General features: G+C 47.4%; 103 protein-coding genes, 1 tRNA gene, 1 riboswitch and 1 other annotated feature (2 of these 106 cut by a window edge). Of the genes, 54 read left to right on the top strand and 50 right to left on the bottom strand.

The features are described 5' to 3' along the window. On the top strand, nucleotides 1-378 hold the end of the coding sequence (locus ACED36_RS08925) for an efflux RND transporter permease subunit (protein WP_371733143.1). The gene continues 2,877 nt to the left of window position 1, outside the view; only the last 378 of its 3,255 coding nucleotides appear in the window; its start codon lies off the left edge, out of view; its stop codon occupies nucleotides 376-378. A 222-nt stretch (nucleotides 379-600) separates the two neighbouring features. Here ACED36_RS08925 and ACED36_RS08930 read toward each other — a convergent pair. The 5 genes from ACED36_RS08930 to ACED36_RS08950 all read right to left on the bottom strand — a co-directional run bounded on the left by ACED36_RS08930 (nucleotide 601) and on the right by ACED36_RS08950 (nucleotide 5,545). Beyond that, nucleotides 601-691: transfer RNA gene (locus ACED36_RS08930), tRNA-Ser, on the bottom strand. A 184-nt stretch (nucleotides 692-875) separates the two neighbouring features. Continuing rightward, nucleotides 876-1,745 carry a phosphate ABC transporter ATP-binding protein PstB gene (pstB, locus tag ACED36_RS08935; RefSeq protein ID WP_016961190.1) on the bottom strand — a complete coding sequence of 290 codons (870 nt, stop codon included), beginning with the start codon at nucleotides 1,743-1,745 and terminating at the stop codon, nucleotides 876-878. Between the two features lie 10 nt (nucleotides 1,746-1,755). Then, nucleotides 1,756-3,057 (bottom strand): phosphate ABC transporter permease PstA, encoded by a 1,302-nt coding sequence (gene pstA / locus ACED36_RS08940; RefSeq protein ID WP_371733144.1) that lies wholly within the window; start codon nucleotides 3,055-3,057, stop codon nucleotides 1,756-1,758. Then, entirely contained in the window at nucleotides 3,050-4,432 is a 1,383-nt protein-coding gene (gene pstC / locus ACED36_RS08945) for a phosphate ABC transporter permease subunit PstC (RefSeq protein ID WP_371733145.1), read from the bottom strand. The genes pstA and pstC overlap by 8 nt, the downstream gene beginning before the upstream one ends. A 72-nt stretch (nucleotides 4,433-4,504) precedes the next feature. Further along, nucleotides 4,505-5,545, bottom strand: a complete 1,041-nt coding sequence (locus ACED36_RS08950; protein WP_017004219.1) for a substrate-binding domain-containing protein — start codon at nucleotides 5,543-5,545, stop codon at nucleotides 4,505-4,507. Nucleotides 5,546-5,862: 317 nt separating this feature from the next. Between ACED36_RS08950 and ACED36_RS08955 the strand changes: the two genes are divergently transcribed. After that, nucleotides 5,863-6,387 (top strand): hypothetical protein, encoded by a 525-nt coding sequence (locus ACED36_RS08955; RefSeq protein ID WP_016961186.1) that lies wholly within the window; start codon nucleotides 5,863-5,865, stop codon nucleotides 6,385-6,387. Between the two features lie 26 nt (nucleotides 6,388-6,413). On the opposite strand, the gene ACED36_RS08960 is transcribed toward ACED36_RS08955, so the two are convergent. Beyond that, nucleotides 6,414-7,541, bottom strand: coding sequence for a GGDEF domain-containing protein (locus ACED36_RS08960; protein WP_016961185.1), 1,128 nt, complete (start codon nucleotides 7,539-7,541; stop codon nucleotides 6,414-6,416). Nucleotides 7,542-7,873: 332 nt separating this feature from the next. On the opposite strand from ACED36_RS08960, the gene ACED36_RS08965 reads away from it, so the two are divergent. From ACED36_RS08965 to ACED36_RS08980, 4 genes are all read left to right on the top strand, one after another. Then, the gene (locus tag ACED36_RS08965) at nucleotides 7,874-8,272 is read left to right on the top strand and encodes a hypothetical protein (protein ID WP_029486587.1); all 399 of its coding nucleotides are present in this window, start codon (nucleotides 7,874-7,876) and stop codon (nucleotides 8,270-8,272) included. 75 nt (nucleotides 8,273-8,347) lie between these two features. Further along, nucleotides 8,348-15,508 carry an RHS repeat-associated core domain-containing protein gene (locus ACED36_RS08970; protein ID WP_016961183.1) on the top strand — a complete coding sequence of 2,387 codons (7,161 nt, stop codon included), beginning with the start codon at nucleotides 8,348-8,350 and terminating at the stop codon, nucleotides 15,506-15,508. Then, a complete protein-coding gene (locus ACED36_RS08975; protein WP_016961181.1) occupies nucleotides 15,505-15,756 on the top strand; it encodes a hypothetical protein in 252 nt (83 codons plus the stop codon). The genes ACED36_RS08970 and ACED36_RS08975 overlap by 4 nt, the downstream gene beginning before the upstream one ends. 81 nt (nucleotides 15,757-15,837) lie before the next feature. Beyond that, the gene (locus ACED36_RS08980; protein WP_016961180.1) at nucleotides 15,838-16,080 is read left to right on the top strand and encodes a hypothetical protein; all 243 of its coding nucleotides are present in this window, start codon (nucleotides 15,838-15,840) and stop codon (nucleotides 16,078-16,080) included. Nucleotides 16,081-16,164: 84 nt separating this feature from the next. On the opposite strand, the gene ACED36_RS08985 is transcribed toward ACED36_RS08980, so the two are convergent. Both ACED36_RS08985 and ACED36_RS08990 read right to left on the bottom strand, forming a co-directional pair. After that, a complete protein-coding gene (locus ACED36_RS08985) occupies nucleotides 16,165-17,064 on the bottom strand; it encodes an IS4 family transposase (protein WP_139128080.1) in 900 nt (299 codons plus the stop codon). Beyond that, a complete protein-coding gene (locus ACED36_RS08990; RefSeq protein WP_139124445.1) occupies nucleotides 17,061-17,363 on the bottom strand; it encodes a hypothetical protein in 303 nt (100 codons plus the stop codon). Before ACED36_RS08990 ends, ACED36_RS08985 begins: the two co-directional genes overlap by 4 nt. A gap of 2,189 nt (nucleotides 17,364-19,552) precedes the next feature. On the opposite strand from ACED36_RS08990, the gene ACED36_RS08995 reads away from it, so the two are divergent. The 9 genes from ACED36_RS08995 to ACED36_RS09035 all read left to right on the top strand — a co-directional run bounded on the left by ACED36_RS08995 (nucleotide 19,553) and on the right by ACED36_RS09035 (nucleotide 25,652). Beyond that, complete coding sequence (locus ACED36_RS08995) at nucleotides 19,553-19,909, top strand: hypothetical protein (protein ID WP_371733146.1); 357 nt, start codon at nucleotides 19,553-19,555, stop codon at nucleotides 19,907-19,909. A 66-nt stretch (nucleotides 19,910-19,975) separates the two neighbouring features. Next, nucleotides 19,976-20,308: a hypothetical protein gene (locus ACED36_RS09000; RefSeq protein WP_016961174.1), complete on the top strand. Its 333-nt coding sequence runs from the start codon at nucleotides 19,976-19,978 to the stop codon at nucleotides 20,306-20,308. 8 nt (nucleotides 20,309-20,316) lie between these two features. Further along, the gene (locus ACED36_RS09005; protein ID WP_083252369.1) at nucleotides 20,317-20,709 is read left to right on the top strand and encodes a hypothetical protein; all 393 of its coding nucleotides are present in this window, start codon (nucleotides 20,317-20,319) and stop codon (nucleotides 20,707-20,709) included. Between the two features lie 362 nt (nucleotides 20,710-21,071). Further along, the gene (locus ACED36_RS09010) at nucleotides 21,072-21,407 is read left to right on the top strand and encodes a hypothetical protein (RefSeq protein WP_016961173.1); all 336 of its coding nucleotides are present in this window, start codon (nucleotides 21,072-21,074) and stop codon (nucleotides 21,405-21,407) included. Nucleotides 21,408-21,535: 128 nt separating this feature from the next. Beyond that, entirely contained in the window at nucleotides 21,536-21,820 is a 285-nt protein-coding gene (locus ACED36_RS09015; protein WP_016961172.1) for a 2Fe-2S iron-sulfur cluster-binding protein, read from the top strand. A gap of 171 nt (nucleotides 21,821-21,991) precedes the next feature. Next, complete coding sequence (locus ACED36_RS09020; RefSeq protein WP_016961171.1) at nucleotides 21,992-22,663, top strand: YoaK family protein; 672 nt, start codon at nucleotides 21,992-21,994, stop codon at nucleotides 22,661-22,663. A 98-nt stretch (nucleotides 22,664-22,761) separates the two neighbouring features. Beyond that, nucleotides 22,762-24,030: an O-acetylhomoserine aminocarboxypropyltransferase/cysteine synthase family protein gene (locus tag ACED36_RS09025; RefSeq protein ID WP_016961170.1), complete on the top strand. Its 1,269-nt coding sequence runs from the start codon at nucleotides 22,762-22,764 to the stop codon at nucleotides 24,028-24,030. A 169-nt stretch (nucleotides 24,031-24,199) separates the two neighbouring features. Next, nucleotides 24,200-24,709, top strand: coding sequence for a VC2046/SO_2500 family protein (locus ACED36_RS09030; RefSeq protein ID WP_016961169.1), 510 nt, complete (start codon nucleotides 24,200-24,202; stop codon nucleotides 24,707-24,709). Nucleotides 24,710-24,977: 268 nt separating this feature from the next. After that, nucleotides 24,978-25,652, top strand: a complete 675-nt coding sequence (locus ACED36_RS09035; protein ID WP_016961168.1) for an SDR family NAD(P)-dependent oxidoreductase — start codon at nucleotides 24,978-24,980, stop codon at nucleotides 25,650-25,652. Nucleotides 25,653-25,819: 167 nt separating this feature from the next. On the opposite strand, the gene adhE is transcribed toward ACED36_RS09035, so the two are convergent. Further along, nucleotides 25,820-28,525, bottom strand: a complete 2,706-nt coding sequence (gene adhE / locus ACED36_RS09040; RefSeq protein WP_016961167.1) for a bifunctional acetaldehyde-CoA/alcohol dehydrogenase — start codon at nucleotides 28,523-28,525, stop codon at nucleotides 25,820-25,822. Between the two features lie 603 nt (nucleotides 28,526-29,128). Between adhE and ACED36_RS09045 the strand changes: the two genes are divergently transcribed. After that, a complete protein-coding gene (locus ACED36_RS09045; RefSeq protein ID WP_016961166.1) occupies nucleotides 29,129-29,770 on the top strand; it encodes a YchE family NAAT transporter in 642 nt (213 codons plus the stop codon). A gap of 91 nt (nucleotides 29,771-29,861) precedes the next feature. On the opposite strand, the gene ACED36_RS09050 is transcribed toward ACED36_RS09045, so the two are convergent. Beyond that, complete coding sequence (locus ACED36_RS09050; protein WP_016961165.1) at nucleotides 29,862-30,809, bottom strand: porin; 948 nt, start codon at nucleotides 30,807-30,809, stop codon at nucleotides 29,862-29,864. 364 nt (nucleotides 30,810-31,173) lie between these two features. Then, nucleotides 31,174-32,559, bottom strand: a complete 1,386-nt coding sequence (cysS, locus tag ACED36_RS09055; RefSeq protein WP_026023965.1) for a cysteine--tRNA ligase — start codon at nucleotides 32,557-32,559, stop codon at nucleotides 31,174-31,176. A 237-nt stretch (nucleotides 32,560-32,796) separates the two neighbouring features. Between cysS and ACED36_RS09060 the strand changes: the two genes are divergently transcribed. The 3 genes from ACED36_RS09060 to ACED36_RS09070 all read left to right on the top strand — a co-directional run bounded on the left by ACED36_RS09060 (nucleotide 32,797) and on the right by ACED36_RS09070 (nucleotide 34,834). Then, on the top strand, nucleotides 32,797-33,294 hold the full coding sequence (locus ACED36_RS09060) for a peptidylprolyl isomerase (RefSeq protein WP_016961163.1): 498 nt from the start codon (nucleotides 32,797-32,799) through the stop codon (nucleotides 33,292-33,294). A gap of 41 nt (nucleotides 33,295-33,335) precedes the next feature. Beyond that, complete coding sequence (gene lpxH / locus ACED36_RS09065) at nucleotides 33,336-34,064, top strand: UDP-2,3-diacylglucosamine diphosphatase (RefSeq protein ID WP_026023966.1); 729 nt, start codon at nucleotides 33,336-33,338, stop codon at nucleotides 34,062-34,064. Between the two features lie 161 nt (nucleotides 34,065-34,225). Beyond that, on the top strand, nucleotides 34,226-34,834 hold the full coding sequence (locus ACED36_RS09070) for an EAL and HDOD domain-containing protein (protein ID WP_016961161.1): 609 nt from the start codon (nucleotides 34,226-34,228) through the stop codon (nucleotides 34,832-34,834). 134 nt (nucleotides 34,835-34,968) lie between these two features. On the opposite strand, the gene ACED36_RS09075 is transcribed toward ACED36_RS09070, so the two are convergent. Further along, nucleotides 34,969-36,456 (bottom strand): CoA-acylating methylmalonate-semialdehyde dehydrogenase, encoded by a 1,488-nt coding sequence (locus ACED36_RS09075; protein WP_016961160.1) that lies wholly within the window; start codon nucleotides 36,454-36,456, stop codon nucleotides 34,969-34,971. A 22-nt stretch (nucleotides 36,457-36,478) separates the two neighbouring features. Then, nucleotides 36,479-37,813, bottom strand: coding sequence for an aspartate aminotransferase family protein (locus ACED36_RS09080; protein WP_016961159.1), 1,335 nt, complete (start codon nucleotides 37,811-37,813; stop codon nucleotides 36,479-36,481). A gap of 200 nt (nucleotides 37,814-38,013) precedes the next feature. On the opposite strand from ACED36_RS09080, the gene ACED36_RS09085 reads away from it, so the two are divergent. After that, nucleotides 38,014-39,510, top strand: coding sequence for an aldehyde dehydrogenase (locus ACED36_RS09085; protein ID WP_016961158.1), 1,497 nt, complete (start codon nucleotides 38,014-38,016; stop codon nucleotides 39,508-39,510). Between the two features lie 106 nt (nucleotides 39,511-39,616). Here the strand turns inward: ACED36_RS09085 and ACED36_RS09090 are convergent, their stop codons facing one another. Further along, the gene (locus ACED36_RS09090) at nucleotides 39,617-40,834 is read right to left on the bottom strand and encodes a bifunctional alpha/beta hydrolase/OsmC family protein (protein WP_371733147.1); all 1,218 of its coding nucleotides are present in this window, start codon (nucleotides 40,832-40,834) and stop codon (nucleotides 39,617-39,619) included. A gap of 159 nt (nucleotides 40,835-40,993) precedes the next feature. Then, nucleotides 40,994-42,298, bottom strand: a complete 1,305-nt coding sequence (locus ACED36_RS09095; RefSeq protein WP_016961156.1) for an FAD-binding oxidoreductase — start codon at nucleotides 42,296-42,298, stop codon at nucleotides 40,994-40,996. Between the two features lie 334 nt (nucleotides 42,299-42,632). Between ACED36_RS09095 and ACED36_RS09100 the strand changes: the two genes are divergently transcribed. Then, nucleotides 42,633-43,181, top strand: coding sequence for a cupin domain-containing protein (locus ACED36_RS09100; protein WP_016961155.1), 549 nt, complete (start codon nucleotides 42,633-42,635; stop codon nucleotides 43,179-43,181). 82 nt (nucleotides 43,182-43,263) lie between these two features. Here the strand turns inward: ACED36_RS09100 and ACED36_RS09105 are convergent, their stop codons facing one another. From ACED36_RS09105 to ACED36_RS09140, 8 genes are all read right to left on the bottom strand, one after another. Continuing rightward, the gene (locus tag ACED36_RS09105) at nucleotides 43,264-44,592 is read right to left on the bottom strand and encodes an NAD(P)/FAD-dependent oxidoreductase (protein ID WP_371733148.1); all 1,329 of its coding nucleotides are present in this window, start codon (nucleotides 44,590-44,592) and stop codon (nucleotides 43,264-43,266) included. A 9-nt stretch (nucleotides 44,593-44,601) separates the two neighbouring features. Beyond that, entirely contained in the window at nucleotides 44,602-45,444 is an 843-nt protein-coding gene (locus ACED36_RS09110; RefSeq protein ID WP_016961153.1) for an ABC transporter permease subunit, read from the bottom strand. Next, nucleotides 45,441-46,385 (bottom strand): ABC transporter permease subunit, encoded by a 945-nt coding sequence (locus tag ACED36_RS09115; protein ID WP_371733149.1) that lies wholly within the window; start codon nucleotides 46,383-46,385, stop codon nucleotides 45,441-45,443. The genes ACED36_RS09110 and ACED36_RS09115 overlap by 4 nt, the downstream gene beginning before the upstream one ends. Continuing rightward, nucleotides 46,382-47,509: a polyamine ABC transporter ATP-binding protein gene (potA, locus tag ACED36_RS09120; protein WP_016961151.1), complete on the bottom strand. Its 1,128-nt coding sequence runs from the start codon at nucleotides 47,507-47,509 to the stop codon at nucleotides 46,382-46,384. Before potA ends, ACED36_RS09115 begins: the two co-directional genes overlap by 4 nt. An 87-nt stretch (nucleotides 47,510-47,596) precedes the next feature. Further along, nucleotides 47,597-48,697, bottom strand: coding sequence for a polyamine ABC transporter substrate-binding protein (locus ACED36_RS09125; RefSeq protein ID WP_016961150.1), 1,101 nt, complete (start codon nucleotides 48,695-48,697; stop codon nucleotides 47,597-47,599). A 133-nt stretch (nucleotides 48,698-48,830) separates the two neighbouring features. Continuing rightward, entirely contained in the window at nucleotides 48,831-50,219 is a 1,389-nt protein-coding gene (locus ACED36_RS09130) for an aspartate aminotransferase family protein (protein WP_016961149.1), read from the bottom strand. 59 nt (nucleotides 50,220-50,278) lie between these two features. Next, a complete protein-coding gene (locus ACED36_RS09135; protein ID WP_016961148.1) occupies nucleotides 50,279-51,625 on the bottom strand; it encodes a glutamine synthetase family protein in 1,347 nt (448 codons plus the stop codon). After that, the gene (locus tag ACED36_RS09140; RefSeq protein WP_016961147.1) at nucleotides 51,618-52,391 is read right to left on the bottom strand and encodes a gamma-glutamyl-gamma-aminobutyrate hydrolase family protein; all 774 of its coding nucleotides are present in this window, start codon (nucleotides 52,389-52,391) and stop codon (nucleotides 51,618-51,620) included. Before ACED36_RS09140 ends, ACED36_RS09135 begins: the two co-directional genes overlap by 8 nt. A 318-nt stretch (nucleotides 52,392-52,709) precedes the next feature. Between ACED36_RS09140 and ACED36_RS09145 the strand changes: the two genes are divergently transcribed. The 16 genes from ACED36_RS09145 (at nucleotide 52,710) to pseI (ending at nucleotide 67,339) form a co-directional block, all read left to right on the top strand. Continuing rightward, on the top strand, nucleotides 52,710-54,119 hold the full coding sequence (locus ACED36_RS09145; protein ID WP_241819211.1) for a glutamine synthetase family protein: 1,410 nt from the start codon (nucleotides 52,710-52,712) through the stop codon (nucleotides 54,117-54,119). A 110-nt stretch (nucleotides 54,120-54,229) separates the two neighbouring features. Further along, nucleotides 54,230-54,730, top strand: a complete 501-nt coding sequence (locus tag ACED36_RS09150) for a YchJ family metal-binding protein (protein WP_017004241.1) — start codon at nucleotides 54,230-54,232, stop codon at nucleotides 54,728-54,730. A gap of 60 nt (nucleotides 54,731-54,790) precedes the next feature. After that, on the top strand, nucleotides 54,791-54,979 hold the full coding sequence (locus tag ACED36_RS09155) for a hypothetical protein (protein ID WP_017004242.1): 189 nt from the start codon (nucleotides 54,791-54,793) through the stop codon (nucleotides 54,977-54,979). A 282-nt stretch (nucleotides 54,980-55,261) separates the two neighbouring features. Then, nucleotides 55,262-55,401: a sequence feature (His leader region), on the top strand. A 70-nt stretch (nucleotides 55,402-55,471) separates the two neighbouring features. Next, entirely contained in the window at nucleotides 55,472-56,368 is an 897-nt protein-coding gene (gene hisG / locus ACED36_RS09160) for an ATP phosphoribosyltransferase (protein WP_016961143.1), read from the top strand. Nucleotides 56,369-56,371: 3 nt separating this feature from the next. Beyond that, nucleotides 56,372-57,667, top strand: a complete 1,296-nt coding sequence (gene hisD / locus ACED36_RS09165; RefSeq protein ID WP_017004243.1) for a histidinol dehydrogenase — start codon at nucleotides 56,372-56,374, stop codon at nucleotides 57,665-57,667. 20 nt (nucleotides 57,668-57,687) lie between these two features. Further along, nucleotides 57,688-58,728, top strand: coding sequence for a histidinol-phosphate transaminase (gene hisC, locus ACED36_RS09170; protein ID WP_371733155.1), 1,041 nt, complete (start codon nucleotides 57,688-57,690; stop codon nucleotides 58,726-58,728). Nucleotides 58,729-58,753: 25 nt separating this feature from the next. After that, nucleotides 58,754-59,821 carry a bifunctional histidinol-phosphatase/imidazoleglycerol-phosphate dehydratase HisB gene (hisB, locus tag ACED36_RS09175; RefSeq protein WP_016961140.1) on the top strand — a complete coding sequence of 356 codons (1,068 nt, stop codon included), beginning with the start codon at nucleotides 58,754-58,756 and terminating at the stop codon, nucleotides 59,819-59,821. 11 nt (nucleotides 59,822-59,832) lie between these two features. After that, nucleotides 59,833-60,435, top strand: a complete 603-nt coding sequence (gene hisH, locus ACED36_RS09180) for an imidazole glycerol phosphate synthase subunit HisH (RefSeq protein WP_016961139.1) — start codon at nucleotides 59,833-59,835, stop codon at nucleotides 60,433-60,435. 2 nt (nucleotides 60,436-60,437) lie between these two features. Then, the gene (hisA, locus tag ACED36_RS09185) at nucleotides 60,438-61,175 is read left to right on the top strand and encodes a 1-(5-phosphoribosyl)-5-[(5-phosphoribosylamino)methylideneamino]imidazole-4-carboxamide isomerase (RefSeq protein ID WP_016961138.1); all 738 of its coding nucleotides are present in this window, start codon (nucleotides 60,438-60,440) and stop codon (nucleotides 61,173-61,175) included. Next, nucleotides 61,157-61,930: an imidazole glycerol phosphate synthase subunit HisF gene (gene hisF / locus ACED36_RS09190; RefSeq protein WP_016961137.1), complete on the top strand. Its 774-nt coding sequence runs from the start codon at nucleotides 61,157-61,159 to the stop codon at nucleotides 61,928-61,930. The genes hisA and hisF overlap by 19 nt, the downstream gene beginning before the upstream one ends. Beyond that, on the top strand, nucleotides 61,927-62,565 hold the full coding sequence (gene hisIE / locus ACED36_RS09195) for a bifunctional phosphoribosyl-AMP cyclohydrolase/phosphoribosyl-ATP diphosphatase HisIE (RefSeq protein WP_016961136.1): 639 nt from the start codon (nucleotides 61,927-61,929) through the stop codon (nucleotides 62,563-62,565). The genes hisF and hisIE overlap by 4 nt, the downstream gene beginning before the upstream one ends. 236 nt (nucleotides 62,566-62,801) lie before the next feature. Further along, nucleotides 62,802-63,956, top strand: coding sequence for a UDP-4-amino-4,6-dideoxy-N-acetyl-beta-L-altrosamine transaminase (gene pseC / locus ACED36_RS09200; RefSeq protein ID WP_016961135.1), 1,155 nt, complete (start codon nucleotides 62,802-62,804; stop codon nucleotides 63,954-63,956). An 8-nt stretch (nucleotides 63,957-63,964) separates the two neighbouring features. Continuing rightward, a complete protein-coding gene (pseF, locus tag ACED36_RS09205; RefSeq protein ID WP_016961134.1) occupies nucleotides 63,965-64,666 on the top strand; it encodes a pseudaminic acid cytidylyltransferase in 702 nt (233 codons plus the stop codon). Continuing rightward, nucleotides 64,663-65,730 (top strand): UDP-2,4-diacetamido-2,4,6-trideoxy-beta-L-altropyranose hydrolase, encoded by a 1,068-nt coding sequence (pseG, locus tag ACED36_RS09210; protein ID WP_016961133.1) that lies wholly within the window; start codon nucleotides 64,663-64,665, stop codon nucleotides 65,728-65,730. Before pseF ends, pseG begins: the two co-directional genes overlap by 4 nt. Further along, on the top strand, nucleotides 65,727-66,278 hold the full coding sequence (gene pseH, locus ACED36_RS09215) for a UDP-4-amino-4,6-dideoxy-N-acetyl-beta-L-altrosamine N-acetyltransferase (RefSeq protein WP_371733150.1): 552 nt from the start codon (nucleotides 65,727-65,729) through the stop codon (nucleotides 66,276-66,278). Before pseG ends, pseH begins: the two co-directional genes overlap by 4 nt. A gap of 8 nt (nucleotides 66,279-66,286) precedes the next feature. After that, nucleotides 66,287-67,339, top strand: coding sequence for a pseudaminic acid synthase (gene pseI / locus ACED36_RS09220; RefSeq protein ID WP_016961131.1), 1,053 nt, complete (start codon nucleotides 66,287-66,289; stop codon nucleotides 67,337-67,339). A gap of 64 nt (nucleotides 67,340-67,403) precedes the next feature. Here the strand turns inward: pseI and ACED36_RS09225 are convergent, their stop codons facing one another. The 8 genes from ACED36_RS09225 to ACED36_RS09260 form a co-directional block, all read right to left on the bottom strand. Further along, the gene (locus ACED36_RS09225) at nucleotides 67,404-68,405 is read right to left on the bottom strand and encodes a formate dehydrogenase subunit gamma (RefSeq protein WP_016961130.1); all 1,002 of its coding nucleotides are present in this window, start codon (nucleotides 68,403-68,405) and stop codon (nucleotides 67,404-67,406) included. Nucleotides 68,406-68,453: 48 nt separating this feature from the next. Next, nucleotides 68,454-69,059, bottom strand: a complete 606-nt coding sequence (fdh3B, locus tag ACED36_RS09230; RefSeq protein WP_016961129.1) for a formate dehydrogenase FDH3 subunit beta — start codon at nucleotides 69,057-69,059, stop codon at nucleotides 68,454-68,456. A gap of 15 nt (nucleotides 69,060-69,074) precedes the next feature. After that, nucleotides 69,075-71,930 carry a formate dehydrogenase subunit alpha gene (locus tag ACED36_RS09235; RefSeq protein ID WP_016961128.1) on the bottom strand — a complete coding sequence of 952 codons (2,856 nt, stop codon included), beginning with the start codon at nucleotides 71,928-71,930 and terminating at the stop codon, nucleotides 69,075-69,077. Nucleotides 71,931-71,955: 25 nt separating this feature from the next. Further along, on the bottom strand, nucleotides 71,956-72,165 hold the full coding sequence (locus ACED36_RS09240; RefSeq protein WP_016961127.1) for a twin-arginine translocation signal domain-containing protein: 210 nt from the start codon (nucleotides 72,163-72,165) through the stop codon (nucleotides 71,956-71,958). A 49-nt stretch (nucleotides 72,166-72,214) separates the two neighbouring features. Further along, on the bottom strand, nucleotides 72,215-72,826 hold the full coding sequence (locus ACED36_RS09245; RefSeq protein WP_016961126.1) for a molecular chaperone: 612 nt from the start codon (nucleotides 72,824-72,826) through the stop codon (nucleotides 72,215-72,217). A gap of 9 nt (nucleotides 72,827-72,835) precedes the next feature. After that, entirely contained in the window at nucleotides 72,836-74,518 is a 1,683-nt protein-coding gene (locus ACED36_RS09250) for a 4Fe-4S binding protein (protein WP_016961125.1), read from the bottom strand. Nucleotides 74,519-74,748: 230 nt separating this feature from the next. Further along, on the bottom strand, nucleotides 74,749-75,441 hold the full coding sequence (locus ACED36_RS09255; protein WP_017006728.1) for a DUF3306 domain-containing protein: 693 nt from the start codon (nucleotides 75,439-75,441) through the stop codon (nucleotides 74,749-74,751). Continuing rightward, entirely contained in the window at nucleotides 75,431-75,883 is a 453-nt protein-coding gene (locus ACED36_RS09260; RefSeq protein WP_016961123.1) for a DUF3305 domain-containing protein, read from the bottom strand. Before ACED36_RS09260 ends, ACED36_RS09255 begins: the two co-directional genes overlap by 11 nt. 192 nt (nucleotides 75,884-76,075) lie before the next feature. Between ACED36_RS09260 and ACED36_RS09265 the strand changes: the two genes are divergently transcribed. Continuing rightward, nucleotides 76,076-76,906, top strand: coding sequence for a formate dehydrogenase accessory sulfurtransferase FdhD (locus ACED36_RS09265; RefSeq protein ID WP_016961122.1), 831 nt, complete (start codon nucleotides 76,076-76,078; stop codon nucleotides 76,904-76,906). Then, a complete protein-coding gene (locus tag ACED36_RS09270) occupies nucleotides 76,899-77,798 on the top strand; it encodes a helix-turn-helix transcriptional regulator (RefSeq protein ID WP_016961121.1) in 900 nt (299 codons plus the stop codon). Before ACED36_RS09265 ends, ACED36_RS09270 begins: the two co-directional genes overlap by 8 nt. A 15-nt stretch (nucleotides 77,799-77,813) precedes the next feature. Here the strand turns inward: ACED36_RS09270 and ACED36_RS09275 are convergent, their stop codons facing one another. Together ACED36_RS09275 and ACED36_RS09280 are read right to left on the bottom strand one after the other, a co-directional pair. Beyond that, nucleotides 77,814-79,850 carry a cache domain-containing protein gene (locus ACED36_RS09275; protein WP_016961120.1) on the bottom strand — a complete coding sequence of 679 codons (2,037 nt, stop codon included), beginning with the start codon at nucleotides 79,848-79,850 and terminating at the stop codon, nucleotides 77,814-77,816. A gap of 45 nt (nucleotides 79,851-79,895) precedes the next feature. Continuing rightward, a complete protein-coding gene (locus ACED36_RS09280) occupies nucleotides 79,896-81,281 on the bottom strand; it encodes a sigma-54 dependent transcriptional regulator (RefSeq protein ID WP_026023971.1) in 1,386 nt (461 codons plus the stop codon). Between the two features lie 271 nt (nucleotides 81,282-81,552). Between ACED36_RS09280 and ACED36_RS09285 the strand changes: the two genes are divergently transcribed. Genes ACED36_RS09285 through ACED36_RS09305 form a run of 5 tightly spaced genes read left to right on the top strand, consistent with a single transcriptional unit; the run spans nucleotide 81,553 to nucleotide 86,108 of the window. After that, nucleotides 81,553-82,365 (top strand): substrate-binding domain-containing protein, encoded by an 813-nt coding sequence (locus ACED36_RS09285; protein ID WP_016961118.1) that lies wholly within the window; start codon nucleotides 81,553-81,555, stop codon nucleotides 82,363-82,365. Then, entirely contained in the window at nucleotides 82,365-83,063 is a 699-nt protein-coding gene (locus ACED36_RS09290) for an ABC transporter permease (RefSeq protein WP_016961117.1), read from the top strand. The genes ACED36_RS09285 and ACED36_RS09290 overlap by 1 nt, the downstream gene beginning before the upstream one ends. Nucleotides 83,064-83,075: 12 nt before the next feature. Continuing rightward, nucleotides 83,076-83,777 (top strand): energy-coupling factor ABC transporter ATP-binding protein, encoded by a 702-nt coding sequence (locus ACED36_RS09295; protein ID WP_016961116.1) that lies wholly within the window; start codon nucleotides 83,076-83,078, stop codon nucleotides 83,775-83,777. Then, nucleotides 83,761-84,345, top strand: coding sequence for a molybdenum cofactor guanylyltransferase MobA (gene mobA / locus ACED36_RS09300; RefSeq protein WP_016961115.1), 585 nt, complete (start codon nucleotides 83,761-83,763; stop codon nucleotides 84,343-84,345). Before ACED36_RS09295 ends, mobA begins: the two co-directional genes overlap by 17 nt. Continuing rightward, nucleotides 84,342-86,108, top strand: a complete 1,767-nt coding sequence (locus ACED36_RS09305; RefSeq protein ID WP_016961114.1) for a bifunctional molybdopterin-guanine dinucleotide biosynthesis adaptor protein MobB/molybdopterin molybdotransferase MoeA — start codon at nucleotides 84,342-84,344, stop codon at nucleotides 86,106-86,108. Before mobA ends, ACED36_RS09305 begins: the two co-directional genes overlap by 4 nt. A gap of 123 nt (nucleotides 86,109-86,231) precedes the next feature. Here ACED36_RS09305 and ACED36_RS09310 read toward each other — a convergent pair whose 3' ends face one another. Beyond that, nucleotides 86,232-86,810 carry a thymidine kinase gene (locus ACED36_RS09310; protein WP_016961113.1) on the bottom strand — a complete coding sequence of 193 codons (579 nt, stop codon included), beginning with the start codon at nucleotides 86,808-86,810 and terminating at the stop codon, nucleotides 86,232-86,234. A gap of 118 nt (nucleotides 86,811-86,928) precedes the next feature. Further along, entirely contained in the window at nucleotides 86,929-88,509 is a 1,581-nt protein-coding gene (locus ACED36_RS09315) for a Na+/H+ antiporter NhaC family protein (RefSeq protein WP_016961112.1), read from the bottom strand. Nucleotides 88,510-88,594: 85 nt separating this feature from the next. Continuing rightward, a riboswitch (Lysine riboswitch) is annotated at nucleotides 88,595-88,776 on the bottom strand. 345 nt (nucleotides 88,777-89,121) lie between these two features. On the opposite strand from ACED36_RS09315, the gene ACED36_RS09320 reads away from it, so the two are divergent. Further along, entirely contained in the window at nucleotides 89,122-89,520 is a 399-nt protein-coding gene (locus ACED36_RS09320) for an H-NS family nucleoid-associated regulatory protein (RefSeq protein ID WP_016961111.1), read from the top strand. A gap of 239 nt (nucleotides 89,521-89,759) precedes the next feature. Here the strand turns inward: ACED36_RS09320 and ACED36_RS09325 are convergent, their stop codons facing one another. Further along, nucleotides 89,760-90,737, bottom strand: a complete 978-nt coding sequence (locus ACED36_RS09325; protein WP_017004263.1) for a lytic transglycosylase domain-containing protein — start codon at nucleotides 90,735-90,737, stop codon at nucleotides 89,760-89,762. A 9-nt stretch (nucleotides 90,738-90,746) separates the two neighbouring features. Next, nucleotides 90,747-91,022 (bottom strand): YcgL domain-containing protein, encoded by a 276-nt coding sequence (locus ACED36_RS09330; protein ID WP_017004264.1) that lies wholly within the window; start codon nucleotides 91,020-91,022, stop codon nucleotides 90,747-90,749. Between the two features lie 311 nt (nucleotides 91,023-91,333). Here ACED36_RS09330 and minC point away from each other — a divergent pair, with 311 nt between their 5' ends. The 3 genes from minC to minE are packed head-to-tail and all read left to right on the top strand — an operon-like array spanning nucleotide 91,334 to nucleotide 93,095. Continuing rightward, nucleotides 91,334-91,996 carry a septum site-determining protein MinC gene (gene minC / locus ACED36_RS09335; RefSeq protein WP_029486580.1) on the top strand — a complete coding sequence of 221 codons (663 nt, stop codon included), beginning with the start codon at nucleotides 91,334-91,336 and terminating at the stop codon, nucleotides 91,994-91,996. Nucleotides 91,997-92,015: 19 nt separating this feature from the next. Next, nucleotides 92,016-92,828, top strand: coding sequence for a septum site-determining protein MinD (minD, locus tag ACED36_RS09340; RefSeq protein ID WP_016961107.1), 813 nt, complete (start codon nucleotides 92,016-92,018; stop codon nucleotides 92,826-92,828). 3 nt (nucleotides 92,829-92,831) lie between these two features. Next, nucleotides 92,832-93,095 (top strand): cell division topological specificity factor MinE, encoded by a 264-nt coding sequence (minE, locus tag ACED36_RS09345; RefSeq protein ID WP_016961106.1) that lies wholly within the window; start codon nucleotides 92,832-92,834, stop codon nucleotides 93,093-93,095. 44 nt (nucleotides 93,096-93,139) lie between these two features. Here minE and rnd read toward each other — a convergent pair whose 3' ends face one another. The 6 genes from rnd to ACED36_RS09375 all read right to left on the bottom strand — a co-directional run bounded on the left by rnd (nucleotide 93,140) and on the right by ACED36_RS09375 (nucleotide 100,224). After that, nucleotides 93,140-94,258, bottom strand: a complete 1,119-nt coding sequence (gene rnd, locus ACED36_RS09350; protein WP_029486578.1) for a ribonuclease D — start codon at nucleotides 94,256-94,258, stop codon at nucleotides 93,140-93,142. A 143-nt stretch (nucleotides 94,259-94,401) separates the two neighbouring features. After that, the gene (gene fadD / locus ACED36_RS09355; RefSeq protein ID WP_016961104.1) at nucleotides 94,402-96,099 is read right to left on the bottom strand and encodes a long-chain-fatty-acid--CoA ligase FadD; all 1,698 of its coding nucleotides are present in this window, start codon (nucleotides 96,097-96,099) and stop codon (nucleotides 94,402-94,404) included. A 95-nt stretch (nucleotides 96,100-96,194) separates the two neighbouring features. Then, nucleotides 96,195-97,073, bottom strand: a complete 879-nt coding sequence (locus ACED36_RS09360) for an alpha/beta fold hydrolase (RefSeq protein WP_016961103.1) — start codon at nucleotides 97,071-97,073, stop codon at nucleotides 96,195-96,197. A gap of 107 nt (nucleotides 97,074-97,180) precedes the next feature. Beyond that, nucleotides 97,181-97,471 carry a hypothetical protein gene (locus ACED36_RS09365; protein ID WP_016961102.1) on the bottom strand — a complete coding sequence of 97 codons (291 nt, stop codon included), beginning with the start codon at nucleotides 97,469-97,471 and terminating at the stop codon, nucleotides 97,181-97,183. Nucleotides 97,472-97,522: 51 nt separating this feature from the next. Next, the gene (gene tsaB, locus ACED36_RS09370) at nucleotides 97,523-98,218 is read right to left on the bottom strand and encodes a tRNA (adenosine(37)-N6)-threonylcarbamoyltransferase complex dimerization subunit type 1 TsaB (protein ID WP_016961101.1); all 696 of its coding nucleotides are present in this window, start codon (nucleotides 98,216-98,218) and stop codon (nucleotides 97,523-97,525) included. An 83-nt stretch (nucleotides 98,219-98,301) separates the two neighbouring features. Then, nucleotides 98,302-100,224 carry an ATP-dependent DNA helicase gene (locus tag ACED36_RS09375; RefSeq protein WP_016961100.1) on the bottom strand — a complete coding sequence of 641 codons (1,923 nt, stop codon included), beginning with the start codon at nucleotides 100,222-100,224 and terminating at the stop codon, nucleotides 98,302-98,304. Nucleotides 100,225-100,433: 209 nt separating this feature from the next. On the opposite strand from ACED36_RS09375, the gene purU reads away from it, so the two are divergent. Beyond that, the gene (gene purU, locus ACED36_RS09380; protein WP_016961099.1) at nucleotides 100,434-101,270 is read left to right on the top strand and encodes a formyltetrahydrofolate deformylase; all 837 of its coding nucleotides are present in this window, start codon (nucleotides 100,434-100,436) and stop codon (nucleotides 101,268-101,270) included. 80 nt (nucleotides 101,271-101,350) lie between these two features. On the opposite strand, the gene ACED36_RS09385 is transcribed toward purU, so the two are convergent. Continuing rightward, nucleotides 101,351-101,953, bottom strand: coding sequence for a VOC family protein (locus ACED36_RS09385; protein ID WP_016961098.1), 603 nt, complete (start codon nucleotides 101,951-101,953; stop codon nucleotides 101,351-101,353). A 357-nt stretch (nucleotides 101,954-102,310) separates the two neighbouring features. Between ACED36_RS09385 and argS the strand changes: the two genes are divergently transcribed. Then, complete coding sequence (argS, locus tag ACED36_RS09390; protein WP_016961097.1) at nucleotides 102,311-104,041, top strand: arginine--tRNA ligase; 1,731 nt, start codon at nucleotides 102,311-102,313, stop codon at nucleotides 104,039-104,041. A gap of 134 nt (nucleotides 104,042-104,175) precedes the next feature. After that, a complete protein-coding gene (locus ACED36_RS09395) occupies nucleotides 104,176-105,198 on the top strand; it encodes a GGDEF domain-containing protein (RefSeq protein ID WP_016961096.1) in 1,023 nt (340 codons plus the stop codon). A 13-nt stretch (nucleotides 105,199-105,211) separates the two neighbouring features. Here the strand turns inward: ACED36_RS09395 and ACED36_RS09400 are convergent, their stop codons facing one another. After that, nucleotides 105,212-105,811 (bottom strand): DUF924 family protein, encoded by a 600-nt coding sequence (locus ACED36_RS09400; RefSeq protein ID WP_016961095.1) that lies wholly within the window; start codon nucleotides 105,809-105,811, stop codon nucleotides 105,212-105,214. 228 nt (nucleotides 105,812-106,039) lie between these two features. Here ACED36_RS09400 and ACED36_RS09405 point away from each other — a divergent pair, with 228 nt between their 5' ends. Beyond that, a complete protein-coding gene (locus ACED36_RS09405) occupies nucleotides 106,040-106,468 on the top strand; it encodes an HIT domain-containing protein (protein ID WP_016961094.1) in 429 nt (142 codons plus the stop codon). A 159-nt stretch (nucleotides 106,469-106,627) separates the two neighbouring features. On the opposite strand, the gene ACED36_RS09410 is transcribed toward ACED36_RS09405, so the two are convergent. From ACED36_RS09410 to znuA, 5 genes are all read right to left on the bottom strand, one after another. Further along, a complete protein-coding gene (locus ACED36_RS09410) occupies nucleotides 106,628-106,852 on the bottom strand; it encodes a FeoC-like transcriptional regulator (protein ID WP_016961093.1) in 225 nt (74 codons plus the stop codon). Then, the gene (gene feoB, locus ACED36_RS09415; protein ID WP_371733151.1) at nucleotides 106,849-109,131 is read right to left on the bottom strand and encodes a Fe(2+) transporter permease subunit FeoB; all 2,283 of its coding nucleotides are present in this window, start codon (nucleotides 109,129-109,131) and stop codon (nucleotides 106,849-106,851) included. The genes ACED36_RS09410 and feoB overlap by 4 nt, the downstream gene beginning before the upstream one ends. After that, a complete protein-coding gene (locus ACED36_RS09420) occupies nucleotides 109,121-109,354 on the bottom strand; it encodes a ferrous iron transport protein A (RefSeq protein ID WP_371733152.1) in 234 nt (77 codons plus the stop codon). Before ACED36_RS09420 ends, feoB begins: the two co-directional genes overlap by 11 nt. Nucleotides 109,355-109,862: 508 nt before the next feature. Beyond that, nucleotides 109,863-112,652 carry a helix-turn-helix domain-containing protein gene (locus tag ACED36_RS09425; RefSeq protein WP_371733153.1) on the bottom strand — a complete coding sequence of 930 codons (2,790 nt, stop codon included), beginning with the start codon at nucleotides 112,650-112,652 and terminating at the stop codon, nucleotides 109,863-109,865. Nucleotides 112,653-112,818: 166 nt separating this feature from the next. Beyond that, entirely contained in the window at nucleotides 112,819-113,739 is a 921-nt protein-coding gene (znuA, locus tag ACED36_RS09430) for a zinc ABC transporter substrate-binding protein ZnuA (RefSeq protein WP_017005765.1), read from the bottom strand. 59 nt (nucleotides 113,740-113,798) lie between these two features. On the opposite strand from znuA, the gene znuC reads away from it, so the two are divergent. Together znuC and znuB are read left to right on the top strand one after the other, a co-directional pair. Beyond that, the gene (gene znuC / locus ACED36_RS09435; protein WP_026024165.1) at nucleotides 113,799-114,557 is read left to right on the top strand and encodes a zinc ABC transporter ATP-binding protein ZnuC; all 759 of its coding nucleotides are present in this window, start codon (nucleotides 113,799-113,801) and stop codon (nucleotides 114,555-114,557) included. Between the two features lies 1 nt (nucleotide 114,558). Then, nucleotides 114,559-115,343, top strand: partial view of a zinc ABC transporter permease subunit ZnuB gene (znuB, locus tag ACED36_RS09440; RefSeq protein ID WP_016961087.1) — the 5' portion only. The gene runs 1 nt beyond the window's last position; 785 of the gene's 786 nt are visible here — the first part of the coding sequence; the start codon lies at nucleotides 114,559-114,561; only part of the stop codon is in view: it crosses the right edge, with 2 bases visible at nucleotides 115,342-115,343.

Below are 115,343 nucleotides of genomic sequence, written 5' to 3' on the forward strand. Positions count from 1 at the left end.
GCGGTCGGTCTGTCGTCAAAACAAGCGGTGATCATGGTGTATGAAGTGATTCGAATTGCCCGCCAGTATGCCGACCCCACAATGCTCAAAACCGCGATTATCGAAGGGTGTTCGCAGCGTTTTAATGCAGTGTTTATGACCTCGTTCTCGCTTATCCTCGGGGTGTTGCCCTTGGTGTTTCAGTTTAACTTTGGCGCAGTCGCGAAATACAACATTGCTGTGGTTATCGTGTTCTGCATGACCACCTCTTTCTTTACCGTGCTGTATCTCGTGCCCTTGGTCATGATGGTGCTACCCAAACGTGCCTATAACAAATTGCTGGGATATGCCCCAACAAAAGTACCAATGAGCACGCAGCCCATCGCCCAGTCAGAGTAAACCAGACAGTCATCACGTCATTTTTACGCAAAAGACAATAACGAAAAAGCCCACCCGCTCTTCATTCACGAGCGGGCGGGCTTAATTTAATTTGGCGGAGAAATAGGGATTTACTCGGTCGCTTCGCTCGGCTAAACCCTCGCCTAGGATTCTGCCCCCCTATTTCCAAATGCTTATTCCAGAAACGAAAAAGCCCGCTCACTGAGCGGGCTTAATCTAATTTGGCGGAGAGATAGGGATTTGAACCCTAGGAGGGCTATAAACCCTCGCCGGTTTTCAAGACCGGTGCTTTAAACCACTCAGCCATCTCTCCGTTGTTGCCGCGAATATTACAAAGCTATCGTGACCTTGTAAAGCGCGAATTTACTCTAATTCGCTCGTTTGGACAGGCTTTAAACAGTTCGTGCAAATGAACACCAGATCACTGCCGAAAAAGGCGAACGTTGAGTTCGCCTTGATAACATTATCTTAATTGACTGAAACCAAACACTTGGGTTTTACCCGAAACGCCCACCAATGTAATCGCGCGTCAGTGTATGCTCGGGTTGCTCAAACACGTTGACGGTTTCATTCACTTCAACCAGATCGCCTAAATGAAAATACGCCGTGCGATCGGAAACACGTCGAGCCTGAGACATGGAGTGCGTGACAATCACGATGCTGAAGTTCTCTTTGAGCTCTTCGATAAGATCTTCGATGATTCCAGTCGCAATCGGGTCAAGCGCCGAACACGGCTCATCCATCAAGATCACTTCTGGTGCAATCGAAATAGTACGTGCGATACACAAGCGCTGTTGCTGCCCACCAGACAAACCCGTTGCAGGCTGCCCTAAACGTGATTTCACTTCTTCCCAAAGACCTGCGCGACGCAAAGATTGCTCCACCACTTCATCAAGCTCGTCTTTGCTGTCCACCAAACCATGAATACGTGGTCCATATGCCACGTTGTCATAAATAGATTTAGGGAACGGATTTGCACGCTGGAATACCATGCCGACTTGTGAACGGAGCTCGACGATTTCTTGCTCCTTGGCATAGATGTCGTGGCCATCCAACAAGATTTCTCCCGTGACATCGCAACCAAAAACCGTGTCGTTCATACGGTTTAAACAGCGTAAAAACGTCGACTTACCGCAACCTGAAGGGCCGATCATCGCCAACACTTGTTTCTCGCCAATATCGAGGTTGATATTGCGGATAGCCGATTTAGCGCCACTCTCGTAGCTCACGCCAACATTGCGCGCCGTCATACGCGGGGCATCGACAAAGGGTATGCCGCAAGTCTCTTTCGGGGCTGCGGTATGCTCCGCTGAGCGAACACTTTTGCTGGATGAAAAATCAGACGAATGTGTAATTATGGTTGTCATTTCCCTACTCCTACCATCTGCGCTCTAAGCGCTTGCGCATGATAACGGCACATGCGTTCATAAATGCCAAGAAGGCCAGCAGCACCATGATTGCGCCTGAGGTGTTCTCGACAAAGCCTTTTTCTGGGTTTTCCGCCCAGAGATATATTTGTACTGGAAGTGCGGTTGCCGCGTCTAATGGCCCAGATGGGACATCGACAATGAAAGCGACCATACCAATCATGAGCAGTGGCGCGGTTTCACCCAGCGCTTGTGCCATGCCAATGATGGTGCCTGTGAGCATGCCCGGCATGGCCAATGGCAACACATGGTGAATGACCATCTGCATTTTTGAAGCACCAACACCGAGCGCGGCGTCGCGCACAGATGGCGGGACAGCTTTAATTGCCGCTCGGCTAGAAATAATAATGGTTGGTAAGGTCATTAGCGTTAGCACCAAGCCGCCCACAACAGGTGCTGAACGAGGCAAGTCTGCCACATTCAAGAACACAGCTAACCCGAGCAAACCAAACACAATTGATGGCACCGCAGCAAGGTTATTGATGTTAATTTCAATCAGTTCCGTTGCACGATTACGCGGTGCAAACTCTTCAAGATAAATCGCGGCGGATATACCAATCGGAAAACTTAATGCCAGCGTGATTAACAAGGTATAGAACGACCCAACCGTCGCCCCCCAAATACCGGCTAACTCTGCATCACGGCTGTCCCCATTGGTGAAGAAGTTGGTATTGAAGACAGTGCGAACATTCCCTTCTTTCACCAGTTCGTCATACCATTGGATTTGAAGATTTTTAAACTGTCGCCCATCTTCTGGTATGGCTGCCGTGATGTTGCCTTTGTTGTACTGATTGAAGTTGTCGCCCGCTTGCGCCCAGTACTCGATTCTTTTCCCAATCAGCGATGGATCGGCAATGACCATGTCACGCAAATCGTATTCCGCACCGTTCGACAAGAATTTATAAAGCTGGCGTTTGTTCTGGCGACCATTAACAGGCACATCGTCCAAAATCGCTTTGCGGATGACTTTCCGAAAGCTCGCACTCATCAAGGTCTGTTGATTAATATCCTGACCAACCAGTCCCAGTTCATCCGCAGACAAGTCGACCGTCAGTTTAATTTCAGTGGTGAAAAACGCGGTATAGCCATCAGAAACAATGGTGGTCATCAACACAATCAAGAACGCAAATGCCATGGAGATGGATGCAACGCCATAGAAGCGAAAACGCTTTTCTTTGGCGCGACGACGACCCACACCTGCCTTCACTTTTTCTCGCTTGGTTTCTGCGATTTTTAATAATCTATCAGTCATATTGCTCTCGATATTTCTTCACGATTCGAAGGGCGACAAAGTTAAGTGCCAGCGTGACAACAAACAGCGTCAAGCCCAAGGCGAATGCAGCCAGTGTCTTCGGGCTATCGAATTCCTGATCGCCCACCAACAAGGTCACGATTTGCACTGTCACCGTGGTGACTGAATCCAACGGGTTAGCGGTTAACTTGGCCGACAAACCTGCCGCCATCACCACAATCATGGTTTCGCCAATGGCACGTGATACAGCCAACAGCAAGCCGCCGACAATACCGGGAAGCGCAGCGGGAATAACAACATTGATGATGGTTTCAGATTGAGTCGCGCCTAGGCCAAGTGAGCCATCACGCAGCGATTGAGGAACCGCAGTGATCACGTCGTCTGACAACGATGAAACGAACGGAATGATCATCACACCCATTACCATGCCTGCTGCCAGCGCACTCTCAGAAGAGGCCCCCGAAAAGCCAATCGCATGGGCGAGATCTCGAATAAATGGCGCGGCGGTCAAAGCGGCAAAGAAGCCGTAAACCACCGTGGGTATCCCTGCCAGCACTTCCAACACAGGTTTAACGATATTGCGAACGGTAGGCGAAGCGTACTCAGCGAGATAAATCGCGCTCATTAGGCCAATTGGCGCAGCAATACACATGGCAATAAAGGAAATCATCAAAGTGCCAGTGAACAGCGGAATAGCACCAAATGCGCCTGTTGCGCCTTGTTGATCAGCACGAAGGGCTATCTGTGGGGACCATTGCGTGCCGAACAGAAAATCTGTGATCGGGATAATTTGGAAGAAGCGAATCGCTTCAAAAAGCACGGAAAGAACAATACCTAGCGTGGTGAGAATAGCCAGCGTCGAACAAAACATGAGGAAAAATTGAAGGCATTTTTCGACGTGATGACGGGCTTTTAGCTTAGGTCTGACTGTACGCCAACCGAACGATAAGCCAACCAGTGACAATGCAGCCACGGCGACGAAACGAAGAGTACGCCCAATGCTCTCGAGGTGATGATAGTAGGCCGCGGCCGCTAGCAAAGCAGGCTCATCAGTCTGAAGCAGACCGTTAGCAATATGCACGATCTGGCCAAACAACAACTGCGTATTTTCATTGGTATCAAGTACGCTCTGTGGCAGTTGCGCCATCACCAGCGATTTCACTGTGCTCGGCTCAAAGGCCTGCCAGATGATAAGAAGAAGTACACTCGGTACTGCCGCTAAAATAGCCGCATAGGAGCCGTAATAATTAGGCCGGGAGTGAAGTTTGTTCAAGCCACCTTCTACAGTAGCAATATCCCGGGAACGTTTTTTGGCAAGAAAGTACGCGCTCAACGTGAGTGCGAGTACCACCACCATCAATGTAGACGTTTGCATCCCTTTTCCTTTAATCCCTTGTACAACAAAGGTGGCGTGCTGTTGTCAGCACACCACCTCAGGGGTAACGCGTTACAGATTCGGTGTGAGGTCAACTGCGTTGTTGCGAACCAGTTTCAAATCACGCGCTGACAGCGGAATCAAACCACGGTCAGTCAAGTAGCCCTCATCGCCAATCGCATCTTCAGACGTGAAAGAGGCAACGTACTGCTGCAGACCCGGAATCACTTCTGCGTGCGCTTTCTTCACGTAGAAATACAGTGAGCGAGAAACAGGGTAAGAACCGTCACCAATCGCGTCGAACGTAGGCACTACGCCGCCGATTTTAGCGCCTTGCACTTTGTCTGCATTTTGCTCAAGGAAGCTATAGCCGAAGATACCAAACGCGTTTGGATTTGCAGCCAGCTTCTGAACAATCAGGTTATCGTTTTCGCCTGCTTCGATAAATGCGCCGTCTTCACGAATACCGTGACAAACCGCTTTGTATTTTTTCTTGTCTGCTTTTTTCAGCGCTTTCAGCTCTGGATATTGCTTACAACCGCCTTCCATCGCCAACTCGACGAACGCATCACGCGTACCCGACGTTGGTGGTGGGCCTAGCACTTCAATTTTGGTTGCGGGAAGAGAGGCGTTAACGTCTTTCCAGGTTTTGTTTGGATTGGCAATCAGATTACCGTTTGCATCAGGAACCACTTTCGCCAGCGCAGTGAAAAGGTCTTTCAACGTGATATCAAACTGCTGAGATTTTTTAGAGTTCGCAAACGCGATGCCGTCATAGCCGATTTTCACTTCAACGATATCTTTTACGCCGTTTTTCGCACACAACTCAACTTCTGAGCTTTTGATTTTGCGCGATGCGTTAGTGATATCCGGTGTGTTTTCGCCTACACCTGAGCAGAACAATTTCAAGCCACCGCCTGAACCTGTTGATTCGATTTTCGGTACAGCAAATGCTGACGTGCGACCGAAGCGTTCCGCTACAACGGTGGCAAATGGGTACACTGTTGATGAACCAACAATGCTAATGTAGTCACGTGACGCAGCAGCAACGTTACCCGCTGCAAAGGTAGACAGACATACTGTCGATGCCGCAATCAGAGTCTTAAGTTTCACATCAACCTCCAAGTCGATTGTTTGTTCATTTAAGCAGTCAGAAAAACCTGTACTGCTTTCGTTTTCGCTTCAAAACTGATGTAAAAGTTAGAGGCCGCCTATGACAGTAACCTTAACAAAATGTGAACATTTGATTACAGACCGTGTCACTTTCACGCTGAAACATTAATGAAATCAATACGTCACCCGAGTGAAACATTGCTTGTCTAGGTTATACACGAGTAACCTCATCGACGTTTTTTCTCGCACGCATTGCAGTGGCTATCGAGTAGTGGAGGCACGTAGAGGGTGTATCTCATGTTCTGGGATCACCATTGATGAACAGCCAAAGAGACAAAAACATGGGTCAATGCGCGAAGGAAAGCGAAAAAGCAAACAGCAGAAACGAGGGGTTATCGGTATTGGAAAAGGACACAGAGACGCCGAAGCCAAACGGGCAAAAAATCAAGCCCAGCGTGTTATTTCTTTGTGATGGAGAAGAAGGATATTCACTGGTTGCTCAGTCTATCTTGAACCACAAAGCTGACAGTTATTTCAAAGGCTTGTGTGCGTTCACTAGCGAGGTTTGCAACATCGCCTCAGCGTGTCAATCGCTTCGCCAATACAACATTGCATGTCGGGATGACCATTTACGCACAATAGAGGCTTATCAAGGGCAGAATGTGGACTTTTTGATCGCACTATCCCCCTCTTCAGTGCAGTCGGGAAAATCGCTGCCGCGTTACACCAAATTCATTCCTTGGGACATCACACAAGGCGGTGAAACAAGCGACCGCCAAATAACGGTCAAATACATCAACGACCAAATCAATTATTTTCTGTCTGTATACCTGTATCGATAATCGAGACAGGATTTAAAACAATGTATTTAAATCGGTAGCGACGTGATGGTGACAGGACGTTTAGATGCAGACACGGCACAATTTCGTCCTTTGGCTTTTGCTTCATTTAACGCGGTATTTGCTAAATTGATTAGCTTATCGAGTGCTCTAGAAAATGGGATTTTTTCTTCACTATCACTACGAAAAGCACAATAGCCGACACTAATGGTGACAGGCGTTCCTTCGACTTCGCAGTGAGAAACATGCGCCGCCATTCGTTCACACACTTTCACCACTTCCGATTGTAAAGTATCGGGAAACCACACTAAAAATTGTTCACCGCTGTAACGCGCAACATAATCGTAGTTACGCACGGCTTGTCTGAGCGAGTCTGCCACGCCTTTGAGTATGCGATCACCCTCTTCATGGCCGTGTTTTTCATTGAACATGTGGAAGAAGTCGATATCCACCAGCGCGATAGCGCCTTCTCCGTCTCGACGTATCAGTTGGTTAATTTCGCGGTGAAGATAATCAAACAAAGCGCCACGATTAGGTAAGTCGGTCAACAGATCAATATGCTGAATGTTTTTCAAACGCTCACTAAGCAATTGATAAGACGTTCGCGCACCAAACAATTCTTCGCGATACTCTTCATTTTCAAGTTTAAGTTCAAGCAAACCCGCCATCAGCAGCAAGGCATTTTCGTCATTCGCATGACTTTCACATAAAGCTTCAGAACTAAAACTCAGGGTTCCCCATACCACGCCACCAAAATGAATAGCGACGCCCCAGTAAGCACCAGGCAAATGTTTAATAAAAGGATGGCCGCTCAGTTTTTCATGTGCGTGCGTATCGGGCGCAAGTATCGGTATTTGCATACCGGCTGCAACGCCACTGAATGAATTCGCAAGCGGCATAACGTCAGAAACGTCGAGAGGAGAGCCCCCTGCACTCCCGGCAGTATCCGCCGAAAAGCGTTCCACAACATGGATCTCTTGGTCACTGACTCTGCAAAGCTCCCCGAGGCTGGCATTAAAATGGCTCGCCCCTACTTTCAGCAATTCTCCGACCCAATCAGAAAATGACTGACCGCGCCGACGGCTTAGCTGTTGCAAATCGTGCATCAAGATGTCGAGCGAAGGTTTGTTGTCAGACAAAGCGAGATTGGAGGTCATAGGTAGTTCCAACTTTGAGATGTTTGTATTAAAAGGAATAGGACAATTTTAAGAGTATTCTAAATGAAACCATTTCTGTCACTTTTTTTTGCAACGCAAGTGTAAGTGCTCACTATTTATCTAAATATTTAGTCAACCTTCATTGAATCAAATCAAAAGCAAAGAGTTAGAAAATTTCGTTTCGATTGTTCAAATATGCCTATTTGCCTCGTCCCTCCCCTAAAACATCCAGTTCAATTCATCTAATGTTGCGATTAGTCGTTTAACTACGGAGGGCGGTAGCGTTTTTGATCACCGCCCTCCCCAGACTCATCAATGTTGATCAGGTCGCCATGAAAAAAGCACACATACTCACTGCTACTGGTATCGCTGTTTTAGTTAGCGTTATTGGCTTTGTATCTATGCCCACCCAAAAACCACTCTCCAAGATTGGCCTGGTTTCTGTGGAAAACCACGCGAAAAATCAAACATCAATGCTGGATTTAAAAACTGATACGCCTGCCAAAAACATGCTAAGTGACGATGCCGAGTACCCCACACCTGTTATTCAGCTTCAGCAAACGCTGACTTACGGTTTGATTAATGCAGAAGCCCCAAGCCTTCCCATCTTGCAGGGCGACTTGGAAACTTTTGCACAAAGCAATGTTGGATCATCCCAGAACGTTCCTGAAGAGCTTTCTCAGTTGAAAGCACGACTTCAAAAACTCAAAAACATTTCGAATACGCAATAGCCGATATTGCAAGGTTAGTGTTCCTCATAAAAGCCGCACATTCACTCTCACAAAAATAATAATCAGGTAGTAGATATGGACATCTGTTCGTCTGTCGTTGGCGCACCAAAAAATACAACATTATTAATAAAGTGGGTGGCTGTTTTTTTAGGTACCCTGATAGCTTTCACTTTTCCTATTTCATCGCATGCATTGACCTCTAGCACAGGGAAAACCGCCGTTTTAGCGGGAGACTTTTCTGTTTCGGGCGGCGAAGCAGCCTACTCTCTCCCTATTTCAGTATCGCCAGGCCGTGCTGGACATCAACCATCGCTATCTCTCGAATATCGCAGTGATTCCCCCAACGGAAACTTGGGCATGGGTTGGTCAATCGGTGGTTTGTCAGCCATCACGCGCTGTGGAAGAAACTTAGCCATTGATGGCCGCTGGGGTGGCGTGCAGTTCAATACAGATGACAGATACTGCCTTGATGGCAAAAGGCTGATTGCGATTACAGGAAAAGATGGTGGTCATACCACTGAGTATCGCCTGAAAGAAAATGGCTACTCAAAGATTATTTCATTTGGCACTGCCGGAAGTGGCCCTGCTTACTTTAAGGTTTGGACCAAAGATGGTTCAGTTTATGAATATGGTGTTACTGGCGACTCACGCGCAGAGCTACCCGGCCAAGCTCATGTTTATAAGTGGGCGCTGAATAAAATTACCGATGTTACTGGTAATAACAGCATTAGCTTTTACTACGCTGAGAATCAAACTATTGGTAGCCATAAAATCGTTTCTATTGATTACATTGGCGGAGAAATATTATTTGGTTATGGCTCAAGAAGCGACGTGACAACATCGTATCTAAATGGCAGTAGTCTTATCCGGAATGAAAGACTGACAAGCATCACAACTAGAGATAGTGCCAACACAGTTATTGGTATTTACTCACCAAGTTACATATATTCTTCTGGGACAAGCCGTAGCCTTATTAATGGCCTCAACTATTGTACGAATGAAAGCTGTTCAACACCAATTGATTTCAATTGGAGGTTTCAAAAAACTGCTTCTTATACGCAGACTACGTCCGACCTCATCCAACCTAGATATATTGATTCCGACAGAGATGGAAAGCTCTCTAGCTACGGTATTGTTAAAAGGACGAAAGGGTTAGAAACATGCGGCGATGACATTGGCCCTAGTCATCTCAATACAGTAAAACACCCAAGTGGCCACACGACAGAAAACAATGATGATAGTTTCACCCTTATAGGTTCAATCGATTCTCCATCTTTAAGTATCCAAAAATGGGAAACAACGGGTAGACAGCACTGTCAAGAAGAAGGTGAAATGCACCTATCGGCAGTAGCCACACCAAAAGATCTTTGCGTCGAAGGCAACTACTCGCCATCATCAGATGGAGTCCTATCTGCATATTGTAAAAATAACGTAGCTGGAGATTTCAACGGTGATGGCAAAGAAACGATCAAGCAATCATTTATAAAACCAAGTTTCACTATTGATTTAAACAATGACGGCATTGATGACTACGCATACAAACGTGCTCCAAATGCTTTCGTGTACCAACTATCAGGCGCAGGTAACGATGTCAAGCTTGAAGTTGCATCCCCGGTTGGACTGGGTTACGACGTAAATATTAACGTGGTGGATATTAATAACGACGGACTACCCGACGTAGTAAGCTATAACCCATACCCAAACCAGCTTAGAATTTACCTCAATAACGGCAAGGGGTTTTTACACACACAAACTCTATCCATACATAACAATGCCATATTTGAAACTGGCGAACTAGATTTTGTCGATATTAACAATGATGGCTACCCAGAATACTTTAAAGATGGAAATTTCTATAAAAACAATTTCGGTTCAATTGACGCCTCTAATATAGTTAAAACCATACCACTTGATAATATAAATTCTCGCCATAAGAATTACAGCGTTAATTTTCCTGACATAAATGGTGATGGATGGGCAGATACGGTTATCACGTCTGCATTTCGTGAAAGCTCAAACTATCAAACTGGCGCTGTTACACCAAATGCCATTCAACATATCTCATCAGGTGGAATCCAAGACAAGATTTACAAGATTCAAGAATCTGGCGTCGATTACACTATTAACTACAAATTCGCCACAGATGCCAGCGTTCATAAACAGATCCATCATTTCGCCTACCCTTACCTCAACACCACCCCTCGCCGTTTCCTAGTTTCAAATTACAGCAAAGCCCCCAAAGGCTACTCACCAACCAGCTACAGCTATTTCTATGAAGGTGCGCGTTCACACGCTAAAGGCTATGGATTTTTGGGTTTTCAAAAAATAACCCGTACTGAAAATGCGGCGATCAAAACCGTCATCAGCACCACGTATGAAGTCAATGACGGCATTATAGCGGGCAAACCACTTTCCATTATTGAAACCCGAAATGGCAAAAAGGTGGGTGAACAGACTTTTAACTACAAAAAGGTCGCACGCCAAGGCTATGGTGCGCAGTATTACCAAAGCTATGCCAATAGCATCACCAATATCGCCTATGACTTAGCCACCCAAGCCGTTAAGCGCAAAGAATTAACCACACGAACCCTTGATCACTTCGGCAATGTCGTCAGTGAAGCAACCGACATCACCAGTGGCATAGCTAAAGGCGGACATTTCACGACCAACACCATTAACCAATACCTCTCTAGCGGCGTTAACAGTGATCATCAGATATACGACATTACCTCTATCCAGAACATCGACAATTTTGAATCGACCCTAGCAAGCTTTAAAGCAGGCCTAGGCCGCTATTGCGGCAGTGACGGAAAGATCTACTTCAAACCCAATGATCATATTGTTCTCATCCACGGTGAAATCGACACCCCCATTGTTTTGCAACGCTACAACAGTTACTACCTTTACAGCACCACAGGTTCCTCTACTGACTTAGACGGTCTAACCACCATTAGTGGTGCATTGACCGGCATTACAGCATCAGCGTTTAATGCCGCCTCTCCAGCGTCTTGCGGCAGTTATGCATACAGTGATTATGATGGTGATGGGCAATCAGAATTTGCAACAACCAAATCGACTCGCACACAATTGGTAACAGAAGCTGCAGAGAACTTCTGGAAAATTGGCGCACTCAACGTTTCAACAACAACCATCGCTGACGAAGATAGCAATTTAATTCGCACAGTAGAAAATAGCTTTAACTACGATGGCAAGGGTCTACTTCAAGCGAACACAACGCGTGCATCGGAATACGGAACATCAAGCTCAATCTCTTCCGCTAAATATCTGACTAACGCATTTAAGTACGACGCGTATGGCAATGTGATCGAAACCAAATTGACAGGTTCTAATATTGACCATGCACGTATTTCCACATCGACTTATGACGCCAATAGCCTGTTTCCGAAAACACAAACCAACGCCAAGGGTCACACCACTACCTTTACTTACGACAATAACGGGCTATTGAAGCAATCCAAAAGTCCTCTCGCTGGCCGAACCGTTAGCTACAACTATGATGCCTTCCAACGCTTAACCAGCGAGACCCGACCTGGTTCAAATAACACAATCAGCCACAACTACAAGCTTGATACTGCGTGCTTCGCTGCAACGCCTAGAACGGCATCCTGCGCACAAACCAGCGCGGCTAATCGTGGCACTGTCATCACCCACTTTGACTATGCAGGTCATGAAATTCGTAGTCTTCATCAAGGTTTTAATGGCGAGTGGATCGTTAGAGACAACAATTGGGACAGAAGTGGCCGCAAAGTGTCAGCAACGCGCCCAAGGTTCCTCAATGATACGGCTATTTCTGTTGTCAATTTCCAATACGACGAACTGCACCGCGAAACACACAAAGACGAACCAGCAGCAAAGGGCGGCAGAGCCAGATTCAAAACCGCCTATACAGGGTTTGTTACCTCGCTGACTGATGCGCGTGGTTTCAACCACAGCACCACCCAAAACGTGCTGGGGCATATTCTTCGTAAAGACGAACCAGACAGTGCTTTCCAAACGTATGCTTACTACCCAGATGGCAAGCTCAAAGAGACCACAGATTCTTCAGGTAATGTCACTAAGATTGGCTATGACTCACTGGGTCACCGTAGCAGCCTTGATGACCCCGATATGGGCTATTGGGAATACACCTACAACGCTTTGGGTGAATTGAAAGTCAAGAAAGACGCGAATGGCGTAAAAACCACCCTCGCCTATGATGCATTGGGACGAAAAACGGCGGAGCAATATAACACGGGCGGCACAATGAAGTGGGTGTATGACACCCGAGGCAAGCCAGGCACATTGGCAGCGGTTATCGGAAATGAACTACGCACAGACTATTACTACAACGGCAATGGCTTGCTCGAAGAGGTTGCGAAGCAAACCAATGGCGAAAAATTCAGTTCGCACTACTTTTATGACGATTACGAACGTGTTAACCGAGAAGTGCGTCCAAACGGCATTGATACCTCGCGGCTTGCAGGTGCGAACAATTTAAGCAAAACAGAAAACCCCGATGACCGATTGGTGTTGGAATATGTTTATAACCCCAATGGCTATATGTCAGCCGTTCGCAGCCCGAAAAACTATGCCGATGAAGTATTCACCAGTGCCAGTTTCCGCGATGAAATTCGCCAACTGCTTACTCAGGCAATTCAGCTCGCGAATACCTATTTAGAACGCGCCGAAAAATACGCCATTCAAGAAGGCTTTTTTAAAAGCAAAGCCGCCGAATACAACCAGAAAACGGTAAACGTTCACACCTTAGATGGCTCTTCCGCTGCTATGCTGGCGGGAGGCTATCGCTACAAGCAATGGTGCAATGCCCAAGGAGAATGTTATTTACGCCCTGGCACGTGGGTATTGTTGCATGATGACGTGGTCACGCCCATCGATGTCACGCTTGATGGCGACATCTACCGTGTTGAGTCCACACTTGTGGGTAACAGCGCAGGTAAACGCAATTACTCCACCACGGTTCATAAGGTGTCTGACGCTGAATTTGGCAGCCAAGCGCTGTATGCAGCGCACGACTTTATTTTGACGGACTATGACAAAAACGGCCAACTCGACCTCATGTCGACGAACGACATCTACATTGCAAAAGCCGATACCGCCACACAAGAGGAGTTATTGTTTACCGCCGAAGATTTAGACCAAGCAGCCGCCATTGCGGGTAGCCGCTATAAGTTTTATACCGAACTGGCTGGTGCATTAATCTCCCTATCAGAGGATGTCGCAGCGCTTTCCGGTGTTTACTGTGAAATGGCCAACCAACTCGGGGGCAGCCTGACCACGGCGCAACGTTCAGATTGCCAAAACAACAAAGAAACCAGTCAGGCTGAGCAGCTTAATACCCTCTTAACTAACGCAGAATTAGCCGCAGCCAATGACGACAGCACGTACCTGTATTATTGGCAACGTCGCGAAACCGATGCGTGGGACCATACCCTGTCTGAAACGCTGGGTAATGGTTTGGTGAATACCTATCACCATAATGCCAATACAGGCCGACCAGACTATATTGCTACGCACAAAGCGAGTCAGTTATTTAGTAAAGGTGTGTCTGGTTATACCGCGACGGGCAGAAACCTTCGTTTGATTGAATACAAATATGATAATCATGACAACGTCACCTATCGTTATGACCAGTTCTTGGGCATTCGCGACGCCTTCGAGTATGACGGACTGGATCGCGTCACTAATAACAGTGTGGTTTTGGATACACCTGACAAACACTTGGCAGGCAACCCAGACTTCAATGGTCCGTTTGCGGTGCAATACGACAAGTTAGGGAATATCAAACAGCGTTCAGAAATCGGTGACTACACCTATAGCGGTGTGCAGGCTGGTCCACATGCTGTCACGCAAGCTAACGGCCTGACTTACCAGTATGATGACGTCGGTAACATGGTCAGCGCCAAAGCGGTGGCAGGCACTGACAATGCCATGGAGCGCGAACTGGAATGGAACGCGTTCAACAAACCAACCAAAATCACCCGCAACGGTAAAACCGTTGAATTCAAGTATGACGCCAACCACAGCCGCTATCTGAAAACTAACAGTGACGGTGTGGAAACCTTCTACTTTGATAAAACCTATGAGCGCGTCAAAGACACCACAACTGGCGAAGTACAACACAAACACTTTGTGTATGCCGACGGCAAGCTAATTGCGCTGAACACCCAAACCCGTGACAGCGAAGACAAACTCAAAGACAAGCAGGTGCGCTACCTGCACTATGATGCTTTGCAGTCCGTCGACATGATCACGGATGGTTATGGTGTGGTGGTCGAGCGCCGCAGCTATAATGTATGGGGTAAACAGCGTAAAGTAATCTGGCAGGAAGACAGCACGACATCGGTGCAGCTAAAAATCATTACTAACCGTGGCTATACCGGCCATGAGCAGATCGAGGAAGTCGGTCTGACCCACATGAATGGGCGGGTTTATGATGAGGAGGTGGGGCGGTTTATTAGTGCGGATCCGATTGTTCAAGCGCCGTTTGTGACCAATAGCTTTAATCGGTATGCGTATGTTTGGAATAATCCGCTGAAGTATCGAGATCCTTCTGGGTTTGTAGCAAGATCTCATTATGAAAGCAGTTTAGACTATGATCCTATATTGTCTGGTGCGGATTCCTATGCTGAACATATGGGCTCACGATATGGCAGTACTATAGAGATACAACAACCACATAACATGGGATCTTCTGGAAACTTATTTGGTGCTGCAGTTGCGGCAGCTATCCATGCTGTGGCTGCGAGTTCATTGCAAGACGAAATTGGCAACATCCAACAAAGCAAACCAGAAGATGTAGATGAGCCTCTTGATGCTGACAATGAAATTGAAACAAAATACCATGGCGAACCAACACAATTCGATGATGATGATATAGTATCGGTTGAGCTCAGAAATAAAAAGCATACTAATAGATTGGGGGGTGCTGCTGATGGGCATGGAATCACAATTACTTTAGAAGATGGTACAGAGATTGATGTAGAGGAAACTCGTGCGAAAGAGAAAAAGGACGACCCGTTCAATCCTTCAGGTAGAAGTCCGGTACGATTTAAGCACGCTTTAAGCAGCGATGGTAAGAAGAGAGTTGCTCAACCTAAAGAGTTAGATCTACTTCGAGAAGCTGTTGAAAACAAAACAAAACAAAACAAATCTTCAGACTCTAAAGCGAAGGAAGGAAACGAAAATAATGACAACAATGAGTATTCAGGAAGATGATTGATTACATAACCAAACAAAGAGTAACTGTAGAGCTAGATGAGAACAGCTGCCCAGTCATTGAAATAAGCAATTATAGCGACATGGATCAACTAGATGATATTCTCTCTGAGAAATTTCATTTAATATATATATACAGCACCACTACCCGCCTAAGAAAACATGGAGGAGAGCGATTTCATTTCAGCTCATTAGTTGATCGTGAAGAATTACAGAAAGTATTAGATTCTATTGATTTAAACGAATAAAACCCAAAAAAATCTTGAAATCCTAGCATCCATGCACTTATATATAATCACTTCAAAAAGAAATAAAGGATAGTGAGGACAATGATTGACAACGTAACAAAAAGAAAAATAGTAATAGAGCTTGATGAAGAAAGCTGTCCTTTTGCAGATGTGAGTAGCGCTAATGATGCTGATCGATTGGCGGAAAATTTAGCAAGAAAATTTCACATCCTTTCTATATTCTCTTACCACGAGCACTTAAATGAATATGAAGGAAAAAGACTCGAGTTCGGTGCATTAGTAGACCCTCAAAGACTACAAGAAATAATAGACACCATAGAGTAATTGAGAAGATTAGCACTTAATAACGGCGTTGTTGATCAAATAATTCGAAGACAACGGGGACAGCACTGAGGGATCCCCACAAAGTTAAGCAGTAACCTTTTGAGCTAACGATAATTTATCTAATAGTAATATAAGTGTGTCTCGCCAAACATCTACAGAGAATCGCCAAGACGACTTTTTATAGAGGCGTAAACCTAGGTTCATGTAGCTCAATACTCGCCGATCCTTGATGGAATTTGCTTGGAAACGACGCTGAATGCCTTGTTGTTCGGCGAGTAAACCTAACGTTATCAAGATCGTGTGCACAATGGTGCCAATCAGCACCAAGATACTCATTCTCTGTTGCTGTTTAGTGCCATGTAACGTCATTCCCAAGCCAAAGCGTTTTGATTTGCAATCTCTAAAAGCTTCTTCAATTTGCATTCTTTTCTCGTAAATGCCAACGGCTCGTTTTGCTAGGCCTCTACGAGCGGGTAAAGAAGTGACGAGTATCCATGGGTCATGAGCTCTGCGCGCATTTTTTCGGCTGTAGTTAGACTGTTGTCGCTGACCTTTTGCCGTTTTGGCTATTCGCCCTACAGGTTTTGCCTTATACAATACCATGTTGATTTTATAGGGATTTACGTTACCCATGTACCAGTTTTTCATTAACTTGGCGGTAGATGTTGCCTGTGGAAAGAGCGTTTTGCATAGCAACCCTTTCTCGCCATTATTGCTGAGACAAACACGTCCGCGTACTCGACCCATAAAGTGCCAACCTTGACCTCTGACTGCTTTAAACCAAGGGCGCTTAAATCCAGCATCGGTAACAATTATGGGGTGACTAAAAGGCGGCAATAGCAGCTTGAGTGTTGCCAAAAATGCGCTATGTGTGGCTGCCGTTTCCTTGGTTTCTATTGGATGAACTTCTTCGTAAAGAGTCAGGGAGCGCCCCTCAAAAGAGAGCGATGCTCGAAGTAAAAATAGCGTTTTTTGCTTATTCAAATCAGACCAATCAACATAATAACTGGCTCATTAAGGTGAGAGGAAAGCAGGGTAACAATATGTTTATATTGAATAATTTTCGCATTGAACAGATGGTCATTGGAGCACAGCCTATCTGCCCGTTTAATGGCATGTTTTTCATAAGCTTGCGTTGATATGCCTCGCCCCATTGAAGTTACAGAGAGTGAATGCCCCGATAAAATGCTCTCGACGCAGGCTCGAAAGGCATTTGCTCGAGTTTTATGCATTGAGCCAAGGATTGAAGAGAGAAAAAGCGATACGATGTTATTTACATTCATGGCGCTATTCCTGTTAAGGGTGAAAAACAGATTTGTTGTGGTGATAAATCTGTGATCACAAAGCACCATGAATGTTTCTAACAAAATGAATTCATTTGCTTTTTGTCTTATTTTTGAGGGGATACCTCAGGGACAGACACCCTAAGAGAAAGTCAGTAACTCTTCTATCAGCAAGCCATTGTTATAACGATAGATTTATCAGAAAATCACTCAAAACAGCTAAGTAACCAAATTTCGCATTAAATCACACAAAATCAGTGCGTTTCAGACAGCACAAAAACAGGCGATTGCCTGTTGGTTGAAGGGGTTTGGGCTAGGAAAGAGAATTTAGCCGTCGGGCAGTCTAAATCCCGACACTCGCTTTCGGTTTAGGAGAGGAAGTGCTGCTTTAATTGCGTGATGACTGCCCACTGACCTGCCCTGCTCCGCTTTTGTGCAGGCATTGAGCCAGTCGACAGAATCAAAGCCGATTCGGGAAATAATTGGCGGTATCGTGTTGACAATATAACCGCGTTTGTTGTCCCTGAGTTGTCTGCCTGCCCAGTCGATGTCCGCCATCAGAACGGCTAACGCTTTTCATCAGGTATTACTTCGTTGTTTGAATACAATCTTCACAAATCCATATTGCTACTACCTTCTCGACTCACTTGATAACAGATTAAAGACTAGCAAGGACAAATAATGAGAAAAAAATTGATAATCAAACTTACTCTTGTTGGGCTGTCATTAGTTATGTCACATCCAGTGATGGCACTTAGAAACAACACGTACAGCACCATAATCCAGATGAACTCTTGGGCAACGGAAAATGACATCTATTTAAGTGAAGATCATTTATGTACTGGTTCAGAAAAATCACTATATAAATTATCGAAAATTGATAACCAGCAATTTTCCCTACTACTCGCAGCATTTTCTTCCGGATTCAAGGTTAGGTTAAACTATGACTGTGCCTCTAATGACTACCCCATAATTACTGCTATTCGAGTTCAAAAATAGAAGTAATAACCTTAGCCAAATCAATCTTATAAAAATAGGCATGTGAAAAATGAACCACATTAAAATTTTGCCACTTATAATAACACTATTTTTCTCCAGCATTGCTAATGCGGCCAAGTGGAGCGGGCCTACTGATATACGAAAAATATACCCTCACTCAAATAACAACGGTGTAGGTACAATATATTTTTCATTTGGGACCATGATAAACCCCTCAGCTTGTTCTGAAAATTGGTTAATCGCACTAAGAAAAGACAATAAATTATCGAGTGAAATTTACTCCTTAATTTTATCAGCATTCACAACTGATAAAAAAGTGAATTACTACACAGGAGGTTGCGACGATTCAGGGTTCCCATTGTTACTTCACATTCAATTGGATAAGTCTTAAACCAAAAGTCATTAAAAGGTTAGACATGAGAATAACAGCACTCGCTTTACTATTATTTACCAGCTCCAGTTATGGAACCGTCTACTCTGTTGAAGCATCCCTTAGTGGAAATGCACTACATGTAATATCAACTGATACTCCCAGGCTGTATATTTACGGCGTTCCACTTAATGCTCAATGTGAACACCAGACTCCCGTATTATTGCTCGGTGGTGAGCACAAAAATCCAATCGCAGCCGAAATGTACTCTGCCCTGCTAATGGCAAAGGCAAGCAGCAAAAAGATCACCATCCAATCCACACACTGCTGGGAAGCGTGGTCAACACCTGTTATAACATCGATTTATATACAAGATTAGCAATGGGTTTAATACCATGATAAATATAAAGGCATTAAAAAAATCACTTTATCCACACTCTTATTATTAGTGCCTATTTCAGCACAAGCATCAATTAAAACAACAGCAACAGGAATAATAACGAAAATCTATGCTTATGATGATTGTGGTTCAATACACGGCGTTGAAGGTGCAGATATAGCGGTCTTCTTCCCAACAGGTTTGCCACAATGTGCGGCTGGCGTATGGCTTTCTCCTGCTCAACCGAGTTATAAGACACTAACCTCTTTCTTGCTCTCTGCTTACAGTGCGAATATATCTGTTCGCTTTCAAGTGTATGAAGACCAATTGTGGGCCGGAACCTCGAGCAAGTTAGGTAAGATTGATGCTGTTAGGTTGGAAAAATAAGATCAATACAACACATGCAGACAAACAATAATTTAATTATGGTGAATTAAAATCATGAAAGTACATTATTTCTTGTTTATATTTTTAGCATTACTCTCTTTCTATGCGAAATCAGAAATATCATATGATAACAAAGTAGGATGGATTGCAGTAAGCACTTTCAATTCAAACAAAGGGAATTTTGTTGAGTTAGAAAACCTGCTTCAAAATGAAAATGATTGCAGGCATGACCTTAACCACATGCCTAGAATTATGTTTTCTAAAGAAGATAAAGATATATTATCTCTTCTTTTAACCGCTAAGGCGTCAAACAGCTTCGTTGGATTTTATTATTCAAAAACCAGTTCTATCCCTAAAGCTACTGGTCATGGTTTATCGGAATGTGAATTCATTAACGTATGGATAAAATAGAGACCGCAGTAATCACCGCATTTTCCATCTCCTTTCACTATATCAACGACACCTAGAGAAACCACAATGAAGTATATCATTTTTCTCCTTGTTTTTTGCTTCAGTGCTCATGCAACCGAAAACCCCGGACCATTTAAGATAAAAGAAGTCTACATGGCCCACCCGGCCAATTTTCATTTTCGCGTTATATCAGATAACCCCGAAGCTTGGCACTGCCATAATGGCCCCAAAAACCCTGCGTGGTCTTTTATCAATGAAGCTGATCCTGGAAGCAAAGGAATGATGTCCGCATTATTGGCGGCATACGTTTCCAATAAGACTGTGACTTTAGTAACGCTGGGGGTTGATACATATGCTGGGCGTATGTGCCAAATTGTTGAATTCAAAATATCCCAATAGGTAGAAACATGCCACGAAGAATACTTTTATTTATGTCCTTGCTATTTTTAGCTATAGCAACATCAACACCAATAAGAGCTGCGACACCAATTTGTCATTCAACGCCTCACAATTACTGTCAATATCACGGGATGGTAAAAAGCATTTATGTGAACTCTGGAAACATAATACTTTTATATTTTGACACCCCATTACATATCAATTCCGCATCGTCAGTTGGCTTTAACGTCTCTTTTGGTGAAGCTGCTGCAATATACATTAATGATAACCCTGAATTTGCCAACCTTTTCTATTCCACAGCTCTAGCGGCTCAAGCTTCAAACCAACCAGTTACAATACAAATGCGTGGCGAACATTCTGGATATTTGAAAATTGACAGAATATGGCTATCAAAACAATGAGGTTCTCCATGATTAAATATTTTTTGTTACTAACTACCATCTCGGCTTTTAGTGCGAATTCTTATGCAGCAATCAACTGTAGCGGCCAAATAGAAGTGCTACTTCAATATAGTAATGGCGACGTCAATGTCCGAACCTCGTATAGAGGTGACTACACGGTTTTTTGTAATCTTGAAAACAGGTGGAAAGATGTAAGCCCTGAAGCTTGTAGAGGCATGCTAAGTATCCTTCTCGCAGCAAAATCTACAGGTAAGCCGATTTTGACGTACTACCCAACATCCGCATATAGCTGCGAGTCTCTTCCAATTTATGGAAGTACACCTGCTCCAACCTATGTTGGTTTGGTTGAATAAGGTTTCTCAATGAACAAAAAAGTGTCGTTTTTTCTTTTACTGTTATTTTCGTCCACAGCTATTGCCGAGCGACAGAGTGGTCAAATCACGGGCTATATCCCCTACACAAATGACGGCAAAAAAATCATCATCTTTCAAATAACATCTAATGTTAGCGGTGGTTGTAATACTACCGGACGATTTGCTGTTGATAGTTTGTCACCGATATATGAAGGGACTATTTCAGCAGTTATTGCCGCACACCATGCACAATCTCCTGTTACCATAATTTACACTCAAAGCTGCAAAGCATGGGATAACAGTTGGGATGCTCAAGGAGTCTGTGTTGGCAATATTCCATGTTGAAAATATACTTTCTACCCTGTAATTACACTTAGGCTGCAATACTTGTGCATGACCAAATGAAAAATTTGTGGCTTGCGACTACCCTTTCTAGAAAGGCGTTTTTAAATCAATAGAAAAGGAATGTCGCCATGCCAAAAGTCACTTTCGGTCATACAGGAAATACTGTTGAACTTGCCAATGGCAGTTCATTGATCGATTTGGAAGACACAGGAAAAAGCGAAGTGCCGTTTGGCTGTCGTTCGGCGGCATGCGGGACGTGCGCCATTGATGTGACGGCTGGTATGAACAACCTAAGCCCAAAGAATGAAGATGAGATCGACCTGCTTGATACACTGGACATGGACGGTGATAAACGCCGCCTTGCCTGTCAGTGCACGCTATACGGTGATATCACGATTATTCCAATCAACTAACGCTTGGTTGGCCAGCATCTTTCGATGCCTATCGGATCGCGCTTGACCACGTTCGATTTGTCCCTTTGATCTAAACCGCGAGCTTTTTCGCGGTTTGATGTAAAATCCCTCATCTATTCGGCATCATGCCGAGCACTTCTTTATCGCCAGCATTTCATTAAAGGTTTACGCGTGATATCCAAGCTGCCCAAATGGGTTGAGTACGGGGCTTTTATTCTGGCCCTCACCGCAGGTTGCGTGAATGGCATTGGCTTGCTCGGTTTTGAGCACCAGGCTATCTCTCACCTGTCTGGCACTGCTACGCTGATCGGCACCGACATGATCAATAGCCATCCTGCCCAGCTCTTCCATTTGTCGAGCATTCTTGCCGGTTTTTTCGGTGGCGCACTCTTATCTGGTTTCATTTTGAAAGATGGCACCCTGTCACTAGGGCGTCGTTACGACATTCTGCTTATCGTCGAAGCTGGTTTATTGCTTGGTGCCATCTATCCAATGCAACACAATGCTGTGTATGGTTTGTATCTCGCGGCAGCGGCTTGTGGTATTCAAAATGGCTTAGTGACAAGCTACAGCGGCGCGATTGTTCGCACGACACACATCACCGGGATTATCACGGACTTGGGCTTAATGTTTGGCGCACTGCTGCGCGGACAACCACTCAATCGGCGTAAGCTAGTGTTGTTTTTAGTCATCGCGATCGGGTTTATTTTAGGCGGTACAATCAGCGCGCTTATCTTCCCTATTTTAGGCGCTTATTCCTTTGCGGCTCCCGCCATGGTCTGTGTTGTACTTGCAATCATTTATCGTATTTACATGCACCAGATTAGTATTCGTCTGCGCTAAGGCTTATCAAATACAAGATCCTTGAACAGTAGCAATTTACACCCCTGTGCTTTATGCGATAGTGAGCCTTTCGGTTGAAATGTGCACAAGGATGAAACATGAAAGACGAAACGCTCTCCATTCACGCTGGCTACCAAACGGACCCAACCACCAAATCTGTCGCAACGCCTATCTATCAAACCGTTGCCTATGAATTTGACAGCGCTCAACATGGTGCTGATCTGTTCAACCTTGCCGTGCCGGGAAATATCTATACCCGCATTATGAACCCAACCAATGATGTGCTTGAGCAACGCATGGCAGCTTTGGAAGGCGGTATAGCGGGTCTGGTGGTCAGTGCCGGTAGCGCTGCCATCAACTATGCCATCCAAACACTGGCGGAAATCGGTGATAACATTGTGTCTACCCCACAGCTGTACGGTGGCACTTATACCCTGTTCGCACACATGCTGCCAAAGCAAGGTATTGAAGTCCGATTTGCAAAAGACGACAAACCAGAAAGCCTCGCGGCATTGATTGATGAAAAAACAAAAGCCGTTTATTGCGAGAGCATTGGTAACCCTGCAGGCAACATTGTCGATTTAGCCAAAATCGCTGAACTGGCTCATGCACAAGGTGTGCCTGTCATCGTCGACAACACAGTCGCAACACCTGTGCTTTGCAAACCGATTGAGCACGGTGCGGACATCGTTGTTCACTCATTGACAAAATATGTGGGCGGTCACGGTACAACGCTTGGTGGTGTTATTGTCGATTCAGGTAAATTCCCTTGGGCACAGCACAAAGCGCGCTTCCCTGTGTTTAACCAACCAGAGCCTTCTTATCACGGCGTGGTTTACACCGAAGCCTTTGGCGACGCAGCTTTTATTGGCCGCGCACGGACCGTTCCACTTCGCAATACTGGCGCTGCTTTGTCTCCGATGAATGCCTTTATGTTGATGCAAGGACTAGAAACCTTGTCTCTTCGCATGGAACGCCATGTTGAGAACGCCCTTAAAGTCGCTGAATATCTGAAAGGACACGAGAAAGTGAGCTGGGTCAGCTATGCGGGTCTACCTGATTCTGCGTTTTATGATCTTGCGAAAAAATACATGGATGGGAAGCCATCAGCGATTCTTTCTTTTGGGTTGAAAGAAGGTTATGACGCAGGTGTGAGTTTCTATGACGCGCTGGGCTTGTTTAAACGATTGGTTAACATTGGTGATGCAAAATCATTGGCATGCCACCCAGCCTCTACCACGCATCGTCAATTGAGTGCAGAAGAGCAAGCACAGGCGGGCGTCTCGCCAGAGATGATTCGACTGTCTGTAGGTATTGAGCACATTGACGATATTATTGCTGACTTGGAGCAAGCGCTAAACGCTTAGTCCATACTCGCCCTAACCATTTGACACGTAAAGCTCGCCTCGGCGGGCTTTATCTTTTTCTATTACATAGGAAAAACGTCTAACACACAGAAAAAAAAGCAAAAAGTCGTTAAAGGTTTTGGCTTTGACGTCGATAAACAGGAGGTACCCAGAAGAACTGCTGAGAATTATGCAAATCCACGCGCTCGACAAAGCCCAACTTATTACTGATGTACAGCTAGGTGATCACCTAAGTCATGCTGTTACACAGGGCCGTCGTTCGGATTTTGCTTTAATGCTTGCACTACTTTCTACTGACGCAACAGAAACAACCCCTCTCAACCCTCCATACCCTGAAAAAGCAACCGAGGCCGATCTTCGTCAAGCGCTGAATTTGCCTGAGCCTACGCGCCTGATTGCAGAAGAAAAAGATTATGAGTTGTGCGGAACGCAAGCCGATGCATTCCACAAAGCCGGTATCGCCAGCGCAAGATTAAATCACTGTGTCGCACCGTCAGCATTACATTTTCCTGCCATTGGAACGCACAATTTGGGCGAAGATGTTTATCATAATCTCTCAGGACATCAGAGAAGACAGCTTGCGGCTGAAAATCCTACAACTACCGCACTTGATCCGGTAAATCTATACCATCAATTAGTGACGGCCAAGCGCTATCAAGAGCTTAACATCCAAGCTTAATCCCTTGATTATTAAGGACAGATAGCTTCCCACTAACATAGCTAATTTAATACTTCAACTTCTTCCACCCAAAAAAACATAACTGTGATCACTTACTAAAAAAATCACTTTGCACACAGTTTGCACACACATTTTTGAACAATTTCACATCGCTTTCTCAAATCATGGTCCAAGATTGTTATCCACCCGTTGAAAAGCTGGGTATAAGTTGTTAGTTAATGCCGTATAACAATGTAATAAGTCGGAACAAATTGAGAAAGGTCAGACAATGGATATCGCAAAATCCGTCATTGTGATTACTGCAGCAGGCACCCCAACTGGACGTGCAATGGCTGAATATTTCTGCAAGCTGAACGCACGTGTTGCTTTGGTCGATACCGAGCGTCAAAAGCTGCAAACAACTTATGATTCGTGCATGAGGTCGGGCGGCATTTGCTACTCATTCTCTCTCGCAAGTCGAAGCGTTGAGAACATTTCCTTCCTGTTTGAGGAAATAAATCGCGAAATGGGTGCGGTAGACGTACTGATTAATTATTGGCAAGCGAGTTGTTTGCCTAGCCTGTTGGCAAGCAATGATACCGTTGACCAAACCATCGCTGATGTTGCTTCTAATCTTTATCTTTTCGGACGCGGCGCTGCATTCAATATGCTCGATCGAGGCCGCAAAGGTGTCATCGTGAATATTCCCGGCTTGCAAGCTGAGATGGGGCGCGACCAAAGCCTTGATAGTTCAAATGCTGTTATTCGTGGTTTAACCCGTAGCTGGGCGCAAGAATTAGAACATGCCAATATTCGTGTAGGTGGGGTACTTCCCCGCAAACGTCATTATGAGAATGGCAAAGTCCATTATCACCCTGCGGTTAACTACGACATGATTGATGGTGCCGCATACATCGTTGAAAACGACAGTTTCACCGGCCGTATATTAGAAGCTGCAAGTTAATCGGTTGGTGAACTTTGCCGTAGCCGCTTCTGTACCCTTTTCCTTGAAATGACCTAAATTCCGACAATTGGCGATGCCCATTGTCAGGGCTTATTCGCTTCAAAGGGTATTTACCACTGCCAATAAAAAAGCCCGCGAAAGCGGGCTTTTTCTATCAGGTCAGCGGATTACGCTTTTGCTGATTCTTTTTTTGCTTTTGCAGCAGGCTTAGCAGCTACATCACGGTCTTCTTTCTTCTTGATAACCGTTGTACCTTCGAAAGTTTCACCTTCAACAAAGGCTGTGCCGTAGTAAGAAGAAACCAGCACTTCTTTCAGCTCAGTGATAAGCGGGTAACGTGGGTTCGCACCAGTACATTGGTCATCGAACGCTTCTACTGCTAGGCCGTCAAGCTTCGCGTGGAAATCAGCTTCAGACACACCAGCCGCTTGGATAGACAATGGAATGTCCAAGTCAACTTTCAGTTCTTCCAGCCACGTTAGCAGACGCTCAATTTTCTGAGCAGTACGGTCGCCTGGCTGTGCCAGACCCAGGTGCTCAGCAACTTCTGCGTAGCGACGACGTGCTTGTGGGCGGTCGTACTGAGAGAATGCAGTTTGCTTCGTTGGGTTGTCGTTTGCGTTGTAACGAACCACGTTAGAAATCAGTAGTGCGTTCGCCAAGCCGTGTGGCAGGTGGAACTCAGCACCGATTTTGTGCGCCATTGAGTGACAAACACCTAGGAATGCGTTAGCAAACGCGATACCTGCGATAGTCGCTGCATTGTGCACTTTCTCACGTGCGATTGGGTCAGTTGCGCCGTTCGCGTAGCTAGATGGCAGGTATTCTTTCAGCATCTTCAGAGCTTGAAGCGCTTGGCCATCAGAGTATTCGTTCGCAAGAACAGATACGTAAGCTTCTAGTGCGTGAGTCACTGCATCGTAACCACCGAATGCGGTTAGCGACTTAGGCATGTTCATCACCAAGTTCGCATCTACGATTGCCATTTGTGGCGTCAACTCGTAATCAGCCAGTGGGTATTTCGCGCCAGTCTTGTCGTCAGTTACAACCGCAAATGGTGTGACTTCTGAACCGGTACCTGAAGTGGTAGTGATACATACCAATTCTGCTTTTTTACCCATTTTAGGGAACTTGTAGATACGTTTACGGATGTCCATAAAGCGCATTGCTAGTTCTTCGAAATGCGTTTCTGGGTGCTCGTACATTACCCACATGATTTTCGCTGCGTCCATCGGTGAACCGCCGCCAAGTGCGATGATGACGTCAGGTTGGAAGCTCTGCATTGCTGCAGCACCTTTCTCTACAACAGACAGTGTTGGGTCAGCTTCAACTTCGAAGAACGTCTGAACTTCCATGCCTTGTGCTTTCAGCAACGCAACGATTTCGTCAGAGTAACCGTTGTTAAACAGGAAGCGGTCAGTCACGATCATTGCGCGTTTCTTACCTTCCAAATCGCCAAGAGCGATTGGCAGGCTACCACGACGGAAGTAGATTGATTTAGGTAGTTTGTGCCACAGCATATTCTCAGCTCGCTTCGCTACAGTCTTCTTGTTGATAAGGTGCTTAGGACCAACGTTCTCAGAAATCGAGTTACCGCCCCAAGAACCACAACCCAAGGTCAGTGATGGTGCAACATTGAAGTTGTACAGGTCACCGATACCACCGTGAGTGGTTGGGATGTTGATAAGAATACGTGCAGTTTTCATCTTGTCACCGAAGTAACGGATGCGATCTTGGTTGACGTCTTGGTTAGTGTACAGACCAGAAGTGTGGCCGATACCGCCGATTTCTACCATGGTCACTGCTTGAGCAACAGCGTCTTCGAAATCGTCAGCGCGGAACAGACCCAGTGTTGGAGACAGTTTCTCGTGAGCGAACTCATCGTCATAAGACACTTTACCTAGGCCTTCACCGATAAGTACTTTGGTGTCTGCTGGCACAGTAACACCTGCCATTTCAGCAATCTTAACGGCTGGCTGACCAACGATTTTCGCGTTTAGTGCGCCGTCAATCAACAGAACTTTACGCACTTTCGCTGCGTCGTCTTTGTTCAATACGTGTGCTTTGTGAGAAGCGAAACGCTCTTTTACTTCTTCGTAAACAGAATCCACAACGATTGCTGCTTGCTCAGACGCACATACTACGCCGTTATCAAACGTTTTAGACATCAGGATAGAGGCAACTGCACGCTTAATGTCAGCTGTTTCATCGATAACAACAGGAACGTTACCCGCACCTACACCGATGGCTGGTTTACCAGAAGAGTAAGCCGCTTTAACCATGCCTGGGCCGCCAGTTGCAAGGATAAGGTTGATGTCGTCGTGCTTCATTAGAAGGTTTGACAATTCAACTGATGGCTCATCGATCCAGCCGATGATGTCTTTTGGCGCGCCAGCAGCAACAGCAGCATCAAGAACCAGCTTCGCAGCATCATTCGTTGAGTTTTTAGCACGTGGGTGTGGCGAGAAGATAATACCGTTACGGGTCTTCAAAGAGATGAGAGATTTGAAGATAGCCGTTGAAGTTGGGTTGGTCGTAGGGACGATACCGCAGATGATGCCTACTGGCTCAGCGATAGTGAAAGTACCGAACTCGTCGTTCTCTTCCAAGATGCCGCAGGTTTTTTCATCTTTGTATTTGTTGTAGATAAATTCAGAAGCAAAGTGGTTTTTAATAACTTTGTCTTCGACAATACCCATGCCAGATTCTGCAACAGCCTGTTGGGCTAATGGGATACGGGCATTGTTCGCCGCCAAAGAGGCCGCGCGGAAAATTTTGTCGACTTGCTCTTGCGAGAAAGTGGCGAACTCTTTCTGTGCGTTCTTTACACGCTCAACCATTGCATTGAGTTCGGCTACGTTAGTTACAGGCATAGTTGTCTCCTACATACCTAAAGTTTAAAAATCATTTAGTAACTACATGCTCATTTGATTAGAGGCCTAAACAACTCACATTACCCGTGAGCCTTGGCTAGCATTTAGTAAATAACTTTCAAAACTGATTATAGATTTTCAGAGAAGCAGAAAGTTGATCCGGATCATGTGTAATAAACTTTCATAAAGTTTTTCACCACCTGCTCAATTTTCAATCAAAAGGCTCTACAATCCACGTTTTGAAAGCTTAAAACCACATTAAAACTACGAGAATGTAACACATACGCCCCGTGTCTCACACACTTGCACAACGACTTTTTGTTTTAAAAAAATTACAACACACTCTAATGTGACACATATCACATATGTTAAATTGGTCATATGTGTCTGCCATACTTTCCAGCCAAAAACTCTCGATTACATTTAGAGCACTCAGGGTTGAAGCGCCTATTTTTGCAGCATCTAGGCCTTTCCACTCTTCTCTATGCATTGTCATGTTATCTACTGATTGGCATTTAACATTTCGTCGCTATACTAGCGCCCGCGATTGCTTTTTTGCGATCAATACCATATGTCCATTTTTCACCGACCGAGTGATTGGAAATGAATAGCATTGAGCTTGTAATATTTTTTCAGTTTTTCATTGGGTTGTTTGCTGCGGTAAACCCACTTGGCATCATGCCTATCTTTGTTTCATTAACCGCTCACTTAGATCCGGCCGAGCGCAACAAAACGGCATACACCGCCAGCATTGCTGTCGCTGCTATTCTGGTTGTGGCATTGCTCGCTGGGCAGCTGCTTTTGGATGTGTTTAGCATTTCGCTAGATTCGTTTCGAGTCGCCGGCGGTATGCTACTTGTTAGCATTGCCTTCACCATGATGAATGGTAAGTTGGGCGAAGATAAGCAGAACAAGCAAGAACAGTCTGAGTCGATCAGTCGTGAACAGATCGGCGTCGTACCGTTAGCAATGCCTCTTCTTGCTGGCCCTGGTGCAATAAGTTCTACCATCGTGTATTCAAGTCGCTACCCGAACTCAGTCGATACCATCGGTTTGATTGTCACCATTTGTGTCTTTACAGCCGGCATCTGGGGTTTATTCAGATTAGCGCCTGCCATCGTGAAGTTTCTGGGGCAAACAGGCATCAACGTGATCACGCGTATTATGGGTTTGATTCTTGGCGCATTGGGCATTGAGTTTATTGCCAACGGGATGAGAGCGTTGTTTCCCGGATTAGGCGGATAAACTAAACACCAAAAACATTAAACAAATAAGAAGAGAGGAGCCGAGCGGCTCCTTTCTTCTTTAATGCGTATTAAGAAACAGCATGGCGTATTTAGAACATGTAACGTGCGCCAGCTTGTAGCTGGTTGTCATTAATTTGCCCATCAAGACGATTAAATTCATACCCCGCATAAGCAACAAAATCACTCGTCACGTTATAAACACCTTCAATCGCGTTGTAGTTCACGCTGTATTCACCACTTTGTGCGGCTGGAAAATCAGACGTTCTGTAGTTGTACACATAACGGAAGATAAAGTCATCGAGGGTATAAGCTGTCGCGACTTCAAACCCACTCACATCCACATTGTTGACTTCACCGTTCACATAAACACCACCAATGTAGAAATCACCTACCGTGTAGGCGGCTGCTATATTGTATTGATCGACATCCAGACTCGTTTGCTCTCCTGAAACATAGCCAACACCAAATTGAAGCCCCACTGGAGAGTTATAGAAAAGGGAGCCCCCTGTGGTGTAATTTCCTTTCGAATCATCTCTCACATAGTTGAGCGTAGCGGTAAGATCTAAGGGCAATTGAGCAAGATAAACGAAGTTATTCTCTAGCTCATCTTGGTTCCCTGTAATGATATCTGACGCGCTCCCACCAAAAGTTTCCATAATATCAGTGACGTTGGTTAGTACGACTTGAGACGAGTCTTGTTGCCCATAAGAAAGCGCGCCGTAATCCGTGCCCACCCCAACGTACATATAGCGATTTTTGCTGTCAGAGCTATCTGAATAGATTTCACCACTGTAGTAGCCAAAGACTTTGATGGACTCTGTCACCTTAGTGCTTCCGTCCAAATTCCCTCGAATACGACTGATGTCATCAAAAGCGCTATTGTCAGCGGTTTTGTTTGCATCAGAAATATTAAAGCGCGGCTCAATGCGCCCAGTCACTGTAAGAGAAGATTCATCAGTCGAATAAACAGTGTACGCATAAGATGTCGTTGAGAGGAAAGAACTAAGAATCGCTGTTACTAGGAATGGTTTATTCATGAGCTATCCTTCATTGCCTGTGATTGATATGACCGATATCGAGTCGAGCATCTCCTTTCGGACTCTCTTCAACTAAAGATAAATCGCAGCCATCTAGGTTCAATGTAACCAACAGAAATGATGGGATATTACTGAGTTATTCTTGTTTTAATGTTGAGAAAGTCAGACAAAATCAAGCACAGTGCTTTCACTAATCTCTATATATTCAAAACTATCAAAGAATTAGAGATGGAAGAAAAAGTAGACCGATAAATGCAGTATTCGGAAGGATGGTTATTGATGCAGCCGTGATAATAATTACAGATATAAAAAAACGGAGCGCGCGCTCCGTTTTCAGTTTCTAGATAATGCTAATTTGGGTTGATTACTTACGACGCCACGATGTGCCACCAGCACCGTCTTCAAGGACGACGTTCAGCGCAGCCAGCGCATCACGTGCAGCATCAGCTGCTGCCCAATCTTTGTTTGTGCGTGCATCGTTACGTGCTTTGATCAGCGCTTCAATTTCAGCCACTTCATCGCCGCCGCCCTGCGCGTTACCTTGCAAGAAGGCTTCTGGGTCTTGACCAAGCAGACCCAACACATCAGCGAGTTCACGCATACGAGCAGCCAGTTTTGATGCCGCCACAACGTCTTCTATTTTCAGGCGGTTAATTTCACGCACCATATCAAACAACACGGAATACGCTTCTGGTGTGTTGAAATCATCATTCATTGCCGCTTTAAAGCGCTCAACAAATGCCTCACCACCTTCAGCTTCAACCGACGAATCCAAGCCGCGAAGTGCGGTGTACAAACGCTCCATCGCTGAACGTGCTTGTTTGAGGTTTTCTTCGCTGTAATTCAGCTGACTACGGTAGTGACCTGACATCAGAAAATAGCGAACCGTTTCGGCATCGTAATGTGCTAGCACGTCACGGATGGTGAAAAAGTTGTCCAGTGATTTTGACATCTTTTCACGGTCAATCATCACCATGCCGCTGTGCATCCAGGTATTCACATACTGGGTATCATGGGCACAGCAAGATTGCGCAATTTCGTTTTCGTGGTGTGGGAACGTTAAATCTGAGCCGCCGCCATGAATATCAAAATGGTTACCCAAAATTGCTGAGTTCATCGCTGAACATTCGATGTGCCACCCCGGGCGACCGGGTCCCCATGGCGATTCCCACGTCGGTTCACCTGGCTTGGACATTTTCCAAAGCACGAAATCAAGTGGGCTCTTCTTCGCTTCTTCAACGTCAACACGGGCGCCCGCTTGAAGTTGATCCAAGTCTTGGCGCGATAGCTTGCCGTAATCGTCAAATTTCGCGACTTCAAACAACACATCGCCATTGGATGCGACATAAGCAAACCCGCGTTCGATCAAGCGTTCGACCAATTCAATAATTTCAGCAATAAATTGCGTTGCTCGCGGCTCAACATCTGGGCGCTTCATGTTCAATGCATCGAAATCGGCGTGCATTTCCCCGATCAGTCGATTGGTCAGTGAGTCACAGCTTTCGCCGTTCTCAGCTGCACGTTTGATAATTTTGTCGTCAATATCTGTAATGTTGCGAACAAAATTGAGGTCATAACCCAAAAATCGCAGGTAGCGCGAAACAACATCGAAAGAAACAAAGGTGCGACCATGGCCGATGTGACACAAATCGTAGATGGTAACCCCACACACATACATGCCAACCTTGCCAGGATGGATAGGTGTAAATTCTTCTTTTTTCTTGGTGAGGGAATTGTAGATTTTCAACATGGCCGTCGGGTTACCCATTACAATAATTAACGTAATTTAATGACTGTATATTACACCTTTTCCTTTCGTTTAAGGCAAGGCTATATGCCCAAGCGACTTGAAAGTACGGGAATTAAGATACCGTATGCCATGACTTACCTGCACTCTGCGGTTTTTTATGCGGCGATCGGTTGAATGTCACGCCCGTTGGGATAGAATCATCGGTCTAAAGCTTAATGCTCTTTTAAGGAACTCAACATGGTTACGCTTCATACCAACTTTGGTGATATCAAAATCCAACTTAATGCAGAAAAAGCACCAGTAACAGCAGCGAACTTCCTGCAGTACTGTCGTGACGGTTTCTATAATGGCACTCTGTTCCACCGTGTTATTGATGGCTTCATGATCCAGGGCGGTGGCATGATTTCTGGCATGGAAGAGAAAGAGTCAGGCGCGTCAATCAAGAACGAAGCAAACAATGGTCTGAGCAACAAAATCGGCACCCTTGCGATGGCTCGTACCATGGAACCTCATTCAGCCAGTTCACAGTTCTTCATCAACGTTGGCAACAACACCTTCCTAGATCACAAATCTGAATCTATGGACGGCTGGGGTTACTGCGTATTCGGCGAAGTGGTTGAAGGCATGGACGTGGTTAACAAGATCAAAGACGTAGCAACCGGCAACTGGGGCTATGTACATCAAGATGTACCTGTTGAAGAAGTGATCATCAACAACGTGACCATCGAAGAATAAGGTGGCAACGGGCAGTGGCTCCCTCCACTGCCCTTTTATCTATGACCATACTATTTATTGCAGATCTTCATCTCAGTCCATCTCATCCAGACATTACTGATTGCTTCTTCCGTTTTATGGAACAAGAAGCACCGTCAGCCAGCGCACTCTATGTGCTTGGGGATTTGTTTGAATCATGGATAGGTGATGACGAAGAAACGCCACTACAATGTGATGTCGCCAACGCCTTTAAAACGCTGAGTGCTAAAGGTGTGCCAATCTATTTCATCCACGGCAACCGCGATTTTATGATTGGAAAGCGCTTCGCGAAATCCGCTGGCATGACGCTGCTTCCTGAGCACCATGTTATTGACTTATTTGGCGAGCCAACGCTCATCATGCATGGTGACACCCTGTGCATCCAGGATGAGGCATACCAACGCTACCGCAAGAAAGTTCACAATAAATTTACGCAATGGCTATTCCGTCGATTGCCGCTTTCAACACGACAGAAGATTGGTCAGAAGATCCGCTCAAGCAGCTCGTCAAACAACCAAGAAAAGCCACAAGAAATCATGGATGTCGATCAGAATGAAGTCACCCGAGTGATGCAAGCTTACGGTGTCAAACAACTGATCCATGGTCACACCCATCGCCCAAATATTCATACTTTGTCGATCGGGACTGATCTTGCGCAACGAATTGTTCTTGGCGATTGGTACACTCAAGGGTCTGTTCTCGCTTGCACCCCAGAAGGCTGCACGCTAGAAGCGCGAAAATTCCAAAACTAACCATATTTCTTCAGCTAAATCTGACATTTCAAGATTAAAAAAGTATTATTTACTTAATTAATTTTCTTCGCGAAATATCAGACTTATTTGGCACTCTCGATTTTGAGACGGAGTATACACTTAGTTTTATATTGATTTGCTTGAAGGTACTGTGGCTTTCTATGAGTTCGAACTTTGCAAGACAAGCGATTTTTGATATTCATAAGCAAGTAATCGCTTATGAGTTTTTGTTTCGTGATGGATTTCGAGACTCGTTCCCGGGTATTGCTTCTGACGTAGCCACGCAGAGCATACTCAATGACCTCTTTATCGAAGGCAATATCACTCAGGAAGCTGTCTCTGATGGCTTACCATGCTTCGTGAATTTCTCTTACCAAAGCCTAATTGATGGCACTGCTCTTCAGTACCCACCAGAAAATCTTGTGGTCGAAGTGTTGGAAGATTGTCCGGCAGACTCGGTACTGTTTGAGAAGTTGATTGATTTAAGAGCCAAAGGATACTGCATCGCATTTGACGACTTTATCCCGTCGACTGATTGGATCCCTTTTCTTGGCCTTGCCGACATTATCAAAATTGATTTTCGCGCACAGTCACTGGATTCAATTACTCGCTTTGTGCAGGAATATCGAGAAAAGTTCAGCTTCAAGTTGTTAGCGGAAAAAATTGAAACCAAAGAGGAATATCACTTCGCACGTGAACTCGGTTTCGATCTCTTTCAAGGCTATCAACTGAGTAAACCTGAACGCATGCCCTATCCGTTTGTTGCTTAACTTTGTTACTTAGCTTTGTTGCTTAGTTTTGCTAAATAGCTTGGTTAAATCGCGATAGCAAATGACAAAGAAAAAGGAGCCAGTAGGCTCCTTTTTGTCGTTTCAATGCGCTCGGTTTTTATCGCGTTCCACGCTTATTTCATTGTCGGCATGACAAAATCTGCGTTGGCGCGAATGCCTGTGGGCCATCGAGCCGTAATGGCTTTTCGACGTGTATAAAAACGTACGCCATCTGGCCCATGCATATGAAGAGGCCCAAACAAAGAACGTTTCCAGCCACCAAAGCTATGAAACGCCATGGGCACAGGAATGGGCACATTCACACCCACCATGCCCACCTGAATTTCATGGCAGAACTGCCTTGCCGCATCGCCATTTTGCGTGAAAATTGCGGTTCCATTGCCAAACTCATGTTCATTGATAAGCTTCACGGCGGTGGCATAATCTGGCACACGCACAACCGCCAGAACAGGACCAAAAATCTCATCACGATAAATAGTCATATCCTCGGTGACGTTATCAAACAGACAACCACCGAGGAAGAAACCGTCGCCGCCGCCCTCTGCAACCACACCTCGACCATCAACCACCAGCGTTGCCCCTTCGGCAACACCCGCGGCCACATAGCCTTCTACTTTCTTTAAATGCTCGGCGGTGACCAAAGGCCCCATTTCCATGCCTTCAATCACGCCATTACCAACACGCAACGCTTTCACTTTTGGGGTTAACTTTTCAATCAATGCATCAGCGACGTTGCCGACGGCTACCGCAACGGAAATCGCCATACAGCGTTCGCCTGCCGAACCATATGCCGCGCCCATTAATGCAGCAACGGCTTGATCAAGGTCGGCATCTGGCATCACCACCATGTGATTTTTCGCGCCGCCCAATGCCTGAACACGTTTGCCATGCGCAGAGGCTGTGCTGTAAATGTATTCGGCAATGGGTGTTGAGCCGACAAAGCTAACAGCTTGCACATCGGGGTGAGTCAACAGCACATCAACCGCTTCTTTATCACCGTTCACCACATTGAATACGCCATCTGGCAATCCCGCTTCCGTTAATAGCTCGGCGATACGCATCGTCGAACTCGGATCTTTTTCCGACGGCTTCATAATAAAGGTATTGCCACAAGCAATCGCAATCGGGAACATCCACATGGGTACCATGATCGGGAAGTTAAACGGCGAAATTCCCGTCACAACACCGAGTGGCTGGTTAAGCGACCAAGCATCAATACCGGTACCAATTTGTTCGGTCATCTCGCCTTTCAACAAGTGTGGAATACCGCATGCAAATTCCACCACCTCCAAGCCGCGGGTCAGCTCACCTTTGGCATCATCGAGCACTTTGCCATGTTCTTTGGTGATCAACGCCGCCAACTCGTCGATGTTTTCTTCCACTAGCGCTTTGAACTTAAACATCACACGAGCACGGCGCAGCGGTGACATTTCGGACCACGCTGGAAACGCCGCTTTTGCCGCAGCAATAGCAGACTCGGTTTCAGACACCGACGCCAAAGAAACGTCACCACACACCTTTCCGGTGGCTGGATTAAACAACGATTGTTTTCTTTCACTCGCAGCAGTGTATTTACCATCAATGTAATGTGTCACAGACATATCCCTATATTCCTCAGTTAACTCATAACGCGTTTTTGATGGCGCGTTCCAGCGTGCTGACCATCTGATCAATGTGTTTTGATTCCAAAATCAATGGCGGTGACATGGCGATGATGTCGCCGGATGCGCGCACCAAGACACCGTCGTAAAAGCTTCGTGTAAACACGTCGTAGCCACGTTTTCCAATCCCTTTCTCGCTTGGCGCAAGTTGAATACCTGCGATAATGCCCGCATTCCGGACATCGATAACGTTGGCATGGCTTGCAAGGGAATGAACGGCATCTTGCCATTCCGTTTCCATTTCGCGGGCATGCTCAAACAGCTTTTCATCTCGGTAGATATTCAGTGATGCGAGCGCGGCGGCGGCGGCAACGGGATGACCCGAATAGGTATAGCCATGAAAGAATTCAATGGTGTCTTCCGGCGCATTCATACACGTATCGTAAATTCGCTCGCTCACCAACACTGCGCCCATTGGGATCGCGCCATTGGTCAAGGCTTTCGCCGTGGTGATCATGTCCGGTGTCACATCCCAACGCTGTGCGGCAAACGCATCACCCATCCGACCAAATGCGGTGATCACTTCATCGAAGATCAGCAAAATGTCATGTTTGGTCGTAATTTCACGCAGACGTTTCAAATAGCCAACGGGTGGCAATACCACACCGCCAGAGCCAGACATAGGTTCAACAATAACGGCAGCAATGTTCTCAGCGCCGTGCAGGGCAACCAATTGCTCAAGCGCCTCCGCTTTCTCTATACCGTTTTCTGGTAATCCTTTAGAGAACGCATTTTTCTGCATATCCAGCGTATGAGGAAGATGCGCGACACTCGGTAAAAGCTGGCCGTTAAACGCTTTACGGTTGTTGACCATGCCACCGACAGAAATACCACCAAATCCAGTACCGTGATAACCCAACTCACGACCAATCAACATCGTGCGATTGGAGTGACCTCGAGCACGTTGGTAAGCCAACGCAATCTTCAACGCCGTGTCGGCCGATTCAGAACCTGAATTAGTGAAAAATACGCGGTTTAGGTCGCTGGGTGCCATGTCAGCCAAACGCTCAGCCAACTCAAACGGCAAAGGATGCCCCATCTGGAACGTTGGCGCGTAATCCAACTCTGAGATCTGACGGCTCACCGCTTCAGAAATCTCGCGTCGGCTATGACCCGCGTTACAACACCAAAGGCCCGCAGTTGCATCAAGCACTGAATTGCCTTCAACATCTTCGTAATACATGCCTTTCGCTTTTGCGAGTAAGCGAGGGGTCGCTTTGTATTGTCGATTTGCGGTGAAAGGCATCCAGAAATTATCCAGATTCACTCCCTCACTTTGTGGTTTTTTCACTGCCATCGTCAAGTATCCTTACATGCCGTCATTATTGTTAATGAGTTGTTGCTGAATGAGCAATATTTGCAATACTATGTCAAATATAACGAACAGTAAATGGGTTATGTTCAAGATAAAAACAATTAATCGCACTATTTGTAAAATATTTTGAAATAGTGCACAGTGGCAAAAAATCGGCAATTAACATGGATTAAGGGGCAGATATGACTTCTCGCACGTCTCGTCAAGACTGGGATTCGTTGGCAAATACGCTGACAATTAAGGGCCAAGCTTTCATCAATGGGGAACGCCGAGACGCCGTATCTGGCGACACGTTTCCCTGTCTTAGTCCTATCGACGGCCGAACACTTGCCCAGGTCGCCAGTTGCGATCTGGATGATGCCAATCTGGCCGTGGCCAACGCCCGTGAAACATTCGAATCTGGCGTGTGGGCGCATCTTCCTCCCGCTGAACGAAAAAAAGTGGTTATCCGTTTTGCTGAGCTTATTGAAGCAAACGGTGACGAGTTAGCGCTACTTGAAACCCTCGATATGGGTAAACCTATTCGCTATTCAAAAGCGGTGGATGTTAACGGTGCAGCGCGGGCAATACGCTGGTCTGGCGAAGCGGTTGACAAAATTTACGATGAAATCGCCCCAACACCTCACAATGAAATTGGGATGATCACGCGAGAGCCTATCGGTGTTGTCGCGGCTATTGTGCCTTGGAACTTCCCGATGTTAATGGCGTGCTGGAAACTCGGCCCTGCGTTGGCTTCTGGTAACTCCGTCATCTTAAAACCCTCAGAGAAGTCACCATTAACGGCTATTCGATTGGGTGAGCTTGCTCTTGAAGCGGGTATGCCAAAAGGTGTACTTAACGTGTTACCGGGCTTTGGTCACACTGTGGGTAAAGCCCTCGCTTTACACATGGATGTCGACACGCTGGTGTTCACCGGCTCCACCAAAATAGCCAAGCAGTTGATGATCTATGCGGGTGAATCGAACATGAAGCGTGTTTGGCTCGAAGCTGGCGGAAAAAGCCCGAACATTGTCTTTGCTGACGCCCCAGACTTAGATGCCGCGGCTGCTTCTGCCGCATCTGCGATCGCTTTTAACCAAGGCGAAGTGTGCACTGCAGGCTCTCGATTGTTGGTAGAAGCCTCCATCAAAGATGCCTTTGTGGCGAAGGTGGTTGATCAACTAAAAAGCTGGCAGCCGGGTCACCCGCTTGACCCAGAAACGCAAGTCGGCGCTGTCGTCGATCAGCAGCAACTTGATACGGTATTGAGCTATATCGAAAAAGGCACACAAGGCGGTGCAACCATGGTTTGTGGTGGTAGTCGTGTTATGCCAGAAACCGGTGGATTATTCATTGAGCCTACTGTGTTCGATAACGTGAACAATGACATGTCTATCGCGCGCGAAGAGATCTTTGGCCCCGTGCTCTCTGTCATCACGTTTGAAACGCAAGAGCAGGCTGTAGCAATTGCCAATGATACGGATTATGGCCTCGCGTCAGCGGTGTGGACATCGGACATTTCCAAAGCCCACAAAACCGCGAAGGCACTACGCACTGGCATGGTGTGGATTAATCACTACGATGGCGGCGACATGACGGCACCGTTTGGGGGTTATAAGCAATCAGGCAACGGTCGCGATAAATCGCTTCACGCGTTTGAAAAATACACCGAAGTCAAAGCCACGTGGATTGCGTTCTGATCAGCCAAAACCCACGCTTATGGGCGATAGCAATCGATAAGTAATCAATACAAAAAGACCCAGCACAGCTGGGTCTATTCCCTTTGCGTCAGCCACTTTTTTAGCGTTACGCTTTCAACGCCGTGGTGATCACGATTTTGCTTTCTAGGGTTTTATGAACCGGGCATTTGTCCGCTATTTCCAACAAGCGTTGTCGTTCATCGTCCGTCAAGTTGCCAAACAACGCAATTTCACGCGCAAGCACTTCCACTTTAGAATGCTCATCATCGCAGTGCTCACAGTCGTCGCCATATTGGCGGCTATGTGACAGCGTGACTTTGACATCATCAAGTGGCAGGTTTTTGCGGTTCGCATACATACGAAGCGTCATGGAAGTACATGCACCTAGCCCCGCAAGCAAATGCTCATAGGGATCGGGCCCTAAATTGTCACCGCCGAAATCCACAGGTTCGTCCGCAAACCATTGGTGATGATCGGTTTGAATAGTGCGGGTAAATTGCTTGTTGTGCTCAGTCACTCGCACCTCACCACGTTTGATAGAGGTGCTGCTTTCTTTGATCGGCGACGCCAAATCAATGTAGCGGTGTGACCACGCGGCAATCAGTTCAGCGACATACTGAGCATCATCCTTGTTGGTCAGCAGATGATCAGCAGTGTCGAGCGTCACAAAACTTTTTGGGTGTTTGGCGCGAAGGTAAATTTTCTCCGCTTCTTTAATCGAAACGACGCTGTCTATTGGCGAGTGCATCACAAGCAATGGCACTCGAAGGGATTCAATATCGTCATTTTCGGTGCGAATGTCGTCAAGAAACTGCTTTTTGATGGTAAATGGACGACCCGCCAAGCTCACTTCTGCCTCGCCATCTGCATCAATTTTTTCCACATCAGCAGAAAATTGCTTTACGACATGTTCTGCATCCGCAGGTGCGCCAATGGTTGCCACAGCGGACACCTCAGGAATACGTTGCGCCGCAGATAACACGGCGCGTCCGCCAAGGCTATGACCAATCAATAACAAAGGCGCTTGATAGTGCTCACGAAGAAAATCGCCAGCGGCCACTAAATCGTTCACATTGGACGAGAAATTTGTGTTTGCAAAATCACCGTCACTGCCACCAAGACCCGTGAAGTCGAAGCGCAATACAGCGAAACCAATATTCACCAATGCCCGAGAGATACGAGATGCCGCCGCGACATCTTTTCCGCAAGTAAAGCAGTGGGCAAAAAGCGCGTAGCCACGTGCAGTATGTTCCGGGGTTTCCAACATGCCAGCAAGTATGTTGTTTCCACTGACAAAAGTGACTTTACTTCGTTTTCCAGCCATTTAGCTCTCCAGATAAGTTCACGGATACGTTCGCATTGTGAGTGAACGAGCACTAACAATCCTATCACTAACTGAAGAGACCGGAATGACGGAAAAAGTATGACAACACGTCTCTCATTTAGGCGAGAGACGTGAATAGATGGAAAGTTGGCTGGTGTGTTATTGCAGGATTTCTTTGATCTTGTGGTACGTCATACCAATTGCAAGCAATGGAGAGCGCAGTATCGGGCCACCAGGGAACGTCATGTGTTTCACTCGGGCAAACACATCAAAGCGTTCGGCTGTGCCTGAGATAGCTTCAGCAATCACCTTGCCCGCCATGTGCGTAGCATTCACACCGTGACCAGAATAGGCCTGCGCATAGAAAATGTTCGGTGCATCCGGTAAGCGCCCAATTTGAGGCAATCGATTCGCACCAATACCAATCATGCCGCCCCACTCGAAATCAATATTCGTCCCTTTTAGCTGCGGGAACACACGCTCAAGGTTTGGCAACAACGCGCCTGTAATGTCTTTTGGATCTTTGCCAGAATACGTACACAACCCACCAAACAGCAATCGGTTATCGCCGGATAGATGATAGTAATCCAGCGCGATACTGAGATCGGCAAACGCCATGTTCTTAGGGATCGTACTTTGTACTTGCTCATCCGTCAGCGGCTCGGTCGCAATGATGTAGCTCCCCGCAGGCAAGACTTTCCCGCCAATGTAAGACTCAAGCTTGTTGCCGATATAGGCATTGCCTGCCAAAAGCAAATACTGACACGTCACCTGCCCCTTGTTGGTTTTCACTACGGGCCTATTGCCTTTGATGATTTCAATCGCGGCGCTGTCTTCAAACATCTGCACACCCAAACTAGCCGCCGCCGCCGCTTCACCCGTCACGAGATTTAATGGATGCAAATGGCCGCTGCCCATATCAAGCATACCGCCAATATAGCGTTCTGAGCCGATAACCTCAGGCATCGCCTCTTTATCTAGCATGCGGATTTCATGGGCATAGCCACTTTGTTTTAGGCCATTGAAATCGTCTTCGAGTTCTTTCATGTGCGCGGGTTTCAACGCTAGATCGCAGTATCCCATGGTGAGATCGCAATCAATGTTAAACGCCCCGACGCGATCTTTAACGATCTCAACTGCTTCCACACCCATTTGATTGATAGCTTCAACGCCGTCTTTGCCTATCTGATTCGTGAATTGCTCAATGCCATGACCAATACCACGGATCAGTTCGCCGCCATTCCGTCCTGACGCTCCCCACCCAATCTTATTCGCTTCCAACACCACAACAGAGTAGCCACGTAGCGCGAGCTCTATGGCACTGTTCACGCCACTGAATCCACCACCGACAATGCAGATATCGGCCGTTATCGATTCAGTGAGTTCGGGATAGCGTTGCGGATACTTCGCGGTCGCCGCGTAGTAAGACTGTGTATGCGCTAATTTTGACGACGTAGAAGCCATGACAAACACTCTCTGTAAAATATAATCAACAAAGATTAACGTATTCTCTACATGAAGGTGAAGTGAAAAATATACACAGTGAGACGTCGATTAATATTCCGCCGCCCACCAACTTGACTCTTATCTCCCTCTGGGTACAAAGGCTAATCTGTCATCGCCACACATCACATTCCGTTTTCATATCAAATAAAGCGAGCATGAAACGGTAAATATTTTTTACATTATGGCTGTGCCATCACAAAACACTTGATTACCTCGGGCTAAGAAGTAGGATTGCTTGTTCAAAATCTATTACATTAGTGACTGATACATTCGAAACGAGGAGAGTCGGACATTGGATATTGGTGCCAACCTAAAGGCCGTAAGAAAAAGTCGTGGATTATCTCAGCGTGAATTGGCAAAACGCGCCGGTGTGACAAACAGCACTATCTCAATGATTGAGAAGAACAGTGTTAGCCCTTCTGTCAGTTCGCTCAAAAAAGTGTTGTCAGGTATTCCCCTTTCCCTCGTGGAGTTTTTCTCTGCGGATATCGGTCAAAGTGAGTCGGCACCGGTGATTTATCGCCAAACTGACTTATTGGAAATTGGCGATGACGCGGTTTCCATGAAGGTAGTTGGTAAAGACTATCCGAATCGTGCGCTGTCTGTACTCTCGGAGATCTACCCGCCAGGCTCGCACTCAGGTGACGATATGCTTCAGCATGAAGGCGAAGAAGCTGGACTGGTTATTGAGGGGAAATTGGAGCTTACCGTCGGCGATGACATTTATGTTCTAGAGGTGGGTGACAGCTATTACTTTGACAGTAATCGCCCCCACCGATTTGCCAATCCGTTTGATGATGAATGCCGTATTTTCAGCGCGACCACGCCTGCTAACTTCTAAAAAGAATCTCCTCGTAATAAAGCGCCCTTAATCTCGGGCGCTTCTTGTTGATAAAGCCATTTGTGCGGGGCTAGCTGTGACATCAAATCCCGAATTTGTCGCGCATCGTGTAATACCACGCACCCAGTGCTGAAAAAGGCACACTCAGTACATGTCCACCAGGGAAAGGTAAATGCGGTAAGCTCGCGAACGCATCATACCGCTCTGCTTGCCCGCGCAACACTTCCGACAACAAGCGCCCCGCCAAATGGGTATAAGTGACGCCATGACCGCTACAACCCTGCGAGTAGTAGATATTACTGCCTACCCGTCCCACCTGGGGCAGACGAGATAGCGTCATCAAGAAATTTCCTGTCCAGCGATAGTCAATTTTGACATTGCTGAGCTGAGGAAACGTTTTGAGCATTTTCGGGATAATAATCGCGTCAATATCCGCGGGATCGCGAGCGCCATAAACTACCCCTCCGCCATAAATCAGCCGTTTGTCGCCAGATAACCGAAAGTAATCCAACAAGTAATTACAGTCTTCCACACAGTAATCTTGAGGCAATAAGCTTTTGGCTTGGTCGTCCGTTAGCGGTTCGGTCGTGATCACCTGTGTGCCACAAGGCATCGATTTTGCGCGTAGCTCAGGCATCAATCCGCCCAAATAGGCATTGCCAGCAACAATCAAAAACGAAGCCGTCACAGAACCTTGCTCAGTAAACACTTTCACTGGCTCGCCACGCTCGATACGAATCGCCGCTGAATGCTCATAGATGTTAGCGCCCAAGCTTTCGACAGCAGCCGCTTCGCCTAATGCAAGGTTTAGCGGGTGAATATGCCCACCAGATTTATCGAGCAATCCCCCCACGTAGCGTTCGGTATCGACCATACTACGAATGTCATTCTGATTGATCATTTCAAGTTGGTCGTTACCATGGCGCTCCCAAAGCGCTTTTTGATGTTCAAGCTCGTGCATCTGTTTGGCATTCAGCGCCGCAAACACGCCGCCGTTTTTCAAATCGCATTCAATGTTGTATTTCTCAACGCGCTCACGAATGATTTTACCGCCCTCAAACGCCATCTCACCGAAAAGGCGGGCTTTCTCTTTACCCACCGTTTTCTCAATCACATCAATATCACGGCTGTAGCTGTTGACGATCTGGCCGCCATTGCGACCTGACGCGCCCCAGCCCACTCGCGCAGCCTCAAGCACAACAACATTAAACCCCGCTTCCAGCAGATGCAGTGCTGACGACAATCCGGTATAACCCGCGCCGATAATGCACACATCCGTGGTGACATCTTCTTTCAGTGTCTCACGCAACGGCGAGGGATTGGCAGACGCCGCATAATACGACGAGGCATGCTCTAACTGAGGGTTTTGGGTGCGTTGCTTCGATTCCATTGAACCTGCTTGCTGCTGCATGTGACGTTCCTACTGTTGTTCTAATTCTTGGTTGAGCCGTTTCATTTCTTCCTTGGACTTACGCTCAGAGCGGCGAGCGATATACCAAGAAATAAACGCAAACAACGACACAACCAGAATGATTAATGTGGCAAGGGCATTGATCTTCGGTGACACGCCCAGGCGCACAGAAGAGAACACCACCATAGGTAGCGTGGTTGACCCCGGCCCCGACACGAAGCTTGCGATAACCAGATCATCAAGAGACAAACTGAAGCTCAATAACCAACCCGCCACCAGCGCAGGCGCAATCATAGGGACAGTGATCACGAAGAAGACTTTCAGCGGGGTTGCCCCCAAATCCATGCCGGCTTCTTCAATCGAGAAATCCAATTCTCGCAAGCGCGATGACACCACCACCGCCACATACGCGGCGCAGAATGTCGAGTGTGCAATCCACACCGTTGTCATCCCGCGCTCAGCTGGCCAACCAAACAGCTCGCCCATTTGAACAAACAACAGCAACAGCGAAAGACCGATGATCACATCAGGCATGACCAGTGGCGCCGTGATCATGTTTGATAGCGTGAGCCTCCCCCATGAACGTCTAAACCGTGTCATTACAAACGCTGCAAGCGTGCCTATGATCACCGCCATGGTGGAGCTATAAAACGCGATGCGTAGGCTGGTCCAGACGGCTTGCAGGATCTGTTCATCTTTGAACAGTTCGATATACCACTTGGTGGAGAATCCGCCCCACACCGTCACTAGCTTTGAGGCATTAAATGAGTAGATCACCAAGATCAACATCGGCAAATAGAGAAACACTAACCCTACCCACAACATGACGGTTGAAAATTGCCAACGTTTCATCGGCTAGCCTCCATGTCCTTAGATTGATAGTGATGGAACAAGGTGATCGGAATGATCAACAGCGCCAACATCACAATCGCCAATGCCGAGGCAACAGGCCAATCACGGTTGTTAAAGAATTCTTGCCACAACACCTTACCAATCATCAGGGTTTCAGGGCCGCCAAGCAGCTCTGGTATCACGACTTCACCCACCACAGGAATAAACACCAACATGGAACCTGCAATCACACCGCCTTTCGACAAGGGCAATGTCACTTTCCAGAAAGTATTAAAGTTACGTGAGCCTAAATCAGCTGCCGCTTCGAGCAAGCTGCCATCGAGCTTGACGAGGTTGGCGTAAAGGGGCAGCACCATGAATGGCAAATAGGTATAAATAATACCGATGTACACCGCGACATTGGTGTTGAGGATCTGGATAGGGTCTGAAATCACACCGAGCCAGAGTAAAGAACTATTGATGATCCCCGAGTTACTCAATAGCCCCATCCAGGCATAAACACGGATCAAAAAAGAGGTCCAAGATGGCAACATGATAAGCAACAGCAGCACGGTCTGCATCCGTGCAGGTGCACGGGCAATCGCATAGGCCATCGGGTATCCCAATAGCAGACAACCAATTGTCGAGAAAAAAGCAATTTTGACCGAACTGAGATACGCGAGAACATAAAGATCGTCATCGAGTATTCGTAGATAGTTTTCAAGATTCAGCGTGATCTCAACCACTTCATCCACATATTGCATAATCGCTTCATAAGGCGGTATTGCAATGGCAGCCGTGGAGAGGCTGATCTTAAACACTATCGCAAAGGGCATCGCAAAAAAGAGCAATAGCCAAAGATAGGGGATCCCTAAGGTAAAATGCCGACCCTTTGGAAACAGAATGTGTGTCTTAGTCGGCGGCTTTTTCACGTCAGTATTAGGGTTAGAGGGCATCGTCATACGCGTAATACCACACCGCTGGTGGCCTCCCAACTGATGAACACTTCGTCATCCCAAGTGGGTCGGTCTTGGCGTCGAGATATATTCGCCATGCTACACATCACGATTTTACTGCTAGGTAATTTGACGTAGTAAACGGACATTCCACCGAGGTAGGCAATATCATCCACCACACCTTTGGTCCAGTTGTACTCGCCTTCAGGTGGCTCTTTGCTGATCAAGGCTTTCTCTGGCCTGACCGCCAGCCATACTTTTTTGTCTTCGACATTAGTGGCAACGCCGTGACCAACATAGATGGGCTGTGAGATTTCGTGTGAATCAATCACGCAATGGTCAGTTTCATCCACCACGATATCGCCTTCAAACGTGTTCACCGAACCAATGAATTCGGCAATCATGCGACTGTTGGGGCTTTCGTAGATGTCCGTTGGTGAGCCTGTTTGGGCGATCCATCCTTCGTGCATCACGGAGATACGACCTGCCATGGTCATGGCTTCTTCTTGGTCGTGAGTTACCATCACACAGGTCACACCAACACGTTCAAGAATTTCCACCACTTCTAACTGCATTTGTGTGCGCAGCTTTTTGTCCAATGCCCCCATGGGTTCATCGAGCAACAAAAGTTTTGGTCGCTTTGCCAATGATCGCGCCAGTGCCACCCGTTGGCGCTGACCGCCCGAAAGTTGATGTGGCTTTCTTTTGGCATACTCTTCCATTCGCACTAAACGAAGCATCTCGGCAACGTGGAGATCAATTTCAGCCTTCTTCATTTTGTCTTGCTTCAAACCAAAGGCGATGTTTTGCGCCACCGTCATGTGCGGAAACAAGGCGTAAGACTGAAACATCATATTGATGGGGCGTTCGTAAGGAGGCATGTCGGTGATGTCTTCACCATCAAGATAAATTCGACCGCTTGACGGTTTTTCGAATCCCGCCAGTATGCGCAATAAGGTAGATTTACCGGACCCGGACCCACCCAATAGCGAAAAAATCTCTCCTTTCTCAATCGTGAGGGACACATCATCGACGGCACGAACATCGCCGAACACTTTGCTGACACGGTCAATTTTTAGCAGATCCTGTTTCTTCTGCTGACTTTCGATAGGTTGCGGTTTATTCGTCACACTCTGATCCTCCCTGTTACCGCTCAGAAAACGTAAATCCTGAAAACAGCGAGAGAGCCACAAACAATGCGGCTCTCTGATTAACCGCTACTGGCCAGTTTTCATTCGCGTCCAGTTACGAGTCTTGAGACGGCTTATTTTCAGAGGTAACACTTCAGACACGAACAACTTCTCCATCACCTCAGGAGTCGGATAAATAGAAGGGTTGTTCAACACGTCCTGATCAATCAGTGTGTTCGAGGCAGTGTTAGGGTTGGCATACACAACATAATCCGTGATTGGGGCAATCACTTCTGGACGCATAATGTAGTTTATAAAGGTGTGAGCGTTTTTGGCATTCTTCGCCCCCGCTGGGATCGCCATCATGTCGAACCAAATATTCGCGCCGTCACTTGGAATGGCGTATTCGATAACCTGACCATTGTCAGCTTCTTCCGCGCGATCTGCCGCTTGAAAGATATCCCCCGAGAAACCAAAGGCCAGACAAACATCACCATTCGCCAAATCGGTGATGTAACGCGACGAGTGGAAGTAGGTAATGTAAGGGCGAATTTTAGCCAGTGCTTCCCCTGCTTTTTTGTAGTCTTCTTTATTGGTGGAGTTTGGATTCAAACCGAGATATTGCAGCACCTGCGGCATCACCTCATCGGCGGAATCCAGCATGGCAACACCGCACTCTTTTAATTTGGACACGTACTGAGGGTCCATCAAAAGGTCTAGCTTATTCTCAGGCAAGTTATCACCCAAAATCGCTGTCACCTTTTCGGTGTTGTAACCAACACCATTGGTACCCCAAAGGTAAGGAATGGCGTACTTATTACCTGGATCAGCCATTTCCAAACGCTTCATTAATACCGGGTCCAAATTTTTCATGTTGGTCAGCTGACTTTTATCCAATGGCTGGAATGCGCCCGCCGTGATTTGTTTGGCTAAGAAGTTATTTGATGGCACAACCAGATCGTAGCCCGAGTTCCCGGAAAGCAACTTCGCCTCGAGTATGTCGTTGCTGTCGTAGACATCATAGGTAATCTTAATACCCGTCTCTTTCTCGAAGTTTTCTATCGTGTCTTCCGCGATATAATCACTCCAGTTGTAAATTCGTAGCACTTCTTCTGCGTGTAGCCCAGTTGAAACCACCAGTCCCGCAAGCATAACTGCGGTGACCTTGTTGCGGATTACCATCTTCATGTTTTCTCCTTTTAGCCCTCTCCTTTTCAAAAGAAAGGCATTACTACATTCCAATGTCCAAGCCAGTTTTTTAAGCTGGCTTTGATGGTTGATTGGCATCGCTTTGATGCCAATCAGTGAGATCTTGTGGGCGTTAAATCACGCCATTTTCCTGCAAATGTTGTAACGTCAAATCCAGCGACAATTTCGCTTTATGGATAAGTTCATCGACCTCAGCTCTCGTGATCACCAGCGGGGGACTGATGATCATCGTGTCGCCACAAGCCCGCATTACAAGGCCATTTTCAACACTTAAGTCACGGCAAATACCACCAATGCCTACAGATTCAGCGAATCGAGATCGCGAGGCTTTGTCTTTGACCAATTCGATCGCAGCCACCAGCCCTAAGCCTCGTGCTTCACCCACCAAAGGATGATCCGCCAAGGTTTGCCACTGTTGTTGCAAGTAAGGGCCGATGTCTTCTTTGACGTATCGAATGAGATTTTTCTCTTTCATGACGCGCAGATTTTCCAACGCCACAGCCGCGGCAACAGGGTGACCGGAATAGGTAAAGCCGTGGTTGAAATCGCCGCCTTTTTCTTGAAACGCATTCGCCACACGATCACTAACAATCACACCGCCCATCGGGATATAGCCAGATGTCATGCCTTTTGCGATAGGCATAAAATCAGGCGTGATACCGAAGTGTTGGCAGCCAAACCATTCACCGGTTCGGCCAAAGCCTGAGATGACTTCATCAGTAATCATGAGAATGTCGTATTTTGCCAAGATGCGATTGATTTCAGGCCAGTACGTCGAAGGGGGAATGATCACGCCACCGGCGCCTTGAAACGGTTCTGCAATAAACGCAGCGACTTTATCTTCGCCAATCTCAAGAATGGCTTTTTCCAATTCTTGCGCCGTTTTGATTCCAAACTCTTCGGGTGTCAGGTCGCCGCCTTCCCCAAACCAATAAGGTTGTGGAATATGGTGAATGCCAGGGATCGGCAGCCCACCTTGCTTGTGCATACCTTTCATGCCACCTAAGCTCGCACCCGCAACGGTGGAGCCGTGATAACCGTTATGACGACCGATGATGTTGAATTTTTCAGGCTGGCCTTTCAACGTCCAATAATGACGAACCATGCGCAGCACAGTGTCGTTTGATTCAGAACCAGAGCCGGTGAAGAACACCTGATTCATGTGGTCAGGAGCAAGGTCTGCAATTTCCTTCGCGAGTTCCACCACCGGTGGGTGAGCACATTGGAAGAAACTGTTGTAGTAAGGGAGTTCAAGCATCTGTCGATGCGCGGCGTCGGCCAATCTTTTCTCGCCGTAACCGATATTGGTGCACCAAAGACCTGCCATGCCATCCAGAATGCGATTTCCATTGCTGTCCCAGATGTACACACCCTGAGCACGCACAATCATGCGAGCGCCCGTCTCTCTCAGCGTTTTGTGGTCGCTGAATGGGTGTAAATAGTGCGCGTTATCTAGCGCTTGCAGTGTTTCGGTATCTGGGTGTTGTGCGACGTGTGTCATTTAGACCTCCACATCCATATAGTTTGACTCAATGGCAACCTATTAGGTTGTCTCCCTTTTTACACTGTCAGCAATAAGAACTCTCGCTCCCACGAACTGATCACACGTTTGAAGTTTTCCTGCTCTTTACGCTTCACCGCGATATAGCCTTTGGCAAATGACTCGCCGAAATATTCAGCAACTTCATCGCATTTCTCCATGCGTTCCAATGCTCCTTCCAAGGTATACGGCAATGCAGGGCTTCTGATTTCATAACCACGTCCTTGTGCCGGCGGCGTCGGTTTTAGCTCTCTCACCATGCCGATATAGCCACACAATAAGCTCGCTGCGATGGCGAGATAGCAGTTTGCATCAGCGCCCGGCAAACGGTTTTCCACACGTCGATTTTGCGGAGAGCAACTCGGCACACGTAAGCCACAGGTTCGGTTTTCTTCGCCCCATTCGACATTGACAGGTGCGGAGGTATCAGGAAGGAAGCGACGGAACGAGTTCACGTTGGGTGCGAACATCGGCAGCATTTCGGGAATAAATTGTTGAAGACCGGCAATGTGTCCGTAGAACAACGACGAACTGGTGCCATCTTCATTGGTAAATATGTTTTTGCCCGTTTGGGTATCTAAAATACTCTGGTGTAAATGCATTGCACTGCCCGGCTCATCGGTGACCGGCTTAGACATAAATGTTGCCACCACTTCGTGTTTCAGCGCGGCTTCTCGCAATGTGCGCTTAAACAAAAACACTTGATCGGCCAGAACCAGAGGGTCACCGTGACGGAAGTTAATTTCCATCTGTGCAACCCCTTCTTCATGAATTAAGGTATCAATGGCTAAGCCCTGCTTTTCACACCACTCATACATATCTTCAAACAAGGGGTCGAATTCGTTAGCGGCATCGATCGAGAATGATTGGCGTCCTGTTTCCATTCGACCTGAACGGCCAATAGGTGGCTTCAAGGGTAAGTCGGGGTTTTCACTGCGAGCGGTGAGGTAAAACTCCATTTCAGGCGCAACAACCGGTTTCCAGTTACGCTCCTCATAGAGTTTCAGCACTTTCTTGAGCAAATTTCGTGGCGTCAACTCGATGGGATTACCCATTTTGTCGAACGTGTCATGAATGATCTGTGCTGTTTTCTCTATTGTCCACGGCAACAGATAAACGGCGTCTTCATCAGGTTTACAAATGAAGTCGATATCCGCTTCATCGAGCAATGAGTAGTAGATATCGTCATCCACATAATCACCGGTCACCGTTTGAAGCAGAACGCTTTCAGGCAATCGCATCTCACCTTCGTGAATAAATTTATCCACGGGCGCAATTTTACCGCGCGCAATACCTGATAAGTCGCCAACCACACATTCGACTTCCGTAATTTCGTTGTCCTTCAACCATTTCTTAAGCTTATTCATATTCTTTCTCACGTGATTTCGCTCTTAGTCTGCAGGCATTCCCGAATACTTCGAAGATAGCTGAATAAAAGGGATTTTTTGTGACTTCCCACTCAGGATGCCACTGAACCCCTAAAGCGAAACGTTTTGCATCGATAACAGAGACTGCCTCTATCAACCCATCTGGCGCATACGCTTCTGGTCGCAAACCCTTGCCTAATCGGTCAATGCCCTGTGTATGAACAGAATTGACCTCCGCAAAAGTGCGACCCCACGCCTCGTAGAGAAGGCCTCCAGGTTCGATTGTCACTGTGTGAGAAAGGCCGTATTGAACACCCACGGATGCGGTTTTATCTTCCCGATGTTCAATAAAGCCACCAACTTCATGCAGCTTTTGGTGTAAAGAGCCGCCCATCACGACGTTCATTTCTTGAAAACCACGGCAAATCGCCAAAACAGGGACACCCATTTCAATAGCGGCTTTCATTAAGGGCAATGTGGTGGCATCGCGTTCTGGGTCGTGATGAGCATCTGTACCGCTTGGCGTACCTTGATAGTGATGAGGTTCAATGTTGGAAGGAGAGCCGGTGAACAAAAGGCCATCAAACGAGGCGAGCAATTGCTTCATAGGAAGCGCATCGCCCAATGCAGGAATAATCAACGGGCAACAACCCGAGCCATCAACAACACCTTTAACGTATTTGTCGCCAGCAATATGGAAGGGATGCAATCCCAGCTGAGCACTGCAACCTGTCACGCCGACTAATGGCGTTGTTGAACACTGCATACCGTCCTCTACTTTGTCGTTAATTCCATGTGATGGGATAAGTTAAAAACCGTTATCACCACTTAACGCGTTCGTTTTTTCACACGCTACACGTTAAAAATAAATTACGCAAGTGACCAACTCAACAAAATCAACCTAATTGTTTATCAATTTCTTAACATTGTTAATTACCTGATTTATCCGCGCTTATCGCATTGATTTGCAGCAAAAATAAGGAATTTGTGATGTGGAACGCGGTTGACATTATTGCGTGTTTACTATTCACTCAGAGGTACACATCGAGGTGGCCAATATAATTTACACTCAGGTAGGTGTTTAATGCGATATCAAACAGACAAGGAAATGTTTACGCCTGAAGATACAAATTTACCGGATGCACAAGAAGCGATTCAGTTTCTCGAACAAAATCCGGATATTGAATTTGTCGATCTGCTGTTACTTGATATGAATGGCATCGTGCGGGGCAAACGCGTCGAGAAGGATAAACTGCCCAAGGCTTATGAACAGGGCATAGCATTACCTATCTCTATTTATGGCATGAACATTAAAGGCAACCCAGTCGAGGAAACCGGATTGGGATTGGAGATTGGCGAATCCGATGCGATCTGTTTCCCGGTTTCAGGATCACTGACACGCCAGCCTTGGCAAAAGCGTCCCATTGCTCAGGTCATGCTCGAGATGTATGAAAAGAGTGAAATGCCCTTCTTTGGCGACCCACGAATGATCCTTCGTCGGGTATTACGTCAAATGCAAGAGCGCGGCTTGAACCCCGTTTCGGCCTTTGAGCTTGAGTTTTACCTCATTGACAGTAAAACGCCGGGTAAAGCGCCATTGCCGCCAATCTCTCCTGTGACAGGAAAACGACCTGAGAATACACAAGTCTATTCGTTGGATGACCTTGACGAGTATGCCGACCTGCTTACCGATATTATCGAAGCAGCCCGTGAGCAAGGCCTACCTGCTGATACCATCGTTGCCGAATCTGCGCCCGGTCAATTTGAGATTAACCTCAAACATACCGATGATGCGCTCGCCGCATGTGACCATTCAATACTGCTTAAACGCGTGATCAAGCAAGTCGCCCATGATCATGATCTCGACATCACCTTTATGGCAAAGCCCTACGCCGACCAGGCCGGCAATGGCATGCATCTGCATATCAGCTTACTTGATGAAGAGGGAAGAAACGTCTTTCAACCTGAGGAAGACGGCCAGGTCACCGACACCATGCGCTATGCACTGGGTGGTTTGCTTGAGCTGATGCCACAGTATTTTTCAATCTTGTGTCCGAACATCAATTCGTATCGCCGATTCAGCCCAGATTTCTATGTGCCAAACGCAGCGACTTGGGGTCTGGAAAACCGCACCACAGCACTTCGTATTCCCGGCGATTTACCAGAGGCAACACGAATTGAACACCGTGTGGCAGGGACTGATGCCAACCCCTATTTGATGATGAGCGCCTTCCTCGCTTCGATCATGCATGGCATCGATAACAAAATTGAACCCTGTGATCCCATCGTCGGTAATGCTTATGACATGGACACCACGCCATTGCCCACCAACCTTCGTGACGCGTTAAGGTTGCTGTCGTCGTCAGATGTCTTGCGACAATATCTCGGTACTGATTTTGTCGACGTGTTCGTCACCTGCAAAGAGAAAGAACAGGAAGAGTTTGAGCAACACATCACTAACTTAGAGTACGACTGGTACCTTCACGCATTCTAGTGACGATATACCGATGTCAGCTTTCTTCCTGCCACAATGACATCGATATATTGACTCTTTGTGGCTAGCCTTCGAAAATGAACCGGATTTTATTCATTCGGTTCATTTTCATGACTGCTCAGCCTTCTAAAGCTTCAACACAAACACTTTGCCCATGCGGCAGCCAGCAGCCTTATAACCAATGCTGCGAACCTATTCATCATCAACACAGCAATGCGGATCACCCAGAAAAACTGATGCGCGCACGTTACAGCGCACATGTTGTTGGATTAGTGGACTTTGTTGTTGCCACCTATCACGCCTCTTGCCACGCAGAAGAACACCGCGAGGCCATTGCCAAATCAGTGAAGAGCCGATGGCAAATGCTGCAAGTCCTATCAAGCTCTGTTGATGACGGTGGCAAGCAGGGTTTCGTCGAATTCAAAGCCCACTATGCAGAAGACGGCACGCCTTACTGCCTGCATGAAAAATCGCGTTTTGTCACTGAAGAGAAAAACGGTGAAACCCTTTGGTTTTACATTGATGGGGAATACCCAAAAATCGAGAAAGTGGGCCGAAACGATCCTTGTCCTTGTGGAAGCGGTAAAAAGCATAAAAAATGCTGCGGTTAGAAAACACTCAAGCTGATTGATTTTTGGTCGATATATAGGGGGAGCAACTCATGAGGACATATGATGGCTTGGTTCCCCAAAATCTCAGACTATTCACCACAAAAAGTGAATAACGTCTCGAAGCAAAATAAAACAGAGCAGCAAAAACAAAAGCTTGTTGATGAAGAAGAGCACGACAACGCTGAAAACGAACAGCAGCCCGCATCGACAGATAAGAAAAACGATGGGTTGTTAGATGTTTATGTCTGATCGAAAAAACCTTCGTCTTATTTCCGGTCTTTCATTCCCTACCCCTTGCTCCATCGCAAAGTAAGCAGAAGAAAAGTGTCATAAAACCTTCGCGAAATTGACCCGTTTGCACTCCCGCTCATCTCCTTTTAAGCCATTGCCCTTTCTCATAGTCGCTAATTCGTTAAACACACAAATTACTTGTTGCAATATTTAATGAGTTTGTTAGTGTTGAGCCCAAGCAAACGTTTACTCGTTTACATATTGAGAGAAGACACAAATGCAAAAAACACTAATGACCATTCACCACCACCATCACCCTGAGTAGTCTTTCGGGAAGATTGGTTTCGACTGGAAGACAGGGATTTAGGTTCTTCCAACGGTCATTATAGTGAATACAAGATTCAGACCCCCGGAAGCGAACCTTCCGGGGGTTTTTACATTTTAGGATTAAAAATTGTGGCAACGTCTTCTAGAAGGAAGCGTTGATACCAAAGATACAGGGATTAGATCATGCAAACAGAACGTCTAAGAATCGCAATACAGAAAAAAGGCCGTCTCGCAAAAGAGTGTTTTGAACTGCTTAAGCGCTGCGGTGTGAAAATCAATGTCTCCGGTGATCGTTTGGTCGCCCACGCAGAAAATATGCCTCTCGACCTATTGCTGGTGCGCGATGATGATATCCCGGGCCTCATCATGGATGGTGTTGTCGATCTGGGTGTGATCGGTGAAAACGAACTTGAAGAAGTGCGTTTAGAGCGAGTCAAGGTTGGCGAACCAAGCGAATACAATAAACTTCGTCGTCTTGATTTTGGTGGTTGCCGCCTGTCTGTCGCCGTTGAAAAAGACCAAGACTACAACGGCCCACAAGATCTAGCGGGCAAGCGCATTGCGACCACCTACCCTAACATTCTGAAAGCCTACCTCGACCAGCAAGATGTTAAATTCAGCACCTGTATGTTGAATGGTTCGGTTGAAGTTGCGCCGCGCGCAGGCCTTGCTGACGCGATTTGTGATCTCGTTTCTACTGGCGCGACCCTCGAAGCTAATGGCCTGAAAGAAGCAGAAGTTATCTTCCGTTCAAAAGCCGTGCTTATCCAACGTACTGGCGAGTTTGCTGTCGACAAAGCTGAGCTTATCGATCGCCTTCTTACCCGCATCAACGGCGTTATTAAAGCCAAAGAATCCAAATACATCATGCTTCATGCGCCAAGTGAAACGCTTGAGAAAATCGTTGAGTTACTGCCAGGTGCAGAAGATCCAACCATCCTGCCATTGGCGCATGACAAACAACGCGTTGCCGTTCATCTTGTGAGCACTGAAAATCTGTTCTGGGAAACCATGGAAAAACTGAAAGCACTAGGCGCAAGCTCTATTCTGGTGCTGCCAATAGAGAAGATGATGGAGTAAGCCATGAAAACAGTGGTTTGGAAATCGCTCAGTGACCAGCAGAAGGAAAGTTCATTAGAACGCCCTGCTATCTCAGACAGTGCTTCGATTACGGAAGCCGTTCAAAGCGTGATCAGTGATGTACGCCAAGGTGGTGACGCCGCACTAAAAGCACTGACCGAGAAATTCGATAAAGTCGTCCCTGAAAACATTCGTGTTAAACAGGAAGAAATCGATGCCGCTGAGTCACGTTTGGGTGAGGAGATTAAAGTCGCGCTCAAGCAAGCCTATGACAACATCGCTTGTTTCCATCAAGCACAAAAAGCACAGCCGCTGACTGTGGAAACCATGCCGGGTGTTGTGTGTGAGCTTGTCACCCGTCCGATCAATCGTGTGGGTTTGTATATTCCCGGTGGCAGCGCACCTTTGCCGTCTACCGTGTTAATGCTTGGCGTTCCCTCGCAAATTGCAGGTTGCCGTAAAGTGGTACTTTGCTCGCCACCACCTATTGCAGACGAAATCCTCTACGTTGCGAAACTGTGTGGCATTGATCAAGTGTATAACCTTGGTGGCGCACAAGCGGTTGCCGCCATGGCTTATGGCACTGAAACTGTCAGCAAAGTGGACAAAATTTTCGGCCCAGGCAATGCGTTTGTGACCGAAGCTAAACGTCAAGTCAGCAACGATCACCAAGGCGCAGCGATTGATATGCCTGCTGGCCCGTCTGAGGTGCTAGTCATTGCAGATGAAGAGGCAGATGCCGATTTCGTTGCCGCAGACTTACTCAGTCAAGCCGAGCACGGCCCAGACTCACAAGTTGTGCTAGTCACGCCGTCTCCCGTATTGGCAGACAGAGTCGCCGATGCCGTGCAGCAACAACTTTCGGTACTAAGTCGCGCGGACATTGCCAGCAAAGCCTTGGGTTCAAGCATTATCATCATCGCTGAAAGCCTGACCCAATGTATCGCCATCTCAAACAATTATGGTCCTGAGCACTTGATTGTTCAGACCAAAAAACCGCGCGAACTATTACCGCTGCTGGATAATGCAGGTTCTATCTTCTTGGGCGCTTGGTCGCCAGAATCTGTGGGTGATTACGCGTCTGGTACCAACCACGTACTGCCAACCTATGGTTATACACGCACTTACTCAAGCCTCGGGCTTGCGGATTTTAGTAAGCGTATGACGGTTCAAGAGCTATCCGCAGATGGCCTGCAAGCGCTCGCACCCACCGTGGTAGCAATGGCAAATGCAGAAGGTTTAGACGCGCACCGCAATGCGGTCACTATTCGCGTCAACAAGCTTAATAAATTGCAGTAATTTTGGGGTGAGTGATGGATATTGAAAAATTAGCTCGTAAGGATGTTCAGGCGTTGACCCCTTACATGTCTGCCCGCCGCTTAGGTGGTCAAGGTGATGTCTGGCTAAATGCCAATGAATCACCCTTTAACAACGAATACACCATTAATGGAGCTGGTCTTAATCGCTATAGCGAATGTCAGCCAGATGAACTCATCCGTGCGTATGCAGACTATGCGGGCGTGCGTCCAGAACAGGTGCTCACCTCTCGTGGCGCGGATGAGAGCATTGAGCTTCTTATTCGTACCTTCTGCGAAGCAGGCGAAGACAGCATTCTTTTCTGCCCGCCGACCTATGGCATGTATGCCATCAGTGCGGAAACCGCAGGTGTTGAGCGAAAAATCGTTCCACTGACGCCAGAGTGGCAGCTAAACATCGCTGAGATCGAAAACAATCTCGACGGCGTGAAACTGGTTTTCGTCTGTAGCCCAAATAACCCAACGGGCAACCTGATTGAGCGCAAGGACATTGAAGCACTGTTAGAAATGACCGCAGGTCGCGCACTGGTTGTGATGGATGAAGCCTATATTGATTTCTGCCCTGAAGCGTCGACCGTTGACCTTTTGGTTCGTTATCCAAACCTTGCGATTTTGCGCACCATGTCGAAGGCCTTTGCTCTCGCGGGACTCCGTTGTGGCTTCACCATTGCCAATCAACAAGTTATCCAGCTGATGCAAAAAGTGATCGCGCCTTATCCTGTGCCTGTTCCCGTGACGGAAATTGCTTGTCAGGCACTGTCTGAAACCGGTCTTGCCCGCATGAAATATCAAGTGTTGGATCTGAGTGCTAACCGTGCGTATTTGCAAGCCGGTCTTTCCATGTTACCGGGTGTGCAAGTGTTTGATGGCTATGCTAACTACCTTCTGGTGAAATTCGACGACGCGGAACTGCTGTTTACCGCCCTTTGGGACAACGGCATTATTCTTCGCCGCTCTCCGATTGAAGGCTGCATTCGTATCAGCATCGGCAACCGTGAAGAATGTGAAAAAACTCTGACCTTTATCCGCCAGCAACTGGCATAGAGAGCGAAAAGAAAAGGAATTTGTAGTGAAAGAAAAAATCCTCTTTATTGACCGCGATGGCACACTGATTGTCGAGCCACCTGTTGATTTTCAAGTCGACCGCCTCGACAAACTAAAGCTAGAGCCTGATGTCATTCCTGCTCTGCTTGCGCTTCAGGATGCAGGTTACAAGCTGGTGATGGTCACCAACCAAGACGGTTTGGGTACCGACAGCTACCCACAAGCTGATTTCGATGCGCCACATAATATGATGATGGAGATTTTCGAATCTCAAGGCGTTAAGTTTGCTGACGTTTTGATTTGCCCGCACTTCGACAACGAAGGATGTAGCTGCCGCAAACCCAAGCTGGGTTTGGTGAAAGACTACCTCCAACAAGGCCGAGTGGATTTCAAAACCTCCGCCGTGATTGGCGATCGTCAAACCGATCTGCAATTGGCTGAGAACATGGCGATCCGTGGTATTCAATACCACCCAGAAACCATGAACTGGAAACAGATCCTCAAAGATTTGACGACGTCCCCACGCGTTGCTTCAGTGGTTCGCACCACCAAAGAAACCGATATTCGTATCACGGTAAACTTGGATGAAAGCGGCGGCAACAGCATCAGCACAGGCCTTGGCTTTTTTGATCACATGCTAGATCAAATCGCCACACACGGTGGTTTCCGCATGGTAGTCGCAGTAGAAGGTGACTTGCACATCGACGACCACCACACGGTAGAAGACACCGCGCTAGCGCTGGGCCAAGCACTGAAAGAAGCCCTTGGCAACAAACGCGGCATCGGCCGTTTTGGCTTTAGCCTGCCGATGGACGAATGCCTTGCACAATGTGCCTTGGATTTGTCTGGTCGCCCGTACCTGAAATTTGACGCGACGTTCTCGCAAGACAAAGTCGGCGATCTTTCGACCGAAATGGTCGAGCACTTTTTCCGCTCATTGACGGACACCATGGCCTGTACGCTGCACCTTTCCTCGGATGGTGATAACACGCACCACATCGTTGAAAGCCTGTTTAAGGCTTATGGCCGTACATTGCGCCAAGCGATCCGCGTTGAAGGCAACGAGCTGCCAAGCAGCAAAGGCGTACTCTAAGGAGAGATAGTATGAGCGACGCAAACATTGTCATTATTGATACCGGATGCGCCAACGTCAGCTCTGTGCGTTTTGCCATTGAGCGCTTAGGTTACGACGTGACGATTAGTCGTGACCCTGCCGTAGTACTGGCCGCTGACAAACTGTTTCTTCCTGGTGTTGGCACGGCGACCGAGGCAATGAAAAACCTTGAAGAACGCGACTTGATCTCGCTCGTTCGCGACGTCAAACAGCCATTACTTGGCATTTGTTTGGGCATGCAGCTTTTAGGCAAGTCATCACAAGAAGGTAAAGCAGCTGTTAACTGCCTTGGCCATGTTGATGCTGACACCACACTGATGGAAACAGGCAACTTACCGCTTCCACACATGGGTTGGAATACGGTCACTCCCGTGAATAACCACCCTTTGTTCAAAGATATCCCAGAGAACAGCTACTTCTATTTCGTGCACAGCTACGCCATGCCAGTGGGCGATTACACCATTGGCCAATGTGACTACGACAAGCCTTTTAGCGCTGCGATACAAAACGGCAACTATTACGGCGTTCAGTTCCACCCAGAGCGCTCGAGCAAAGTTGGAGCGCAGCTGATCAAAAACTTTTTGGAGTTATAAGGATGATAATTCCTGCTTTAGATTTGATTGATGGACAAGTCGTCCGCCTTTATCAAGGCGATTACGGCCAAGTCACCGAATACAAAGTTGACCCTCGCGAGCAATTCGCGCTGTACCACAATGCAGGCGCAAACTGGCTACATTTGGTCGACTTAACCGGCGCAAAAGACACCACTGCTCGCCAGCTTTCTATCATCGAATCCTTGATTGAAAGCACTCCCGCGAATATTCAAATTGGCGGAGGCGTTCGTAAAGAAAGCGATGTTGTCGAACTGCTTCGTGCAGGCGCAAAACGCGTAGTGATTGGTTCAACTGCCGTGAAGCAGCCAGAAATTGTGAAGGGCTGGATGCAAAAATACGGCGCGGAACATATCGTCTTAGCACTGGACATCAACATCGACGAAAACGGCAATCGCATGGTCGCGGTATCAGGCTGGCAAGAAGATTCCGGCGTGACTATTGAAGCACTGCTGGAAAATTTCCTTACTGTGGGCTTAAAACATGTTCTGTGTACCGACATTTCCCGTGACGGCACATTGGCAGGTTCCAACGTTGAGCTCTACAAAGATCTTTGCGCAGCCTACCCGCAAGTTCAATTCCAATCTTCAGGTGGCATTGGTTCTCTGGCAGACATTGACGCGCTCAAAGATACTGGCGTTGCGGGTGTCATCGTGGGTCGTGCCCTGCTAGACGACAAATTCACCGCAGAGGAGGCATTCGCATGTTGGCAAGAAGAATAATTCCCTGCCTAGACGTTCGTGATGGTCAAGTCGTCAAAGGCGTTCAGTTTCGTAACCACGAAATCATTGGTGACATCGTCCCACTTGCTGCACGTTATGCGGCTGAAGGCGCTGACGAATTGGTGTTTTACGATATTACTGCATCAAGCGATGGTCGCGTCGTAGACAAAAGTTGGGTAGCACGTGTTGCCGAAGTGATTGATATTCCTTTCTGCGTGGCAGGCGGCATCAAAACCGCAGAAGATGCACAGCGAATTTTGGAGTTTGGTGCAGACAAAATCTCCATCAATTCCCCGGCCCTTGCGAACCCAGAACTGATCACTACGCTTGCCGAAAAGTTCGGCGTGCAGTGCATTGTTGTCGGCATTGATTCTTACTACGACAAAGACACGGGTAAGTATCAGGTTTACCAATTTACAGGTGACGAATCGCGTACCAAGGCCACCAAGTGGGAAACCCGCGATTGGGTGCAGGAAGTGCAAAAGCGCGGCGCAGGTGAAATCGTGTTAAACATGATGAACCAAGATGGCGTGCGAAATGGCTACGATCTGGAGCAACTCAACATGGTGCGCGAAGTGTGCCACGTGCCTTTGATTGCATCCGGTGGCGCGGGTGAAATGGTGCACTTTGCCGAGGCTTTCAACAAATCCAACGTTGACGGTGCACTCGCAGCCTCCGTATTCCACAAGCAAATCATTAATATTGGTGAGCTAAAACAATACCTAAAACAACAAGACGTGGAGATCCGCTTATGAGCCAGACAGATGGAACCGCCGCACTGGCTGAACGCATTGATTGGGAAAAGATTGACGGTCTCGTGCCTGCCGTGGTGCAAAATGCCACCAGCGGTCAGGTATTAATGCTGGGCTACATGAACCAAGATGCGCTAGCGAAAACACTCGAAACCGAGCAAGTGACATTCTGGTCTCGCACCAAGGAGCGTCTTTGGACCAAAGGCGAAACCTCCGGTAACGTGTTGCAGCTTAAACACATCGACTTGGATTGCGACAAAGACACCCTGCTGGTGCAAGTCGACCCTATCGGCCCAACCTGCCACCTTGGGACCGAAAGCTGCTTTGGCGAAGACAATGAAAGCAAGCCAGCTCTGGTGTTCCTTCATCAATTGGAGCAAGTGTTGGCTTCCCGTCGAGGATCCGATCCTTCTACGTCTTACACCGCGTCCCTTTACGCTAAGGGTACCAAGCGTATTTCGCAGAAAGTGGGCGAAGAAGGCGTCGAAGTCGCGCTTGCAGCGACGTCGGGCGATAAGGAGGAGTTGATTAACGAATCCGCCGACCTGATGTACCACCTAATGGTATTGCTGCAAGATCAAGATTTCTCCTTACAAGATGTGGCGAACAAACTGAAAGAGCGCCATAAGTCATCATAATCCCTGATAACGTCCGCACAATGAGGCAACTTCATGAGAAGTTGCCTTTTTTTTCGACACCTAATCACGCTGTAGGCAATTTTCCATCAATTGCATAGCCACACTAAGATAAAATACGTTTTGAAATATTAACTCACTTGCAAAGTTCACCTTTCAGTAATTTCTGCCCTAGTCGAAAATTCGGCATCAAACTTGCTGGGTATCCGGATGTGTTTTGCGTAAAAGATCGAGAACAGATGCATAGCTATAGTCGACAATCTATCAATCAAGCTGACATAGAGTCAGTGATTGCAGCATTACAATCTGAGTTTGTTACTCAAGGGCCTAGAGTTCTAGAATTTGAGAATGCGGTAAAAGTCATGGTTGGTGCCGAATTTGCTATTGCCGCCAACAGCGCGACTTCCAGCCTTCACCTTGCCTGTTTAGCGTTAGGCTTAAGAAAAGGTCTGCGCCTTTGGACATCGCCAAATACCTTTGTTGCCTCGGCGAACTGTGGGCTTTACTGTGGCGCAGAGGTCGACTTTGTCGATATCGACCCTGTCTCCTATAACCTTTGCCCTGAAAAGCTGGCTGAAAAACTTGCGCTAGCGGCACAAGAAAATACCTTGCCGCACATCTTGGTTGCCGTACACATGTGCGGACAAAGCTGCGACATGGAAGCGATCCATCGCTTATCAAAGCAATACGGTTTCAAGGTGATTGAAGATGCTTCCCATGCCATTGGTGGGCGCTATCAGGGGGACTATATTGGTAGTTGTCGTTACAGCGACATCACGGTGTTTAGCTTTCATCCGGTGAAAATCATCACCACCGCCGAAGGTGGCATGGCGATAACCAATGACCCAGCACTTGCCAAGGCATTAGAAAGCTTGCGCAGTCATGGCGTGACTCGAGACCCCGCCGAGCTTGTCGATGCTGGACAAGGCGCTTGGTATTACGAACAGCAAGGCCTGGGTTACAACTACCGCATGACAGATCTTCAAGCGGCTCTAGGCGTATCTCAATTGACTCGTCTCGATGCGTTTGTCAAACGCCGAAATGCGCTTGCACGTCGCTACAACCGCTTACTCGAGAACCTACCACTGGCTACGCCGACACTACTCGAATCGTGCGAGTCGGCATGGCATTTGTATGTCATTCAGTTAGCGGAACCGGATTGCCGCCGCCACGTCTTCGATACGCTGCGGGCAAAAGGGATTGGCGTGCATGTTCACTATATTCCTGTGCACACGCAGCCCTATTATCGGGAACTTGGTTTCGATTGGGGCCAATTCCCTATTGCTGAAAATTATTACCATGCTGCGCTAAGTCTGCCGCTGTTTTTTGACATGACGGAAGACGAACAAGATCAGGTTGTGGCAGCACTTGCTGAGGCGCTTAACGCCAATTAAAGGACACAATGAAAGTCTGTATTATCCCTGCCCGAGGCGGCAGCAAGCGCATTCCAGGTAAAAACCTTAAACCCTTCATTGGTCAGCCTATCATCGCCTATGCCATCAACGTGGCGAAGCAGTCAGGTCTATTTGATCGCATTATCGTGTCCACCGACAGCGAAGAAATCGCTGCCGTTGCCACAGAATATGGCGCAGAGGTTCCCTTTATTCGTCCATCAGACATCGCCAACGATCACGCCACCACGCTGGATGTGATTAAGCACGCCATCGAATGGTTGAACGATCATGACCAAAGCCGTATCGAGGCGGTCTGTTGCCTGTATGCCACCGTGCCATTTACACGCACTTCAGATCTCGAAGAAGGCCTTGCATTGCTGCAAAGTGAAGGCACCAAATACACCTTCGCCAGCACGCGTTTTTCATTCCCGATCCAGCGCAGCATCCGCATGACCGAAGAAGGTAATGTCGAAATGTTCTGGCCTGAGCACTTCTCAACGCGCTCCCAAGATTTAGAACCGGCTTATCACGATGCAGGCATGTTCTACTGGGGAACGCCAGAGGCATTTGTGTCAGGTTTGCCTATCTTTGCACCCCATTCAAAATCGGTACAAATTCCCCATTTTCGCGTGCAAGATATCGATGAACCCGATGACTGGCTACGTGCTGAAATGCTGTATGAAATTCTCTCAAAACGAGGCGAGTTGTGAACGTCGCCATTCGCGTGGATGCGTCGAGTCAAATAGGCACAGGACACGTGATGCGTTGCCTCGTTCTTGCCAAAAAGCTGATCGAGCACGGACACCATGTGCGCATGCTTAGCCGAGAACTAACGGGGAATTTGCTTGAGTATTGCCGCCAACAAAACATCCATGTGATTCCCCTACCTGCCATTGAAGAAACCTTTTTGCCGGATACTGGCGATTACGCGCACTGGTTAGGCGTAACGCAGGAAGAAGATGCGCATCAGTGTCTCGCGATGTTGGATGACATTACCCTCGACTGGGTTGTTTTTGATCATTATGCGATTGATGAAAAATGGCAATCGCTAATGAAAACATCAGGTGCCAAGGTGCTCGCCATTGATGATCTCGCCAATCGTAGGCATGCCTGCGATATCTTGCTTGACCACAATCCTTGGCCTGACGTTGAAAACCGCTACCACTCATGGGTGCCCACTGGATGCCAACAACTGCTCGGCCCTCGCTTTGCGTTGTTGCGCGACTCATTTTCAGCGCTTCGAGATCACGATTTGAGCGTAATAAAAAACCAAATTGTGGCCTTCTTCAGTGGCACAGACCCAACAGGTGAAACGCTCAAACTTCTTCACGCCTGTCAGCAATTTTCTACGCTGCCCTTTAACGTTGTCATTGTCTATGGCATGGCAAATCCGCGAAAAGAAGCACTGTTAATGGAAGCCGTGCCTGAGTTTATCGAATTAGTTGAAAGCCTTCCTGACTTCGAAACAGAACTGGCTTGCTCGCGCTATGCATTTGGGGCTGCGGGTGTTAGCGCGATCGAACGTACCTGTTTACGCTTGCCCAGCACCTTGGTGTCAGTTGCTGAAAATCAGCGTGACATGGCAGAGCACCTTGCCAAATCTGGACAGTATCGTTATCTCGGTTTGAGTAATATCACAACAGCCTCTCGCTATGCACAAGAGCTGTCTTGGCTCGCCGAATACTGGGATGCCCTGCCGCTTCGTTTGCCTGAATCAGACATTGACGGGCTAGGCGCAGAACGTGTCGTTCGCGCAATGGAGAATTGCCAATGAGCGAGAGGACGCCCTGCGACAACACCAAAACAACGCTTCGCCCAATGACAGAAGCAGATTTAGCGATGGTGAGAGTGTGGCGCAACGACCCCGCGGTTCGCCAGTTCATGTTCACCCAACACGACATCAATGCCGAGGAACACCGATGCTGGTTTACTGGCATTGCTGATGATCAGACCAAGCGATTTCTGATCGCTCTGGTTGATGGAACACCTATTGGTATGGTCTCTTTCACCCATATTGACGCCACCTCTGGCTCAGCCGAGTGGGGCTTTTACAAAGATCCAGGTTTGCCGACCGGTACGGGGATTCACCTACTTCAAGCTGCGCTGGTTTATGGCTTTACTGATTTAGCGCTGAGACAAATTGATAGCCGTGTACTTTGCACCAATTCCAAGGTGCTGCACCTCCACCACAAACTTAGTTTTCGCAAAGACGAGAGCGTCGCGGTGTTACAAAATGACTGTGGTGACGCTATTTCTTACTGCGTATTTCATTTATCACGAGAGCAGTGGACACGCAGCGCTAACCACTTAACAGAGTATTAAATCTAGCTATGACGCAATGCATCACGATAGATGGTCGAAAAATAGGCCCAGAGCATAAGCCCTATGTCATCGCGGAAATGTCGGCGAATCACAATGGTTCCCTAGAACGTGCTTTTCAGACCATCGAGATGGCAAAACGCGCGGGTGCTGACGCTGTCAAAATGCAGAGCTACACCGCCGATACTATCACCCTGAATTGTGCTTCTGCAGAGTTTCAAATTAAGGGCGGCTTATGGGATGGTCGAACACTTTACGACCTCTACCAAGAGGCTCATACGCCATTTGATTGGCACAAACCGTTGTTTGATAAAGCGCGCGATATGGGTATCACGCTCTTCAGTACCCCATTTGATTTTTCTGCCGTTGATTTACTCGAAGATCTCAACGCACCCGCGTATAAAATTGCCTCATTTGAAGCGATTGATTTGCCCCTGATCCGTTACGTTGCTCAAACAGGCAAGCCGATGATCATTTCTACCGGCATGGCTAATAACGACGAAATCGCAGAAGCGGTTGCGATGGCGCGAGACAGTGGCTGCAAAGAGTTGGTTTTGCTTCATTGCATCAGCGCTTACCCAGCGCCTGCATCGCAAAGTCATCTGCGCACCATTTCCGATTTGTCTTCGCGTTTTCAAACCATTGGCGGCCTGTCTGATCATACCCTCGGCACTACCGTGTCCATTGCAGCAGTGGCGCTTGGCGCGTCTGTGATTGAAAAGCACGTTACGCTCAGTCGCAACGATCCAGGGCCAGATTCCACCTTTTCGCTCGAGCCTCATGAGCTTGAGGCGCTATGCCGTGACACGGGCATCGCATGGCAGGCACTCGGCCAGGCAGGTTATCAACTCAAAGACGCAGAAAAAGCCAATGTGCAATTTCGTCGATCTTTGTATATCAGTGACGATATCAAAGCAGGTGACAAATTCACTGCGCAGAACGTTCGCAGCGTCAGACCGGGCTTTGGCTTAGCGCCAAAATATTATGACGATGTGATAGGAAAGACGGCGAGTGCAGACATTGCCTTTGGTACCGCACTTCGATGGGACATGGTCACCAAGTAGCTAAAAACAAAAAGCCAGCGAGAATTCGCTGGCTTTGTCGATAATTCATCATCACTCTGACTGACTAAACTTTTTGTTCATCCGTCGAGGGCTGCTTGCCTTCTTGTGCGGGTTGATTTTGCACTTCTTCCAACCACAGCTTGTGGTGTTGTTTAGCCCATGCTTCATCGACATAGCCTGTCGCCATGCCTTCAAACGCACCTTCTGTACCCGCGGTACCGATATAGATGTGCCCGAACGCGGCAGCCAGTAAGCCCAAAGATGCAATACCGTGGATAACGTTAGCGATTTGCATGTCTGCGCGGGTTTGACCGAAGATCGGAAAATCCATCACTAAACCCGTAATACACACCACCACACCCACGGTTGCTAACAACCAGAACCATATCTTCTCGCCGCCGTTACAAAAGCCAGCATCAGGGTGTTTACCGTTAGGTAAAATACCACCGCCTTGCTTAAACCAGTCAATGTCGACCTTGTTGATCATGTTGTTCTTAAACCACTTCACTAACATGCAAAGCAGACCAAGGACGAACAAAGGGCCTAAGTAGTTATGCGACAGTTTCGCGGCGTAGATAATACTTCCCCACAAGGCCTCTGGTGCAACCGGTTTAATAAAATGTCTACCGTACAGCAGCACGACACCTGACAGCCCCAAAATGAGGAAGTTGATCGCGGTAAACCAATGCATTGCGCGTTCAAATGGCGACCAGCGGTGCACCTTTTTTCCTGTGCGTTCATTCGTTAGTTTGATGCGACCTGCCCACAGATAGAAAAGCAGTAGGCTTGCCGCAGATGCGCCCATAAAGATAAGCCCCAGCGGGCTAATCCATTGGTTGCGAACCTCACGCCATCGCTGTCCATCAACATTAATTAACTGACCCGCTTCAGCGCCAGTGGCGACAGTGAATCCCGACTCGCCGGATTTCACTTCTCGCCAATACTCAGGTCCTGCCAATTGCACCATCTCTCTTTGCGGATCGGCTGTTTCAGCCTGTTCCGCAAACGAAGTGGGCACGGCAAAGCTGGCGATCACCATCAGCATGGCGAGCAATGTTCTAAACATATCTCCTCCTAATGCTGCTGAGACGAACCCAGCAGCTCTCCATGCTCATCAGCTTTTTGTGGCGTCATAGGCAAGATCATTCCCGTTAGTCCAGCCAGCGCCCTTGGCACCGCGCTCTACCACGCGTTGACGGAAGACCGCAGAGATTTTCTCCGCATCACCCGCGAGCAGCGCTTTGGTTGAACACATCTCAGCGCAAAGTGGCAATTTGCCCTCTGCAATTCTGTTCGCACCGTAAAGCTCACGCTCTTTGGCAGAACCATCAGGCTCAGGACCGCCCGCACAGAAGGTACATTTATCCATTTTGCCACGCTCGCCAAACGCTGCCGTTTTCGGAAACTGAGGTGCACCAAACGGACACGCAAACAGGCAGTAACCACACCCTATGCAAGTTTCCTTGTTGTGAAGCACAATGCCATCTTCAGTACGATAGAAGCAATCTGCTGGGCAAACGGCCATGCAAGGCGCATCCGCACAGTGCATACAGGCAACAGAGATCGAGTTCTCTCCCGCCTCACCGTCGTTTAATGTGACGACTCGGCGGCGTTGGATGCCCCAAGTAACCACTTCTGAGTTCGCGTTACTACACGCAGTGACACAACCGTTGCACTCAATGCAGCGTTTGGTATCACACAAAAATTTCATATCGGCCATAATGTATGCTCCCTACTACGCTGGAATGATCTTACAAAGGGTGACTTTGGTTTCCTGCATCACAGTAACCGGGTCATAACCATAAGTGGTCGCGGTGTTAGCAGACTCACCAATCACGTACGGGTCCGCACCTTCTGGATACCTATCCAGTAGGCTTTGTCCTTGGAAGACCCCGCCGAAGTGGAACGGCATAAATGCCAGCCCTGCATACACACGCGGTGTGATCATGGCTTTCACCTTCACACGACCTTTATCTGCGCCTTCGACCCACACATCTTGTCCATCAACAATCCCGATATTGTTCGCATCAACAATGTTGATTTCGACAAACATCTCTTGCTGCAAAACGGCTAGCCAAGGGTTAGAGCGTGTTTCCTCGCCCCCACCTTCATATTCCACCAAACGACCGGACGTCAGAATGATCGGGTAATCCTTCGCGGCATCAATGTCTTGAATCGACTTGTATAGCGTAGGAAGACGGTAGATATCGGCTTTGTCATCCCATGTCGCATACTCGGGGAGCAAATCCCGACGTGGCGTATAAAGCGGTTCACGGTGAAGTGGCACACGGTCTGGGAATGTCCACACAATCGCGCGCGCTTTGGCATTACCGAAAGGAATACAACCGTGATTAATCGCGACGCGTTGGATGCCACCCGATAAGTCAGTCTTCCAGTTTTTGCCTTCAGCAGATGCTTTTTCTTCTGCAGTCAGGTCATCCCACCAGCCAAGTTGCTTAAGCATCTTGTCGGTAAATTCGGGATAACCATCTTCCAGTTCACAACCTTTTGAATAGCTGTCCACTGCCAATAGGCTTTGTCCTTCAAATTCCACCCCAAATCGTGCACGGAAATTACCGCCGCCACGCGCGACTTCTTTGGATGTGTCATAAAGAATGTGGGTGCCGGGGTGCTTCATTTCTGGCGTTCCCCAACATGGCCAAGGCAGGCCATAGGTTTCACCATTGACAGGGCCACCCTGCGCTTCGAGTGTCGTGGTATTGAAGGTATGCCAGTTTTTCTGGTGCTCTTTAATACGCTCTGGGCTTTGACCGGTATAACCGATCGTCCACATGCCGCGATTGAACTCGCGGGTGATGTCTTCAACCACAGGTTCGTCGTTTTTCACCGCAATATTTTTGAAAAGCTGATCGGAGAAACCGAGTTTGTTCGACAGCAGATACATGATGGTGTGGTCGGGTTTCGAATCGAATAACGGCTCGATAACCTTGTCACGCCACTGTAGCGAACGGTTTGACGCCGTGACTGAACCATAAGTTTCAAATTGCGTTGTGGTCGGTAGTAGATACACGCCATTTTTTCGGTTGTTCATGACAGCAGCAACGGTCGGATACGGGTCAACAATGACCATCAAATCCAGTTTTTCCATTGCTTTGCGCATTTCTGGCCCACGAGTTTGCGAGTTCACCGCATGGCCCCAGTAGAACATGGCGCGAATGTTTGATTTCTGCGCGATTTTGTCTTTGTCTTCCAGCACGCCATCAATCCAGCGAGAAACCGGAATACCGTTGCTATTGATAGGTTTTGAACCGTTGTATTCAGCGGGGTCAAAACGGTCTTGAATCCACTTCTGATCAACCTCCCACACTTTCGACCAATGTTTCCACGCACCATCAGACAGGCCGTAGTAACCCGGTAGGGTGTGTGACAATACGCCTAAGTCCGTCGCGCCTTGAACATTGTCGTGACCGCGAAAAATGTTAGCGCCGCCGCCGGATTTACCAATGTTACCCAGCGCCAGTTCTAACACACAGTAGGCGCGAGTGTTGTTGTTACCTGTGGTGTGCTGGGTTCCACCCATACACCAAACCACACAGCCTGGACGGTTTTCAGCCAAGATTTTCGCTGCTTGGTACATGTCATCACGGCCAACGCCCGACACACGCTCCACTTCTTCAGGCGGCCACTTGGCAACTTCTTCACGAATTTCTTCGAGACCAAAAACGCGCTGATGGATGAATTCTTTGTCTTCCCAGTTGTTATCGAAAATGTGCCACAGCAAGCCCCAAATAAAGGCAATGTCTGTCCCTGGACGCAATGAAACGAAATGATCACTTTTCGCTGCAGTACGTGTGCGACGAGGATCAGCGACGACGATCTTACAGCCATTTTTCTCTTTGGCGATAAGGATGTGCTGCATAGCAACGGGGTGTGCCTCCGCAGGGTTCGAGCCAACAAAAAGCATCGACTTACAGTTATGCATGTCGTTAAAAGAGTTGGTCATGGCTCCGTAACCCCACGTATTGGCGACGCCCGCTACGGTAGTGGAGTGACAGATACGTGCTTGGTGGTCAACGTTGTTGGTGCCCCAAAGCGACGCCATTTTACGGAACAGATACGCTTGTTCATTACTGTGTTTGGCCGAGCCAAGGAAGTAAACCGCGTCGGGGCCCGATTGCTCACGGATTTCTAGCACTTGATCGCCAATTTCATTCAGTGCCGTGTCCCAACTGATTTTTTGCCATTTGCCATCGACCAGCTTCATCGGGTATTTCAGGCGACGTGCACCATGACCATGCTCACGCAGAGCTGCACCTTTGGCACAATGTCCACCAAGGTTGAACGGGTGATCGAACGCTGGCTCTTGCCCAGTCCATACACCGTCTTGCACTTCCGCATACACGCCACAACCCACTGAGCAATGCGAACAAATGGTGCGCTTTTGCTCTACTGGCTTATTAGGATCGGCGTCTTTTGCCGCCGCTTTTTTCATCATACCCGGTGCAAACATGCCTGCAGCTGCGATGCCTCCGGCTGTTGCCAATGAGGTATTTCGCATAAAGGTACGGCGCGACACACCCAGCTGTTTTTCGTCCTTGCTGACCGAATCAGAGCGTTTCGTTAGTTTCATTGTCAAACTCCATCTTCACGCTGGGTTATAGGGAATCGTAGTAATCGCGAATATGTTGTGTTTCGCGATAACCCGACGGTTTTTTGTCTTGTGGTGATTTCACCATGGTCTCAGCCTGAGCGCTTCCTGTGGCAACGGTCGCGACTGCGCCCGCTGCGGCTGCAACCCCGAGGCCTGTCAGAAACTGGCGCCGATTCGGGTTGTGCATATCGGTATCTTTCTTGTTTTCAGACATTACTTGCTCCTTGTTCTTTTTATTCCACGTCAGGTTGAGGTCGTGCTTGTCACCATGGACGTTGGGTAAATCGCGTTTTTTCTATGATTAAAAATCGTTGGGCAAGCTCTGCAACAGCAGCATAAAACACCGCTGGCTCAGCCCGTTTCACGTCCTCACATAACCGTTCACACCAAGCTGCGATATGACGGTTAAAAAAGGCCGCTTGTTCAATATCACTTTCTTCTTCCACCAGCATGGCCATCACTTCCAGCAATGCGGCGATATGATCTTCTGGCTCTTTGGTTTCTTCTTGGCGTTCATAACCTAGTCGACGCAGATCTTGACGAAGCAGTGCCAACGGCAACTCCATCAATGATCCCGTCAAATACCAAGAACCAAATGGCACCACTTCGCCACGGCCTACGCCAATAAACATCAGCTGATATTCATCGGCTGCCTGCATTGTCGTAGTGTTGCTGGCGGTTAATCTGAGTACTGACCAAGCTGCTGCCATGCCGGCTGACTGCTCGTCGCCTTCTGTTTCCAGCGTGGCAAGCCAAGCCAGTGAGGCTTCATCAGGCGCTTGACGAAATACATGCGCCAACAAGCTGTAAATGCTCTGGCGGATCTGGTTTTCTTCGTTTGTTACATCATCAATGGTGATTTCTTGCATTGCCATATCCGCCTCCTATACCTTCAACTGTTTGTCTGGGTTATCCATCATGTCGGAGACAATGTCGCGGACACGGCAGTCTTCGCACATCGACAAACGTTTGATGGCGTCATCTTGGAAATGGCTATGGTTGCTGAGTTTCTCGATCAGCATGTTGACCATAGAAACCGGCGCGAAAGGTTTACCGCAGCGAATGCATTCCGCGGCTGGCTCTTCATGAACAATGTCGCGTTGTTGGCGGGTAGCGGCGTCCCAGTGATAACGAGGCACCAAGGTGATCACTGATTCAGGACACGCTTTTTCACACAAGCCGCACTGCACGCAATCTTGCTCTCTAAACGTCATACCGGGGCTGCTACCAATGGATTGCAACGCATCGGTAGGACACACTGCCACACATCCCATACACAAAGTGCAATCCGAGGTGGCGACATCAATACGTCCATAAGGCGCACCGTCAGGCACGGTGCTGACGGTCGAAACCAACACGGCGTTTGACGCAAGAAGGTCGAGCGCTTGCGCCAATTTTTCGCGCTTGCTGCCTTCGAGTTTTTTGCTTTGGTCAAGCAAGGCATTGCTGTAGAGGTTTTGCGTGCTCAGCGATGTGACCGAAGAGAGCGCAATACGATCGGCACTGTGCCCGAGTGAAGAGAGAAACGACGATGCGACGGCGAGCTCTTGTTCAAGTACTTTGCGTGTTTTAACCGGCAGTGATGAAGAAGCCGCAAGCACAACCTGAGATGCACCATAGGCTAGCGCACTGAACCAGCTATCAATCCCGACCGATGCGAGCTCTTCCAACCGCACGGGAATGACGCGACTAGGAAGCTGCGCTAACTGCTCAGCCAACTCCGTGTCAGAAGCTTCGGCATAAAACAGCACAATGGGCGATTGCCCCCCCTGTTCGCGATAATGTGCGAGCAACTGGAACACAAAATGTTGGGTATTATCGGGATCGGGTAGCGAGTAGCTAATGGCTTCCGTTGGGCAAGCTGTGGCGCAAGAACCCATACCCTGACAAAGATAAGGGTTGATTGTGATGGCGCTGTCTACCGAACTCAGCGCATCGGCTGGGCAGGCATCAATACAGCGGGTGCAGCCTTCAATACCGCGCGCCGAGTGGGCACAACTATTGGTATCGAGACGGAAAAATTTGGGTTTATCGAATGTGCCGGTCATATCGGATAACGCATCAAGCGCATCGTCTGAGGTCACGATCGATCGCCCAACTGAGTAATACCCTAAGGGCGGTAATTCAGCGAAATGAAAGCCCCTTTCCGACAGATCAATAATCAAATCAAAGTGTTCACGGCCTTGGGTGATTTGCGCCAAGTTTTGCTTCACCAAGGTATGCGTGATGAACACATCAAACGCCCCAAGAAAGCCATCCACTTGCACCTCGCGCGCGTAGAAAAATGCCATCCCTTCAGGAAGAGGGATCGCGTTTGAGGATTCGTCAGTACACACCAATACAGCTTGATCACGAAGCGATGCAGGGATCTGGGCAGCAAACGACGCTACCGCTTCACCGCCTCCAACAACCAAGGCCAAACCTCGGCTTTCATAGGTCACGGTTGACGGTATCAAATTACCCAGCGTTACGGTCGCTCGCAGCGCATGCTGTCTTGCTTTTCCGTTCACGTCAGTGGTCTGCTCAACCAATTGATTGAGTGTTGTTATTTTAGTTATTGTCGACATTGTCTTCTTAGCCATCGTCTTTTAAGCCATGGTGACCGGCCATCCCGGCGGGTTACCTCGTGGGCTGATTCCCTACATCGGCGGTTATCAATGCCATTGATTTACTCAAGGCCATCGCCAATGTGGTAAGGCGCTGTCAGACAAGGGTTTCACGCGTCCTTTGCCTGTGACCCTATTGATACAGCAAGTAGTGAACCAGTTTTGAAGGAAATAAAATGACGAATACGGAGTCAGGATCCGTCTGAATTATTATCCACACTTTCATCTGGGACAATTTGTCTCACCTCGTAAGACAAATTGTCCCTTTCTTCATCATGGGTACTTTTTGTCTCTCTTTTTGCAACCGTACTTTCGACATCCTGTTCAACCGTTTGATCTAGAACGGACTCATCGTCAGTAAGGTCTTGTATTTGACTCCCTTCTTGGACATCTTCGATTTTCTCTTTTGTCCATTGGCGCAGGCTAGCCGCGACTTCAGCAGAAAGAGAGGCCTTGTTTGAATAATCAAGATCGTAATCATTCATGCCATCCAACACGTTGTAGGCATCGGTATGAAACAGCTTCCTCAACGCGGCTTTTTTGATTTCTGCAGAGACCCCTTTGGCAAGAAATGACGCCGCTGAATCCCCTTGTTTCAAACGCGCCACGTCTTCCATATCAGGCGCTTGCGGGACATCTACTTCCTGTACAGTGTCCAGCTCCATTTGCACATCGGTCGCTTCTTCTCCTTGCTGGCCTTCGATCAGTTCGGTGTCTGAAATGAGGCTTTCAGCTTGATGGGGTAAATCAAAACGTCGGTTTTCAGACTCAACAATGGCTTGGTATTCATCCGACGCGAGAGCCGTTCCTTGTTCCCGCAATTCTTCGTCAGCGATCGCCTGCTTTCGCTTTGACCAGCGGTTTAAAAAAGAATCAGTTGCCACTCGCCCTCCCTGCGCCTTTGCGCTTCTTCTTACGCACATCCAGCAACTCTCCATGACGCCCTATAAAGGCTTCCATCCACGCTTGAATAGGCAGTGGCATTGTCTCTGACAACACCAAATAATCACCGTCCATAAAGCTAGCGGCACTGGTTTGTGAGGCAGTCACTTTCAAGGGTTTGAGGGATTCGTCTTCGTTCACTTCGAAGATAAAAAACACGTGTGGATCGCGAGAACTGAGGTTAAATCGGTAGTCTGTTCGCTCGTCTTTGAATAGCTCGAGCGGTAAAGAAATCATGTCGTCTTTGCGTTCGCTTTCTTCCCGAGGAAGATGGAGATTGGCCACAGACCAACGCTTTGTTTTCCAACGACCGATATCAACATCTGTTGATTCAAGGTCAAACTGCGTCAACCAGTATTGTGGGTCTTTTATTGTTTCAGTCACACATCACTCCTTGTTGTTCCTGCGGTGATATCTTCCCCGCACAGCGCATTCCAGCGACGTTTCTCTTAGCCATGGTTGGCGAGAAATTGTGGTTTTATTCACCCAACGAAGCAAAACACATACCAGCAGTGAAGGGTTGGAACAGGATTTGCTACCTACCCTGCAACATTCAGGCAAAAGGAACGCGGCTCGATGTCCCAACCCAAAATTATTACCACGCAAACAGATATTCCTCAGACCATCGATGTCACCGTCCATGATGAGTACGGCGAAACCATGACCAAGCAGATCGCTTGTGAGCGTGCACTCACTGTTTATCTCAACTGGCGAGAGATCGTGACTTTGATGACACTGGGCGCGCGTCCGGACATGTTGGTGTTGGGGTATTTAAAAAATCAGGGGTTGATTGAAGACGCTGACGCGCTCGATTCCGTCATCATTGATTGGCAAACCCAATCAGCCGCGGTCGTCACACGTGAGAAAAAGGCGGATATCGAAGAAACCTTGTCGAAGAAAACGGTCACCTCTGGCTGCGGTCAAGGCACCATGTTTGGCAACGTAATGAAGAAGCTAGAGAACCTGCAACTTCCTCGTCCACACATCAAACAATCCATGCTCTATGGGTTGCTAGAAGCGTTAACCCACCACAACGACACCTACAAAGCCGCTGGCGCCGTACATGGTTGTGCCGTGTGCAAAGGCACTGAGATCCTCTCTTTTGTTGAGGATATCGGTCGCCATAACGCCGTTGATACCCTCACAGGTGAAATGTGGCTGGATGGGGAAATCGGCGACGATAAAGTATTTTACACCACAGGCCGACTCACCTCGGAAATGGTCATCAAAGTCGCGCAGATGGGCATCCCCGTATTACTGTCACGATCTGGCGTCACGCAAATGGGTCTCGACCTTGCCAAGCAACTCGGCATTACCATGATCGCGCGGGCAAAAGGTCATCGCTTTCAGGTCTTTAACGGTGCAGAAAACATTGAGTTTGATGTAAAAGGCGGTCGTGATGAGTGAGTTTCCGCAATTTATGAATGCTCGTCAGGTTGCGGAATACCTCGATCTGAACGAAAAGAAAGTCTACAGCCTCGCCAATGAAGGGGTATTGCCCGCCACCAAAGTCACAGGCAAATGGCTGTTTCCTAAAAACCTGCTCGATCGATGGTTGATTGAATCAAGCCACAATGGTGTATTTAACGATCGCCTGCTCATCGCTGGCTCTGATGACCCTTTACTTCAACACATCGTGAGTAAAATGGCAGCGGCACTCGGCAGCACCGCCTTGGTGGGATACACCGCAACAGGAACCAAACAAGGTCTAGCGATGCTAGAGAAAGGCCACGTTGATATTTGCGCCATTCATTGGGGAAACGCAGAAGAAGCCAAACTGCGTCATCCCGCCCTTATTCAGCAATACTCAGGACACAGAAACTGGGTGTTACTCCATGCTTTTGAGCGACAACAAGGCCTCATCGCCCGCCCTGAACTTGCCGACAAACTGCAAGACCCACATCATTTCATTGATAAACGTTGGCGTTGGGCAGGTCGGCAAGATGGCGCGGGCAGTGCACGTGCCCTAGATGAATGGCTGTTTAGAAACGGAACAACCCGCGATCAACTCAATACGGTCGAAGCGTGTTTAAGCGAGCGGGAGCTAAGCTCTGCCATTGCGCGTGGCGCAGCTGACATCGGTTTTGGTAGCCAAAGCGGTGCGGGCGAATTTGGTCTGGCTTTTCACCCGATTGCCAATGAAGCGTTTGAGCTGGTGATCCCAAAGAACATCTATTTTCGCGCGCTGGTTCAGCAACTGGTTCACCATTTGGATGAGGAGTCGATTCTCAAACAAAGCGAGCAGTTTGGCGGCTATCATTTTGGTAATACGGGAAAACAAATGTGGGCGTCAGAGTAACCCACCTATCAGGGGTTACTCAACAACACGAAATGAAGTTATTTCGTCATCCTGTTGGATTTTCTCTCGAAGATAAAGCGTAAAGACACTGCCTTCGCCCACATCGGATTCTACTTTTATTTCGCCACCCAGCCCACTTACAATCCCTTGTGTTACAGCAAGTCCTAACCCTGTACCGGTATGACGAGTGGTGAAAAATGGGTCAAATATTTTAGTGAGGTTTTCATTAGCAATACCGCAACCAAAATCTTGCACGGAAATTTTGGCGCCTATAGTCATACCACTGCCATCCATCCAATCTTCAGAACGCACTATCAACTTACCTTTGTCGTTCATGGCATGAATGCCATTCATTTGCAGGTTGACCAACACTTGCAGCAATTGATGACGATTGATTTCCACGCAGCATTTCGCGTTAAGCTCAGTGACCACTTCCACGTCTTGTCTTTTGGTGCCAGAACGCACCAAGGTGACACTTTCCTCAATCACAGGGTTCACATGCTGCCACGTCACTGTATCTTGCACCCCGCCTTGTCGGCTGTATTGCAACAAGCTTCGGGTGATATTACGAATACGGTCAATTTGCGCCAAGACAGTGCTCATCTCCTCGGACACCAAGTCGGCATGTTGCCCCAACTCGTATTCCATTAACTCAATGTTGCCCAAGATAACCGCGGTAGGATTATTGATTTCGTGCGCAATGCCAGCAGTGAGTTCGCCCAGTGCGGCCAGCTTCTCACTCAGCAGCAGTTTGTTTCGGGTTTGCTCAAGCAAGGTAATGTTCTGTTTTAACTCTTCGGTTTTTTCATGCAGGCTCGCCGTGCGCTCTTTGACCTTGTCTTCTAATTCGAGCGCGTTTTGACGAATTTCCTCGTTCTGTTTTTTGAGCTGATCCAACATGCTGTCAAACTGACGAGCCAGAATCGCCAGTTCATGTTGCGGGTCTAAACCCAGCTTGCCTATCCGCGCATCCTGATCAAACCGAATTAAGTGCACAACACGGTGAATACGTTCAATAGGGCGAAACAAATCTTTGGCACCACGGTAAACCAACAGTCCCGAAATCAATAAGGTCAGTAGCACCCCAATCCCCAACTCAATCAAATTGGTGAGGTAGCGACTGATCAGCGGCCATTCTAGGTAACCGGTATACAACATACCAATCACCTTGTTATTGAAATCACGAATCGGTTTATACGCCGAGATATACCACGCGTCGTAAACATAAGCCCGATCAACCCATTCATCGCCCTCAATCAAAACAGTATCGCGAACTTCATCAGAAACACGCGTGCCTATCGCTCGTCCAAATCGGTTTTCGCTGTCTAAAGGCACATTGGTACTGACGCGTACATCGTCCATAAACAGCGTCACCGTGCCAACACTGGATTCTGGAAGCTTGCCAACGGGAAACACCAGATCGCGAATTTTATCGACCAAATCTGTACTATTGTTAAGCAAAATCCCACCATCAATGATCCATTCCAACTGATCATTTTCGTTATATAGCGGGAGCAAACTTCGACTTATTAAGCCTCGCGATTCTTTGGTGTTTTCTTGCAGCAGCGGAATTTCAGCTTTCGCAGACAGGTTTGGGGAAATAGACGCCAATTCAATGGCTGACATCACCTGAAAGAAGGTTCGCTCTTGGCCGTGCAATAAAGGTTGCCGCAAGCTTAGTGGCAATCGTTCGATATCACTAACAGGGTAAACAGCAAGAAAATCAACGCCATATTTGTCGGCGCGAGATTGCGCCCAGCCAAGAATTTTCGCTGGATCGGCGGCGATCTGGGTTTGAAAGTCGTAGGAATCGGCGATCGCGTGAAGTTGGCTTCGTTGCTCGCGTTGCAGCACCTCCATACTGTTGCTGGCGACGGCAAGGTCTGCCTTCACACCCGACAAGGCATTTTTCCACGAATACGCCACTGTCCAGTAAAGCGTTAACGCAATCAACGCGAGCAAGGTAATGATAATAGGTACAGAGGTCAGTACCAGCAGACGATAACGCACCATGGTACGAAAACGCTGTCGCCACTTCTTAAATACCCTCATCACCCACACTCCTTCACAAGCGTTGTTTTATGCATGTTGCAGGCTTTACTCATCAAGCCAGTCTTTGAATTTTCGCTCTAGTGTTTTTCTTGCCACACCGAGTTGTCTTGCCGCAGCAGACTTGTTGCCCTCGTGTACATCAACCACTTTCTCAATGTGAGCTCTTTCAACGTCTTTAAGCGGCCAGCAAAGTGGATAGCCAGTTTCTGAACCTTCGGATATCAAGCAAACATCATGCTCCACACTATCGCTGGCGGGGACAGAGTTTCCCTGCCAATGGCGAAGGTCAGGTTTGCCTAGTAAAATCGCACGTTCAACGGTATTTTTCAGCTCTCGAATATTTCCCGGCCAGTCGTAGTGTTTCATGGCAGCAAGTTCTTCTTCCGACCACACCACCGGTTTTAAGCCCAGATCGCGGGCAAGCACATCAGAAAAATGACTGAGCAGTAACCCAATGTCTTCGACGCGCTCTCTCAGTGGCGGAAGCTCTACAGACAATACATTGAGTCGATAAAAAAGATCTTTGCGAAAGCGCCCTGCTTCCACTTCATCATGCAAGTTTCGGTTAGTCGCTGCGACGATACGAACATCGACACTGACTTCACGCTCAGCGCCCACCGGACGTATGGTTTTTTGCTCCAAAGTCCGGAGCAACGAAGCCTGCATCGAAAGCGGCATCTCGCCAATCTCATCCAAAAACAACGTGCCTTTATCAGCAACTCGAAACAGGCCATCTTTGTTTTTTCGTGCACCAGTAAACGCGCCCGAAATGTGGCCAAACAATTCGCTTTCGAGCAATTCAGGGGCAATGGCACCGCAGTTGAGTGGAACAAAAGGACCACTACGACGGCTCAAAGCATGAAGGGCACGTGCAACCAGTTCCTTACCCGTTCCCGACTCGCCTTCGATCAACACGGCGGCGGGAGAAGGGGCAAGACGAGAAATGACTTCTCGCATCGCTAGCGTTTTGGGGGCTTCACCGATGATATCGACAGGGAAAGAACGAGCAACATCACGTTGAAGCGCGACATTTTGTCTTTCTATCATGCGTTTATCGAGACAACGCTGCACAGATTGCAACATTTGTTCGAGATTAAAAGGCTTGAGAATAAAGTCAGATGCGCCCGCCCGCAGCGCTTTGATCGCAGTTTCCAGCTCCGCATAGCCTGTCATGAAAATGATGTCGCTGCGCCGCTCGTCGTCGTTAAACGCCTCATGCCAATCAATACCCGATCTTCCTGGCAAGTTGATATCTACAATCAGCAAATCGAAGTGATTTCGCTTTCGAAGGGCTTCCGCTTCTTCTAAAGAAGACGCGGTTTCAACCTGGGTCAGCTTCTTCGATAACGCTTTGTTCAAGATAGCGCGCATACCCGGCTCGTCATCGACCACCAAGGCGGAGAAACCAAATTGCTGCAGTGCATCCTTCATCGGGTGAAAGTCCATATTCTCTCAGTGGCTTACATCATACATGCGACATTTTGACTCAGTCCAATACAACCGCCATGTTGGCATGCATGCAAATCTGGTCATTCGCTTAAGAAGAGGAAAATATTATTGTTTATTTTTAGTTAGTTATGACAATTTCTATCTGAAATATAAATTTGGCATTTTTGTTGCTTTGTCCACATTTAACCTCATCGGTTTAATGAGGCTATCGCAGTAGCGATATTAAAAAATCATCCATTGTCAGGAAGACATAATGAGCTTAATAAAAAAAACAAAAGCGTTTGTACTACTTTCAGTCCTTGTTTCATTCTCTGCCACGGTGAGTGCAGCAGAGATCGTTCGGTTGGCGACGACAACGAGTACTTACCATTCAGGCTTACTGGATTTTCTCCTGCCAGAATTCAAAAAAGACACGGGATATGACGTACAGGTGCTGGCTGCAGGTACAGGTAAAGCACTAAAAATGGGCGAAAATGGTGATGTTGACCTTGTGATGACCCATGCGCCAAAAGCGGAAGCAAGCTTTGTTGACCAAGGTTTTGGGGTGCTCCCTCGTGGCTTAATGTACAACGACTTCGTTCTTGTTGGGCCAAAAAACGATCCTGCAAAAATCAAAGCCAGCAAAGATGTGACAGCCGCACTGGTAAAAGTGGCGAGTGCCGACGCGCACTTTATTTCTCGCGGTGATGATTCAGGCACACACAAGAAAGAGTTGCTCCTTTGGAAGGCCGCAGGTATTCATCCTGATTTTTCCGCATACAAAGCGGTAGGACAAGGCATGGGGCCTACGCTCACTATGGCCAATGAACTTCAAGGCTATGCCCTCACCGACCGAGGCACATGGTTGGCTTATCAAAGCAAAATGGACCTAGATGTACTTGTCCAAGGCGATGCGCGTCTGTTCAACCCGTATCAAGTGATTTTGATTAACCCAAGCCGTTATCCGGATCTGAACTACCAAGGTGCAAAAGTCCTGAGCGATTGGTTGGTGAATCCCAAAGCGCAGGCAATGATCGATACCTTCAAGGTTAACGGTCAGCAACTGTTTGTGGCAGACGCAAGCTAATGGACATGCTGGAAACTACCCGACAAGCGGTTGCTTTGCTGTTTAGCGGTGATACCACGCTATGGGGTATTGTTGGGGTGTCGTTTTCGGTGTCATTGGTTGCTATTGGGCTGGTGATTCTGCCTGCTCTTTTAGTCAGTTTCGCACTTGCTTACTGGGAGATCCCCGGCAAATGGATTGTGCTGTCGCTTGTTAACACGCTCCAATCTGTCCCTACCGTTGTGATCGGGCTTTTGCTTTACATGCTTCTATCACGTGCAGGCCCAATGGGTGATTGGAAGATGCTATTCACACAACGGGCCATGATATTGGGGCAAATTCTGATCAGCTTGCCCATACTGGTCTCAATGATGCATGCCGCATTTCAAAACAGTGATCGCCGAGCATGGGAAACAGCCTACACTTTGGGCGCATCCATTCCACGCGCCATGGCGACGCTAATGTGGGAAATTCGATTCCCGCTTCTGGCTGCGGTTATCACGGCATTTAGCCGAATAATTACGGAAGTTGGCTGTTCCATGATGGTTGGCGGCAACATACTGAACTATACCCGCAACATCCCTACAGCGATTGCACTTGAAACATCAAAGGGCGCTTTTGCACAAGGCGTTGCACTCGGCATGGTGTTGCTAGTGCTGGCATTGACGATGAATTTTTTCATTAGTTTTGCTCGTGGCAATGGCTATTTACGGACATAAGCAGGGGCAATGATGAGTCAGATAATACTGGAAGCAATTGACCTTTCTGTGAAATACAAACACAGGTTACTGTTTCACATCCCTTCGCTAAAAGTTTGCCCGGGTGACGCTATCTATTTGTCGGGGCAAAACGGCATCGGTAAAACCAGCTTACTGAAAGTCATGGCCGGCATTCAAAAACCCACCAAGGGTTCTTTGAATCTTCAACGTCCATCTTGGTTGCAACGTCTAGCGGGGTTTACAGGACAAAGCGGGGTAATTTACATGCACCAAACCCCTTACCTGTTTGACGGTACGGTTTCCGAAAATGTCGCTTATGGCCTGAAAGGCAAGCATTTCTGTCAAAGAACCCAACGCCAGCTTACAATGCAGGCCCTGCGTAAAATCGGGTTAGAAACCCTGAGTCACGAGCATATTTCAGTGCTCTCTGGCGGCGAAAAGCAAAAGGTTGCCATGGCACGTGCTTGGGCACTCAACCCGTCAATTCTTCTGATGGATGAATCTTGCGCTAACCTTGATGCCGACGCCATCGACGCACAAAAACAGATGATTGATGATTTGCTCGATCGCGGGGCAAGCTTGGTGATAACCAGCCACCATCCCAACAAATTAACAGAATGCTGTAACCAGCAATGGCTGATTGAAAACCAACGCCTGATCCATAAACCCAAACTGAATATTATCGACAAGGATAACCATGCCTTCGCATCCTAAAACTACCTGGGTCATTCTCGCCGGAGGACAAGCCCGACGCATGGGTGGCCAAGACAAAGGACTCGTCACTCTAAATCAGAAACCCTTGATTGATTACGTCCATCAACGGTTGACGGAGCAAGGAGCCAACATCGCGATAAACGCCAACCGCAATCAAGAAACCTATCAACAATACGGTCCCGTTTTTGGCGACGTACTTGAGGGTTTTCCTGGCCCACTTGGCGGTATGCACGCCGCAATGTCGCACCTCGACAGCGAGTGGATAGGGTTTGTACCTTGTGATTGTCCGAACCTGCCACACAATTTGATCGAGAAGTTAGTTAAAGCTATTGAAGCCGATACTGAGATTGTGGTCGCACATGATGGTGAATCCGTTCAGCCCGTGGTCACCATGATGAAGCGCGATGTTTTCGAACGCCTCGATCGCTTCCTTGCTAATGGCGACCGGAAAATTGTGATGCTTTACGACCTTTGTACCACCCGTTACGTGGATTTCAGCGACGAACACGATGCATTTATTAACCTCAATACCCCTGATGAATTGGAGAAGTTCGGAGCCCTTTCATGAACCTGTCCAATTGCTCACTACCTCTATTAGGGTTTGCAGCATTCAGTGGTACGGGCAAGACAACATTGTTAGAAGTGCTGATCCCAAAGCTCGTTGGAGCGGGCGTACGTATCGCCATGGTGAAACACGCACACCATGAGTTTGATGTCGATAAGCCCGGTAAAGATAGTTACCGTCTTCGCAAAGCGGGCGCATCACAAATGCTCATCAGCTCTCGTAATCGCCATGCCTTGATGACAGAAACCCCCGAAGAAGAAACCAGCCTCAACCAATTACTTGGCCGTCTTGATCAAACCCGTGCCGACCTCGTTTTGGTGGAAGGCTTTAAGCGCGAAGCATTTCCGAAAATCGAGTTAAACCGTCACGCCCTAGAAAAACCTTGGCTTCACCATGAAGACAAAAACATCATCGCGATTGCGTGTGACAGTGCGCCAGAGACCGCGCTTCCTGTGTTGGATATCAATGATGTTTCTGCGATAACGGCGTTTATTATTCGCTGGATGGAAGGACACAAAGCGCAAACTGCCACGTGTGATTCCCTTTCCCCGACCATGCTCTCGGTCGACGCAGGACGCGAAAAAATACTCAACGCGATTTCTGAGCCGAGTATCGCGCAATCCCTTAGCCTTGAATCGTTGCATCACTGCGTACTTGCAGAGCCTGTCATTGCGCCCGTCAATGTACCGTCATCCACCAACTCTGCGATGGACGGATACGCGATCCGAAGTGACGACACAAGCAGAGACAGTTATCAACTGATTGCTGAGGTGTTTGCCGGACACGGCTATGACAAATCAATCAAAGCGGGGGAATGCGTGCGGATTATGACAGGCGCACCCGTACCCGAACTCGCAGATACCGTGATCATGCGCGAGCAAGCGCAAGATGTGAATGGCACCATCACCTTCGATACCCGCAAAGGGGCAATCAGACCGGGTCAAAATGTGCGTCAAGCCGGAGAAGACCTGCGCAAGGGCTCCGTGGTATTTGATAAAGGCACGCGCATCGGCGCGGCTGAACTTGGCATGTTGGCATCGCTCGGGTTAGCCAAAGCCGAATGTTATCGCCCTCTGCGCGTGGCTATTTTCTCAACTGGCGATGAAGTCCAAGCGCCCGGCTCTGCACCCAATGCTCACTGTATTTATGATGCAAATCGCTATACGTTGCGTGCGATGCTAACCAAGTTAGGCTGTGAATTGCTGGACTTGGGAATTATTGAAGACAGCGAAGAAGCGCTGACATCCACACTAACGAATGCGATCAAAAACGCTGACTTGGTGATTTCATCAGGCGGCGTATCCGTGGGCGATGCGGATTACATCAAAACCGTATTAAGCCAAATGGGCGACATCAATTTTTGGCGCGTGAATATGCGCCCAGGCCGACCTCTCGCTTTCGGCAAATTGCGTGATGTGCCGTTCTTCGGCCTCCCCGGGAATCCGGTGGCTGTGATGGTGACCTTCTTGCAGTTTGTCGAACCTGCCATCCGCAAAATGCAGGGTGATAAGTTCTGGCAACCTGAACGTTTGAGCGCCATCAGCCAAGAGCGTATTCGTTCTCGTTTAGGTCGAAGCGAATATACACGTGGGATTTACAGCGTTGGCGCCAATGGGCAAATGGAAGTGCGTTCAACCGGCTCACAAGGCTCGGGGATTCTGCGCTCAATGAGCGAGGCGAACTGCTTGATTGAAGTGTCACCCGAAGTTGAATGTGCTGAAGTCGGAGACAGAGTCACGGTGATTCCCCTCGCTTCTCGGCTGTAAACCAGCACACGCTCGGTAGCGGAGTATTTCACTGAATAATCGTGGATAAGTCAGAAAGAAAAACAAAAAAGCGGCCTGTTCATCAGACGCTTTTTTTATGTTTCATTTTTTCCTAAGAATACGCTATTTTCCAAGCGCTTCTTTGTAGTGCACTCGACATACCGACTCGTATCTGTCGTTGCCGCCAATCACAACCTGATCGCCATCTGCAATTGCATTGCCGTCGGCATCAGTGCGGATCACCATGTTGGCCTTACGTCCGCAATGGCAAATAGTTTTCAGCTCAACCAATTTGTCTGCCCACGCCAATAGGTATTGTGCACCAGCAAACAACTCACCGCGAAAATCGGTACGAAGACCATAGCAAAGCGCCGGGATATTCAACTTATCAACCACTTCAGTGATTTGATAAACCTGCTCTTTGGTCAAGAACTGGCATTCATCAACCAATAAACAGTCCACTTTGTTGTTAACGTTAATATCGCTAACAGCGGCAAAGATATCATCATTTGGGGAATACAATTGCGCTTCCGCTTGAAGCCCAATACGAGAACTCACTTTGCCCACACCGTAACGATCATCAATTGCAGCCGTAAAGATCAGTGGGTTCATTCCACGTTCTTGGTAGTTAAACGACGATTGCAAGAGCGTTGTCGACTTACCTGCATTCATTGCAGAGTAATAGAAATACAACTGGGCCATTGGATTCTCCCGAAAAAAGACGCAGGCATGCTACCGAAAAAAGCGAATGGGTAAAAGCGTTGCAGGCCGCGAAATGACATAAAAAAACCTCCCCGAAGAGAGGTTATTGAAAAATAGATTAAGCCAGTTTGCCTGGGCGGCGTGATAACCAACCAAAGAACACACAGACAAGAGTAAAGGCACAGAAGCCTGCCAACAGCGAAATCGACAACGAATCCGTGAAGCCCAACACCAAGTAAGAGATACCGGCCACCAGCGCCACAGCCAGCGCATACGGTAACTGCGTAGAAACGTGGTCAATGTGTCCACAACGTGCACCGGTTGCTGACAAGATGGTGGTATCTGAAATTGGCGAGCAGTGATCGCCGAACACGGCACCAGCAAGTACAGCGGACAACATCGGCAGCATTAACGCAATATCAGTTGCAGCAGAAAGGTCACCTGCGATTGGCAGCATGATACCGAACGTACCCCATGAGGTACCGGTTGAAAAGGCCATTGCAGCAGACAACAAGAACAGCAATACAGGTAGAAGTTGTGGCGACAAGTTACCTTGGATCAAGGTCGACAAAAACTTACCCGTCGCCATATCACCAATCACGCTGCCTATCGTCCACGCAAACAGCAAGATCAAGATAGCGCCAAACATAGATTTGGCACCAATCCAAACGGTTTGGCCAACTTCTGGTACTGGAATACGCTGTTTGAATACAGTGATCAATGCTGACAGCAGACCCATTGCACTGCCATACAACAGTGACATACCCACATCGGTGTTTTCAAATGCACCGAGAATAGAGAAGGCTTTACCATTGACTTCTAACGCTTGAGCGCCCGAATACACCATCCAAGACATGGTCGCCACGATAAGTACAACAATTGGCACCACTAGATCGGCCACGCTACCTTTTTCGCTTTCTTCTATGCCTAGCTCGTCATCTAATGATGGTCCGCTATTTTCATCATCGCCTAAACGACTGCCCGTCGATGCCTCGTATTCAAAACGACGCATTGGGCCCACATCCATCTGGAACCAAGCAACCGCGAACACCATCAGCAAAGCAAAAATGGCATAGAAGTTCATTGGGATCATGTGCGCGAATGCGCTGAGTGGGCTGTAATCAGTCACGCCATGGCTGACAAGAATGCCGCCAACCACCGTAATGATATATGCACCCCAGCTTGACGCTGGCATGATCACGCACATTGGCGCTGCAGTTGAATCGAGAATATAAGCGAGTTTCGCACGCGACACATGAAAACGGTCAGTCACAGGACGACTAATGGCGCCAACCGCTAGGCTATTAAAATAGTCATCAACAAAAATGAATACGCCTAGAAATGCTGCCAGAAGTTTTGCACCGCGCTTACTTTTAATGCGAGTTTGCGCCCATTCAGCAAATGCACGTGTGCCACCGGAAAGTGTGATAAGTGCAGTAAGGGAACCCAGCAAGACTAAGAAAGCCACAATGCTCATGTTCCAGCTATTAATGCTGCCATCATCAATAAAAAGGCCTTTTACAAGCCCGGTAAGATAATACGTGGTCGCCGACAAAGAAAAGTCATTGAGTAGCAATGCGCCAGAGAGAATACCCAGCCCTAATGATAACAAAACACGACGTGTAACAATGGCGAGGCCCAGCGCAAGAATCGCGGGCAATACCGATAAAGAAGACGCGGAAAAATCGACTAAGTTCATGATCTCTATATCAACCTGTAAGGTTGGAGATCTACTGCAGAAATGGAAACCAATTAATAAATGACAATGGTTAAACGCATTCTTAAACCACAGTAGCGCTCCATAGTTAAATCCCAATACTATGGCAGTGTTGTGTCTGTTAGAGCACAACCCCAGCAGAATAGCTTGATTGGCAAGATTCTACTTCGGCGCTATTTCCTTTCTCACATTCTCAACGGCATCACCCTAAAATGTGTTACTGATAAATAGCGCACCTCTACGTGCATAAAGCCTGCGTATTGTATGTGACATCGAGGACATTGCAATAACCATCTAAATGATTTTACACATTAAGTGCATGGTATTTACAAATCACCCACAACCGTCAACTTCTTCTTCTCTCAACGCATGCAAAGTCAAACACGCATGACGGCTTTATTGTACACCCCACGGATAACCCATTCGATTTTTTTCAAGAAAAAGCCAATAAGGTTTATTTAAGTTTGCACTTTTCTTAAATTCGATATCTAATATTAAAGAATTTAATTAAGCAAACATTGCAAAGAATTAATTATTCTTGCTACTCTTAGTACGGTAATTAATTATTATAAACGAGAGAATAGGATAGGCATAATGTCTGATGCACTGAAAGTATTGTTAAACCTGCGCAGCCTTCGTGCCGTGGCGCGTGAACTTACTCTGGAACAACTACAAGAAGCTCTGGAAAAACTGCAAGCTGTCGTTGCAGAGCGTGAAGAATCTGAAGCAGAAGCTAACGAAGCAGAAAAAGAGCGTCTGGAAAAACTTGAGAAATACCGTGAGATGTTGATCAAAGACGGTATTGACCCAGAAGAATTGCTGGCGACTCTTGGTGGTGCTAAACCAAAATCTAAGCGTGCTGCTCGTCCAGCAAAATATAAGTACATTGACGTAGACGGTTCAGAAAAAACGTGGACTGGCCAAGGTCGTACGCCAAAAACAATTAAAGAAGCGCTTGAAAGCGGCAAGAAGATCGAAGACTTCCTGCTGTAATAGCACATTAGTTGTTATCGGCTTGTGATGAAATAGCGTCAAGCTGAACAAAAAAAAGGGGCTTTCGCCCCTTTTTTTTATCCCAACCCTAATGGTCTGGGTCTGGGTACGATTACAATAGTGATTAATTCGTTGGTCTAAGCTCGCGTTATGGTCGCATTTATCATGCGACCATCAATAAAAATACCACAGATAATTTTAAGGAAATTAACGCAATCATTGCAGGCTAATCTAATCAGCTAGCCAGACTTAATCCTATCGGCCAAGTGGCTTACGGCAATGGCAAAATAGTGCGAACGGTTCCATTTCATCAAGCTTTGGTAATTACCATAAACCAAATAGCTTCGTCCATATTCGTCATCAGGCTGAATCAACCAGGCGTTAATATCGACATCAGGCAACGAGGTATTATTCATACGACGTATACCTAACCCTTCCCATTCTGCTAATGTTTTGGCTTTATCTTGACCTAATCCTGACAATTCTCTCTCAATGCCTTCTGGCACTTTTACTTGACGTCCCCAAGTGTATTCGCTATCCCAACCAGCATTTTTTAAATAATTCGCAGACGATGCAAATACGTCGGGTTTTGACGTCCAAATATCTTTCTTTCCATCGTTATTTCCATCGGCGGCAAATGAAATAAATGAGCTAGGCATAAACTGGCATTGCCCCATTGCTCCTGCCCACGAACCTTTCATATCGCTTGGTGCAATATGGCCTTCTTGCAGAATGGTTAATGCCGCAAATACTTCTTTGCGAAAGAAAGCTTCTCGCCTACCGTCATAAGCCAATGTGGTCAGTGCTTCAACGACATTATAATTTCCGGTTAACGCACCGAAGTTACTTTCCACTCCCCAAAGCGCGACAAGAAAGCGTGGCTGCACGCCATATTCTTCGCCGATACGTTGAAGATCAGTGTAATGCTCGTCATATAAACGACGTGCTTTCTTCACTTTCCAATCTGGCACGGCACGCGGAATATATTCATCTAACGTTAAACGCTTTTCAGGTTGGTTACGATCTGCTTTAACCGCCCTTTCTCGATAGCGAATACCATCAAATGCTTGCTCAAGCAGTAACGAATCAATTCCCTTCGTTGCGCCCTCTTCTTTTAGGCCAATGACATAGTTGTCAAAACTTGGCTTCTCGGCCATCACGGGTGCTGACAAAGACAACGCAGCCCCAATGAGGATCCCTATCAATCCTTTACGCATAGCGCTCCTTTATAACTTGGTATTGTTTGCTCTAATGTGTTGCAGCACTTGATCAATTGGAGGTGGTAGCTGCAAATAAAAACCGTCGCGTTGCAAACTCTCTTTTACTTTATCAAGATCGGCAATAGCCAGTTTCTCTCTCTTATCTAAGTTGACCATCATAACGAAATGAGGTTTCCCAAAAGTTTGTAACAATTGTTGAGGCACATCCCCTAAATCATCCTTACGATTAACATAAAGATAGGTCGAATCTTTTTTACTGCTTTTATAGATTGCGCAATACACCTTGTACCTCACAGAGTTGCGATTTCCCAATAAAGAGAAACCGCTTAGAAAAATGTAACAAATTCGGCGATAAAAACACCACAATCGGCGTTGGCTCTTGCCGCAAAGTATCCATGAATATACCATGCTGAACACTGTCTGATAATGCGCGTGACCCTGATATTTCTTGGGATGAAGCGGAAATTGTATTCGCCTCTTTTGCACATTGATATTTCTGTCCCGCCAGCCCCTCATGTTTGAGCCAATTTTATTCATGAGAAACGTTGAAGCGCGCACATCAGATCAAACAACTGCCATCTGGACAAAATCTCATGACAAAAAACGCCGAACTAAAAGGCAGTTCATTTACGCTTTCTGTGCTTCATCTAATGGATGATGACTTAGATGGTGCATTACAAGTGCTGTCCGATAAAGTCCTGCAGGCCCCCGCATTTTTTGACGGTGCACCTGTGGTTGTTGATATTTCAAGATTGCATCAACAACCGGACTTCATCACGTTAAAAGCCACCATTGAACAGACCGGTATGCTGGTCGTTGGTGTCACAGGGTGCAAACAAAATACTTGTCGTGAAGCGGCAAAACTCGCGGGACTTGCGGTCGTGAACCCGGCGAAACAAACCCGTGTGAATGATCCTATCCAAACCCCAACGAAAGTCGTCACGACACCTATTCGTTCTGGGCAGCAGGTCTATGCAAAAAATGCCGACTTGGTCGTGCTTAATCACGTTAGCGCTGGTGCGGAGATCATCGCTGATGGCAGTATTCACATTTATGGCGTGCTTCGTGGACGCGCTATCGCGGGTGCTAGTGGCCAAAAAGAAGCCAGTATTTTCTGCCAAAACCTGCAATCTGAATTGCTTTCAATTGCAGGAACATATTGGCTTAGCGAATCCATCCCTGAGCAGTATGCTGCTCGCCCGGTGAAAGTTTCGCTACAAGAAGACTCTTTAAACATTGAACACCTCACACTCTAATTATCCAAAGGATTGAGGAATGACTCGAATTATCGTAATCACTTCTGGCAAAGGCGGCGTGGGGAAAACCACGTCAAGTGCAGCCATTGCTACGGGCCTTGCGCAAGCTGGAAAGAAAACAGCCGTTATCGATTTTGATATTGGTCTGCGTAACCTTGACCTCATCATGGGCTGTGAACGCCGCGTCGTGTACGACTTTGTGAACGTCATCAATGGTGAAGCGAATCTTCACCAAGCAATGATCAAAGATAAGCGCATTGATAATCTATTTGTTTTGCCTGCTTCTCAGACGCGCGACAAAGATGCGCTAACCAAAGAAGGCGTCGGTCGCGTTTTAGATGACCTTAAAGCCATGGATTTTGATTTCATTATCTGCGACTCGCCAGCAGGCATCGAAGCAGGCGCCCTGATGGCGTTATACTTTGCTGATGAGGCCATCGTGACAACTAACCCGGAAGTCTCGTCTGTACGCGATTCAGACCGCATTTTGGGCATTCTCGATTCCAAGTCTCGCCGCGCAGAAAATGGTGAAGAACCTGTGAAGACGCACCTTCTGCTGACACGCTATAACCCAGCCCGTGTAAATCGTGGTGAAATGCTGAGCGTTTCGGATGTCGAAGATATTTTGCGTATACCGTTGCTGAGCGTGATCCCTGAAAGCCCGTCGGTGTTGCATGCATCAAACAAAGGTGAACCTGTTATCTTGGATGAAGAATCTGATGCGGGTCAGGCTTACGCCGATGCGATTAGTCGCCTACTAGGCAATGAGTGCCCATACCGCTTCTTGGAAGAAGAGAAGAAAGGGTTCCTGAAACGCATTTTTGGAGGGTAACACATGGCACTGCTGGAGTTTTTCCGTCCGAAAAAGAAAGCATCTGCATCTATGGCAAAAGAGCGTTTGCAGATCATTGTCGCTGAGCGCCGCCGCGCAGGGTGCTCTGAACCGACTTACTTGCCCCAGTTAAAACAAGATATTCTTGAGGTTATCCGAAAGTACGTGGATATCTCTCCAGAACAAGTCTCTGTTGCGCTGGAGCAACGAGATGACGATTTATCCGTTTTGGAATTGAATGTCACCTTGCCTGATGAAGACAAGTAAATCTCTTCAGAAACAAAAAACCGGCTTTCGCCGGTTTTTTATGCTTATTTCAACAAGGGTAATACTCTGTCTTCCACGTAAGCTTTACGCCAACCAGACAACAGATCGGGCATTTTTTCAGGGTTTCTGCCGTTAACCCATGCCCATTTTAAGACCTGATGAATTTGTTTTTTTGACCCAACAAATTCAGGTACAACCCCCAATTGTTCTGCCACTGCATTGGTCTGATCTTTGATCTCTTTAACCATTTGCTTGTAGCCAGGCATGTCGACTAAACGAACAATCGCCTCTGGGTAATGTTCTTCCGGCAATGTATCAAGCTCGCTGACCATGCGAAGTAGACGGCTGCCATGGCGTTCAACTTCAAAACGATCAAAGCCTTCATCCACCATTTTATCCAACGAACGAATATCAAACCGCGCCATCTTCCAAAGGTGCAGCTCTTTCACCACGAAATTCAGTGCTAAATCGCGACGGCGCGCTTCACGTAAACGCCAACTTGCCAGCTTTTTCAACACAGCCAATTGCTGAGGGCGAAGCTGCCAAGCGTTTTTAATATCGAGGTAGGCTTTTTCTGGATCCGGCGTTTTACCGCGCTTACTCACCAACAAGTTACACTCTTGGTTAACCGCTTCATTCCAACCTGCGTCAGCAACGCGTTCAGCCAACAAATGATACAGCGGCCACAGGTAGAAAACATCAGCAGCAGCATATTCAAGCTGTTTGTCAGACAGAGGACGTGCGCACCAATCGGTACGAGCTTCACCTTTATCCAACGATACTTGTAAATACTCGTCCACCAACGCAGCAAAGCCCGTTGAAAGACCATGCCCTAAAAAAGCCGCCATGATTTGTGTATCGACCATCGGCGTCGGCATCACACCAGAATAATGGTGAAACACTTCCAAATCTTCACTGCATGCGTGCAGGACTTTGATCACTGATTCATCAGTAAGCAGCGCCCATAACGGTGACATATCGTCCAGTTTGATCGGGTCGATCAGTGACAAGGTCTCTCCATCATAAAGCTGGATAAGACCCAATCTTGGATAAAGGGTTCGCGTGCGCACAAATTCAGTATCCAGCATTACAGCTGGCACTTTTCTCGCCTGTTCACATACTCGTTCGAGATGGGATAGCTCAGTTACAATTTCAAAGTTCACACTGTCATCCGTATTTTGTTTGGCGCCCGAAAGCCTTACCTAATGTTGCGAAGACCAAAAACGAACATGCTGGCGTAAGCCAGCATGTTTTCAAAGGCATATGCCTCATTGTACGCGCTTCAACTTCAAAGCGCACGGGCGCGTTATGCTTCCGCTTTATTTGCTTCCTGCTTGGCTTCCTGCTCTTCGCGCAGTGCACGACGCAAGATTTTACCCACATTGGTTTTCGGCAAATCATCACGAAATTCAATAATTTTAGGGACTTTGTAGCCAGTGAGGTATTCGCGACAATGCGCTAACAACTCTTCTTTGGTCAGGCTTGGATCACGCTTAACAACGCAGATTTTAACGATTTCACCGGAGGTTTCATGAGGCTGACCAATGGCCGCCACCTCCAACACTTTGCCATGCAGTGCCACAACATCTTCGATCTCGTTGGGGTACACGTTAAAACCTGAGACCAAAATCATGTCTTTCTTGCGATCAACAATGTGCAAGAAGCCATCGTCATCAAACTTCACCACATCGCCAGTCGACAACCAACCATCATCAGTCAGTACTTCTTTGGTCGCTTCTGGGCGCTGCCAATAACCCTGCATCACTTGCGGGCCTTTCACTTGCAACTCACCAACTTGATCGTTCGCCACGACATTGCCTTCGTCATCGACGATGCGGACATCAGTAGATGGCACAGGCAAACCAATCGAACCATTGTACTCTTTCAGATCGTAAGGATAAGCGGCCACTAGCGGTGAACATTCGGTCAGGCCGTAACCTTCCAACAAATGCTTACCTGTCAGCTTCTTCCATTGCTCAGCGACCGCGCGCTGAACCGCCATGCCGCCGCCGACGGTGAGACTAAGTTTCGAGAAATCTAACTCGTGGAAATCTTCATTGTTGAGCATGGCATTGAACAGCGTATTCACACCCGTGATGGCGGTGAATGGATGCTGCTTCAGCTCTTTCACGAACGCAGGAATATCACGAGGGTTAGTGATTAGCAGGTTTTGACCGCCCATTTCAATGAACAACAAACAGTTTACGGTTAACGCAAACACGTGATAAAGCGGCAGTGCCGTTACCACCAATTCGCGTCCTTCTACCAATACTGGCGCGTACATCGCTTTCGCTTGGTCAACGTTGGCCAGCATATTCTTGTGCGTTAGTACCGCGCCCTTCGCCACCCCTGTAGTACCGCCGGTATATTGCAAGAATGCGATGTCATCCCCCGTCATAAAGGGTTTAACGTATTGCATACGACGGCCTTTTTTCAGCGCGAGGCGCATAGACGTCGCATGTGGAAGGCTGTACTTGGGCACCATCTTCTTGATGTATTTCACCACGAAGTTCACCAAGGTACCTTTTGCACGTGGTAATTGATCGCCAAGGCTGGTCAAAATAACGTGACGAACGCTGGTGTTATCAACGACTTTTTCCAACGTGTGGGCGAAGTTCGACACGATAACGATAGCAGCAGCGCCAGAGTCATTTAATTGATGCTCAAGCTCGCGCGGGGTATACAGTGGGTTCACGTTCACCACCACACAACCTGCGCGCAAAATACCAAACAATGCAATAGGGTACTGCAGCAAGTTCGGCATCATTACGGCGACACGATCACCTTTTTTCAGACCAAGATCATTTTGCAAATAAGCTGCAAACGCACGGCTGCGCTCTTCCAGCTTACGAAATGTCATCACCTGCCCCATGTTGATAAAGGCAGTTTGGTCGGCATATTTTTGCACCGATTTTTCGAACATTTCCACCAAGGATGGGTACATATTAGGTGAAATTTCCGCTGGTACATCTGATGGGTAGCGGTGATGCCAAACCTTTTCCACGTGATCTCTCCTATTTTGTATCGTGAGTCTTGGCCCACGTCAGAAGCAAAAATTCAAACGAGCGTTTTAACGCCCAATTAGACCATGAGTAACAATCAATTAACATCATCACGCATTGTGAGATGTAGCTTGGTCACAAAATCAATAATCAGTGCAGCTGTTTTCTGCTGACTTTGAAGATGGCAGTGGTGCGTACCTTCTACCATCTCAACCGTCAGGTTCTTAAACCACTCTTTGCGCTGTTCAGCAAGTGGGCTGCGTAGTTCTGGGTATCCGTCTTCGCCAATAATAGCGAGAACCGGACATTGTATGCCTTTGATCAGGTGCTCTGCATGGTGAGTAGACATACGATAAATCGAGTCTGTTTTCAGTTTGGCGTCGTGTCTCCAGCGCCATTCCTCACCCACTTGCTGTATTCCACGTGTCACCAACGGCGTTAAATCTTCAATCGATACTTTGTTGATACCCCGGCGGAGTTTCAATGCCGCATCCAGTGACGGTAAAGTTCTTGGTACTTTCATTTTCAAGCGGCTTTCAACGCCATGACGAAGGCGATCTACCACCTTGTCATCACGCTCTGACATTGGGCCTAGCGCCTCAATCATCACCAACCCTTTTGCACGTTCTGGGAACGCAGCACTCCAACAAGAAGCCACTAATGCCCCTAAGGAATGACCAACCAAAAAGATAGGTTTATCACTCAGCTGTAAAATCAGCTGATGAAGATCATCCACATAGTCAAAAAAAGGGTAGAAGCTGTCCGCGCCTTTGTGATCGGATAAACCATGGCCAGGCCAATCTGGCATCACAAGGTCAACATGTTCGGTAAGAAGTGGTGCGAGAGGTTCGAAGCTTCCACTGTTGTCCTGCCATCCATGCAACATGAGCAAGATGGGTTTTGGACTGTCAGTGAGACAAACCTGTGCCGCGAGATTGCCAAACCTCACTGCAAATTGTTTTTCTTGTAATACCATGATGAGCTGCTGAATGCCGTATAGGCTTCGCACCTCTTTCAGAGGGCGCGAAGCCTATCACAGTCGGGGTTAGTTAAGTGGTACGAGGAGTTGAAATTAGCACGATTTCATACGAAAACATCCACACCAAACAAAGCCATAATCTCTTCTCGTCGAGCCTGATTTTTCACTTCCATATAAGAAAGGAGTGCATGTCGGCTTCGACCATCGGGAACATCATAATGGATCTGTTGATGGGCATCTTGTGCCAGCTCAGGATGACGAATCCCCTGACTTACCGCTTTAGCAACCACAGACGGCTGAGTAACTTCAGCGCTATTGGATGCCTTTTGTGATTTCTTACGTCCAGCATTGCTAGGACGTTGTATCGGTTGCGGTAATCCATGAATTGAAACCATCGCTGCTCTTCTCGGCTCGTCCTATCCTTTCTGCAAACAGAAATGCAGAGGTTATTCGCGACCTGGCAGCTTTTTCCACGCTACCGTGTCACGCAGATAAACAGGGCTTGCATGCTCTGCATCCACCGCCTCACCACGCTCAAGCGCATGATGCGCAAGAATAAGCATGTCTTCCGCTTCAGGGTACAAGACGCCGCTATCTGTTGTTTCTAAGTGTAGCTGGCTTGCCAGATCTGGGTAAGCTTGCCACCCAGTTCCTGCCGTAAACCACTTATCTTCTGACAGTGTAGGTCTAAAATGATCTGGCGGTAAAACAGCCTCTTCAACCACACGTTTCCAGTCGCCGTTTTCTAAGCGCTGATAGCCACCCACATAGATTTCATTCATGCGAGCATCAATGGTCGCAAGGACATTGTTCGCTTGATTGCGACGATAAGCCTGCTGCGCCATTGCAGCCAACGTAGAAACACCCACCATCGGCAAATTAGCACCGAATGCCAAACCTTGTGCAATACCAATCCCGATACGCACACCGGTGAAGCTACCCGGGCCACGACCAAATGCTAACGCATCCAGCTGATTAAGTTTCAAGCCTGCTTCTGCAAGCACACTATCAACCATAGGGAGAATCTTGGTTGTATGCTCACGCGGGGCGATTTCACAGCGAGAAATCGTCTCGTTACCTACTTTCAATGCTACAGAGCAGTTTTCAGTCGCCGTATCCACGGCAAGAATTATAGATGTCATTTACGCCTCGGGTGTTGCTGCAATACCAGCAACATCGTTGTTATTTGTCTGTTATTAGCAAGCACTGCTTTATAGCAGCGCCCTTATTCGTTCGATTCAATGGCCGCGAGAAACTCGCCGACTTTTGCCAGATCCCGCGTTCTCGGGATAGGCGGCAAACTGCGCAAAAACGTCTCGCCGTATTGCCTACTCACCAAGCGGTTATCACAAATAATCAGCGCGCCGTGATCGCTTCTGTCTCGGATAAGTCGCCCTACCCCTTGCTTTAGCGTGATCACCGCATCCGGTATCTGAACCTGGGAGAATGGATCCCCACCTTGCAGTCGACAGTCTTCAATTCGTGCTTTCAGCAGCGGGTCATCCGGCGCTGTAAAAGGCAATTTGTCAATAATAACACAGCTCAGTGCCTGCCCTCTAACGTCAATACCTTCCCAGAATGCGCCTGTTGCGACCAAGAGCGCATTGCCCATTTCCAAGAATTCGGCCAATAACTTTTGCTTCGACGTTTCACCTTGCACCAGCACAGGTAAAGAGAGTTGTTCGCGAAAACGCTCTGACAAATCTCGTACCATTTGGTGAGAGGTACACAAGAAAAAGCAGCGCCCTTCATTCTGTTCAATCAAGGGGAGGAGCATTTCCACCAGCTTATCCGCCAAACCATAGCTATTGGGTTCAGGCAAGAAACGCGGGACACATAAAATGGCCTGCGTTTCATAGTCAAATGGACTCGGCAGCGTAAACTGCTCGGTGGGCTCAATGCCAAGGCGATGACTGAAGTGGCTAAAATCGTCATTCACTGCCAGCGTGGCGGATGTGAATATCCACGCACCTTGCTGTTGTTGTATTTGTTCGCGAAATTTTTCCGCCACGGATAACGGCGTGATATTTAAGCTGAAGTGATTGCGGCTGCACTCATACCAATAGGAATAGCCCGGAATGGTGGTGTCGCTTAATCGTTCAAGTCTGGATTTTAGCATCGTTGTGCGCTCAAACGCGGCATCGAGCAATTGGCTGCGACCTAAGGACAATTTAATCACGTCATAGGCGAGAGTCAGTGCATCGGCTAATCTCACTAACTCACGTGCCACCGCAGGTGAAGCGCTTATCTCGCGCCAGTTTCCACGAAAGCCTGGCTCGCCCAGCACAATACGAAGATCTGAGCCTGCATGAGACAACCTGTCCGCCACTTTATCTAACTGTTTGGTATCACGAAGTTCGGTGCGATAGGCAATATGAATGTCTTTTGCTAGCTCTTGGATTTGTCGGCTCGACAAACTTTGCCCAAAGTACTGACTGGCTATGTCGGGGATTTGGTGGGCTTCATCGAAGATGAACACTTCGGCTTCAGGAATTAACTCACCAAAGCCTGTTTCTTTAATGGCTAAATCCGCAAGAAAAAGATGGTGGTTTACCACCACCAAATCTGCATCCAAAGCCCGCTTACGCGCCTTGACCACAAAGCAATCTTGGTAGCTTGGGCATTCTTTCCCCAAGCAATTGTCGTTCGTTGACGTGATGGTAGGAATAATCGGGCTGTCTTCAGCAAGATCATCACATTCACCCAAATCACCGGTTTTAGTTTCCGATGACCAACCCCGTACTTTGACCAACTGGGTGAGCAATTTAGGATCTGACTGTCCATCGTGACTTTCAATCATTTGACGACTGAGTCTTTCAGGGCACAGGTAATTCGCCCGCCCTTTCAGTAGCGCGACACGACCCGTAAAGCCGAGCGTATCCACCATTAATGGCAAGTCACGGTGAAACAATTGCTCTTGAAGGTTTTTGGAACCCGTGCTGACGATGGTTTTCTTGCCGCTTAATAAGGCTGGCACCAAATACGCATAGGTTTTACCCGTACCTGTTCCCGCCTCGACGACCAATTGCGTGCCGTCTTTAATGGCGCGTTCGACCGACAGCGCCATGTCTGTCTGGGGCTGGCGCGGTTGAAAACCCTTTATCGCGCGAGCAAGGGCGCCGTCTGTGGAGAAAACCTTCGAAATCATTGGTCATTTATACAGTGGTTGAAAGCATCGCATTATGCCAACAATCGCTCGCGTCTGCTACGGGTGAAAACGCAAAGCGAGTGTTCAACCTTTATCCGCCAAATTGCGATACATCAAAAGAGCGTCACGTGAGGTTTTGACCTTGAAACAAAATCAGCGTAAAACGTGATGAATAGCAAAAATCACTATTTCGCGAGATCCACACTTCTATGGAAAGAAAAACTCTGCTGACGGATTGTCCCGACGCACAAGGCCTTATCGCCAAAATCACCAACATCTGTTACAAACATCAGCTCAATATTATTCATAATAATGAGTATGTTGACCACAGCACGGGGCAGTTCTTTATGCGCACCGAGCTAGAGGGCATCTTTAATGATGAAACCTTCTTGATGGATATTGATCAAGCACTACCAGCAGGTAGCCATCGCAGTTTGGTTGATAGCAAACGTCGCAAACGCATCGTTATTCTGGTCACCAAAGAATCCCATTGTCTGGGTGATATTCTAATGAAAGCCTATGACGGCTCGTTAGATGTTGAAATTTCAGCAGTCGTGGGCAATCACGAGACGCTTGCAGCACTGACAACGAAATTCGATATTCCGTTCCATTTCGTCAGCCACGAAGGCATGGAACGTGAAGAACATGAAAATAAAGTGATTGAGATCGTCGACGCCTACACACCCGATTACGTCGTTTTGGCGAAATTCATGCGCGTACTCACGCCAAGTTTTGTTGCGCACTATCATCGTCAAATCATCAATATCCACCACAGCTTCTTACCCGCATTCATTGGTGCTCGCCCTTATCATCAGGCTTACCACCGTGGTGTAAAGATCATCGGCGCAACCGCGCATTTCGTCACGAACGATCTTGATGAAGGGCCAATCATTGAGCAGAACATCAGGCATGTTGACCACACTTTCAGCGCTGAAGACATGGTGAAAGCAGGACGTGATGTGGAAAAGACGGTACTCAGTACCGCACTGAGTCAAGTGCTAGAAGACAAAGTCTTTGTCTACGGTAATAAGACTGTGATTCTGTAGTTTCAAGAAACACCCATATATAACAATTAAGGGGCATGATATGCCCCTTTTTTTACATCTGTTTCAGTAGATTCTCAATGCTACTTTTCGCTTTCAATCACTTGCTCAAGCGAAACAGGATGTAACTTCACACAAACGCCATTGGCTTTAAATGCAACGGTCGGATTAGCAAGGCGTTCACCCTCCCCTGATGGTGAACTGAGCTTCACCTTTACGCCCATCTCGCTCAGTGTTTCCCAACGTGCTTTCAATTCAGGAAACAGACAAAATACGTCATCCAATAGCGCTTCTGGGGTGACTGCATCGGAAGGTATCACCCATTCTGCATGCTCCCATCCTTCTTCTGGATAGGTTTTTTCACTCGGATACGGAAGCTCCACACAATGCGTTTTCCACTGCCCGAAAGACACACTGTCATGCACCTTGATTACCACAATAGGGCGACCATTAATGGTGTTCACAGAGATTTCATCGCCATATGCCAACCACGCTTGGTGCAGTTGCAGGGCAAGATCAACCTCATTGACACGAAGTGCAATATGGTCAGCTTCATAAGAAGCGAGATCGATACCCAGCATTTCCAATAATACGTCTATACGAAGGCTAAAAGAGTCAAGTGAGGAGAAAAGCTGATCAACGGTAAGTGCCGACATGGAAATCTCTGTGTTAGTCGTGGAAATCATGCAAAGTATCCCATCCCCACAAAACGATTACCAACACGTTATTGAATGAGTGAAATTTCTCCAGAAATACGCTGCAAGGAAATGAACACAACCCAGCGACAATGAATTGAAGGCATTTAACGGGATTTTGGTTTCAAACCACGCCTATTTGTGGGTATTATTACGCCTATCAATCTGCACTCGTTTTTGGTGTCGAAAGCGCGGTATTAAAGGCGTCAACCATGCCCCGCAATGAGCATTTATCATTGGGTATCGTTGACGGATTTTTGCTTTAGTACCAAAGCAAGTAAGCCCATCGTCGTGATCGTGGTCAACTATCACGCACTGTTAATCGGGTATCAAAATTAAGGTAAGCACGTGAATATTCAAGCCCTTCTCAATGAAAAAGTATCGGCTGCTATGGTCGCAGCAGGTGCACCAGAAGGCAGCCCAGCTGCAGTTCGCCAGTCGGCGAAGCCACAATTTGGTGACTATCAAGCAAACGGCATCATGGGCGTTGCTAAAAAGCTGGGTGGAAACCCACGTGATTTCGCACAGAAAGTGTTAGATGTTTTAGACCTTGACGGCATTGCATCAAAAACCGAAATCGCAGGCCCAGGCTTTATCAATATCTTCCTTAGTCCAGAGTGGCTCGGTGAACAAGCAGGCCTCGCGCTGGCAGATAGCCGCCTTGGTGTGGCTGAAGATAACAAACAGAACATCGTTGTAGATTACTCAGCGCCTAACGTCGCAAAAGAAATGCACGTTGGTCACCTTCGTTCAACCATTATCGGTGATGCGGTTGTTCGTACGCTTGAATTTTTGGGTCACAACGTCATTCGTGCCAACCACCTGGGTGACTGGGGTACGCAGTTCGGCATGTTGATCGCAAACCTTGAACGCCATGAAGCACAAGGTGGCGACATCTCAATGGATTTGAGCGACATCGAAAGCTTCTACCGTGAATCAAAGACGCTTTACGACGAAGACGAAGAATTTGCAAAAACCGCACGTAACTACGTAGTTCGCCTTCAAAGCGGTGACGAATACTGCAAAGAAAAATGGCAGACTCTGGTCAAAATCACCCTTGAACAAAACCAGCGTAACTACGATCGCCTGAACGTATCTTTGACTAACAAAGACGTAATGGGTGAAAGCATGTACAACAGCATGTTGGCAGGTATCGTGGCGGATCTTAAAGAGAAAGGTCTGGCGGTAGAAAGCGATGGCGCAATGGTTGTGTTCTTGAATGAGTACAAGAACAAAGACGGCGAACCTATGGGTGTGATCATCCAAAAGCGTGACGGCGGTTTCTTGTACACCACAACCGATATTGCCTGTGCCAAATACCGTTACGAAACCTTTAATGCCGATCGTGTTCTGTATTTCATCGATTCTCGCCAACACCAGCACTTGATGCAAGCATGGGCGATTGTGCGTAAAGCGGGCTATATCCCTGAGTCAATGAGCCTAGAGCACCACGCATTTGGCATGATGCTAGGGAAAGATGGTCGTCCGTTTAAGACCCGTGCTGGTGGCACCGTTCGTCTAGCGGATCTACTTGACGAAGCAGAAGTGCGTGCAGCCAAACTGATTGAAGAAAAAAATCCTGAAATGCCAGCAGACGAAAAAGCGAACATCGCCAACACCGTTGCCATGGCTGCCGTGAAGTATTCAGAGCTGTCTAAGCACCGCACCACTGACTACATCTTCGATTGGGACAACATGCTTGCATTTGAGGGCAATACTGCACCTTATATGCAGTATGCCTACACACGCGTTGCTTCTATCTTTAACAAAGCAGGCATCGAAGCTGACTCAGTACAAGGCGATATCATCATTGCTGACGACAAAGAGAAAGCACTCGTGTCTAAGTTGCTGCAATTTGAAGAAGCTGTTCAATCTGTCGCGCGTGAAGGTCAGCCTCATATCATGTGTGGCTATCTGTTTGAGCTGGCCGGGACATTCTCTAGCTTCTATGAAGCCTGCCCTATCCTCAATGCCGAGGGTGACACAAAACAAAGCCGCTTGAAACTTGCAGCACTGACTGCAAGAACCATCAAACAAGGTCTTGATCTTCTTGGTATTAACACGCTAGAACGCATGTAATCATTACCAACTAATTACGTGTGAAAAGTTTGAGCCTCATTCATAAATGAATGGGGCTTTTTTTTGCGTGAATGCATCAAACTCACTGTGTTTCTTGTATCATAAGTGACACAGGTTGTACTAAGGGATGGTGCATGAGCGATTACGTTTTTTTCGAAGCAACAAAGATTTTCAAGCGTGCCGTGCCATTGATGGTGAAGTACAAAGTACCTACTACCCCCCACTATTTTTCGCTTTGGTATACCTATTGTGCTGGAACTCATCCACAACTTAACCGAGCGGTTGATGAGACGGTCGAACGCTTTGGTCAATGCTCCAAAGGGCACTGCGATACCCTGATCGAATCCTACCTGCTTGATGATGCAAAACGAGAAGTCGACAGCTTTCGGAAGAAGTTGGAAAGCCTTGCCGCTGACTTAGGCCATTCTATTGACGATACGGTGCAAGACACTCAAGCGTTCCAGAACATTCTTAACTCTTCGGTTAGCCGGCTTGAAGATGTGAAAAGTCAATCCGACATCAGCGGTGAAAGCCAAGTTGTGCTTCAAGATGTGCTCAAAGGATCACAGCATTTACTGCAAGCAACCTCTCAATACCAATTGCAGGTATCATCGCAAAAATCAGAAATCGACTCACTCAAACTGCAGCTCAAAGAATATCAAAAGCAAGCCACTCATGATGCTCTAACGGGCGCATTCAACCGACGTGCCTTTGAACAAGAACTTGATGAGCACCTTAAGCAAAAATGCGAAATGTGCTTAGTGATGGTCGATATCGACCACTTTAAGTCGTTTAACGATGAATTTGGTCATCAAATGGGCGACAAAGTCCTTAAGATAGTGGCTCAGAGGCTTGAGCAAAGCGTCGAAACCAACGGAATGATTTTTCGTTATGGTGGTGAGGAATTTTCAATACTACTCCCCAAAATGTCTCTACGGGGTGCCTATCAAATTGCGGAGAAAACGCGAAAATCACTAGAGCGACTTTCTGTTACCGACAAACGTTCGGGGCAGAAAATAAACTCGATCACCGCCTCTTTCGGTATCGCCGAATTTGCTATTGGTGAGCAAGGTGCGCAGTTTGTCTCTCGCGCTGACGAAGCACTTTACGATGCAAAAAATCGCGGTAGAAATAGAGTGATGCCTTTGGTGCGATAACGCAGGTCAGAGGCTATTGATTCAACTTCGCCCCTCCTTCAACCAACCACAACATCTCATTTTCAGTCGATAGCCGACCTAAAGAGGCATTGCGTTGAGGGAAACGTCCAAAGCGCTGAATAATGTCAAAATGATTCCGCGCTTGTCGATAAAAGTTCTCAAACATGCCCGCCTCTGATTGGTCTGCTGATTCACATAGCTGACTAAATCTAAACAGCGCCTCTTCTTGATCTTCTGCGTGCTCGGAGTGCTGAAGTGGCGTATAGAAAAACGCGCGCTGGATCGGCAACAATTGTTGGTCCTGACCAATCGCCAACCCACGCTTGCAAAGTGCTAACGCAAACTCATCATAGCGAAACGCAGCACTTAAGCCTCGATAGATACGGCGACTGAATTGATCGAGCAAAATAATCTGCGCTAATGCGCCAAAAGGCGTTTCTAGCCACTGTGACAATTTACCCTCCCCTGCCATGCTAACGTAAGGCAAAAAACGTTCACGAATAACACGGTCGGAACACTCGTCACCATGAAACCACATCGCTTTTATCAAATCATGCGTTTGTGGTGCCTCGGCATCCTCAAACCAAAAGTCCAGCACTTCTATATAGTCCATGCTCGCTCCCACGATGTTGGCTCTGATTGTGACTCTCTCTTTAGCCTAAACCCTTATCAGAAAAAGGGCGCGCTATTGGTCAAGTTGTAGTGGGTTTTGTGATTTTTCCATGACAATTAGGCAAACCCATTTCATCTAATCATCACAGAGTTTAATCTCTGTCATTGGTTTACATTTTTCAAAATTGCCAGTAGCTTTGAATGAGTTTTTGAAAAAAGAGAAAATAAAATGGCGTTTGAGTTACATCCGCGTTTGGAAGCAGATACCACATGGCTGGGGGATTTTTTGCTGTGTCGTGTTTTATTGAGTAAAGAAGATATTGGGCCTTGGTTTATTTTGGTACCCAAAGTGGTAGGCGTTACCGAACTGCATCACCTGAGTGAAGCTGATCAGCAACAGTTTATGCGTGAATCATCCTTGCTTGCTGCAAAGCTGGAATTTCTTACCCGCCCAGACAAGCTGAATATGGGCGCACTCGGAAATATGGTGCCACAACTTCATATTCACCATATCGCCCGCTTTCAATCTGACATTGCTTGGCCTGGTCCTATATGGGGAAATACACCCGGTATCGCTCGAAACAAAGAAGATCAAGATGCTATGGCATTTCAATGGCGACAACACTTAAGTGAAATCAGCGATTTCATCGCAGCGTAACCGTCTGTATCGAAACCAGCATCTGCCCAATATCTATCTTGATAGATAACGCGAAATAGCCAATCAAAATATACAAAAAGCGCGGTGTGAATATCACCGCGCTTTTTTAGTATCTACGTGTATCTGATAAGCGGATTACCCGCTCTAGCTGATAGCCACTTACTGTATGACAGTAATGCCTAGCTCTTTATCCGACACCCACTGATACCGGCGAACAACGCCATTTCGTGAATCGGAAACCGTGGTTTTGAGCTGGCCTTTTTTGACCCACACACTCAACATTGCGTCGATACCATCTTCCGACAACCCAAAGTGTACCGCCATTTCCGTCAAACTGCATTGGGGGTTAGCAATCACGTAGTCACGCAATTCAGTCAGTATCACAAGGCCACCGCATTCATTGCCGCATTACGTTTTGCATGGCGATGAAGTAAATGAATTACGACTGCCATCACGGTCACACTGCCAAGAATGGAAATACCACTTTTGACAGGTGTTTCCGTTAACATCGCGGCTTGATAAACGATAGTTGCACACACCACAGCAAGTAGCATGGTCCAACTGGCAATAAACACCGCAAACGGACGACCAAATTCACGGACATAAGCGCCCATCGCTGCCACACAAGGTGTATAGAGCAAGATAAACACCAAATAGGCAAATGCGCTGGCAGCTGTAAAGTGAACACTCAAGTTAGCAAAGATACTCAAATCGACTTCTTGTTCTTCGGCAACCGCGTGCTGATCGGGCAAATCACCAACGTCTATTCCGAGCGGATCAGCAAAGTTTAACCCCAGTAAATTCTCTGGAATGGTTTCCAACGCTTCTTGCAAACTCGCTAGCAAATCATAGTCTGACGTATCCGCTTCGCTTGGTGTCGAATAAAGATTATTGAGCGTACCGACAACCGCTTCTTTTGCAAAGATCCCAGTGATAATCCCAACCGTCGCCGGCCAATTATCTTCTTGAATACCAATAGGCGCAAAGACAGGTGTGATGACTTGTGCAACTTTTGATAAAACAGAATGTTCAGAATCTTGATGACCAAATGAGCCGTCTGTCCCCACCGAGTTCAAAAAGCTCAACACCGTCACAACGACGACAATGGTTTTACCCGCGCCCAACACAAAACGTTTGAGTTTGTGCCATGTTTTCAACACCACGTCTTTGATACGAGGCCATTCGTAGCGCGGCATTTCCATCATGAAGGAATCACTGTCCCCGGGATATAGCGTATTTCTCAGTACAACGCCCGTAAATACGGCGATAGCAATGCCTAGCAGATACAACAAGAACACCACGTTTTGTCCGTTTTCTGGGAAAAAGGCGGCGGCAAACAGCGCATAAACAGGTAGACGTGCGCCACATGACATAAATGGCGCCATTGCTGCTGCTAATCGGCGTTCTCGTTCTTGATCAAGAGTACGGGTCGCCATGATCGCAGGCACATTACAGCCAAATCCTAAGACCAACGGTACAAATGCTTTACCCGGCAAGCCAATTTTCTGCATCGCTTTATCTAGCACAAACGCGGCACGAGCCATATAGCCAGAGCTTTCAAGCAAAGACATAAACAGATAGAGACAGGCAATGACGGGGATAAAGGTGGCCACAGTTTGAATGCCCCCGCCAACCCCATCAGTAAGAATTGTCACAAGCCAAACAGGAAGGTGCTCGTCAAGCAAGTAGCGCCCGCCGTCGACCAGTATCGCGCCGGTACTGATGTCAAAGAAATCGATAAATGCACTACCGATGTTTATCGAAAACATAAACATCAGATACATGATGAGAAAAAAGATGGGTAAACCAAAGTAGCGGCTCAACACCACATTATCGATAGCATCGGTAATTCGAGCTTTAAGTGGAACGACCTGCTTTTTACACAGACGACAAATGTGCGCCACGCGCGAGTAACGCACATTGGCAATAACGAGATCAACATCAGTCTGATCTAGTTGTTGATGAGAAACCTCATCAAGCAATATCTTGGTCTCGGCAGAGAGTTGACTCAGCAAGACGCGATCACCTGCCAGCAGACGAATAGACTTTGCGCGCTCGTAGTTTGCGGCTTTTTGCTTTAATCCTCCAGACAGCTTAGCGATTGCAGATTCAACGTCATTGCCGTAATCCAGAGTCAGTGCTGAGCTATCGTATGGCGTTCGAATGCTTTCAGCCAGAGAGCACTTTAATGCGTCGACTGATGACGGATTCGTAGCGGTAACCGTGAAGACCTGACAGCCAAGCAGTCTAGCAAGCTCGTCGGTATCAAGACGAAAACCATGCTGCTCCACCACATCCATTTTATTCAAAACGACAACCATCGGTCGCCCTAGCTCACGCAGCTGAAGCGTGAGGTAAAGGCTTCGCTCTAAACAACTGGCGTCCAGTACATTGACAATCAAATCGCTTGGAAGAGAGAAAAGTGCCGTGATGGCAATCGACTCATCAAGGCTGTTTTCACCGTCGGCATTATCTAGGGTATAGATACCCGGAAGATCGGTGAGTACGCAGCTTTCATCACCAAGCAATGCAGCGCCGGTTTTTTTGTCCACGGTGACACCCGCCCAGTTACCGATCTCCTGTCGACCACCGGTTAATCGATTAAAAAGCGTCGTTTTTCCGGAATTCGGGTTACCGACAGTAAGTAACTGCTTACTTGTCATGACTTATTACCTCAATCTGGCTGGCTAAACTCTTTCGAAGCGCAATATCACATCCACGGACGCGGACTTGAATAGGGTCACCCATCGGCGCTAGGCGGATAATGCGTACCTCTGTGTCTGGTAGCAATCCCATCGCCATCAATTTCTTTCGGGGGATAGAAGGTACGTTTGATAACGACAGCACCTGCCCCGTTAAACCCGGCTTTAGCTCCGACAGCTTCATAATCACAACCTAAATGAGAATCATAAACGTTTGCGGTAAAGTATTGCAAAATGTTGCAGAAATAAAGTTGTTTTTGATCAACAAAATTGGCGCTTTTCTCGCTAAGAGACGCAACGCACTTTCTCGAACTCGTTAATTCCGTCAAAAATAACGTCAACTACGTGAAATTCCATCCCGTTTCATGCGTCCATTCCCGACTAATCAAACAAAATTCGTTTTAGCCACGTTGGCAGAATATTGTTAATTTCGTCAAAAATTCACCAAATGGCTTTTTTAGCCCTTTGAAATCTTCGACTCAGTGCAAAAAAAACATGGCTTTTTAATCGGAATGAAATAATGGCGGGAAATTACTATGTGTGAGGGAGGGAGAACCGTTTAAATGAACTCAAGTTAATTCCAGATGGTGTGAGGGACTCCCACACACCTCCGGCAGCAAGCGAAGGTGTCTTTGACGCCCGTGGTATAGTCAGTCGGCTATACCACGCTCTTTTTTTTCCACCTTGTTTACCTACCCCTCCTCACTTTCACATAATTCCCGAAACTGCGATGGCGTACATCCGTACTTTGCTTTGAAAGATTTGGTAAAGTAAGACGGTTCGTTAAACCCACATGCTACTGCTACATTTGTGATCTTATCGCCTTGAGACAACATGCGCTTAGCATTGGCTAGTCTTGCACTGATTAATGCTTCTTTAAAGGTATAACCTAACTCTGTCTTAAACCGTCGTTGCAAGCTTCGCTCTGAGATAAAGAGCGCTTTAGCCAATACGGTAGGCGAGTAATCAGGGTTATGGAAATGTATAGCAATTTCACTTAACGCCCTTTCTTTCCATTGCTTCGACTCTTCCGCCGTCTGTCTTGCTTCTTCAGAGAATATCTCCCCGGTCAGAGATGTGTCCAAAGTGACGTCATTAGAGGGCATATATGGGGCTTTAACAATATCACCCGCTGTGTCATCACCTTGACCATCAGAACCTTTAGCGAGCATTTGACGCCTATCTATCTCTATCACTTTTTGGTGAACAGTGTGGCGAAGCTGAACATTGTGGGCTTTGACAATGGCGGTTTTTCTTCGGAAATACCAAATAGCAAGCATTCCCATACCCATTATTAAGATCAATACATACCCAAGTCTTTCATACCAAGGGGCAGCCACGTTTAACGTAATCAACGTTCGTTCAGAAGACTGACCCCCTTGGATGGGCTCTTTAATCATCAGTGTATAGCGGCCCGACTCAAGCGCACTAAAGAGAAGTTGCTGGTCTTTGGTCGTGTGCCAATTATCATCGCTAACGCCATCGAGCCGATACTCAATGCTTTCGTGCTTGCCGAACGGCATCTTGCCAATGTCTATCATCAGCGAAGCTTTGCTTGGCAAAGAGATATTGTCCAGATTCGTGCCACCAAGCCTCCATGGTCTGCCATTCACCGATATCGAACCAATAGTCGAAGTCCGAAGTGGCGCTTCAAATAGAGCTTCTAACATCTCAAAGGAAAGTGAAAACACGCCATAGTCTCCTGCGATTAACATCGCTTTATTCTCGATCTGACACAGATGGCGCAGCGAAGCCGCTGAAGTGGTCTGGTTGCCTCCCTGGATGTAGTGCTGTTGATACGATGCTAAATCAATGCGGTTAATGCCTTTTGTGGTCACAATAAAGGCGGCATGCTCAGACAATACAAAACATTTAGCCCTTGCCTCAATATCACTGTTGAATATGAGCTGTGGTGCAACTGTGCCATCCATCCTGTATCTAAATACGCCGCGCTCCGTCAGCATCCAAAGGTTATCACTGCCATCAATACTGATAGACTTTATGATACCGATTTTTTCTCGCGTTAATTTGGTTTGAAACTGACCATCGAAATAGAAAAGTAAACCTTCACTGGTTCCCAACCATGTCCCCTGTTTATCGAGGTCTAGTACGGCATTCAGTTGAGTGTTAGGCGTATCCGACCAATCGGAGCCAAAATCGATGAGCGTTTTACTTTCTGGCCAATAGCGAAAAACCTGCTTGCCAGAAACAAGCCATAACGAGTGAGTGTCTGCAATCACATGGTCAATCGATACGTTATCTAATCGTGGAGGAGACATGCTTTCTAGAGGTTGCAAGGTGTCAGGATCCAACGCACTTAACCCAGAGGCAGAAGCTATCCATAGGCGGTCATCTAAAGCACTCATGCTTTCAATCACAAGGTTGATTTTGGTGGACTTAGTGGGTTTGAGATCTTTATCTAGCGCAACAAGTTTGTTTCTGGCACTTAAATAGTATTTATCACCTAAGGTCACCATTGACGAAATGCTTGCATCTCCCCAGTCCGGCATCATTACGTGTAACGGGAAACGATGAACGCTTTGTGCCGCTGGCGAACGATAATTAAGCGCATTTTCTGTCGATAACCAAATGTCTCCTGATCGGCCAGTCTCAATATCAAAGATCTGTTCGCCCGATAAGCTGTATTCATCATCAATCTCCCCATCAATGTGCTCAAACTGGATGGCGTTATTGCTTCTCGATGTACCTAAATAAAGACCGCTATCTGTCCCGACCCACAGACCTTCGCTGGTTTCCTCTACCACATTCACTGAGATATCTTTCAAAAAGTGAGACGATATTGTCCCATCGACAACGTGAAAAAGGCCTTGTTGAGAACCCAGCCACAGTGCACCCTCACTTTCATAGGCGGATTTCACCGAAACATTATCAGCTAACGCAAACACCTTTTTGCCGGTATGAACATCGATTAATGCTGATTCACTCAGACCAATCACCTTGTTTTGGCTCTCAAATAACCTCGCCAAAGGCATGTGTCCTAGATTTTCTGCTGAAGATGTCGCGACAGGAATTCGAAACAAGTTTGATGAGGTAGAAACCCACAAATAGCGTGGGTCTGACGCGATATCTGTGACTGACTCAGACTCCCCTAAGGGGATTATCTCTAACGCATTCGATTCAATGTCATAGCGAAACAAAGCGCTATTGGCGATAAACCAAAGCGAGTCATCAAACGCCGAAATACGCGAGATGGGATAAGACGGAAGCGGTAAAAACTGAGAAAGAGAATGGTAGTGAACACCATCATAGAAACTGACATTTCCATGGCTATCAAGCAACCATACTCCGTAATTAGGCGTGTACTCCACATCAACCACATTGTTAGATTGCGCCGTGCCAGTTAAAGGAAAAGCATAAAAAATGGCCGAAGCCGACACATGAATTGGGGTCGTCGCGAATATCACCAACACAATGAAGGTAATAAGTGGTTTGGCTAGAAAGCCTTGATACTGTGAGAACATCGTTTACTTTGCGTTATTTTGATGTCGCCACATCTTGTCAGCTTTTAATGACATTTAAGTTGATCGAGAACATCAATGCGATGCATATCACGCACTTAGAAAGAGTCTTATCTCGTATCAAAACTCTCAATAGCGCAAATTTATATGCTGCTTTACTTCAGTTTTCTTACTGAGAAAAGCAGTCAGCATAGCTGTTACCTAAGGCGTTCAGAAAATCAACATAGTGGTTGTCAGCGAGCGACATGTCTTGCGCCATCGGGTCAAGCAACACCACTTTTGCTTGTGTTCCTTTCACCACACTCTTCACCAAGCCCGGATTAAACTGGGGTTCTGAAAACACACACTGTGCTTGATCTTCCATCAATGCACTTCGAATGGAAACCAAGGTTCGTGCACCCGGTTTTCTATCCGGGTTAATGGTCAGGTGCCCAGTAGGTTTAAGCCCAAACGCACTTTCAAAGTACCCATAAGCATCGTGAAACAAGAAATAGCCTTTGGAAGAACTTGCATCAAGACTTTTCGCAATGCTCGTTTGCGCCTGAGTCACTTCCGCTAAGAATTTATCGTAGTTTGCCTGATAGTCCGCCGCATGGGCGGGGTCTCGTTGTGAAAGCGCGTTTTTAATTGCTTTCGCAATCACTTTGCTTTGGTCTGGACCAAGCCAAATATGTCCATCTATCCCGTCATGACGATGCCCGTGATCATCATGCTTCTCATGGCTGTCTTCCCCATAATGGCGAACAGGCATACCTTCGTAAGTGGTTAACCTGAGTGTATTGGGCTGACCACTCAATACTTTTTCTAAAAATAGCTCTACCTCGGGACCTACCCAAACCACAAGATCAGCGCTGCGAAGTTTTCTAATATCAGATGGTTTCAATGCATAGTCATGCGGTGAAGCATTGTCCGGTAAGAGGACATCAACCGTTGCTAGATCGCCTGCAATATCATGAGCAATCAAACCGAGAGGCTTAATCGTCGTCACGATAGAAGGCTGTGATGCATATGCTGACATTGAAATGATGAGAAATAACATCGTCAGAATTTGGAAGCAACGGGTGATTATCATGAGTTTTGGGGCCAACATTTTAATACGATAGGAAATGTTATATTATAACATTTCAATTTAAACATCATGTCCAATTTATGTCCGCATCCTTGGTTACGCTAAATAACGTTTCGGTCATCTTTGATGGTAGGAGCGTGCTAGATCGCATTTCGCTCTCTCTTTACCGCGATAAGATCACTACCCTAATTGGCCCAAATGGGGCAGGCAAGTCTACGCTGGTCAAAACCGTGATTGGACTCAATGCGCCAACGGAAGGAACGATTGAGCGTCTGCCTCAACTAAAAATCGGATATGTTCCGCAAAAGCTTCGGCTAAACGAAAGTTTGCCTTTGCGTGTTGATCGCTTCCTCAAGCTTTGTCCTAAAGCAACCAGTGCATCGATTCAAGATGCACTTAGCCTAGTCGGTGCTATGAAGTTACTGCACGCCAATATGCATACCCTTTCAGGAGGGGAAATGCAGCGTGTTCTTTTGGCAAGCGCTGTGTTGAAAAAGCCGGACCTACTAGTGCTTGATGAACCTGTCCAAGGTGTTGACGTGGCGGGACAACTCGAGCTGTATAGCCTAATTGCCAAATTAAAAGAAACCCTTCACTGCGGTATTTTAATGGTCTCTCATGATTTGCATTTGGTGATGGCAAAAACAGATGAAGTCATCTGCCTTCAACACCACATATGTTGCTCAGGTGAGCCTGATGCCATTTCAACTCACCCTGAATACGTGGCGCTTTTTGGTCGACAAGAGAGTGAACAGCTGGCGCTCTATCATCACCATCACAACCACGACCACGACCTATCTGGCAACCCTGTCGGACCTTGCAAGCACGGAGACCATTAAGATGTTGGAATTTCTTGCCATCCCTCTGTTGGCGGGCATGTGTATTGCAGCGGCAGTTGGGCCTTTGGGCTCATTTGTTGTTTGGCGAAAGATGGCCTATTTCGGCGATACCTTGGCTCACGCCTCTTTGTTTGGCCTTGCCTTAGGTTTTATGCTGCAAGTGAGCCTAAATCTCGCCTTAATAGCAAGTTGCTTAACCATTGCTATCCTGTTGGTGGCATTGCAAAGAAAAAGCAGTGTATCTACGGATACCCTGCTTGGCATCATTGCGCATACTTCTTTGTCGTTGGGCTTAGTCTCAATCAGTTTTGTCGACGACTTGCGGGTTGATTTAATGTCATACCTATTCGGCGATCTGCTTTCTGTCACCTATGCCGATCTCGGGCTTATCGCAGGTGGCTGTACCCTTGTTTCTATCGCACTATATTCGCTTTGGCGTCCATTGCTGGCCATTACCGTAGATGAAGACATGGCGCGCGTCGATGGCTACAACGTTGATCGCCTAAAACTGATTTTGATGTTAATGGTAGGTCTGGTTATCGCTATTGCGATGAAGTTTGTTGGTGCGCTGATTATTACATCGTTGATGATTATTCCTGCCGCGACAGCAAGACGATTCGCCGTTAGCCCTGAACAAATGGCATTTCTGGCAAGCCTAATCGGGGTCATTGCAGTGATGGGTGGTATTGCCCTTTCATGGTTTCAAGACACACCAGCAGGCCCCTCTGTCGTGGTTGTTGCGGGCCTATTGTTTTTTATCAGCCAGTTCCGCAAACAAGCAGAATA

This window comes from Enterovibrio sp. FF113 (assembly GCF_041439165.1).
Classification (GTDB): domain Bacteria; phylum Pseudomonadota; class Gammaproteobacteria; order Enterobacterales; family Vibrionaceae; genus Enterovibrio; species Enterovibrio norvegicus_A.

Bases quoted from the DNA above. Each gene is read 5' to 3' on its own strand.
- ACED36_RS09110 (WP_016961153.1), bottom strand. From the start codon at position 45,444: ATGAAACGTTGGCAATTTTCAACCGTCATGTTGTGGGTAGGGTTAGTG.
- ACED36_RS09005 (WP_083252369.1), top strand. From the start codon at position 20,317: ATGCCACGAAGAATACTTTTATTTATGTCCTTGCTATTTTTAGCTATA.
- ACED36_RS09305 (WP_016961114.1), top strand. From the start codon at position 84,342: ATGAACCTGTCCAATTGCTCACTACCTCTATTAGGGTTTGCAGCATTC.
- ACED36_RS09280 (WP_026023971.1), bottom strand. From the start codon at position 81,281: ATGAAGGATGCACTGCAGCAATTTGGTTTCTCCGCCTTGGTGGTCGAT.
- ACED36_RS09125 (WP_016961150.1), bottom strand. From the start codon at position 48,697: ATGAAGATGGTAATCCGCAACAAGGTCACCGCAGTTATGCTTGCGGGA.
- ACED36_RS09235 (WP_016961128.1), bottom strand. From the start codon at position 71,930: ATGAAACTAACGAAACGCTCTGATTCGGTCAGCAAGGACGAAAAACAG.
- pseF (WP_016961134.1), top strand. From the start codon at position 63,965: ATGAAAGTCTGTATTATCCCTGCCCGAGGCGGCAGCAAGCGCATTCCA.
- adhE (WP_016961167.1), bottom strand. From the start codon at position 28,525: ATGCCTGTAACTAACGTAGCCGAACTCAATGCAATGGTTGAGCGTGTA.
- ACED36_RS09010 (WP_016961173.1), top strand. From the start codon at position 21,072: ATGAACAAAAAAGTGTCGTTTTTTCTTTTACTGTTATTTTCGTCCACA.
- ACED36_RS08980 (WP_016961180.1), top strand. From the start codon at position 15,838: ATGATTGACAACGTAACAAAAAGAAAAATAGTAATAGAGCTTGATGAA.
- ACED36_RS09265 (WP_016961122.1), top strand. From the start codon at position 76,076: ATGTCCCAACCCAAAATTATTACCACGCAAACAGATATTCCTCAGACC.
- ACED36_RS08965 (WP_029486587.1), top strand. From the start codon at position 7,874: ATGAAAAAAGCACACATACTCACTGCTACTGGTATCGCTGTTTTAGTT.
- ACED36_RS09365 (WP_016961102.1), bottom strand. From the start codon at position 97,471: ATGGTTTCAATTCATGGATTACCGCAACCGATACAACGTCCTAGCAAT.
- ACED36_RS09090 (WP_371733147.1), bottom strand. From the start codon at position 40,834: ATGGCTGGAAAACGAAGTAAAGTCACTTTTGTCAGTGGAAACAACATA.
- ACED36_RS09395 (WP_016961096.1), top strand. From the start codon at position 104,176: ATGAGCGATTACGTTTTTTTCGAAGCAACAAAGATTTTCAAGCGTGCC.
- hisH (WP_016961139.1), top strand. From the start codon at position 59,833: ATGAGCGACGCAAACATTGTCATTATTGATACCGGATGCGCCAACGTC.
- ACED36_RS09015 (WP_016961172.1), top strand. From the start codon at position 21,536: ATGCCAAAAGTCACTTTCGGTCATACAGGAAATACTGTTGAACTTGCC.
- pstC (WP_371733145.1), bottom strand. From the start codon at position 4,432: ATGCAAACGTCTACATTGATGGTGGTGGTACTCGCACTCACGTTGAGC.
- ACED36_RS08955 (WP_016961186.1), top strand. From the start codon at position 5,863: ATGAACAGCCAAAGAGACAAAAACATGGGTCAATGCGCGAAGGAAAGC.
- ACED36_RS09360 (WP_016961103.1), bottom strand. From the start codon at position 97,073: ATGGTATTACAAGAAAAACAATTTGCAGTGAGGTTTGGCAATCTCGCG.
- ACED36_RS09070 (WP_016961161.1), top strand. From the start codon at position 34,226: ATGAGTTCGAACTTTGCAAGACAAGCGATTTTTGATATTCATAAGCAA.
- ACED36_RS09085 (WP_016961158.1), top strand. From the start codon at position 38,014: ATGACTTCTCGCACGTCTCGTCAAGACTGGGATTCGTTGGCAAATACG.
- ACED36_RS09245 (WP_016961126.1), bottom strand. From the start codon at position 72,826: ATGGCAATGCAAGAAATCACCATTGATGATGTAACAAACGAAGAAAAC.
- pstA (WP_371733144.1), bottom strand. From the start codon at position 3,057: ATGACTGATAGATTATTAAAAATCGCAGAAACCAAGCGAGAAAAAGTG.
- ACED36_RS09270 (WP_016961121.1), top strand. From the start codon at position 76,899: ATGAGTGAGTTTCCGCAATTTATGAATGCTCGTCAGGTTGCGGAATAC.
- minC (WP_029486580.1), top strand. From the start codon at position 91,334: ATGACAAAAAACGCCGAACTAAAAGGCAGTTCATTTACGCTTTCTGTG.
- mobA (WP_016961115.1), top strand. From the start codon at position 83,761: ATGCCTTCGCATCCTAAAACTACCTGGGTCATTCTCGCCGGAGGACAA.
- ACED36_RS08990 (WP_139124445.1), bottom strand. From the start codon at position 17,363: ATGAATGTAAATAACATCGTATCGCTTTTTCTCTCTTCAATCCTTGGC.
- ACED36_RS09105 (WP_371733148.1), bottom strand. From the start codon at position 44,592: ATGCAGCAGCAAGCAGGTTCAATGGAATCGAAGCAACGCACCCAAAAC.
- fdh3B (WP_016961129.1), bottom strand. From the start codon at position 69,059: ATGGCCGATATGAAATTTTTGTGTGATACCAAACGCTGCATTGAGTGC.
- purU (WP_016961099.1), top strand. From the start codon at position 100,434: ATGGAAAGAAAAACTCTGCTGACGGATTGTCCCGACGCACAAGGCCTT.
- ACED36_RS09425 (WP_371733153.1), bottom strand. From the start codon at position 112,652: ATGTTCTCACAGTATCAAGGCTTTCTAGCCAAACCACTTATTACCTTC.
- ACED36_RS09150 (WP_017004241.1), top strand. From the start codon at position 54,230: ATGACTGCTCAGCCTTCTAAAGCTTCAACACAAACACTTTGCCCATGC.
- hisIE (WP_016961136.1), top strand. From the start codon at position 61,927: ATGAGCCAGACAGATGGAACCGCCGCACTGGCTGAACGCATTGATTGG.
- ACED36_RS09035 (WP_016961168.1), top strand. From the start codon at position 24,978: ATGGATATCGCAAAATCCGTCATTGTGATTACTGCAGCAGGCACCCCA.
- ACED36_RS09115 (WP_371733149.1), bottom strand. From the start codon at position 46,385: ATGACGATGCCCTCTAACCCTAATACTGACGTGAAAAAGCCGCCGACT.
- hisD (WP_017004243.1), top strand. From the start codon at position 56,372: ATGAAAACAGTGGTTTGGAAATCGCTCAGTGACCAGCAGAAGGAAAGT.
- ACED36_RS09240 (WP_016961127.1), bottom strand. From the start codon at position 72,165: ATGTCTGAAAACAAGAAAGATACCGATATGCACAACCCGAATCGGCGC.
- tsaB (WP_016961101.1), bottom strand. From the start codon at position 98,218: ATGACATCTATAATTCTTGCCGTGGATACGGCGACTGAAAACTGCTCT.
- ACED36_RS09025 (WP_016961170.1), top strand. From the start codon at position 22,762: ATGAAAGACGAAACGCTCTCCATTCACGCTGGCTACCAAACGGACCCA.
- ACED36_RS09405 (WP_016961094.1), top strand. From the start codon at position 106,040: ATGGCGTTTGAGTTACATCCGCGTTTGGAAGCAGATACCACATGGCTG.
- ACED36_RS09385 (WP_016961098.1), bottom strand. From the start codon at position 101,953: ATGATTTCCACGACTAACACAGAGATTTCCATGTCGGCACTTACCGTT.
- hisG (WP_016961143.1), top strand. From the start codon at position 55,472: ATGCAAACAGAACGTCTAAGAATCGCAATACAGAAAAAAGGCCGTCTC.
- lpxH (WP_026023966.1), top strand. From the start codon at position 33,336: ATGACCATACTATTTATTGCAGATCTTCATCTCAGTCCATCTCATCCA.
- znuA (WP_017005765.1), bottom strand. From the start codon at position 113,739: ATGTTGGCCCCAAAACTCATGATAATCACCCGTTGCTTCCAAATTCTG.
- ACED36_RS09000 (WP_016961174.1), top strand. From the start codon at position 19,976: ATGAAGTATATCATTTTTCTCCTTGTTTTTTGCTTCAGTGCTCATGCA.
- ACED36_RS08975 (WP_016961181.1), top strand. From the start codon at position 15,505: ATGATTGATTACATAACCAAACAAAGAGTAACTGTAGAGCTAGATGAG.
- ACED36_RS09140 (WP_016961147.1), bottom strand. From the start codon at position 52,391: ATGCAGTGTTCAACAACGCCATTAGTCGGCGTGACAGGTTGCAGTGCT.
- ACED36_RS09135 (WP_016961148.1), bottom strand. From the start codon at position 51,625: ATGAATAAGCTTAAGAAATGGTTGAAGGACAACGAAATTACGGAAGTC.
- ACED36_RS09155 (WP_017004242.1), top strand. From the start codon at position 54,791: ATGATGGCTTGGTTCCCCAAAATCTCAGACTATTCACCACAAAAAGTG.
- znuC (WP_026024165.1), top strand. From the start codon at position 113,799: ATGTCCGCATCCTTGGTTACGCTAAATAACGTTTCGGTCATCTTTGAT.
- ACED36_RS09145 (WP_241819211.1), top strand. From the start codon at position 52,710: ATGCGATATCAAACAGACAAGGAAATGTTTACGCCTGAAGATACAAAT.
- hisA (WP_016961138.1), top strand. From the start codon at position 60,438: ATGATAATTCCTGCTTTAGATTTGATTGATGGACAAGTCGTCCGCCTT.
- ACED36_RS09080 (WP_016961159.1), bottom strand. From the start codon at position 37,813: ATGGCAGTGAAAAAACCACAAAGTGAGGGAGTGAATCTGGATAATTTC.
- ACED36_RS09285 (WP_016961118.1), top strand. From the start codon at position 81,553: ATGAGCTTAATAAAAAAAACAAAAGCGTTTGTACTACTTTCAGTCCTT.
- pseC (WP_016961135.1), top strand. From the start codon at position 62,802: ATGCATAGCTATAGTCGACAATCTATCAATCAAGCTGACATAGAGTCA.
- ACED36_RS09050 (WP_016961165.1), bottom strand. From the start codon at position 30,809: ATGAATAAACCATTCCTAGTAACAGCGATTCTTAGTTCTTTCCTCTCA.
- pseH (WP_371733150.1), top strand. From the start codon at position 65,727: ATGAGCGAGAGGACGCCCTGCGACAACACCAAAACAACGCTTCGCCCA.
- cysS (WP_026023965.1), bottom strand. From the start codon at position 32,559: ATGTTGAAAATCTACAATTCCCTCACCAAGAAAAAAGAAGAATTTACA.
- ACED36_RS09295 (WP_016961116.1), top strand. From the start codon at position 83,076: ATGAGTCAGATAATACTGGAAGCAATTGACCTTTCTGTGAAATACAAA.
- ACED36_RS09060 (WP_016961163.1), top strand. From the start codon at position 32,797: ATGGTTACGCTTCATACCAACTTTGGTGATATCAAAATCCAACTTAAT.
- ACED36_RS09375 (WP_016961100.1), bottom strand. From the start codon at position 100,224: ATGATTTCGAAGGTTTTCTCCACAGACGGCGCCCTTGCTCGCGCGATA.
- ACED36_RS09310 (WP_016961113.1), bottom strand. From the start codon at position 86,810: ATGGCCCAGTTGTATTTCTATTACTCTGCAATGAATGCAGGTAAGTCG.
- pstB (WP_016961190.1), bottom strand. From the start codon at position 1,745: ATGACAACCATAATTACACATTCGTCTGATTTTTCATCCAGCAAAAGT.
- ACED36_RS09420 (WP_371733152.1), bottom strand. From the start codon at position 109,354: ATGAAGCTGTCGGAGCTAAAGCCGGGTTTAACGGGGCAGGTGCTGTCG.
- ACED36_RS09030 (WP_016961169.1), top strand. From the start codon at position 24,200: ATGCAAATCCACGCGCTCGACAAAGCCCAACTTATTACTGATGTACAG.
- ACED36_RS09250 (WP_016961125.1), bottom strand. From the start codon at position 74,518: ATGTCGACAATAACTAAAATAACAACACTCAATCAATTGGTTGAGCAG.
- ACED36_RS09320 (WP_016961111.1), top strand. From the start codon at position 89,122: ATGTCTGATGCACTGAAAGTATTGTTAAACCTGCGCAGCCTTCGTGCC.
- hisF (WP_016961137.1), top strand. From the start codon at position 61,157: ATGTTGGCAAGAAGAATAATTCCCTGCCTAGACGTTCGTGATGGTCAA.
- ACED36_RS09315 (WP_016961112.1), bottom strand. From the start codon at position 88,509: ATGAACTTAGTCGATTTTTCCGCGTCTTCTTTATCGGTATTGCCCGCG.
- ACED36_RS09225 (WP_016961130.1), bottom strand. From the start codon at position 68,405: ATGTTTAGAACATTGCTCGCCATGCTGATGGTGATCGCCAGCTTTGCC.
- pseI (WP_016961131.1), top strand. From the start codon at position 66,287: ATGACGCAATGCATCACGATAGATGGTCGAAAAATAGGCCCAGAGCAT.
- ACED36_RS09290 (WP_016961117.1), top strand. From the start codon at position 82,365: ATGGACATGCTGGAAACTACCCGACAAGCGGTTGCTTTGCTGTTTAGC.
- minE (WP_016961106.1), top strand. From the start codon at position 92,832: ATGGCACTGCTGGAGTTTTTCCGTCCGAAAAAGAAAGCATCTGCATCT.
- ACED36_RS09130 (WP_016961149.1), bottom strand. From the start codon at position 50,219: ATGACACACGTCGCACAACACCCAGATACCGAAACACTGCAAGCGCTA.
- ACED36_RS09095 (WP_016961156.1), bottom strand. From the start codon at position 42,298: ATGGCTTCTACGTCGTCAAAATTAGCGCATACACAGTCTTACTACGCG.
- ACED36_RS09045 (WP_016961166.1), top strand. From the start codon at position 29,129: ATGAATAGCATTGAGCTTGTAATATTTTTTCAGTTTTTCATTGGGTTG.
- feoB (WP_371733151.1), bottom strand. From the start codon at position 109,131: ATGACAAGTAAGCAGTTACTTACTGTCGGTAACCCGAATTCCGGAAAA.
- ACED36_RS08960 (WP_016961185.1), bottom strand. From the start codon at position 7,541: ATGACCTCCAATCTCGCTTTGTCTGACAACAAACCTTCGCTCGACATC.
- ACED36_RS08995 (WP_371733146.1), top strand. From the start codon at position 19,553: ATGAAAGTACATTATTTCTTGTTTATATTTTTAGCATTACTCTCTTTC.
- ACED36_RS09325 (WP_017004263.1), bottom strand. From the start codon at position 90,737: ATGCGTAAAGGATTGATAGGGATCCTCATTGGGGCTGCGTTGTCTTTG.
- ACED36_RS09275 (WP_016961120.1), bottom strand. From the start codon at position 79,850: ATGAGGGTATTTAAGAAGTGGCGACAGCGTTTTCGTACCATGGTGCGT.
- ACED36_RS09075 (WP_016961160.1), bottom strand. From the start codon at position 36,456: ATGTCTGTGACACATTACATTGATGGTAAATACACTGCTGCGAGTGAA.
- ACED36_RS08970 (WP_016961183.1), top strand. From the start codon at position 8,348: ATGGACATCTGTTCGTCTGTCGTTGGCGCACCAAAAAATACAACATTA.
- minD (WP_016961107.1), top strand. From the start codon at position 92,016: ATGACTCGAATTATCGTAATCACTTCTGGCAAAGGCGGCGTGGGGAAA.
- ACED36_RS09400 (WP_016961095.1), bottom strand. From the start codon at position 105,811: ATGGACTATATAGAAGTGCTGGACTTTTGGTTTGAGGATGCCGAGGCA.